This window comes from Microbacterium sp. UBA7513 (assembly GCF_002478345.1).
Lineage (GTDB): Bacteria > Actinomycetota > Actinomycetes > Actinomycetales > Microbacteriaceae > Microbacterium.
On record NZ_DLNJ01000010.1, the window covers coordinates 54,801 to 146,634 of the forward strand.

Annotated in this window: 83 protein-coding genes (1 of these 83 running past the window's edge); 46 read left to right on the forward strand and 37 right to left on the reverse strand. The window is 70.9% G+C overall.

What is annotated here, in order from left to right; all coding sequences use genetic code 11:
* The 8 genes from B2W79_RS05350 to B2W79_RS05385 form a co-directional block, all read left to right on the forward strand.
* Positions 1–393 carry the end of an MFS transporter gene (locus tag B2W79_RS05350; protein ID WP_292787684.1) on the forward strand. Its footprint begins 996 nt before the window's first position, so the window shows 393 of its 1,389 coding nt (coding positions 997–1,389); its start codon lies off the left edge, out of view; its stop codon occupies positions 391–393.
* 75 nt (positions 394–468) lie between these two features.
* Entirely contained in the window at positions 469–1,047 is a 579-nt protein-coding gene (locus B2W79_RS05355) for a biotin transporter BioY (protein ID WP_292787686.1), read from the forward strand.
* 274 nt (positions 1,048–1,321) lie between these two features.
* Complete coding sequence (locus B2W79_RS05360) at positions 1,322–2,758, forward strand: dihydrolipoyl dehydrogenase family protein (RefSeq protein WP_292787688.1); 1,437 nt, start codon at positions 1,322–1,324, stop codon at positions 2,756–2,758.
* Positions 2,759–2,893: 135 nt separating this feature from the next.
* Entirely contained in the window at positions 2,894–3,196 is a 303-nt protein-coding gene (locus B2W79_RS05365; RefSeq protein WP_136051454.1) for a DUF427 domain-containing protein, read from the forward strand.
* 52 nt (positions 3,197–3,248) lie between these two features.
* Complete coding sequence (locus B2W79_RS05370) at positions 3,249–4,109, forward strand: ABC transporter ATP-binding protein (RefSeq protein WP_292787690.1); 861 nt, start codon at positions 3,249–3,251, stop codon at positions 4,107–4,109.
* Entirely contained in the window at positions 4,106–4,798 is a 693-nt protein-coding gene (locus B2W79_RS05375) for an ABC transporter permease (RefSeq protein ID WP_071327981.1), read from the forward strand. Before B2W79_RS05370 ends, B2W79_RS05375 begins: the two co-directional genes overlap by 4 nt.
* Complete coding sequence (locus B2W79_RS05380) at positions 4,795–5,514, forward strand: ABC transporter permease (protein WP_071328089.1); 720 nt, start codon at positions 4,795–4,797, stop codon at positions 5,512–5,514. Before B2W79_RS05375 ends, B2W79_RS05380 begins: the two co-directional genes overlap by 4 nt.
* Before the next feature lie 35 nt (positions 5,515–5,549).
* Complete coding sequence (locus tag B2W79_RS05385) at positions 5,550–6,467, forward strand: ABC transporter substrate-binding protein (RefSeq protein ID WP_292787693.1); 918 nt, start codon at positions 5,550–5,552, stop codon at positions 6,465–6,467.
* A gap of 167 nt (positions 6,468–6,634) precedes the next feature.
* Here B2W79_RS05385 and B2W79_RS05390 read toward each other — a convergent pair whose 3' ends face one another.
* Positions 6,635–7,861, reverse strand: a complete 1,227-nt coding sequence (locus tag B2W79_RS05390) for an AI-2E family transporter (RefSeq protein WP_071327979.1) — start codon at positions 7,859–7,861, stop codon at positions 6,635–6,637.
* 62 nt (positions 7,862–7,923) lie between these two features.
* On the opposite strand from B2W79_RS05390, the gene B2W79_RS05395 reads away from it, so the two are divergent.
* The gene (locus B2W79_RS05395) at positions 7,924–8,223 is read left to right on the forward strand and encodes a chorismate mutase (protein WP_071327978.1); all 300 of its coding nucleotides are present in this window, start codon (positions 7,924–7,926) and stop codon (positions 8,221–8,223) included.
* Between the two features lie 9 nt (positions 8,224–8,232).
* Here the strand turns inward: B2W79_RS05395 and B2W79_RS05400 are convergent, their stop codons facing one another.
* The 4 genes from B2W79_RS05400 to B2W79_RS05415 form a co-directional block, all read right to left on the reverse strand.
* Complete coding sequence (locus tag B2W79_RS05400; protein WP_292787697.1) at positions 8,233–9,939, reverse strand: long-chain-fatty-acid--CoA ligase; 1,707 nt, start codon at positions 9,937–9,939, stop codon at positions 8,233–8,235.
* A gap of 67 nt (positions 9,940–10,006) precedes the next feature.
* Positions 10,007–10,549, reverse strand: coding sequence for a GNAT family N-acetyltransferase (locus B2W79_RS05405; protein WP_292787699.1), 543 nt, complete (start codon positions 10,547–10,549; stop codon positions 10,007–10,009).
* Positions 10,549–11,142, reverse strand: coding sequence for a short chain dehydrogenase (locus B2W79_RS05410; RefSeq protein WP_292787701.1), 594 nt, complete (start codon positions 11,140–11,142; stop codon positions 10,549–10,551). The genes B2W79_RS05405 and B2W79_RS05410 overlap by 1 nt, the downstream gene beginning before the upstream one ends.
* A gap of 103 nt (positions 11,143–11,245) precedes the next feature.
* Positions 11,246–12,343 carry an ROK family transcriptional regulator gene (locus tag B2W79_RS05415; RefSeq protein WP_292787703.1) on the reverse strand — a complete coding sequence of 366 codons (1,098 nt, stop codon included), beginning with the start codon at positions 12,341–12,343 and terminating at the stop codon, positions 11,246–11,248.
* A 123-nt stretch (positions 12,344–12,466) separates the two neighbouring features.
* On the opposite strand from B2W79_RS05415, the gene B2W79_RS05420 reads away from it, so the two are divergent.
* Positions 12,467–13,630 carry an ROK family protein gene (locus tag B2W79_RS05420; protein ID WP_292787705.1) on the forward strand — a complete coding sequence of 388 codons (1,164 nt, stop codon included), beginning with the start codon at positions 12,467–12,469 and terminating at the stop codon, positions 13,628–13,630.
* 146 nt (positions 13,631–13,776) lie between these two features.
* Here B2W79_RS05420 and B2W79_RS05425 read toward each other — a convergent pair whose 3' ends face one another.
* The 3 genes from B2W79_RS05425 to B2W79_RS05435 are packed head-to-tail and all read right to left on the reverse strand — an operon-like array spanning position 13,777 to position 16,959.
* Positions 13,777–14,703 (reverse strand): carbohydrate ABC transporter permease, encoded by a 927-nt coding sequence (locus B2W79_RS05425; protein ID WP_292787707.1) that lies wholly within the window; start codon positions 14,701–14,703, stop codon positions 13,777–13,779.
* Positions 14,704–14,705: 2 nt separating this feature from the next.
* Complete coding sequence (locus B2W79_RS05430) at positions 14,706–15,677, reverse strand: carbohydrate ABC transporter permease (RefSeq protein WP_060923387.1); 972 nt, start codon at positions 15,675–15,677, stop codon at positions 14,706–14,708.
* A gap of 31 nt (positions 15,678–15,708) precedes the next feature.
* Positions 15,709–16,959 (reverse strand): extracellular solute-binding protein, encoded by a 1,251-nt coding sequence (locus B2W79_RS05435; protein ID WP_292787709.1) that lies wholly within the window; start codon positions 16,957–16,959, stop codon positions 15,709–15,711.
* Positions 16,960–17,235: 276 nt separating this feature from the next.
* On the opposite strand from B2W79_RS05435, the gene B2W79_RS05440 reads away from it, so the two are divergent.
* From B2W79_RS05440 to B2W79_RS05460, 5 genes are read left to right on the forward strand one after another with little or no spacing between them, the layout of a single operon-like run.
* Positions 17,236–18,135, forward strand: a complete 900-nt coding sequence (locus B2W79_RS05440) for an SIS domain-containing protein (RefSeq protein WP_292787711.1) — start codon at positions 17,236–17,238, stop codon at positions 18,133–18,135.
* 25 nt (positions 18,136–18,160) lie between these two features.
* Positions 18,161–19,153, forward strand: coding sequence for an ROK family protein (locus B2W79_RS05445; protein WP_292787713.1), 993 nt, complete (start codon positions 18,161–18,163; stop codon positions 19,151–19,153).
* The gene (locus tag B2W79_RS05450; protein WP_292787715.1) at positions 19,150–20,094 is read left to right on the forward strand and encodes a 1-phosphofructokinase family hexose kinase; all 945 of its coding nucleotides are present in this window, start codon (positions 19,150–19,152) and stop codon (positions 20,092–20,094) included. The genes B2W79_RS05445 and B2W79_RS05450 overlap by 4 nt, the downstream gene beginning before the upstream one ends.
* Positions 20,091–21,023, forward strand: coding sequence for a class II fructose-bisphosphate aldolase (locus B2W79_RS05455; protein WP_071327969.1), 933 nt, complete (start codon positions 20,091–20,093; stop codon positions 21,021–21,023). The genes B2W79_RS05450 and B2W79_RS05455 overlap by 4 nt, the downstream gene beginning before the upstream one ends.
* The gene (locus tag B2W79_RS05460) at positions 21,020–21,796 is read left to right on the forward strand and encodes a DeoR/GlpR family DNA-binding transcription regulator (RefSeq protein WP_071327968.1); all 777 of its coding nucleotides are present in this window, start codon (positions 21,020–21,022) and stop codon (positions 21,794–21,796) included. The genes B2W79_RS05455 and B2W79_RS05460 overlap by 4 nt, the downstream gene beginning before the upstream one ends.
* 247 nt (positions 21,797–22,043) lie before the next feature.
* On the opposite strand, the gene B2W79_RS05465 is transcribed toward B2W79_RS05460, so the two are convergent.
* The 4 genes from B2W79_RS05465 to B2W79_RS05480 are packed head-to-tail and all read right to left on the reverse strand — an operon-like array spanning position 22,044 to position 27,231.
* On the reverse strand, positions 22,044–24,485 hold the full coding sequence (locus B2W79_RS05465) for a CHAT domain-containing protein (protein WP_292787718.1): 2,442 nt from the start codon (positions 24,483–24,485) through the stop codon (positions 22,044–22,046).
* Between the two features lie 48 nt (positions 24,486–24,533).
* A complete protein-coding gene (locus B2W79_RS05470; protein WP_292787720.1) occupies positions 24,534–26,105 on the reverse strand; it encodes a S8 family peptidase in 1,572 nt (523 codons plus the stop codon).
* A 50-nt stretch (positions 26,106–26,155) separates the two neighbouring features.
* Positions 26,156–26,611 carry a hypothetical protein gene (locus B2W79_RS05475; protein ID WP_062637543.1) on the reverse strand — a complete coding sequence of 152 codons (456 nt, stop codon included), beginning with the start codon at positions 26,609–26,611 and terminating at the stop codon, positions 26,156–26,158.
* Positions 26,608–27,231 carry an RNA polymerase sigma factor gene (locus B2W79_RS05480; protein ID WP_256209364.1) on the reverse strand — a complete coding sequence of 208 codons (624 nt, stop codon included), beginning with the start codon at positions 27,229–27,231 and terminating at the stop codon, positions 26,608–26,610. Before B2W79_RS05480 ends, B2W79_RS05475 begins: the two co-directional genes overlap by 4 nt.
* Before the next feature lie 119 nt (positions 27,232–27,350).
* On the opposite strand from B2W79_RS05480, the gene B2W79_RS05485 reads away from it, so the two are divergent.
* The gene (locus B2W79_RS05485; protein ID WP_136051470.1) at positions 27,351–27,569 is read left to right on the forward strand and encodes an SCO4848 family membrane protein; all 219 of its coding nucleotides are present in this window, start codon (positions 27,351–27,353) and stop codon (positions 27,567–27,569) included.
* A 201-nt stretch (positions 27,570–27,770) separates the two neighbouring features.
* Positions 27,771–28,304 carry a hypothetical protein gene (locus B2W79_RS05490; protein WP_025104187.1) on the forward strand — a complete coding sequence of 178 codons (534 nt, stop codon included), beginning with the start codon at positions 27,771–27,773 and terminating at the stop codon, positions 28,302–28,304.
* A gap of 15 nt (positions 28,305–28,319) precedes the next feature.
* Here B2W79_RS05490 and B2W79_RS05495 read toward each other — a convergent pair whose 3' ends face one another.
* Positions 28,320–29,618, reverse strand: coding sequence for an MFS transporter (locus B2W79_RS05495; RefSeq protein WP_292787725.1), 1,299 nt, complete (start codon positions 29,616–29,618; stop codon positions 28,320–28,322).
* A 70-nt stretch (positions 29,619–29,688) separates the two neighbouring features.
* On the opposite strand from B2W79_RS05495, the gene B2W79_RS05500 reads away from it, so the two are divergent.
* Positions 29,689–30,279, forward strand: coding sequence for an ArsR/SmtB family transcription factor (locus B2W79_RS05500; RefSeq protein ID WP_292787727.1), 591 nt, complete (start codon positions 29,689–29,691; stop codon positions 30,277–30,279).
* Between the two features lies 1 nt (position 30,280).
* Here the strand turns inward: B2W79_RS05500 and B2W79_RS05505 are convergent, their stop codons facing one another.
* The 6 genes from B2W79_RS05505 to B2W79_RS05530 form a co-directional block, all read right to left on the reverse strand.
* Entirely contained in the window at positions 30,281–31,399 is a 1,119-nt protein-coding gene (locus tag B2W79_RS05505) for an FUSC family protein (RefSeq protein ID WP_292787729.1), read from the reverse strand.
* A 174-nt stretch (positions 31,400–31,573) separates the two neighbouring features.
* On the reverse strand, positions 31,574–32,260 hold the full coding sequence (locus tag B2W79_RS05510) for a hypothetical protein (protein WP_292787731.1): 687 nt from the start codon (positions 32,258–32,260) through the stop codon (positions 31,574–31,576).
* The gene (locus tag B2W79_RS05515; RefSeq protein ID WP_071327960.1) at positions 32,260–33,177 is read right to left on the reverse strand and encodes an ABC transporter ATP-binding protein; all 918 of its coding nucleotides are present in this window, start codon (positions 33,175–33,177) and stop codon (positions 32,260–32,262) included. The genes B2W79_RS05510 and B2W79_RS05515 overlap by 1 nt, the downstream gene beginning before the upstream one ends.
* Positions 33,174–33,563 (reverse strand): GntR family transcriptional regulator, encoded by a 390-nt coding sequence (locus tag B2W79_RS05520; protein WP_292787734.1) that lies wholly within the window; start codon positions 33,561–33,563, stop codon positions 33,174–33,176. The genes B2W79_RS05515 and B2W79_RS05520 overlap by 4 nt, the downstream gene beginning before the upstream one ends.
* Positions 33,564–33,638: 75 nt before the next feature.
* On the reverse strand, positions 33,639–35,261 hold the full coding sequence (locus B2W79_RS05525; protein ID WP_292787737.1) for an ABC transporter permease: 1,623 nt from the start codon (positions 35,259–35,261) through the stop codon (positions 33,639–33,641).
* Positions 35,261–36,244, reverse strand: a complete 984-nt coding sequence (locus B2W79_RS05530; protein WP_292787739.1) for an ABC transporter ATP-binding protein — start codon at positions 36,242–36,244, stop codon at positions 35,261–35,263. Before B2W79_RS05530 ends, B2W79_RS05525 begins: the two co-directional genes overlap by 1 nt.
* 89 nt (positions 36,245–36,333) lie before the next feature.
* Between B2W79_RS05530 and B2W79_RS05535 the strand changes: the two genes are divergently transcribed.
* From B2W79_RS05535 to B2W79_RS05565, 7 genes are all read left to right on the forward strand, one after another.
* On the forward strand, positions 36,334–37,446 hold the full coding sequence (locus B2W79_RS05535; protein ID WP_292787741.1) for a class I SAM-dependent methyltransferase: 1,113 nt from the start codon (positions 36,334–36,336) through the stop codon (positions 37,444–37,446).
* A gap of 331 nt (positions 37,447–37,777) precedes the next feature.
* Positions 37,778–39,115: a quaternary amine ABC transporter ATP-binding protein gene (locus B2W79_RS05540; protein WP_071327956.1), complete on the forward strand. Its 1,338-nt coding sequence runs from the start codon at positions 37,778–37,780 to the stop codon at positions 39,113–39,115.
* Positions 39,115–40,074: an ABC transporter permease gene (locus B2W79_RS05545; RefSeq protein ID WP_060923286.1), complete on the forward strand. Its 960-nt coding sequence runs from the start codon at positions 39,115–39,117 to the stop codon at positions 40,072–40,074. The genes B2W79_RS05540 and B2W79_RS05545 overlap by 1 nt, the downstream gene beginning before the upstream one ends.
* A 155-nt stretch (positions 40,075–40,229) precedes the next feature.
* Positions 40,230–41,138, forward strand: coding sequence for a glycine betaine ABC transporter substrate-binding protein (locus B2W79_RS05550; RefSeq protein WP_292787746.1), 909 nt, complete (start codon positions 40,230–40,232; stop codon positions 41,136–41,138).
* A gap of 393 nt (positions 41,139–41,531) precedes the next feature.
* A complete protein-coding gene (locus B2W79_RS05555) occupies positions 41,532–41,798 on the forward strand; it encodes a hypothetical protein (protein WP_292787748.1) in 267 nt (88 codons plus the stop codon).
* A 147-nt stretch (positions 41,799–41,945) separates the two neighbouring features.
* The gene (gene bsh, locus B2W79_RS05560) at positions 41,946–42,923 is read left to right on the forward strand and encodes a choloylglycine hydrolase (RefSeq protein WP_349680461.1); all 978 of its coding nucleotides are present in this window, start codon (positions 41,946–41,948) and stop codon (positions 42,921–42,923) included.
* A gap of 56 nt (positions 42,924–42,979) precedes the next feature.
* Complete coding sequence (locus B2W79_RS05565; protein ID WP_292787752.1) at positions 42,980–44,455, forward strand: lipase maturation factor family protein; 1,476 nt, start codon at positions 42,980–42,982, stop codon at positions 44,453–44,455.
* A gap of 136 nt (positions 44,456–44,591) precedes the next feature.
* Here B2W79_RS05565 and B2W79_RS05570 read toward each other — a convergent pair whose 3' ends face one another.
* The 5 genes from B2W79_RS05570 to B2W79_RS05590 all read right to left on the reverse strand — a co-directional run bounded on the left by B2W79_RS05570 (position 44,592) and on the right by B2W79_RS05590 (position 47,902).
* Positions 44,592–45,359 (reverse strand): ABC transporter permease, encoded by a 768-nt coding sequence (locus B2W79_RS05570; RefSeq protein ID WP_102208519.1) that lies wholly within the window; start codon positions 45,357–45,359, stop codon positions 44,592–44,594.
* Entirely contained in the window at positions 45,356–46,129 is a 774-nt protein-coding gene (locus B2W79_RS05575) for an ABC transporter ATP-binding protein (protein WP_292787755.1), read from the reverse strand. Before B2W79_RS05575 ends, B2W79_RS05570 begins: the two co-directional genes overlap by 4 nt.
* Positions 46,126–46,494 carry a DUF1048 domain-containing protein gene (locus B2W79_RS05580; protein ID WP_071327951.1) on the reverse strand — a complete coding sequence of 123 codons (369 nt, stop codon included), beginning with the start codon at positions 46,492–46,494 and terminating at the stop codon, positions 46,126–46,128. Before B2W79_RS05580 ends, B2W79_RS05575 begins: the two co-directional genes overlap by 4 nt.
* Before the next feature lies 1 nt (position 46,495).
* Entirely contained in the window at positions 46,496–46,840 is a 345-nt protein-coding gene (locus B2W79_RS05585; protein WP_071327950.1) for a PadR family transcriptional regulator, read from the reverse strand.
* Between the two features lie 213 nt (positions 46,841–47,053).
* A complete protein-coding gene (locus B2W79_RS05590; protein WP_292787758.1) occupies positions 47,054–47,902 on the reverse strand; it encodes a LysM peptidoglycan-binding domain-containing protein in 849 nt (282 codons plus the stop codon).
* Between the two features lie 195 nt (positions 47,903–48,097).
* Here B2W79_RS05590 and B2W79_RS05595 point away from each other — a divergent pair, with 195 nt between their 5' ends.
* Positions 48,098–53,296, forward strand: a complete 5,199-nt coding sequence (locus B2W79_RS05595; RefSeq protein WP_292787760.1) for an isopeptide-forming domain-containing fimbrial protein — start codon at positions 48,098–48,100, stop codon at positions 53,294–53,296.
* 50 nt (positions 53,297–53,346) lie between these two features.
* Here the strand turns inward: B2W79_RS05595 and B2W79_RS05600 are convergent, their stop codons facing one another.
* Together B2W79_RS05600 and B2W79_RS05605 are read right to left on the reverse strand one after the other, a co-directional pair.
* On the reverse strand, positions 53,347–54,090 hold the full coding sequence (locus B2W79_RS05600; RefSeq protein WP_313391171.1) for a LuxR C-terminal-related transcriptional regulator: 744 nt from the start codon (positions 54,088–54,090) through the stop codon (positions 53,347–53,349).
* 230 nt (positions 54,091–54,320) lie between these two features.
* On the reverse strand, positions 54,321–55,889 hold the full coding sequence (locus B2W79_RS05605; protein WP_292787762.1) for a hypothetical protein: 1,569 nt from the start codon (positions 55,887–55,889) through the stop codon (positions 54,321–54,323).
* A 168-nt stretch (positions 55,890–56,057) separates the two neighbouring features.
* Between B2W79_RS05605 and B2W79_RS05610 the strand changes: the two genes are divergently transcribed.
* Together B2W79_RS05610 and B2W79_RS05615 are read left to right on the forward strand one after the other, a co-directional pair.
* Positions 56,058–56,453, forward strand: coding sequence for a DUF6153 family protein (locus B2W79_RS05610; protein WP_071327946.1), 396 nt, complete (start codon positions 56,058–56,060; stop codon positions 56,451–56,453).
* Positions 56,454–56,519: 66 nt separating this feature from the next.
* Positions 56,520–57,113 (forward strand): DUF305 domain-containing protein, encoded by a 594-nt coding sequence (locus tag B2W79_RS05615; RefSeq protein WP_292787763.1) that lies wholly within the window; start codon positions 56,520–56,522, stop codon positions 57,111–57,113.
* 129 nt (positions 57,114–57,242) lie between these two features.
* Here the strand turns inward: B2W79_RS05615 and B2W79_RS05620 are convergent, their stop codons facing one another.
* From B2W79_RS05620 to B2W79_RS05635, 4 genes are all read right to left on the reverse strand, one after another.
* Entirely contained in the window at positions 57,243–58,577 is a 1,335-nt protein-coding gene (locus B2W79_RS05620) for a threonine/serine ThrE exporter family protein (RefSeq protein WP_071327944.1), read from the reverse strand.
* Position 58,578: 1 nt separating this feature from the next.
* A complete protein-coding gene (locus B2W79_RS05625) occupies positions 58,579–59,934 on the reverse strand; it encodes an anaerobic C4-dicarboxylate transporter family protein (RefSeq protein ID WP_292787765.1) in 1,356 nt (451 codons plus the stop codon).
* The gene (locus tag B2W79_RS05630) at positions 59,931–60,671 is read right to left on the reverse strand and encodes a peptidase E (RefSeq protein WP_292787767.1); all 741 of its coding nucleotides are present in this window, start codon (positions 60,669–60,671) and stop codon (positions 59,931–59,933) included. The genes B2W79_RS05625 and B2W79_RS05630 overlap by 4 nt, the downstream gene beginning before the upstream one ends.
* Positions 60,672–60,768: 97 nt before the next feature.
* On the reverse strand, positions 60,769–61,506 hold the full coding sequence (locus B2W79_RS05635; RefSeq protein ID WP_071327942.1) for an SGNH/GDSL hydrolase family protein: 738 nt from the start codon (positions 61,504–61,506) through the stop codon (positions 60,769–60,771).
* 525 nt (positions 61,507–62,031) lie between these two features.
* Here B2W79_RS05635 and B2W79_RS05640 point away from each other — a divergent pair.
* The 9 genes from B2W79_RS05640 to B2W79_RS05680 all read left to right on the forward strand — a co-directional run bounded on the left by B2W79_RS05640 (position 62,032) and on the right by B2W79_RS05680 (position 73,278).
* Complete coding sequence (locus B2W79_RS05640; RefSeq protein WP_292787769.1) at positions 62,032–63,627, forward strand: DUF5979 domain-containing protein; 1,596 nt, start codon at positions 62,032–62,034, stop codon at positions 63,625–63,627.
* A gap of 117 nt (positions 63,628–63,744) precedes the next feature.
* A complete protein-coding gene (locus B2W79_RS05645; protein ID WP_071327940.1) occupies positions 63,745–65,178 on the forward strand; it encodes a sigma-70 family RNA polymerase sigma factor in 1,434 nt (477 codons plus the stop codon).
* A 103-nt stretch (positions 65,179–65,281) separates the two neighbouring features.
* On the forward strand, positions 65,282–67,369 hold the full coding sequence (locus B2W79_RS05650; protein ID WP_292787772.1) for a DUF11 domain-containing protein: 2,088 nt from the start codon (positions 65,282–65,284) through the stop codon (positions 67,367–67,369).
* Between the two features lie 110 nt (positions 67,370–67,479).
* A complete protein-coding gene (gene wecB, locus B2W79_RS05655; protein ID WP_256209361.1) occupies positions 67,480–68,577 on the forward strand; it encodes a non-hydrolyzing UDP-N-acetylglucosamine 2-epimerase in 1,098 nt (365 codons plus the stop codon).
* Positions 68,577–68,801 (forward strand): LPXTG cell wall anchor domain-containing protein, encoded by a 225-nt coding sequence (locus B2W79_RS05660; protein WP_071327937.1) that lies wholly within the window; start codon positions 68,577–68,579, stop codon positions 68,799–68,801. Before wecB ends, B2W79_RS05660 begins: the two co-directional genes overlap by 1 nt.
* Positions 68,801–70,159 (forward strand): glycosyltransferase family 2 protein, encoded by a 1,359-nt coding sequence (locus B2W79_RS05665; RefSeq protein ID WP_071327936.1) that lies wholly within the window; start codon positions 68,801–68,803, stop codon positions 70,157–70,159. Before B2W79_RS05660 ends, B2W79_RS05665 begins: the two co-directional genes overlap by 1 nt.
* Entirely contained in the window at positions 70,159–70,752 is a 594-nt protein-coding gene (locus B2W79_RS05670) for an exosortase/archaeosortase family protein (RefSeq protein WP_071327935.1), read from the forward strand. The genes B2W79_RS05665 and B2W79_RS05670 overlap by 1 nt, the downstream gene beginning before the upstream one ends.
* A gap of 77 nt (positions 70,753–70,829) precedes the next feature.
* On the forward strand, positions 70,830–71,501 hold the full coding sequence (locus B2W79_RS05675) for a hypothetical protein (protein WP_292787775.1): 672 nt from the start codon (positions 70,830–70,832) through the stop codon (positions 71,499–71,501).
* A 34-nt stretch (positions 71,502–71,535) separates the two neighbouring features.
* Positions 71,536–73,278, forward strand: a complete 1,743-nt coding sequence (locus tag B2W79_RS05680) for a DUF11 domain-containing protein (RefSeq protein ID WP_292787777.1) — start codon at positions 71,536–71,538, stop codon at positions 73,276–73,278.
* Between the two features lie 87 nt (positions 73,279–73,365).
* Here the strand turns inward: B2W79_RS05680 and B2W79_RS05685 are convergent, their stop codons facing one another.
* Entirely contained in the window at positions 73,366–73,893 is a 528-nt protein-coding gene (locus tag B2W79_RS05685; protein ID WP_071327932.1) for a cytochrome C5, read from the reverse strand.
* A 152-nt stretch (positions 73,894–74,045) separates the two neighbouring features.
* Between B2W79_RS05685 and B2W79_RS05690 the strand changes: the two genes are divergently transcribed.
* Positions 74,046–76,229 carry a S8 family peptidase gene (locus B2W79_RS05690; RefSeq protein WP_292787780.1) on the forward strand — a complete coding sequence of 728 codons (2,184 nt, stop codon included), beginning with the start codon at positions 74,046–74,048 and terminating at the stop codon, positions 76,227–76,229.
* 69 nt (positions 76,230–76,298) lie between these two features.
* Here B2W79_RS05690 and corA read toward each other — a convergent pair whose 3' ends face one another.
* From corA to B2W79_RS05715, 5 genes are all read right to left on the reverse strand, one after another.
* Positions 76,299–77,300 (reverse strand): magnesium/cobalt transporter CorA, encoded by a 1,002-nt coding sequence (gene corA, locus B2W79_RS05695; RefSeq protein WP_025104158.1) that lies wholly within the window; start codon positions 77,298–77,300, stop codon positions 76,299–76,301.
* Between the two features lie 292 nt (positions 77,301–77,592).
* Positions 77,593–78,387: an SDR family NAD(P)-dependent oxidoreductase gene (locus tag B2W79_RS05700; RefSeq protein ID WP_292787784.1), complete on the reverse strand. Its 795-nt coding sequence runs from the start codon at positions 78,385–78,387 to the stop codon at positions 77,593–77,595.
* A gap of 418 nt (positions 78,388–78,805) precedes the next feature.
* Positions 78,806–79,828 carry a Gfo/Idh/MocA family protein gene (locus B2W79_RS05705; RefSeq protein ID WP_292787786.1) on the reverse strand — a complete coding sequence of 341 codons (1,023 nt, stop codon included), beginning with the start codon at positions 79,826–79,828 and terminating at the stop codon, positions 78,806–78,808.
* Positions 79,825–80,844 carry a Gfo/Idh/MocA family protein gene (locus B2W79_RS05710; protein WP_292787788.1) on the reverse strand — a complete coding sequence of 340 codons (1,020 nt, stop codon included), beginning with the start codon at positions 80,842–80,844 and terminating at the stop codon, positions 79,825–79,827. Before B2W79_RS05710 ends, B2W79_RS05705 begins: the two co-directional genes overlap by 4 nt.
* Positions 80,841–82,010, reverse strand: a complete 1,170-nt coding sequence (locus B2W79_RS05715) for an ROK family transcriptional regulator (RefSeq protein ID WP_292787790.1) — start codon at positions 82,008–82,010, stop codon at positions 80,841–80,843. The genes B2W79_RS05710 and B2W79_RS05715 overlap by 4 nt, the downstream gene beginning before the upstream one ends.
* 186 nt (positions 82,011–82,196) lie before the next feature.
* Between B2W79_RS05715 and B2W79_RS05720 the strand changes: the two genes are divergently transcribed.
* The 8 genes from B2W79_RS05720 (at position 82,197) to B2W79_RS05755 (ending at position 91,646) form a co-directional block, all read left to right on the forward strand.
* Positions 82,197–83,438 (forward strand): ABC transporter substrate-binding protein, encoded by a 1,242-nt coding sequence (locus tag B2W79_RS05720; RefSeq protein WP_292787792.1) that lies wholly within the window; start codon positions 82,197–82,199, stop codon positions 83,436–83,438.
* A 68-nt stretch (positions 83,439–83,506) separates the two neighbouring features.
* Positions 83,507–84,412: a carbohydrate ABC transporter permease gene (locus B2W79_RS05725; RefSeq protein ID WP_062633348.1), complete on the forward strand. Its 906-nt coding sequence runs from the start codon at positions 83,507–83,509 to the stop codon at positions 84,410–84,412.
* On the forward strand, positions 84,409–85,314 hold the full coding sequence (locus B2W79_RS05730; RefSeq protein ID WP_126894253.1) for a carbohydrate ABC transporter permease: 906 nt from the start codon (positions 84,409–84,411) through the stop codon (positions 85,312–85,314). The genes B2W79_RS05725 and B2W79_RS05730 overlap by 4 nt, the downstream gene beginning before the upstream one ends.
* A gap of 21 nt (positions 85,315–85,335) precedes the next feature.
* A complete protein-coding gene (locus tag B2W79_RS05735) occupies positions 85,336–86,370 on the forward strand; it encodes an NAD-dependent epimerase/dehydratase family protein (protein ID WP_292787797.1) in 1,035 nt (344 codons plus the stop codon).
* On the forward strand, positions 86,370–87,455 hold the full coding sequence (locus B2W79_RS05740; protein WP_292787799.1) for a dihydrodipicolinate synthase family protein: 1,086 nt from the start codon (positions 86,370–86,372) through the stop codon (positions 87,453–87,455). Before B2W79_RS05735 ends, B2W79_RS05740 begins: the two co-directional genes overlap by 1 nt.
* The gene (locus B2W79_RS05745; RefSeq protein WP_071327923.1) at positions 87,452–88,465 is read left to right on the forward strand and encodes a hydroxyacid dehydrogenase; all 1,014 of its coding nucleotides are present in this window, start codon (positions 87,452–87,454) and stop codon (positions 88,463–88,465) included. The genes B2W79_RS05740 and B2W79_RS05745 overlap by 4 nt, the downstream gene beginning before the upstream one ends.
* Positions 88,462–89,388 (forward strand): GNAT family N-acetyltransferase, encoded by a 927-nt coding sequence (locus B2W79_RS05750; protein WP_292787802.1) that lies wholly within the window; start codon positions 88,462–88,464, stop codon positions 89,386–89,388. Before B2W79_RS05745 ends, B2W79_RS05750 begins: the two co-directional genes overlap by 4 nt.
* Before the next feature lie 104 nt (positions 89,389–89,492).
* A complete protein-coding gene (locus tag B2W79_RS05755) occupies positions 89,493–91,646 on the forward strand; it encodes a peptidase C14 (protein ID WP_292787804.1) in 2,154 nt (717 codons plus the stop codon).
* 56 nt (positions 91,647–91,702) lie between these two features.
* Here B2W79_RS05755 and B2W79_RS05760 read toward each other — a convergent pair.
* The coding region (locus B2W79_RS05760; protein ID WP_292787808.1) for an amino acid permease C-terminal domain-containing protein at positions 91,703–91,834 on the reverse strand (132 nt) is incomplete at its 5' end.

Here is a 91,834-nt window from a genome sequence, read left to right on the forward strand (position 1 = left end):
AGCGTGACCGCGGTGCGGGTGGGGACGGTCCTCGTGGTCATCGGGATCGCCCTGATCCTGGTGATCACGGTCACGCAGGCCACCCCGCTGCTCGCCGCCCTCGCCTGGGTCGTCGCGGGTGCGGGCATGGGGTTGATGAGCCCGCGATCCAGTGCGCTCGTCCTCGCGATGTCCTCCCCGGCGGAACAGGGCTTCAACAGCGGGGCCATGACCGTGGCCGACTCCTTCGGGAGCGCGCTCGCCCTCGCCGTCACGGGCTCGCTCTTCGTCACGCTCGGGGCCGTAGCCGGGGTGGATGCGTTCGCGGGAGTCTTCGCGCTCGCCGCGGTGATCGGTGCGGCGGCGGCCGTCCTCGCCCCGCGGACGAGGAGCATGGAGCCCGCTGCGGAGTGATTTGCGCGGGATGCACGGGCGCCCCTACCCTGGTGAACGGTGTTCAGGTGAACACCGTTCAGGAAGGAACACCCGATGGCATCCACCCCCCGCGACACCTCCGCGACCCTCGGCCGCATCGCTGTCTTCGCCGCGCTCATCATCGTGCTCGGCACGGTCGTCGTCCCGCTGCCCGGCGGGGTGCCCATCACCGGACAGACGCTCGCCGTCATGCTGGCCGGTCTCGTCCTCGGCCCGCGGGCCGCGCCGTGGTCGGTCGCCCTTGTCCTCGTGCTCGCGGCGGTCGGCCTTCCCGTCCTCGCGGGCGGACGCGGAGGTCTCGGGGTCTTCGTCGGCCCCACGGCCGGGTACCTGCTCGGCTGGATCGTGGGCGTCGTCGTCATCGGACTCCTGATGCGCACCGGTCGCCCGACCTGGTGGCGTGCCGCGCTCGCGGCCTTCGTCGGCGGTGTGCTCGTCGTCTACGCCTTCGGCATCCCCGTCCAGGCTCTCGTCACCGGCGTGCCGCTCGACCTCACGGCGCTCTCGACCCTGGCCTTCCTCCCGGGCGACCTCATCAAGGTGACCGTGGCCACCCTCATCGTCGTGGCCCTCCGTCGCGCCTACCCCCGGGCCTTCGCCGACCGTCGTCCCGTCCCGTCCGTCGTCGCCTGACCCTCGGACCGCCCCTGCCCGTCCCGTCGACTCCGGTCGTCCATGTTCCAGATGCACGACCGCGGCACGTCTGCCGGCGGATCGTCTCGTCCCTCTCGTGCGGCCGTCCCCAGGTCGTGCATCCGGAACGACGGATCCGGACCCGGATCCGAAACCGAAACCCGACGTCGGGAAGGACGGGCATATCGGCGGACGGGAACAACTCACCCGTGACTCGACGTTCCTCATGAGCGAGACTGGGCCACGGACCGCCGCGGCCACGAGAGGGGCGAGCATGACTGCTGCCGAGAAGACCGACGAATACGACCTCATCGTGCTGGGCGGTGGTCCGGTCGGGGAGAACGTGGCGGACCGTGCCGTGCAGGGCGGTCTCACCGCGATCATCGTGGAGAGCGAGCTCGTCGGCGGGGAGTGTTCGTACTGGGCGTGCATGCCTTCGAAGGCGCTGCTCCGGTCGGCCCAGGCGCTCCGTGCCGCGCAGCACGTCTCCGGCGCTGCGCAGGCCGTGACCGGCTCGCTCGACGTGCGCGCGGTGTTCGAGCGTCGAGACTCCTTCACGAGCAACTGGTCCGACGACGGACAGGTGAAGTGGCTGGAATCCGCTCACATCGACCTCGCCCGGGGTCACGGCCGGCTGACCGGGGAGCGCGAGGTCACGGTGACCGACCAGGACGGCGGCACCCGGGTGCTGCGCGCGCGTCACGCGGTCGCCATCAGCACCGGTTCGGATGCGATCATCCCGCCGATCGAGGGCCTGCGGGAGGCGTCGCCCTGGACAAGCCGCGAGGCGACCAGCGCCGAGGAGCTGCCCGACAGTCTCGCGGTCATCGGCGGCGGCGTGGTCGCGGTCGAGATGGCCACCGCGTACGCGGCGCTCGGCTCGTCGGTGACACTGCTCGCCCGCAGCGGGCTGCTGGGCGGAATGGAGCCCTTCGCCGGAGAGCGCGTGGCCGACGGCCTACGTGAGCTCGGCGTCGACGTCCGCACCGACACCGGCACGACGGCGGTGCACCGCGACGGGGACCGGGTGACCATCACCCTCGACAACGGGGAGACGGTGACCGCGGCGGAGGTGCTCGTCGCGACCGGACGCTCTCCTCGCAGCGCCGACATCGGGCTCGACGCGGTCGGACTCGAGCCGGGTCGCTGGATCGCGACGGACGACACCCTCCGCGTCCCCGGGCACGACTGGCTCTACGCCGTCGGCGACGTCAACGGCCGCGTGCTGCTGACCCACCAGGGCAAGTACCAGGCGCGTGCCGCGGGCGACGTCATCGTCGCGCGGGCGCAGGGCGACGCGGTGGACGACGCGCCCTGGGGCCGTCACGTCGCCACGGCCGACCACGCCGCGGTGCCCCAGGTCACCTTCTCGATCCCGGAGGTCGGGTCCGTCGGACTCACCGAGGCCGCTGCCCGCGAGGCCGGCACCGCGGTCCAGGTCGTCGACTACGACCTCGGGTGGGTGGCGGGCGCGAGCCTCTATGAGGACGGCTTCGCCGGGCAGGCGCGCCTGGTCGTCGACACCGACCGGGACGTCGTGATCGGTGCGACGTTCGTCGGTCCCGAGGTCGCCGAGCTCGTGCAGGCCGCGACCATCGCGATCGTCGGCGAGGTCCCGATCGCCCGACTCTGGCACGCCGTCCCCTCCTACCCCACGATCAGCGAGATCTGGCTGCGGCTCCTGGAGGGCTACGGCCGCGACTCCGCCTGATCCGGGCAATCCGATTCCAGACGCGTGACGAACAGAACGCGCATTGTGTCCCAGATTGACGACCCCGCGCGCAACCCGGTGCCGGATGTCGCACCCGTCTTATACGCTCGTACCCACATCCGAGGAGGCAGGACCATGAAGGCTGTACTCGCAGGAAACGTCATCGCCGAGGCCGACCAGGACGACCTCATCCGCATCGAGGGGAATTGGTACTTCCCGCCGGCAGCCGTCGCGCCGGACGCGCTCGTCGAGAGTCCCACCCCGTACACGTGTCCGTGGAAGGGCGAGTGCCAGTACTACTCCGTCCAGGTCGACGGAGAGCTGCACAAGGATCTCGCGTGGTCGTACCCGCACCCGTACCCGTCGGCGTTCGACCGGGTCGGCAAGGACTTCTCCGGCTACGTCGCCTTCGCCCCGGGCGTCGAGGTCTCGGCCTAGTCCGCCACGACGAACGACCGCACGTCCGCACGACCGTCGGAGAGACACCCTCATGATCGAGTTCCGTAACGTCACGAAACGCTTCCCCGACGGGACGCTCGCCGTCGACGACTTCAGCCTCGTGCTGCCCTCCCGCAAGACCACCGTGTTCGTCGGCTCGTCCGGCTGCGGCAAGACCACCCTGCTGCGGATGATCAACCGCATGGTGGAGCCGACGTCGGGGGAGGTCGAGATCGACGGGGAGAGCGTGCTGTCTGGCGACCCGGTCGCGCTGCGCCGGCGCATCGGCTACGTCATGCAGAACTCCGGGCTCATGCCGCACTTCACCGTGATCGACAACGTGGCCACCGTGCTGCGGCTGAACGGGGTGAAGCGCAAGGAGGCGCATGAGCGGGCCCGTGAGCTGCTCACGACGGTCGGCCTCGACCAGGCGCTGGCCGAGCGGTACCCGAGCCAGTTGTCCGGCGGCCAGCAGCAGCGCGTCGGGGTGGCCCGCGGGCTCGCCGCCGATCCGAACATCCTCCTCATGGACGAGCCGTTCGGCGCGGTCGACCCCATCGTCCGCGCCGACCTCCAGCAGGAGACCCTGCGACTGCAGCACGAGCTCGACAAGACGGTCGTGTTCGTCACGCACGACATCGACGAGGCCTTCCTCCTCGGCGACCAGGTCGTCATCCTCGACAAGGGCGCCCGGATCGTGCAGGTGGGCAGTCCGAGCGAGATCATCGAGAACCCGGCCGACGACTTCGTCTCCTCGTTCATCGGAGCCGACCGCGGCCGCCGGGCGCTGCACCTCAAGCAGACCCCGCGCGGGACCGTGGTCGTCGACTCGGAGGGCCGCACGCAGGGAGCGATCGTCGATGCGCCGGAGGGCGTGGTCGACGGAGCCGACGCGCTGAAGGCGGCCCCGTGAACTGGGTCGGCGACAACCTCGGGCTGATCCTCGATCTGACCGCAGCTCACCTGCGCCAGAGCGTCATCCCGATCGTGCTCGGGTTCGTCCTCTCTCTTCCTCTCGGCTGGGTGGCATGGCGCTATCGGCTGGTGCGGGGACCGATCATCGCGCTGACCGGTCTGCTCTACACGATCCCGTCGCTCGCGCTGCTGATCCTCCTTCCCGCGGTGCTCGGCTACTCCGCGATCAACGAACCGAACCTCATCGTCGCCCTCACGATCTATGCGATCGCGATCCTCGTCCGGGCCGTCGCCGACGGCCTGGACTCGGTCGACGACGACGTGCGACAGGCCGCGACCGCGACGGGCTTCGCCGCCTTCCGACGGTTCTGGGCAGTGGAGTTCCCGCTCGCCGGACCGGTCATCCTCGCCGGGCTCCGTGTCACCGCGGTCAGCACGATCTCGCTGGCGACGGTCGGTGTGCTGATCGGCGTGCGAAACCTCGGCTATCTCTTCACCGACGGCCTCCAGCGCCGCATCATCGAGGAGGTGTTCGCGGGCGTCGTCGCCGTCGTCGTGATCGCTCTGATCGTCGATCTTCTTCTCGTGCTGGCCGGGCGCGCGCTGATGCCGTGGACGCGCACGGCGACGAAGACGGCGACCAAGGCCGCCGTGAGCCGGACGGCGGCGATGGGCTCGGCCGCATGAATCTTTTCACCGATGCCTTCATCTGGCTTTTCTCACCCGACCGCTGGACAGGCCCGTACGCGCTGCCGGTGCTGTTCGGTCAGCACATCTTCTACACGGTGATCTCGGTCGCGATCGCGGCGGTCATCGCCGTCCCGCTCGGGTGGCTGATCGGGCACACAGGCCGCGGACGCGAGGTCGCCGTAGCGATTTCCGGTGCCGCACGCGCCATCCCGTCGTTCGGTCTCCTCATCCTCCTGGTGCTGCTGCTCGGGGTGCTCCGCACACCGGTCGCCGCCGTCATCACGTTCGTCCTCCTGGCGATCCCCTCGCTCCTCGCAGGCGCCTACACCGGGCTGGAGGCGATCGACCGCCGAGTCCTCGATGCCGCCCGAGCCATGGGAATGACAGAGTGGCAGGTGTTCTGGAAGGTCGAGGTGCCGCTCGGTCTCTCGCTGCTCATCGGCGGGCTCCGCTCGGCGCTGCTGCAGGTCATCGCCACCGTCACCATCGCGGCCTACGTGAACCTGGGCGGCTTGGGATGGCCGATCATCCAAGGTCTCCCCCTCCGCCGCTTCGATCAGGTGCTCGGCGGCGCGATCCTCGTCGCGGTGCTGGCGCTCCTCGTCGACCTCCTGCTCGCTCTCGCTCAGCACGCCGCAGTGCCCCGCGGCGTGCGCACGCGTCCGCAAAGACGCCGAACTCGGTCGACCGCTCGCGCGGTCGCGACCGCCTGACCCACAGCATCGTCCCCCAGAGAAGAGGAAGTCCCATGTTCACCGCACGCACATCTCGTTTCGCCCTTGCCGGCGGCGTCGCTCTCACCGCCGCGCTCGTGCTGGCCGGATGCTCCAGTAGCAATCCCCTCGACACCCCGACCGAGGAGTCCGGCTCGGGCGGCAGCGAGACCATCGTCATCGGCTCCCAGGCGTACTACTCCAACGAGATCATCGCCGAGATCTACTCCCAGGCACTCACCGCCGCCGGGTTCGACGTCGAGGAGAAGTTCAGCATCGGCCAGCGCGACGCCTACATGCCGGACGTCGAGTCCGGGGCGATCGACCTGTTCCCGGAGTACACGGGCAACCTGCTCGAGTACCTGGACAAGGATGCGACGGCCACCAGCCCGGACGACGTCTACGCCGCCCTGAAGGACGCGCTCCCGGACGGCCTCACCGCGCTCGACTACGCGGAGGCATCCGACCAGGACACCTACACGGTGCTCAAGAGTTTCGCCGAGGAGAACGACCTCACCTCGATCGCCGACCTCGCAAACGTCACCACCCCGGTCACGATCGGCGCGGCGCCCGAGTTCGAGCAGCGTCCGTACGGCCCTGCTGCGGCCAAGGAGGTCTACGGCGTCGACCTGGCGTTCTCGGCCACCGGTCCCACGACGCTGGAGTCGCTGCTCGCCGGCGAGATCCAGGTGGCGGACATCTACTCCGCCGACCCGGCATTCCAGACCGAGGACATCGTGGCGCTGGAAGACCCGGAGAACATCATCCTCGCCTCCAACGTCGTCCCCATCGCGTCCAGCGACGTGGCCGACGAGATCGCCGACGTGATCAACGGCATCAGCGCCAAGCTGACCGCCGAAGAGCTCGTCGCCCTCAACGTGCAGAGCACGGTCGACCAGAAGTCGGCAGAGGACATCGCGAAGCAGTGGCTCACGGACAACGACCTCATCTGAGTCGTCTCCCCGCGAAGCGCCCGGCCCTCAGGGGTCGGGCGCTTCGTCGTCCCCGCCTGCCGGTGTGCACAGCTTCGGAGATCTCGCCAGACACGCCGTGGAGGACCCCCGGCTGACGGTGTGTCGCCCCGGGTCTCCGAAGTTGTGCCCGGGGGTGAGGCCCGGGGTCAGGTGCGGGAGTCCTGCTTCGGCACGACCACCTGCTTGACGATGATGAGGATCGAGGCGGTGACGGGAACGGCCACGAGGGCGCCGAGCAGGCCGAGGAGCGTGCCGCCGGCGAGGGCGCCGATGACGACGAGCGAGCCCGGCACGGCCACCGCCTTGTTCATGACCCGGGGGGTGAGCACGTATGCCTCGATCTGCATGTAGACGAGGTAGATCGCGGCGAAGACCAGCGCGGCGATCGGGTTCGTGAACAGCGCGAGGATGGTGCCGATCATCCAGAACAGCACCGAGCCGACGAGCGGGATGAGCGTGACGCAGAAGGCGATCGCGGCCATGAGTGGCGGGAACGGCAGGCCCAGCACGGTGTAGAGGATGAGGGCGAGGGTCGCGTTGCAGAAGGCCAGGACGACCATCCCCATCACGTAGCCGCCCACCGAGTCGGTGATCTGCTGGGAGATGTCGCCGGCGCGGTCGCGGTCGCGGGCCGGGACCAGACGCAGCAGACCCTGGCGCATGGCCGGCAGGGTCGCGAGGAAGTACAGCGTCAGCACGAGCACCACGATCGCGCCCGAGATCCCACTCGCGATGGACGCGCCCACCTGGAGCGCGCCGCCGCCGATCGTCGCGAGGTTTCCGAAGTCGGAGAGGAACTTCTGCACCTCCGAGACGAGGTCCTGGAACTGGTCGCCGAACTGGTTGTTGAGGGTGGCGTAGAGGTCGGACTTCGTGAAGTCCTCGATCATGCCGGGGACCGACTTCACGAACCCGGCGATCTGATCCACGACGATGGGCACGATCATCCACAGGACGAGGGCGACGACGACGATGAGAGCGAGGATCGTCACCACGACGGAGAGCGCGCGGGAGATGCCGCGGCGTTCGAGGAAGCGGACGGCCGGGTCGAGGCCGAGCGCGGCGAACAGGGCGAGGGCGATGTAGATGAGGACGGTGGAGAGGCTGTAGAGCGCGCTGCCGATCACGATCGCCCCGAGACCGCCGAGGGTCACGAGGAACCCGAAGACGAACGGCCGATCGATCCGCGTCCAGAACGAGCGGCTCGGCGTGGTCGGCTCGATCACCACGGGGACGGACGGCTTCGCGACGGCGTCGGGCGCCTCCACCGCGGCACCGACGAGCGCGGCGTCGACGGGGGCGGGGACGGAGTCCGGGGCGGGGCCGCGCTGGCCGTCGTGCGGAGCGGAGGCCGGCGACTGGTCGTTGCTCATGAGCACACGATAGCGGTGCCCCTCGTCGGAAGCCGGGTGATCTGCGGCTCTAGAGTAGGGGCATGACTGCCGCTGAGGATCCGAAGGCCGAACTGCTCCGGCTGCGTGCGAGCATCGACAACATCGACGCGGCCCTGATCTTCCTGCTCGCGGAGCGGTTCCGCGCCACGCAGCAGGTGGGCCACCTCAAGGCCGAGCATGAGATGCCGGCGTCCGACCCGAACCGCGAGGAGCAGCAGGTCGCCCGGCTCCGCGCGCTCGCGGAGGACGCCCACCTCGACCCGGAGTTCGCGGAGAAGTGGTTCAACTTCGTCGTGGCCGAGGTCATCCGCCACCACACCGAGGCCGCGGAGGGGCGCTGAGCCCGCGCGTCAGGCCCCGCGTGCGGCGAGCAGTCGATCCCGCACCTCTCGCCGCAGCACCTTGCCGATGAGCGACCGGGGGAGGTCGTCGACGGCGGTGATCCGGCGCGGCACCTTGTAGGCGGTCAGCCGCGTGCGGCAGAAGTCGCGGAGGCCCTCCATGTCGTCGGCGGCACCCTTCCGGAGGACCACGGCGGCTGCGACCTCTTCGCCGCCGCTCGACCGGGGAAGCCCGACGACGGCGGCCGCCACGACATCCGGGTGCGCTTCGAGCGCGTTCTCGACTTCGCTGGGTGAGACGTTGAAGCCGCCGGTGATGATGAGCTCCTTCCGGCGGTCGACGATGGTGACGAACCCGTCGGCGGAGACCTCGGCGATGTCTCCAGTGCGGAGCCAGCCGTCCGGCAACAAGGCCTCGGCTGTCTCTCCGGGACGACCCCAGTAGCCCTGGAACACCTGCGGACCGCGCAGCAGCAGCTCGCCGGGCTCGCCCGTGGGCACGTCGACATCGGGGTCGTCGGGGTCGACGATGCGGATCTCGGTGCTCGGGAACGGGACGCCGACGGTGCCGGGCCGCCGGGTCGGGCCCATCGGGTTGCCGAGCGCGACGGGGGAGGCCTCGGTCATCCCGTACCCCTCCACGAGCAGTCCCCCGGTCGCCTCCTCCCAGCGCCGCACCGTCTCGACGGGAAGGCTCATGGCTCCGGAGATCGCGAACCGCACCGTGGAGAGGTCCACCGTGCCGCGTCCGGCCGCGCGGGCCAGCTGATCGTAGATCGGCGGGACGGCGGGGAGGAAGGTCGGCGGGCTCGTGCGGGCGGCATCGGTCACGAGTCCGAGGTCGAACGTCGGGAACAGCACCACCTTCGCCCCGATGCTCAGGGCGAACGTGAGGCACAGGGTGAGTCCGTAGGCGTGGAAGAGCGGGAGCACGGCGTAGAAGGTCTCTTCGCCGTCGCGGAGCCCGGGCACCCAGGCCCGCCCCTGCATCGCGTTGGCCCGCAGGTTCGCATGGGTGAGGATCGCCCCCTTGGGGATCCCGGTCGTCCCGCTCGTGTACTGCAGGACGGCGGTGTCGCCCAGCGACGGCCCAGGGGTGCGGCGGGGGAGCCGGCGGTGCGACACGAGCTTCTTCCACGGCGTCAGGTGCCGCGCGCGTGGCGTGCCGGTCAGCTTCGCCCGCGATGCCCGGGCCTTCGGGACCGGGAGTCGCAGCAGGAGGCGCTTCGACAGGGGCATCGCCGCCGTGAGGTCGACGCTCACGATGTGGCCGACCCGGAGGTCGTCGGGGAACCCCGCGACGGTGTCGGCGACCTTGTCCCACACGATCGCGACGCGGGCCCCGTGGTCCTCGAACTGGTGGCGCAGCTCCCGCGCGGTGTAGAGCGGGTTGTGCTCGACGACGATCGCCCCGAGACGCAGGACCGCGTAGAACGCCACGACGTGCTGCGGGCAGTTCGGCAGCACCAGTGCCACCCGGTCGCCCTTCGTGACCCCGAGATGGCGGAGTCCTTCCGCGGCGCGGTCGATCTGCTCGCCGAGCTCCCGGTAGGTCGTGACGGCGCCGAAGAACTCGAGGGCGGGGCGGCGCGCATACCGCCGGATGCCGCCGGCCAGCATCTGCGGCAGGGTCTGCGTCGGCTCGTCGATATCGGCCGGCACGCCCTCGGCATAGGAGCGGAGCCAGGGACGGGAAGACAGCGGCGCGTCGGTCATGCCCTCATCCTCCGTCACGGACCTGTGCTCCGCCTCCCCCTTGCGCTCCCGCCCGTCCGGCGTGCAGTCACTCGTCTGCGAGGATGCCCATGACGATGGCGTCGACCCACTCGCCGTCCCAGCGCAGCGCCTCCCGACGCCGGCCCTCGACGACGAAGCCCGCCTTCTCGTAGGCGCGCTGCGCCCGCGGGTTGAACGCGTACACCTCGAGCTCCACCCGGTGCAGTCCCACGGTGTCGAAGGCGTGACGGATGACCGCGCGCGTCGCCTCCGTCCCGTATCCCGCGCCGAACCACTGCGGCCCCGCGAGGGCGATGCGGAACCCTGCGGAGAGGTTCTCCTCGTCCAGATCGCTGAGGACCACCTCGCCGATGTGCGCGCCGTCTTCGCGACGGAGGATCGCCCAATCCGCCCGGTCGTCCCGGTCGGCGAGCGACCGGAGCCAGGTCTCGACGCCCTCCCGGGTGAAGCGCGCGTGGGTGCCGGTCAACCGCAGCACCTCGGGCTCCTGCAGGGCCGCCCAGGTGCCGTCGAGATGCTCGGGTCCGAGCGGCACGAGGTCCAGCCGCTCGGTCGCCAGGGCGGGGACGGGAGTGAGGGAGAGCGCCATCAGACGGTGAGCACCCGCCCCGTGACGATCCCCTCGACCGCGCGCACGTACGCCTGGCCGACCTCATCGTCGGTGACGGGCCGGTGGCCGGGGAAGGTCGAGAAGTACCCGGGGGAGTTCGCCAGCACGTCGGGGGAGACCGCGTTGATGCGGATCCCCCGCGGGGCCTCGGCCGCCGCCGTGATCACGAACGACTCCAGGGCGCCGTTGGCCATCGCCGCCGCCGCTCCCGTCGCGATCGGCTCCCGCGCGAGCACGCCGCTGGTGAGGGTGACGGAGCCGCCGTCGGTCACGTGGTCGAGGGCGACCCGTACGACGTCGAGCTGCGCGAGGGTCTTCCCGGTGAAGGCGGCCAGATAGTCGTCGCGGTCGAGGTCGGCGAGCGGCTTGAAGGGCACCGAGCCCACCGCGACCACGACGGCGTCGACGGGGCCGACCCGCTCGAAGAGGCTGCGGATGGAGGCCGGATCGGTCACGTCCACGCTCTGCTCGCCGGAGCGGGAGGCGCGCACGACCTCGTGTCCGCGGACGTCGAGGGTGGCGGCGACGACTCCGCCGATGCTGCCGGTTGCGCCGATCACGAGTGCCTTCATGCGGATTCCTCCCAGGACGGATCGAGACGACGGACGGCCGCCTCGCGGGATCGAGTCTCCCATCCCTCCCCGGCCGGGAGGGGACGGATGACGGGCGCGTCCGTCAGCGCGGGCTGAACTCGGCGGCCACCACGCGGGTCGCCGCGCCCAGGAGGACGGCGTCGGTGAGCGCGCTCGGCACCACGGTCGGTCCGAGGGAGGGGTGCGAGGCGGCACGGACCGCGGCGGCGGTCGCGTCCACGAACTCCGGGGAGACGATCTCGTCGGGACCGCTCAGGACGATCGTGGGCAGGTCGACGGCGGCGGCGATGACCGAGAGCGACGTGCCGAGCCGGGCGCCGGCGGCGGCGCGCACCGCCCCTCGGTCCGCGCCCGGGGTCTCCAGGCGCCGGGCGATCGCGGGAGCCGCGGCCCACGCATGGACGCAGCCGTCGCGCCCGCACAGGCAGAGCTCACCGGGGTCGCCACCCGCACCGACGTGCGCGAGCTCACGGGCGCCGATGGAGCGTTCCACGGGGGCGCCGTCGTCGCCGACGACGCGGATCGCGGTGCCGATGCGGGTGCCGATGCGGACGAGGAGGAAATCGGTGCCGACGGAACCGAACCGCTGCTCGGCGTCGGCCACGAGATCGGCGTCGTCGAAGAGCCGCACGGGGGCGTCGAGGATCTCCGCGAGTCGCGGTCCGAGACCGAGCAGCGCGGAGGAGCCGGTGGGCACGCCGATGCCGATGCCGAGCGCGGGACCGTCGGCGAGGGCCCGCAGCTCGGCGACGAGACCGGCGATTGTCCCGGCGACGTCCGGGGTGCGCGGCCGGTGGAGGCGGTGCGTGATGCGGCCGTCGGGTGAGGCCAGCGCGCCGACGATGTCGTCGGGCGCGGAGAGGTCGAGCGCAATGACCTGGACCGCGCGCTGGTCGAACTCGAGCATCACGGCGGGCTTTCCCGGCCGGGACTCCTGGCTCGGGCCGCTCTCCCGGATCACGCCGTCGGCGAGCAGGTCGCGCACGACCTCGGAGACGGTGGGGCGGGCGAGGCCGGTGAGGCGGGACAGATCCGCGCGACTCAGGGCCGCCTGCTCCATGAGCGTGCGGAGGACGAGGGCGCGATTGCGCTCCCGGATGCCGCGGGCGTGACCGTTGCCCGGTGTCTGCGCGGCTCGTGCCCGATCGGCGGGGCGCTCTAGGATCTGGGGGTAGCGCACGATGCTCCTCCCGATCGACGCTCGGGCTGACTAAGTTCAATGAATAAACTAACGGACCGAGCGTACGGAGCGGTACGCGCGCTGTCAATCGACGCCACCTCGGCCCCGAGAAGGAACTCGCAGATGTTCACCCACGACGACGCGCTGGACACCCAGGCGGCGGTTCGGCGAGCGAATCTGCGACGGGCGCTGCAGCTGGTCTTCCAGGCCTCTGGTTCCCAGACCCGCGCCGGCATCGCGCGGACGACGGGCCTCACGGCGGCGACCGCGTCGTCCCTCGTCGCGGAACTCATCGAGCACCGGCTCATCGCCGAAGGTGAGCAGGCGGTGAGCACGGGGGGCAAGCGCGCGACCACACTCAGCATCGACGCGGAGCACCATCTGATCCTCGTGCTCGTCGTCCAGCCGACCAGTGCGTACCTCGCGCTCGTCGCCCTCGACGGCTCCGAGGTCGAACGACGCAGCATCTCCTACACGATGCAGACCCGGGACCGGGTCCTCGACGAGACGGTCGCGGATGTCGTCGCCGCATACGGGTCGCGGCTGCTCGCGGTCGGTGTGCAGGTCCCGGGGACGACCGACGGGCGCACGGTCCTGGAGAGCGTGCAGCTGGAGTGGCACGAGGTGCCGCTGGCGGAGCGCTTCGAGAGCATCGCGGGCGTCCCGGTCCTCCTCGTCAACGACGTCGATGCCGAGGCCATCGCGGAGGCCGGACTCGACTCCGCCCCCTCGGGCTACCGGCTGTTCATCCACAGCGGCGGAGGCATCGGCGCCGCGGTCACCCTCGACGGGGAGCTCGCGCCAGGCCCCCGAGACCGTGCCGGGGAGATCGGTCATGTGCAGGTGGTGTTTGGCGACGCCGCCCGCCCGTGCCGCTGCGGGCGTCGCGGCTGCCTGGAGTCGGCGGCTGCGATGGGACCGATGCTCGGAGAGGAGTTCTCGGATGCCCTGGACGCCTCGGCGGTCCGTGCCCTCGTCGCCCGGGCGGATCAGACCCTGATCGACGACGGCGCGCGGGCGCTGGCCCGGGCCATCAAGCTCATCGGGGCGCTCCTCGATCCGATCGAGGTCGTCATCGGCGGCCCCGCGACCGAGCTCGGCCCCCGGTTCCTGGAACGGGTCCGCGCTGAGAGCGGCTACCCCGCGCGCGGCACCGCCGACGTGCCGATCCGGTATGCCGACCCGCGCGTGGCCCCCTCCGCCGGTCCCGCGCAGGCTGCGCTCACCGCGGTCCTCGGCGTGCGATGGAGCCCGGAGCAGCTCCGCGCCGGCGGCCGCCGTTCCTGATTCCGCCCCCTGACCTCTCCCCTCGGATGTTCCGGCTGCACGATCCGGGTACGGGTGCACGCCCGGATCCGCCCGGAACCTCTGCACGCGCGCCGCGGTCGTGCAGAGGTGCCGGAGGGGAACCCGGGGACGGGAACCCGGACGGGCTACTTCACGCTGCCGGCGGTGAGGCCGCCGACGAGACGCTTCTCGATGAGCATGAAGAGGATGATGACCGGGAGGATCGCGACGATCGAGACGCCGAACACGTACTGCCAGCTCGTCTCGTACTGACCGACGAACTTCGTGAGCGCGACCGACAGCGGCTGGTTCTTGTCCGTCGACAGGATCACCAGCGAGGCGGCGAACTCGTTCCAGCAGGCCACGAACGTGAACACGATCGCGGTGACGATGCCCGGCCAGACGAGCGGGAGGTTGATCCGGAACAGGACCGTCAGGCGTCCGGCGCCGTCGATCTGCGCCGCCTCGTCGACCTCCTTGGGGATGCCGGCGAAGAACGAGTGCATGATCCACACGGCGAACGAGAGGTTGAAGGCCGCGTTGATGAAGATCATGGCGGTCCAGGTGTCGCCGAGGCCGAGGACGGTGAACTGCCGGAACAGGCCCGACGTGAGCACAGCCGGCTGCAGCATCTGCGTCACGATCACGAGGAACAGGAACACCATGCGGCCGGGGAAGCGGAACCGGGCCGTGTAGTACGCCGCGGGGAGCGACACGAGCAGCACCAGGAGCGTCGCGAACACGGAGATGACGATGGTCGAGACGAGGTTGTACGGCAGCGGCGTCTCGGGTGTCGACCACATCGTGAGGTAGTTCTCCCAGTGCCACTCCACCGGGAGGTAGGTCGGATCGACCGAGCGGATCTGCGCCTTCGTCTTCACCGATCCGAAGAACATGATGAGGTACGGCAGCACGAAGATCGCGAGCACGAGGAACCCGGCGGCGGTGCGCAGGATCACCCGAGGCAGCGTCACCTGATCCGCGGTGTAGCGGCGCCGGCGGCCGGGGATCGACGGGGTTCGTCGTCCGCGGGAGTCGGCGGTGGTCACGAGGGCGGTCTCGGTCACGGTCATGATCAGACCTCCTTCATGGGCTTGACGATCTTGACGTAGGCCGCGACGATCGCGATCACGATGAGGAAGGCCACGACCGACAGGGCGCTCGCGACGTCGACCTTCTTCTGCAGCTCGATGTACTTGAAGATGAGCGTCATGATCGTGTCGGCGCCGTAGCCCGGGATCGACCCCGTCATCACCTTCAGGATCGGCAGCGAGTTGAAGACGTTGATGATGTTGATGAGGATCGCCACGGCGAGGGCGCTGCGCAGCTGCGGCAGGACGATCGACCAGTAGGTGCGGGCGGCGCCGGCGCCGTCCATCTTCGCGGCCTCGATCGCGTCGGCGGGGACCGCCTGGAGCCCCGCGAGGATCGTGTAGGTCGTGAAGGGCAGCGACACGAACACCGCGATGACGATGGACCAGGCGAACGCCGTCGTCGGGTTCTTCGTCCAGCCGTAGCCCACCGCGTCGTCGGAGAGCCCGATGTCGTAGAGGAACTTGTTGAAGACCCCGAAGTACGGCTCGAGGCTGTAGTAGAAGACCATCGTGGTCATCACCACGGACGCGGCCCACGGCACGATGACCGCCATCCGCACGAGCTGGCGCCCCGGGAACGCCTTGTTGAGGATCTGCGCGAGGCCGAGCGAGATCACGACCGTGAACAGCACCACCGACACGACCCAGACGATCGTGCGGACGAAGATCGGCCAGAACTCCGGGAACGTGAAGACGGTCACGAAGTTGTCGAAGCCGACCGAGCCCTTGTCCAGGCCCGAGAGCGAGATGTCACGGGTGGAGTTGAAGAACATGACGCCGGCGGGGAACAGCACCACGCCGATGATGAGCACCAGCGCGGGGGCGATCCACGGCAGCGCTTGCAGGAGGTCCCGTCCGCCGGGGCGACCGCGCACGGCCGTCCCGGCGTCCGGAGTGCGGGGGCGGCCGGTGGCCGCCCCCGCGAGGTTCGAGGATTCTGTCGTCTGGCTCATGGGGGATTCCCGAACCTCTCCGTTCCGCGGGTCAGCCCGCGTCCACCTGGTCCTGGATCTGCTTCAGCACATCGGCCGCCGGCTGATCCTGGATCTGTCCGAACAGCGACTTGAAGGCGCCGTCCGCTGCCGACCACTTCGGGTTGGTCGACGGGTAGAACTGCGCGTCGGGCAGCACGTCGAGGAACGGCTTGAGGGACTCCTCGCCGGACAGCTCCTCGGCACCGGACTTCGTGACGGGGAGGAAGCCCTCCGCCTGCACCCACGGCACGTAGACCTCGGGCGAGTAGAAGTAGTCGAGGAACTTCGTGATCGCCTCCTGCTTGTCGCCGTCGTTCTCGAACGCCATGAGCTGGTCCATGACCCCGAGGGTGAACGGCGAGCCGTCCTTGGTCGGGATCGGCACGATCGAGTAGTCGAGGTCCGGGTTGTTGTCGGCGATCTGGCCGACCGTCGGCGGCAGGCCGACCTGCATGCCGATCTTGCCCTGGATGAAGATGTCCATCAGCGGGGAGCGCTGCGTGGAGCCGGGGTCGGCCTGGGTTGCCCCGGCGTCGATCATCTTCTTGATCTGCTCGGCGCCGACGAGGTTCTCCGGGGTGTCGATGGTGATCTCGGACGCGTCGCCGAAGGATCCGCCGCCGCCCCAGAGCCAGACGGCGGCCTCGGCCTGCGCCTCCTCCGAGCCGAGCGGCATGCCGTAGCCCGCGACGCCGCCGCCGAGGGCGGACACCTTGGTCGCCGCGTCGAGCAGGAAGTCCCAGTCGGTCGGCGCCTCGACGCCCGCCTGGGAGAGGAGGTCGTTGTTGACGAAGAGGGCGCGTGCGGAGGCGATCATCGGCAGGGCGTAGGCCGTGCCGTCGACCTCGGCGTTGGCGAGGAAGGAGTCCTGGAAGTCGGAGTAGACGTCGTCGGACACGACCTCCTCGACCGGGTAGAGCAGCTCGTCCTCGACGAAGCCCGCGAAGGGGCCGCCGTTGTAGATGTCGGGCGCCTCGCCGGCCTGGACCTTCGTGGAGATGACCTTCTCGAGGTTGTCCCACGACTGCACCTCGAGGTTGACCTTGATGTCGGGGTTGTCCTTCGTGAAACCGTCGATGACGTCTTCCCAGAGACCCTTCGTGGCATCGGAGTAGCTGGGGACGAGCAGGTCGAGCGTGCTGGCGTCGTCGCCGCCGCCGCTGTCTCCTCCCGATCCACCGAAACCGCAGGATGCGAGCGACAGCGTGGCGACGGCCGCGACCGCTGCGGCCCCGTATCGCCGTGACTTGTTCATGGGCATTGCATTCCTCACTGTGGGTGCTGCTCCAGCGGGCGGGGTCCGCTCTCCGGAGAGGGGGGTGGTGCACAGTCGCAGAACACTCCACGCGACGGTGCGTGATGATCACGCCGCCGAGGTGGTCGCGATCGTCCGAGCGGGGGCTCGGGGGAACTCGTCCTGATTATTTGTCAGGCAAACAAACAAATCAAGATGTTGCTCTCTTGGGACGAAATACTATGATCGGATTACGCCCGAAACAATCACAAGTACGCAACAACTCGTCCGAAAGGCCTCATCATGACCGATTCGCTGCCCGGCGCGCACATGCGCGAAGAGCTCCGCTCCCAGCCGCAGATGTGGGCCACCGCCGCCGAGCTCACCGCGGAGCAGGCGCTGCTGCCGGCTCACGGGGCACGGGTCGCGGTCGTCGGCTGCGGCACCTCGTGGTTCATGGCCCAGTCGTACGCCGCCCTGCGCGAATCGTCCGGTCACGGCGAGACCGACGCGTTCGCGGCCTCCGAGGCCTTCGTGGACCGCGGCTACGATGCCGTCGTCGCCCTCACCCGCTCCGGCACCACGACCGAGGTGCTGGATCTCGTCGACCGCATCAAGGGGCGCACCCGCACGATCGGCGTGATCGGCGACCCCGACTCCCCGCTCGTCTCCCTCGTCGACGACGCCGTGCTGCTGCCGTTCGCCGACGAGCAGTCGGTGGTCCAGACACGCTTCGCCACGACCGCGCTCGCCCTCTTCCGGGCGTCGCTGGGCGAAGACCTCTCCGGGGCCATCGCCGATGCGACGGCCGTGCTCGCCGAGGAGGGCGACGACACCGCGCTGCGCGACGCCGAGCAGTACACGTTCCTCGGGCGGGGCTGGACGATCGGCCTGGCCCACGAGGCCGCGCTGAAGCTGCGCGAGTCGTCGCAGTCCTGGACCGAGGCGTACCCGTCGATGGACTACCGCCACGGTCCGATCGCGATCGCCGCCCCTGGCCGGGTGACGTGGCAGTTCGGAGAGGCGCCGGAAGGACTGGCCGCGGAGGTGCGCGCCACGGGCGCCCGTTTCGAGCACCGCGCGATCGATCCGCTCGCCGACCTCGTGCGCCTGCACCGGACGGCCCTCGACCGTGCCGTGGCCCGCGGGCTCGACCCCGACCAGCCGCGCAACCTCACGCGATCCGTCATCCTGGATGCATGACGCCAGCGATCCCCGGAGCCGAGCGATGACCCCGAACGACGCCGCGGACGCGATCCCCGACGTCGCGAGGGACGAGGCCGGCGAGAAGCTCGCCGCGGTGCGCACGCTCGGTGCCGGGTCACCCGTCCTCGCCTTCGACGTCGGCGGGACGGACATCAAGTCGGCGCTGTTCGACGCGGACGGGCGGGCGCTCGGCCTCCGCCGCACGCCCACCCCCACGGCCGACGGCGACCGCACCCCCGCGCTACTCGACCGGCTGGAGGTGCTCGCCGCGCAGCTCCGCGACGAGCATCCCGACGTGGTGCCTCGCGCCGCCGGCCTGGTGGTGCCGGGGATCGTCGACGCAGCCGCCGGGATCGGCGTGTTCGCGAGCAACATGGGCTGGCGGGACGCGCCGCTGCGCGCGCTCGCCGCGGAGCGTCTCGGCCTCCCCGTCGCGTTCGACCACGACGTGCGCGCCGCGAGCTGGGCGGAGCACGAGCTGGGCGGCGCGCGGGCCTACGACGACGCGGTGATCCTCGTGATCGGCACCGGCATCGCCGGGGCCCTGCTCGTCGGCGGCCGCCCCTACACGGCCGGGGGCTACGCCGGCGAGATCGGGCACTCCCCGATCGCCGACGGACCGGTGTGCCCGTGCGGTGCCCGTGGCTGTCTGGAGGCCGTGGCCTCGGCGGGCGCCATCGCGCGCCGCTACCGGGAGGCCACGGGGTCGACCCCGGACGGCGCCAAGGACGTCATCGCCCGGGCGGCCGCCGGGGATCGGGTCGCCGCCGACATCTGGGACTCGGCGCTGGACGCGCTCACCCTGTCGCTCGCGCAGCTGACCGCCGTGGTCGCCCCTGAGGCCGTGGTGATCGGCGGCGGACTGTCGCGGGCGGGCGGCGCGCTCTTCGACGAGCTGCGCACCCGACTCGCTGCCCGCCTCAGCTTCCACCGCCTCCCCGCGCTCGTCCCTGCCGAGCTGTCCGGCAACGCGGGACTGATCGGCGCCGCCCTCCGCGCCAGGGAGCTGGCATGATCCTCACCGTCACCCCGAACCCCGCGCTCGACCTCACCTGGCAGGTCGACCGGCTTGTGGCAGGCGGGACGCACCGCGCCGACACCGGGTCGTCCCGCGCCGGTGGCAAGGGCCTCAACGTCGCCAGGGTCGCGCACGCCGAGGGGGCATCCGTCCTCGCGCTGACCACGGCCGGCGGTCCGGTCGGCGCGGAGTTCGCCGCGGAGCTCACGGCCAGCGGCGTGCCCCATGTGCTCGTGCCCGTCGCGGCCGACACGCGTCGCAGCATCGCCCTCGTCGACGAGGCCGCGGGCGACACCACGATCGTCAACGAGCGAGGGGTGAACCCGACAGATGCCGAGTGGGGCGGGCTCCTCGCGGAGGTCGTCGACCGGCTTCCCGGTGCCGCGGTCCTCGTCGTCTCCGGGAGCCTTCCGCCCGGGGCGCCGGAGTCGCTCGTGCCGATGCTCGTCGCGGTGGGTGCGGACGCCCGCGTCCCCGTGATCGTGGACACCTCCGGCCAGGCCCTCCTGAGCGCTGCCGACGCCGGAGCGACCGTGCTCAAGCCCAACGCCGCGGAGCTCGCCGAGGCCACCGGCATCGACGACCCCGTCGAGGGCGCGCGGTCGCTGCTGGCCCGGGGCGCCGAGCTCGTGCTCCTGTCGCTCGGGTCCGACGGCATGCTCGCCGTCACCGCGACCGATCTCCTGCACGCCCGACTCGACGAACCGCTGGCCGGCAACCCGACCGGGGCGGGAGACGCCGCGGTCGCGGCCTGCGCCGTGCTCTCCGCCGAGGGTGAGCGCGATCCCGAGCGCATCCTCCGTCGCGCGACCGCGTGGTCGGCAGCCGCCGTCCTCATGCCGCTCGCCGGCGACATCTCCCCCCGCTGGCGCGCGCTCGAGGAGCAGCTCCGCGTCTCCCGCCCCGACCCTGCCTCCTTCCGGAAGGACCCTTCGTGACCCTCGTCTCCGCTCGGGAGCTCGTCTCCGCGGCCGCCACCGCCGGCACCGGCATCGGTGCGTTCAACGTCATCCACCTGGAGACCGCAGAAGGCCTCGTGCGGGCCTCCGCGCTCGCCCAGCTCCCCGTGATCCTGCAGATCTCGCAGAACTGCGCCGACTACCACGGCGGTCTGGAGCCGGTCGCCCTCGCGACGCTCGCCGCGGCGAGACGAGCGGAGACCCCGGTGGCGGTGCACCTCGACCACGCGGAGCGGCCGGAGCTCGTCGACGAGGCCGTGGCCCTCGGGTTCGGCTCGGTCATGTTCGACGGCGGCGCGCTGCCCTACGACGAGAATGTGGCGCTCACGGCCGAGGTCGCCGCCCGGGCCCGCGCGGCGGGAGTGTACGTGGAGGGCGAGCTCGGCGAGGTGGGCGGGAAGGACGGCGCCCACGCCCCCGGTGTCCGCACCGATCCGGACGAGGCGCGGGCGTTCGTGGCCGCGACGGGAGTGGACGCGCTCGCCGTGGCCGTGGGGTCGTCGCACGCCATGACCGACCGCACGGCCTCCCTCGACCTCGACCTCATCGCCCGCCTGCGTGCGGCTCTGCGCGGAGCCGCCGCGGACGGCACCGACGTCCCCCTCGTGCTGCACGGCTCGTCCGGGGTGGCCGACGCCGTGATCGCCGATGCCGTGCGCGCCGGCATGACCAAGGTCAATGTCTCCACCCACCTCAACGGCTTCTTCACGCGCGCGGTCCGCGAGGTGCTCGCCGCCGACGAGCGTCTGGTCGACTCCCGCAAGTACCTCGCTCCCGCCCGCGCCGCCCTCGCGGACGAAGCCGCCCGGATGCTGCGGCTGTTCGCCCTGCTGCCGTCGCAGAATCCCGCTCCGGTCGCAGAGGTTCCGGTCACGGCTGCGACCTCGACGCGAAACGACGACCGGTGAAGCGCGCGGCCCGACTGCACGCGATCCTCGACCTCCTCGCGGCGGACGGAGAGGTGACGGTGGAGGAGCTGGTGGAGCGGTTCGGGGCCTCCCCGGCCACCACCCGCCGCGACCTCGACTCCCTCGCCGAGCAGCGGCTGCTCACCCGCACGCACGGCGGTGCCGTGGCGCAGACCGTCGCCTACGAACTGCCCCTCCGCTACAAGAGTCATCTCCGCACGCACGAGAAGGAGAGCATCGCCCAGACCGCGGCGGCGCTCGTCACCCCCGGCATGGTGGTCGGGCTCTCCGGCGGCACGACGACCACGGCCATCGCGGCCGCGCTCGCCGCGCGCGAGGATCTGGCGGCGGAAGGCGGGATCACGGTGGTGACGAACGCGGTGAACATCGCCGCCCAGCTCGCCACCCGACCGGAGATCAAGGTGGTCGTCACGGGCGGGGTCATCCACGCGCGCACGTATGAACTTGTCGGCCCGTTCGTCGAGCAGCTCCTCCGCGGCGTGCGGCTCGACCTCGCCTTCATCGGCGTGAACGGGATGGATGCGGTAGCCGGGGCGACCACGCAGGACGAACGCGAGGCGGCGGTGAATCGCATGATGGCGGAGCGGGCGCGACGGGCCATCGTCGTGACCGACGGCAGCAAGCTCGGGGCCGAGGCGTTCTCCACCATCGGCGGGGCGGACCTCTTCACCACGGTCATCACCGATCGAGGAGCCGACGAGGCCGCCCTCGACGCGCTGCGCGCTGCGGGCTACACGGTCCACCTCGCCTGAGGCACCCCGGACGCCCCGAGGGCCTCGGCGTCCCCAGATCGCCGAGGCCCTGCAGGAGCATCGCGGCTGCATACCGCGACGCTCCCGGAGCAGATGGTGTCCGTCTCGTCTTCCCGCTCCCCAGCGGCGTTTCCCCAGAACCGACGGCGCCTCCCTCGTGCCTCTCCCTTCGAGGCCTGTCGCTCGACACCTTCCGAAGAACAGGAGAAGGCCGGTGCGGTTCTGATACCTCGATCCGGGAAAAAAGTCAGAATCCGTTGCCGTGACACTGGAACGGGGCGGAAACCCCCGTCGTGAGCGCGGCGCTCGCCAGGGCGTCGGCGGCAGACGCGCCGGCAGAGAGGCCGTCGTGGACCGCGGTCAGGAGCTCGCACGCGTCGTCATCCGGCACCGTGACGGGGGCCGCGATCACCGCCTCCGCGCCCGCATGCAACCAGACGCGCGTCATGCCCAGGGCCTCCTCGCCCCAGCGCACGGAGGACCGCCCCAGCTCGCACGCCGAGAGGATCACAGTCCGCGGCACCCGGGCGATGAGGTCGACGTCGTAGCCGAAGAGCACCCCGTCGGCGAGTTCGAACCCGGAGAACAGCGGATTGTCGACCGCGTGACGCCCGTGCGCGGCGATATGGAGCACGTCGACGGAGGCCGCCAGCGCGGTGACGGCGGTCACGGTCGCAGTGGTGTCCTGCAGCATCCGGGTCGTCCCTCGTCCCGCCCACGACTCCGCCGCGCGCTGGACTTCTTCCGCCGCCCGCGGCACGCGCGGTCCCGCCGCGAACCCGACGCTGGGGGCCGAGGAAGCCGAGGCCTCCCCGTCGAGCCAGCGCGAGACCGAGGTCGCGAGGGTGAACGGCACGCCGTGCATGCCGGGGAGCATGGCCCACGGCACCCCGCCGAGGATTCCGGGAACGGTGATCACGAACCGCGCGGCACCCGCGGCGGCCCGACGCATCGGCGCGAGCAGCTCCTCGTCGAGGACCGCGAGGCGCGCCGCCAGAGCGCGCGCGGTCACCGGACCCATCGCGCCGTCCCGCGTGAGCGCGGCCATGTCGAGGTCGGCACGCAGGCCGTCGAGAGCAATCCGCACCCGCGGCCACGACAGGTCGACGAGGGTCGCGGCGTCCGGCTGCACCACCACCCCGTGCAGGCCGGTGCCGGTGTAGACGTAGGCCAGAACTGCCGTGTCGGCCGGCAGCAGGGCGGCGGCTTCGGCCAGCGTCCGACGTTCCCGCGTCGCCCCGGAGCCCGTGGCGGACCACTGCCGCTCCCGCACCCGGTCGCGGAGCGCACGGACGGTGGGGTCGGTCGTCCAGTCCGCCCCCGCGAGGTCGGCGCGCAGCATCCGCAGCTCGGCGAGGTCGGCGGCGAGGGCGTCGTCATGCGGCGGGCGCACCGGGGCGACCTGCTGACTGAGGTGCCGGGCGCGCTCGGACCACTCGAAGAGCGTCGCCGGGTCGCGGCGGCGGACGGCCGCCGCGAGTCCCGTGAACACGAGGTCGCTGGCATGCATGGCGACGGAGGCCTGCAGGTCGAGGGCGCCGAACGACCGCTGCCACGCCGACAGCAGGTCGAGCCCGGTGGCCGCGGCGCGCAGCGCCTCGCCGTCGCGACCGCGTCCGGCGGCGCGGGCCGCGCGCACCTCCTGTGCGCGGAGTCGCAGCGGCGTCGGAGCCGAGGCGGAGACGCGCGGGAGACGGCCGGTGTCCTCACGACGAGCGGTCAGCCGCAGGGCCGTGGCCTCGGTGCGGAAGCCGCTCCGGTCGAGCTCCTGCGCCACCTGCTCCCACGCGGCGGCATCGAGGGGACGATCGGGCCGGATCCGCTGTCGCGCTTCCATCTCCACCGCCGCGGCGCGGGCCGCCCAGCCGCTGCTGCCGAGGGAGGTGAAGCGGCGGGCGGCCGTCCTCGCGGTGCGCGCGGCGGCCCGGGGATCGTGCCGGACGAGCGAGCGGGCGAGGTGGAACTCCGCTTCGCCGCGGGCCTGGCGCATCCGCTGGGCGCCGAACTGCACGGCCACCTGGGCGAGCAGGGCCTCTGCCTCGGTCGTCAGCCCGGCGTCGCGGAGCACCTCGGCGCGGTCGAGGTCGCTGATGGCGGTGGCGAGGGCGCTGGTGGCGGCGAACGTCGGCCGGGACTCGGCCATCAGGCGTAGCGCCGACACGAGGTCGCCGCCGAGGAGTGCGGCATAGCCGAGGTTGTGCGTGGCCTCCGCGAGGGAGTCCCGTTCGTCGTGCGCCTCGTAGATCCCTATCGCACGACGGAGATCGGCCATGCAGGAGTCGAGCTGATGGCGCTGCATCCGCACCACCGCACGGTTCATCAGGCAGTTGGCGAGCGCGGGGGTCTCAGCTCCGGCGCCGAGGGCATCGATCGCGGCGGTGAGGCTCGCCTCGGCCTCCTCCAGCCGTCCGCCGTGCATGAGGAGGGCGCCGAGCTGCCCGCCGAGGAGGGCGATGGTCTCGGCCTGCAGCCCGTCCCTGGCCAGCGCCTCCCGGCACAGCGCCTCCGCGGCCGCGGGCTCGCCGGTCTGCGCGAGCACGTAGGCGGTCGTCCCGTCGATGCGGGCGCGGAGGTCGGCGTCGTCGGTGCGGGCGGCGGCCTTCTCCAGTTCCCGCCGGGCGCGGGTGAACTGCCGGGCGTTGGCCGCCTCGACGCCGCGTCGGTGCAGCGCGCTCGCGGACAGGGGCATCCGTCCAGGATGCCGTGCCGGAGCGGTCGTGCGGAAGGGTGCGAGGTGTCAGGACTTCTCGTGCGGCGTCGGCAGGGACTTCAGCACGGCGGCGACGGCCTTCGCGGCGACGGCGGGCTTCACCCCCTCGGCCGGGACGGCGCCGAGCTGGGCCGCGACTCGACCGGCGATGTACGGAGCCGCGAAGGAGGTGCCGCTCCACACCGCGAAGCCGCCGCGGTAGTCGTCCGGGTCGAGCGTCTCGCGCGGCAGCCCGTCGATGTCCGCGCGGGTCGCCGCCTGCGCGCCGCCGACGAAGGCCGGCGAGGTGCTGACCACGGCGGCGCCCGGGGCGTACACCTGCACCCACGGGCCGACGTTCGAGAACAGGGCGACAGAGTGCGCCGACGGGTTCAGGGCGCCGACCGACACGTGCGGAGCGCCGTCGTCAGACGGCAGCCCGTTGTCGGCGCCGGGCCACGGCCACAGCGAGGCGGGGAACGAGGGCCGGTCGATCGCGTCGTTGCCGGCCGAGCAGACGACCACGCAGCCGAGCTCTCTGGCCTTCGCGAGCAGCTCGTACAGGGTCGTGCTGAAGAGTCCGTCGGTCGGGGTCTCGTGGTAGTAGCTGAGGGAGAGGTTGAGCACGTCGATCGGGAAGCCCGTCTTCGGGTCCTCGCGGTGCCGCCGCAGCAGTTCCACGACCTGCGCCACGGTCTCCAGGAGCGTGCTCTCGTCGACCACCCCGAGCGCGCCGGCGACACGGATGGAGAGGATGTCGGCGTCCGGTGCCGCCTGACGCACGAGGCCTGCGATGAAGGTGCCGTGACCGGCGACCGCGTCGATCTCCCCGTCGAGCTGCCCGTACAGGTCGGGGTAGCGTTCGGGGTCGGCGTCGTCCGTGAAGCCCACGGGGACGCCGTCGAGCTCGACGTGCCGGGTGACGATGTCGGACGGCAGCCAGGCATGCTCGCCGCAGCCGGTGTCGAGGATCGCCACGACCGGCCGTCGTCCGCGCTTCGGAGCGGCGGCGCGAGCCGGTGCGGGTCCGAGCCAGGTGACCGGCTGCCGCGCCCCGCGTCCGGGCTCCAGGTAGTCGTCGCTGCCGCCACCGCCGGGAGCGGCACCCCGGACGGGATTCGTCCGGGTGAACGGGTTTGTCCGCGTGAACGGGTTCGTCCGGGTGAACGGGTTGAGTCCGACCGGATCGATCGAGAGCACGTGCTCGAGGCTGGTCCGCGGCATGGTCGAGCGTGACAGCCGGCGCGCGCGCTGCAAGACCCGCCAGGCGTCGGGTGCCACGGGGGATTCGCCCCTGGTCGGCTCATCCGGCGTGGTCAGGCGCGCCCGCAGGAACCCCGCGACGCCCGGCACGAGCTCGCCGTTCCCGATCTCGCGCTCCGGAGACTCCAGTTCCAGCCGCCAGCCGAAGGAGTCCGCGGCATCCCTCAGGGCGCGCAGCTCGCGGTCGTACGCCTCCTCCTCGCCGAGGGCGCGCGTGATGAGCAGGCGCTCCGGCAGGTACGCGGTGGGGAACGCCCGGATCCCGTCCACCGGTTCCGTGCTGGGGTCGAGGGCGGTGCCACGGCGGATCGATCCCTCCGCGCGGTCCTGCCAGGTCCATCCCTGGGGCTGATCCATCGGTCATCCTCTCCGTGGGCATCGACGGCGACGGCGCCGGCGATGCGGGGTCACAACTCGAACTGCGGGGTCTCCAGGGTGCGGGTCTCGTCGCCGACCGTCGCGGTCAGGCGCACGCGGCTGAGCCCGGACGGCACCTCGTCGAACACGAATCGGCCCGTCTCCGCCGGGGTCGTCCGGCGCTCGCGCTCGCCCTGCAGCAACAGGATCTCCGCGGCGGCGGTGTCCACCCAGCCGTCGATCCGCCGTCGCCCGGACGCGGTCGTCGTGACGTGGAGGAGGATGCTCGTGCTGCCGTCGCTGAACTGCAGGGTGAGGGCGTCGGTCTCGCCGCGGACCGCGCCGCGCTGGCCTTCCACGAGCGTGAGCAGCGCGTACTCGCGGTTGAGCCCGTCTGCGGCGACCGCGGCGACCATCCGGTCGATCAGCCCGGCAGGGACCGGATCGACCTCTCTCCAGAGGCTGCGCAGGCGGGCGAACAGCCGGGCGTCGTCCTCATCGCTCATGATCGTCCCTCCGTCCGAGTGGCCGGGGCGTCGAGGAGGTCGCGGAGCTTCGCGAGGCAGCGGCTGCGAGTCGGGCCGATGCTGCCGACCGGCATGGAGAGGTCGCGCGCGAGGCGCGCGTAGTCCGGACGATCCTCGAAGGCGATCACCCGGAGCAGGCGCTGACACCGCTCGGCGAGGCGGCGGACGGCGGCCCAGAGCCGCCGGTTCTCGTCGTCGAGCGCGGCGTGCTCCTCGGCGGACGCTTGCTCCGGAAGGAGGGCGTCCAGGTCGTCGGACTCCGCGGTGTCGACGCGACCGTTCGCCTTGCCGACCTTCCAGGCCTCGCGGCGGGCGGTGGTCGTCAGCCAGGCGGAGACGGCGCGCGAGTCGGCGATGGCGCCGTGGCCGCGCACGAGCTGGAGCCAGGTCGTCTGCACGACGTCTTCCGCGAGGGTGCGTTCGAGGCCGTAGGCGCGCACGACGTGCCAGAGCACGGGCGTCATCAGCCGCACCAGGTCGTCCATCGAGCGGCCGTCGCCATCGCGCCACGCATCGAACAGGTCCGCGGCGCGTTCCCAGCGTGCGCGCCCGTCGTCGGATGCGGGATCGAAGGCGGCGCCGGGGGCACCGTCGATCATGAAGCCCATTGTGATCACACCTACCAGGAGCACGGCAAGGGCTCGGTGATACATGTCGCCGTCCAAGAATTCCGACGTCCGGATCCGTGGTGCCACGCCGCCCTCGCTAGCGTGGAGGGGTGATCGCTCTCGTCGTCGTGCTGTTCCTCAACGCCGGTTTCAACGTGCTCGTCTGGCCGCGGTTCTACACCCGCGTCGCGAAGGACCCGCGTGCCAGGGACGAGAACGGCAAGGCCACCCCGTTCCTCCGTGTGCACGTCATCCTCATCGCGATCGCGCTGGTGCTGGCCGTGGCCTCCGCGGCGGCGGGGATCACCGTGCTCGCGCTCGCGCCATGAATCGGTGGTCTCCTATCGGCTCTGATGTGACGGCGACCGACATCGATCGCGACCACTGTCCCGGGTGAGCCGCCGGCGAGATGTGTTCAGCTCTACGCGCTAGACGTCTTTGAACAAGACGAGAATCGGGAGAATCGGCACGGCGGTTGTCGCAGGATTGGTTGCTGAAGGGTGATTCGTGCGGATCGGTAGCCTGGGAGCATGCCGGAACTCTTCCGAAGTGCCGCCGGAAGCTTGCAGGAAGCCGGGTGGACGTTTGAGCCGCCGACGTCGATGGAGAACGGCGTTCCCTCCCCGCTGCGCGCGGCACCCGAAACGGTGATCCGCTGGGTGTCCTCGTTCTCACTCCTGTCGAGCTCAGACGAGACGGTGTGGTTCTTGTCCCGCGACGACTACTCGACCGGCGCGGAGGGGGCGTTCGCGTGGAACGAGTGTGAACTGCTGAGCATCCAGGCCGCGACGACGGATGATGAGGCGGTCGCGGTCTCCCGTTTCTGGAGGCGCCACGCACCCATCCTGCTTTCCGTTCGCAACGGATACGAGTACCTGGCGGTGCGAGACGACGGAGCAGTCGTCCACGGTTCCGAGCCAGAGTTCGAAGAAGCGGTCGTCGTGTTCTCTCACTTCGAAGATCTGCTGAGGTACACCACCGCGCGGCCGGCCCGGCGCGACCAGGTCGTCGACAGCTTGCTGTTCGGTGCCGCCGACGTCACTGGCCCGACGCCAGGCGACTAGCGCAGTGTCTCCACCTCAGTCCGCCTCGTACCGGGCGGCGTGCGCGGCCCAGCGAGCCTCGACCGGGAGGCTGCGGAGGGCGCGGTTCCCGATCGCGAGGGCGGCCGCCACCACGCAGAGGGCCGCGCAGAGGAGGATGGTGCCCTGGCGGCCCACCCCCGCGAGACCGAACCCGGCGATGAGCGGGGCGAGCGGCATCGCCCCCATCGCGAGGACCCCCATGGCGCTGTTCGCGCGCCCCAGCAGACGTGACGGCGTGGCCACCATGAAGTAGCCCATCATCCCGGCGTTCAGAGCGGGGACGAGGAACACCGTGGCACCGAGGACGGCGGCGACGGTCCACGGGGCCGAGGCGAACGACAGCACGACGGCGCCGAGGGCGACCACTGCGAGCCCGCCGATCGTGAGCACGCCCGCCGGGATCCGGGGCACGAGGAGCGGGGCGACGATCGCGCCGACGAGCATCACGGCGCCGATGGCCGCGCTGACGGTTCCGATGAGGAGTTCGGAATGGCCCGCCTGCTGCAGCGCATAGACGGCCGTGGTGATCGCGGCGTTGAAGCCGAGGTTGACGATGGTCATGATGAGCATGACGCCGCCGAGGTCGGGGCGGGACAGCAGCCAGCCGAAGCCCTCGCGGAACTCCCGCCAGGCGTTCGGGCGCGCGGAGGGCGCGCCGCCGTCGTCCTCGTCCAGAGCGCCGACGTCGGCGATTCCCGCGCGCCGGACCTGTCGCCCGAGGAGCCCGGCGGTCACGGCGGCGACGAGGTGGCACAGGGTCATGATCGCGCCGACGAGCCAGCCGCCCACCCCGAGGAGCAGGCCGCCCAGCGGGCCGCCGGCGAGCTGAAGGGCCGCATCGCGCCCCTGGTTCGCGGCCTGCGCGCGCCCCATCGCGTCGTCCGGGACGATCTCCTTCAGCGCACTCTCGCCGGCGACGTCGAAGAGGCCGCTCCGCGCGGCCAGCAGCACGTCGATCACGAGGAGGGTCGCGAAGGTGAGGGCGCCGCCGAGGGCGACGAGCGTGAAGGCGCCGGCCAGCACGATCCCCAGAATCGAGCCGATGAGCATGAGCACGATGCGCCGGTGCCGATCCGCGATGATCCCGCCCACGAGCGTGAGCAGCACCCGCGCCACCATCCCCGCCCCCGCGATGATGCCGGCCTGTGCGGGGTCGTTCGTGATGACGAGCGCGAGGAGCGGGACGGCGAACCCGAAGAGCGCCGAGGCGAGCCCCTTGCTCGTATCGCTGATGAGCCAGGTGAGGTAGCGCGTGTTCTGCCACAGGCGGTGGGGCGTGGTCGTCATGCTCATGGCTCGACGATAGTTTCGCAAGAATAATTGCGCAACTGTTCGTGCGCATTTGCGTGACTAGGATCGGGGAATGGCTGACGACGCGGAGAAGACCTCTCGGGAGGACGCCGCCTTCATGACGTCGGCGATGCTCAAGGCCTATTCACACCCGCTGCGCCGGCAGATCCTGCGCCTCATGGCACGCCGTGGTTTCCTGCGCGCCGCGGACATCGCCGGTGAGCTCGACGTGCCGGCCAACAGCGCCAGCTTCCACCTGCGGGTGCTCGCCGAGGCAGGGCTCATCGAGGAGGCTCCGGAGCAGGCCAGGGACCGCCGCGACCGCGTGTGGACGGGACGCAAGGGGGCCCTCACCGTCGGCGGTCCGGAGAGTCCCGTCGCGGATCAGGCGCTCGGCGATGCGGTGGTCGCCGCGCTCGCGGAAGACCACGTCGACCTGCTGCGTCGGGTGGTGGCCTGGACGCCCGAGTACGTCTCCGGTCGCACCGCCGAGGTGCACGCGTCGTTCGTGCAGCGCACCATCCGGCTGACCGAGGCCGAGTTCGACGACGTGATGCACAAGATCAACGACGTGCTCTCCGCCGCCGACACCGCGCACGACGACACGGATCCCGCGGGGCGTCACTGGCAGCTGGACATCGTCGTCGCCGACGACACCATCTGACTCACTCGTCGTCCTCGCCCGGGCGCTCGCCGCTGAGGATGAGGATGCGGCGGAGGTGCATCGCCGTCAGCACGCCCGGTCCCATCGAGCTGCGCGCGTCGAACGTACGGTCGTCGACGCGCTCCAGCAGGAGTCGGATCGCCCGTGCCGCCTCCCCACGGCGGCGGTGCGCCGCGCTCGAGGCGGGGTCCTCCTCCGCGATGACGTCGGCGACGGCATGGCAGGCCGCCGACAACGGCTCAGGCAGCGCAGGATCCAGGGGCATGGCCGCCGGACGCTCCCAGATCGTGTCGGCCGTCGCGTCGGCGATGTCCCGGATGAGGTGCGCGATCCGGTCGAGGGTGGAGAGCTGCTCGTGGATGGGGGCGGTGCCCGCATGCCGGCGTCGCGCGCGCGGGTTGTAGCGGACGCTCTCGTCGGCCTCGGCCAGGGCGGCACGGAGGTCGGCGGTGGTCTCGGCGAGCGCTGCGGCATCGCCCGCCCACTGCGCGGTCTCCGGGGGCCAGGATTCCGAGACCGCTGAGCCGATGTCGTGGAGGTGCCCGGCGAGCTGTCGTCGGAACTCCTCTACCCGGGCCTCGGCCGATCCGATGAGCGGTGCGGGGGCGAAGAGGAGGTTCACCGCCAGACCGATCACGATCCCGACCCCCATCTGGGCCAGGTAGCCGAGGGAGTAGTCGTCCGCGTTCTGACCGCCGATGATGAGCACGAACAGCGCCGCCATCGGGACGTACTCCTTGCCGACGCCGAACCAGCCGGTGCCGGAGACGAGGACGCCGAGGCCGACGACGAGGGGGATCGTCCACCACGTCGGCCCGACGGTGAGCACGATCAGCGCGGCCAGACCGATGCCGGTGGCCAGACCGAACAGGGTCTGCAGGCTCGACCGCATCGACCCCATGAGCGTGGGGTACATGCTCACGAGCGCGCCCAGGGGTGCGTAATACGGGTACTCGTCGGTGACCCCCGGCATGTGCGGCGCGATCGTCCACGCGAGCCCGACGGCGAGCGTCGTCTTGACCACGAGGAGCAGGCGCGCGGGGCGGACGGCCTCGCGGACGGTGCGGGCGAGGTACGAGCGGCGTTCGCGGACGCGCAGGCGCGAAAGGTCGGGCGTCACGTCATCCTCTCCTCGCGGCGGTCGGGTGGTCCTGTCCGGCGAGGATAGGGCGGCGCGCGGCGTGCGGCCACCGGGTTGCCTCGGCTCCGGACGCCGGGTAGAGGGCGGCCGGACGCGGATGCCGCGACCGCGCGGGGTGCGCGGCCGCGGCATCCGCGGATTCCGGTCGTCGCGTCAGGGAGTCGCTCGACGGAACGCGAGGAAGGAGACGACGCTGAGGACAGCGACGACCACGAGTCCCCAGAGGGCGAGGCCCACGGCGCCGAGGTCGAGGATGCCGAGCCACACGTCGCGCCACAGCTCGAGCCGCGTCACGAGGAACACGACCCCGACGAGGAGGAGCGCCAGGGCGACGCCGACGATGGTGAGCACCATCGGGCCCCAGCTCTTGTAGATCGTCGCGCCGGTGAACCCGACCACGAAGAAGAACAGGGCGAGTGTGAAGTAGACGACGAAGGCGCCGAGCGGGCCGGCCTCCCACAGCCACGGCAGGTGGAATACCCAGCCGTTCACGCCGTAGCCGTTCGTGGCCAGCTCGATCGCGCCGCCGAGGAGGAAGAGGATCCCGAGCAGCGCGCTGCCGAGGATCGCGGTCAGCAGCGTTCCGATGAAGAACTCGCGCCGGGTGACGCTCATGGCCTGCGAGAAGGGGAAGGTCAGGGTCATGGCCGACAGCCCGATCGCGAAGAAGTACCACAGCGGCGCCTGGCCGCCTCCGCCGTACTTGGGGGCGTCGCCGGGGATCATCGCGTAGATGAGGACCGAGATCACCACGGCCGAGGCGAGGATGATCAGCGGCACCCAGACGAAGGTCTGCCGGTTGATGAGCTGCAGGCGGATGACGTTGAGTGTGCGTCGCATCAGCGGACTCCTTCCGTTGCGGCCTCGGCCCTCGTGGCGGCGCGGGTCTCGGCCTTCTGGGTGAGGCGGACGATGAGCTGCTGCAGGGACACGGGGGCGAGGTCGAGGCCGGCGGCCCGCACCTCCGCGCGGTCGTCGGCGGTGAGCGCACCGAGCACGGTGACCGAGGCGACGCGCCCGAGCTCGTCGCGGTGCAGCACCTCGCGATCGCCGACCCAGGCGTCGACCTTGGCGGCGTCGCCGACGACGGTCACGGCGCGGTCGCGGACGGCATCCGTGTCCTCGTTGAGGAGGATCTGGCCGTTGTCGATCACGATGACCTTCTCGATGAGGTTCGCGACCTCGTCGATCAGGTGCGAGGAGAGGATGATCGTGCGCGGGTGCTCCGCGTAGTCCTCCACGAGGCGGTCGTAGAAGATCTGCCGGGCGACGGCGTCGAGCCCGAGGTAGGGCTCGTCGAAGAACGTGATCTCGGCGCGGGAGGCCAGGCCGATGATCACGCCGACCGCGGAGAGCTGCCCGCGGGAGAGCTTCTTGATGGTCTGCTTCATCGGCAGCTGGAACTCCGCGATGAGCTCGTCCGCGAGGCTCTGGTCCCAGTGCGGGAAGAACAGGCGCGCGGCGGCGAACGCGTGCCGCGGGGTGGCATCGTCCGGGTACTTCTGGCTCTCCCGGACGAAGCAGATCCGGCCGAGCACATGGGCGTTCTCGTACGGATGCTCGCCGAACACCTTTACGGTGCCGGAGGATTCGAAGTTCTGGGCCGTGAGGATCGACATGAGTGTCGTCTTCCCGGCGCCGTTGCGGCCGAGGAGCCCGTAGATCGAGCCTCCCTCGAGAGCGAGCGACACGTTGTCGAGCGCCCGCTTCTCCTTGTAGCGCTTGGTGAGGTTCTGCACCTCGATGACGGCGGTCATGCGGGGTTCTTCCCTTCTGGGGTGGGGGCGGATGCGGCGCGCTGACGGAGCAGGTCCGCGAGGTCTTCCGCGCCGAGGCCCAGCGTGCGGGCCTCCGCGAGGAGCGGGTCGATGTAGCGGTCGGCGAAGGCCGCGCGGCGCTCGCCGAGGAGCAGTTCCCTGGCGCCTTCCGAGACGAACATGCCGATGCCTCGGCGCTTGTGGAGCACTCCCTTGTCGGCGAGCATGGCGACTCCCTTCGCGGCGGTGGCGGGGTTGATGCGGTAGAACGCGGCGAGCTCGTTCGTCGAAGGGGCCTGCGCCTCCTCGGCCAGCGAGCCGTCGAGGATGGAGTCCTCGATCTGCTCGGCGATCTGGAGGAAGAGCGGCTTGCCTTCTTCGATCACGAGTCCTCCGCGGTTGCTGGGTTACTTACTTGACTAAGTAACCACGGAACCAGGGCGGTGTCAAGCAACTGCTGCCTAGGCTGCGGGGGCGAGCTCGCGGCGACGCATCAGGGTCAGGGCCCCGGCGCCTCCCGCGATCAGGGCGAGCACGAGCCACCACAGGCCGCGTATATCCACGCCGCTGCCGTCCACCACCGGGGTCACGCCGAAGGGCGAGAGGTTCATCGTCCAGTCCGGCAGTCCGAACAACGGGCCGAACAGCCCGAACAGGGTCGCCAGCAGGACGAGGCTCCACGCGACGGCCGTCGTCGCGCGGGGGAGCAGCACGAAGACGAGCGCGGTGAGCACGGCGAAGACCGCCGCCGCGAGGGCCTGCCCCGCTCCTGCCACGGCGACGATGCGGTACAGCGAATCCGCGCCGCCGTTCACCCGGATCCCGACCCAGCCGGCGAGCACCGCGGCGGCGACCACGATCACCACCGCGACTACGCCAACAATCACGTAGTCGGCGAGCCAGCGCACACGACCGACCGGGGTCGCCAGCACGGCTTCGGCAGTGCCGCGCGCCTCCTCCTGCCGTGCGCGCACCACGATCTGCACGGCGCAGCACGCGGCGAGGATGCCGAGAAGGGTGAAGAACACGGTGACCACGACCTCGTCGAGCCCGCCCGTCGCTCCGCCGATGGTGGTCAGGATGTTGGCCACGGCCGGGTTCTCGCCCGAGATCCGGTCGACCAGTCCGCTCAGGGTGGTGGCGAGGATGCCGGTGATCGCCCCGCCGACCGCCCATCCCACGATCGCTCCGGACGTGAGCCGCCACACCAGCGCGTGCGGCGAGGCGAGCGCGGGCCGTGCCGATACCCGGCCGGGGCGCTCCGCGACGAAGCTCGCGTCGATGTCGCGCAGCGACTGCAGGGCGACGGATGCGCCGGCGAGCACGAGCCCGAAGGCCAGGCCGAGCAGCATCGGCCCGACCAGGTCGGCGTCGTAGGGGCGGCTCTGCTCCACCCATCCGAAGGGGGACAGCCACGCCGGCCACGCGCTCGTCATGCTCGTGAGATCGTCGCTCGGCGTGCCCGCCGCGTTGCCGATCCCGCGGATCAGGAACGTCGCCACGAGCACCCAGACCGTCAGCGAGTTCGCGCCTCGGGAGGTGCGAATGAGCTGCGCGGCGAGGAGGCCGATGCCGAGGAACGCGATGCCGCACGATGCCGCTGCGGCCCCCGCCAGGACCGATCCTGCGAGCGGAAGGCCGGTGGCGACCAGCGCGAGCGCCGTGAGTAGGGCCAGGGCGACGTTCGCGAGGACGCCGTGCACGAGGGTGGCGATCGTCGGAAGGCGGCGCCCGGCCGGGGTGGCCCAGACGAGCTCCGCCCGTCCCGCCTCCTCGTCGCCCCGGGTGTGCCGCACGGCGAGGAATGTGCTCATGAGGGCGGCGAGGAACGCCAGCCACGGCAGCACCTCGAAGGCCAGGAACGCCCCTTCGGACGTGCCGGACGGCAGCCCGCGGAACATCAGGATCACCGGATTCGCGAGCGCGGCCGCGAGGATGTTCTGCCGGTCGGCGAGGGTGGAGTACGACTGGCTGACTCCGGCGTATCCGGCGAAGGCCATCAGCGCCGTGCCGACGATCCACAGCGTGAGCTGCAGCCGATCACGCCGCAGCCGCTGTCCCAGCAGCACGCCGAAGGCGGTCATCACGCACGATCCTTCAGTGCGCGGCGGGTGGAAGGCGCTTCGTGCTCCGTCTCGCCGTCCTCGGCCGCCTCGAGGCCGGCGAGGTCATCGCCGTAGTGGCGCAGGAACAGCTCCTCGAGCGAGGGCGGGGCGACGCGGAGATCGCTGATGCCCAGAGTGGCGAGGGCGGGAAGCACCGTCGCCGTGTGATCGCTGTCGACGGAGAGGCGGAAGCGGTCGCCGTGCTGCGCGGGGTCGTGCACGTCCGGGATGCGGCCGACCTGTTCGAGGGTCGCTCCGGCGGAGGTGAACGACACGTCGCTGCGGGTGAGATGACGCAGCTCCGACAGGGTCCCCGTCTCCACGACGCGGCCGGCGCGGATGATCGACACCCGGTCGCAGAGCTGCTCGACCTCGCTCATGATGTGGCTCGACAGCAGCACGGTCGCGCCGTTCGCGTGGGCGCGGGCCACTTCACGCTGGAAGATGACCGCCATCAGGGGATCGAGTCCGCTGGTCGGCTCGTCGAGGATGTAGAGGTCGGCAGGCACGGCGAACGCCGCGATCAGAGCGACCTTCTGCCGATTGCCCTTCGAGTACGCGCGGCCCTTCTTGCGCGGGTCGAACTGGAACGCGTCCATCAGACGCTTCTTCTCGTGCTGGTACGAGGCGTCTCTCGTGCGTGCGCCGCGGAGTCGGGCAAGCAGGTCGACTGCCTCGCCCCCGGACAGGTTCGGCCAGACGCTGACGTCTCCTGGCACGGACGCGATGCGTCGATGCAGGTCGACGGCGCGATCCCACGGGTCTTCGCCGAAGACCTCGACCTCACCCCCGGTGCGCCGCGCGAGGCCGAGGAGGATACGGATCGTGGTTGACTTGCCGGCCCCGTTCGGACCGAGGAAGCCGTGCACCTGACCCTGCTCGACGGTGAGGTCGAGGCCATCGAGGGCATGCACGTGCCCGTAGTGCTTCGCGAGGTCGCGGGTGGCGATGACGGTGGTCATGCGCGGAGCGTACGCCCGATCCACGACGTTGTGAATCGGGCGAAATCGACACATGCGAGATCCTTACGTGCCCCGCGTACAGTGGGCTGGTGCCGGAGTTCCCCTACAGCCGCCTGCGTCGCTGGCCCGACGTCGAGGCAGACAACCTCCAGGCCCACGATGCGACCGACCTCCTGCTCGTGGAACGCGCGCTCGCGCTCGACGTGCCGGGGTCAGAGACGGTCGTGATCGGAGACGAGTACGGCGCGATCACGCTCGCTCTCACGGCGGCCGGGCGCTTCGGGATCCGGGTGCACCAGGACCTCGCGACCGGACGCCGCGCACTCGCCCGCAACGCCGAGGAGCTCGGAATCGGCGGGTTCGCGCCGCACGAGCTCGATGCCGATCTGCTCGCCGGAGCGAGACTGGTGCTGCTGCAGCTGCCGAAGGCCCTCGCCGAACTGGAGGAGATCGCCGACGCCGTGGCTCGCTGGGCCGCCTCGGAGGTGGTGCTCGTCGCGGGAGGCCGCGTGAAGCACATGTCCCTCGGTCAGAACGACGTCCTGGCGCGGAGCTTCGCCCACGTGCAGGCGCAGCGCGCCGAGCGGAAGTCGCGGCTGCTCGTCGCCACCGAACCCCTCCCCGTACCGGGGTCCCCGCCGTTCCCGGTGTCGGCGCGGCACGGCGACCTCGTCCTCGTGGCCCACGGGGGCGCGTTCGCCGGTGCCCGCCTCGACATCGGCACCCGTGCGCTGCTCGACGTGCTCGACCTCGACGGGAACGCCGGGCGCCGCGTGCTCGACCTCGGCTGCGGGACGGGCGCGCTCGCCGTGTCCTGGGCGCGTGCTCGCCCGCAGGACCGGGTCGTCGCCACGGACCGCTCGGCCGCCGCCGTCGCCTCCGGCCGTGCCACCGCGTCGGCGAACGGGGTGGCCGATCGGATCGAGGTCACCCACGACGACGCGGGGTCGGCGCTCGCCGCGGCGAGCTTCGACACGGTGCTCCTGAATCCGCCGTTCCACCTCGGCGCCAGCGTGCACACCGGCGCCGCGACCCGCCTGTTCGAGGCCGCCGCGCGCCTGCTCCGACCGGACGGGGAGCTGTTCACGGTGTACAACTCGAGCCTCGGCTACCGGGCCGAGCTGACTCGGCTCATCGGCCCCACCGAACAGCTCCGGCGCACCCCCAAGTTCACCGTGACGCGCTCCGTCCGTCGCGCGTGAGCACGGTGCGCCGAGATTGCTAGACGCTCGTACTATCCCCCGGTCAGCGCCGGAAACCCGGGCACGTCCGCAGTGCAGGATTTGCCGCTGACCGGCCATTTCGTTACGTTGGTCTGCGGGCCTGACGGCCCATAGACCAGTCCGCGGTCACGTCCTTCCTTCGATGAGCTGTGCGGCGAAGAGGCGTGGGCGTACGGTCGATCCCCTCTGCGGCGGATCCGAAATCCGCCGCCTGTGCCGCCACAGCGAAGACGTCGAACGGCCTCGTGAGGATCACCCGGGCGTGACCGAAGCAGGCTCAGCCACCCGAAGGCCGAGCCGCAGGGGAAACGTGTCCGAAACAGCACTCGAAGCGCGCCATCTGTACAAGGTGTTCGGGAGGAATCCGAGCGCCGCCGTCCGTCGGCTGAAGGCTGGAGAGAGCCGCGCCGCCGTCGCCGACGCGGGGACCGCCGCCGTCATCGACGCCAGCTTCACCGTCAACCGCGGTGAGATCTTCGTCATCATGGGCCTGTCAGGATCGGGCAAGTCGACCATCATCCGCATGCTCAATGGCCTGCACGACATCACCGCGGGCACCGTCACCGTGGGCGGCGACCCGATCACGGGCATTCCGGCCGCGCGCCTCCGGGAGATCCGCCGCGACCGGATCTCGATGGTATTCCAGCACTTCGCGCTGCTGCCGCACCGCACGGTCGCCGCGAACGTCGCCTACCCGCTCGAGCTCAAGGGCGTCGGCAAGGCCGAGCGCCAGGCCAAGGCCGAGGAGATCCTCGCTCTCGTCGGGCTCGAGGGTCAGGGCGACAAGCTGCCGTCCGAGCTCTCCGGCGGTATGCAGCAGCGCGTGGGCATCGCCCGCGCCCTCGCGGCCGACAGCGACATCCTGCTCATGGACGAGGCCTTCAGCGCGCTCGACCCGCTGATCCGCCGCGAGATGCAGGAGCAGCTCCTGGAGCTGCAGCAGAAGCTCCAGAAGACCATCGTCTTCATCACGCACGACCTCAACGAGGCCATGTTCCTCGGCGACCGCATCGCCGTCATGCGCGACGGCCGCATCGTGCAGATCGGCACCCCGGAGGACATCCTCATGGACCCGGCGAACGACTACGTCGAGCAGTTCGTGCAGGACGTCGACCGTGCCCGCGTGCTCACCGCCGCCAACGTGATGGAGCGTCCGCGCCCCGTCGTCGCCGAGTCGGCCGGTCCTCGCACCGCGCTCCGCCAGATGCGCGACGCCTACATGTCGGCGACCTACGTGGTCGGCAAGGACCGTCAGCTCGTCGGCGTGGTCACCGACCGCGACGCCGTGAAGCTCGTGCGGCAGGGCGCCACGCGCCTCGACTCGATCATCAAGCCGGTGCTGCAGAGCGTCCGCGAGGACGACGTCCTCATGAACCTGTTCGTCCCGGCCGTCGAGTCGCCGTTGCCCCTCGCGGTGACGGATGCCGACGGCCGCCTCGCGGGTGTGATCCCGCGCGTCACGCTGCTCGCGGCGCTCGGTCCCGGGCCCGGAGCGACCGAGGAGATCCTGCTGCCGATGACCCCCATGCCCCAGGCCGAGATCGACGCCGTGCTCGACGACGGATGGACGGCCGAGCCCGGCCCTTCGACGAGCTCAGGGACCCAGGGCGGGTTCGCCTCAGGGACCCAGGCGGAGGAGGTGCGCTGATGGACGGTTTCCGCATTCCCGTGGGCGACTGGGTCGCCGCCGGCGTCGACTGGATCACCGCCAACCTCGACGGCCTGCTCGACGCGGTCTCGTTCGTGGTGAGCTTCCTCGTCGACGGCCTCACCCGTCTGCTCCTCACGCCGCACTTCGCCGTCATCATCGTGATCGCGGCGCTGATCGCCTGGCTCGTGCGCTCGTGGCAGCTCGCCATCGGCACGATCCTGTCGTTCGGGCTCATCGTCGCCATGGACCTCTGGGTGCCGGCCATGCAGACGCTCGCCCTGGTGCTCGTCGCCGCCGTCGTGGCCGTGCTTATCGCGGTGCCGCTCGGCATCTGGTCGGCGCGCAATGCGACCGTGCGCGCGACGCTCAAGCCGGTGCTCGACTTCATGCAGACCATGCCGGCCTTCGTGTACCTGATCCCGGCGATCGTGTTCTTCGGCATCGGCGTGGTGCCCGGACTCGTCGCCACCGTGATCTTCGCGCTGCCTCCCGGTGTGCGCCTGACCGAGCTGGGCATCCGAGGCGTCGACGCGGAGACCGTCGAGGCCGGACACGCCTTCGGAGCGACGCCGGGGCAGATCCTCCGCGGGATCCAGCTTCCCCTCGCGATGCCGACCATCATGGCCGGCGTCAACCAGGTCATCATGCTCGCCCTGTCGATGGCGGTCATCGCCGGCATGGCCGGTGCCGACGGGCTCGGGAAGATGGTCGTCGAGGCGATCTCGACGATCAACATCCCCAAGGGTGTCGAGGCCGGACTGGGCGTCGTGCTCATCGCCGTGTTCCTCGACCGGGTGACCGCCGCTCTGGGCGCGCCCGGCGAGAACCGCTCCTCGCTCCTCGGCATGCTGAAGCGTCGCGGTTCGTCCCGGCCCTCCGCTCCCGTGGCGTCGGAGCCCGCAGCCTCCGCGCCCGCCGAGGAGGCTTCGACCGAATCCGAGCTCGCCCGCGCCTGAGCCCCGTCCCGCGCCCCCACCCCCTTTCGTCCGGTGCGGGACCGAAAAGGGGCGCCGGGGCGCGGATCCCGGCACGGTTTCGATCCCGGCACAGCTGTCCCGCGGCCTCGTCCGCACCTCCTGAATCACATACGGAACGCAAGAGAGAGAGTCACATGAAGAAGAAGATCCTGACCATCACCGCCCTCGGGGCTGCCGCAGCGCTCACCCTCGCCGGATGCAGCGGCGACGGCGCCGGCGGCACGAGCGGCGGCGGTGACGGTGCCGAGGACAAGGGCACCATCACCCTCGGGTTCCTGCCCTCCTGGACCGACGGCCTCAGCACCGCCTACCTCCTGCAGGACCAGCTCGAGAAGATCGGCTACACGGTCGAGATGAAGACGCTCACCGAGGCCGGCCCGCTCTACACCGGGCTCGCGCAGGGCGACGTGGACATGTACCCGTCGGCGTGGCCGGAGCTCACCCACGCCTCCTACATGGACAAGTACGGCGATGACATCGAAGACCTCGGCACGTACTACGAGAACGCCAAGCTGACCCTCGCGGTGCCGGAGTACTCCGAGCTCACCTCGATCGAGGACCTCGCGGGCAAGGGCGCCGACTTCGACGGCAAGATCTACGGCATTGAGCCGGGTGCGGGCCTGACCGCTCAGACCCAGAAGATGATGCCCGAGTACGGCCTCGACGGCGAGTACGAGCTCGTCACCTCGTCGACCGCGGCGATGCTCACCGAGCTGAAGACCGCGACCGACAAGAAGGAGGACATCGTCGTCACGCTGTGGCGTCCGTTCTGGGCCAACGACGCCTTCCCCGTGAAGGACCTCGAAGACCCGAAGGGCGCCATGGGCGAGGCCGAGGGTCTGCACTTCCTTGGCACCACCGGTTTCGCGGACGAGTTCCCCGAGGCGGCCGAGCTGATCAAGAAGATCAAGCTCGACGACGAGCAGTACGGCGCGCTCGAGGACCTCGTGGTCAACGAGTACGGCGAGGGCAAGGAAGCCGACGCGGTCGACGCGTGGCTCGAGGAGTACGGCGACCAGTTCGACTGGACCGTCACCAGCTGACACCCGTCGCACGTCTCGAAGGAGGGTCTCCCGCACCGGGAGGCCCTCCTCCGTCATGGGTGACCCTTTTCGCTCGCGGTCACGGTCGTGGTCGCGCTCAGCTATTCCGATCGTCCGGTCTGATTGCGCTGTCCCCCGAAGGGGGGACAGCGCGCCTACGACAGCCCGGGTACTGTCCTGTATAGGCGGGATGTTGAACTAGATACAAGAAGAGGTATCTGATGAATCGACAGAACCGCTTCCCGCGCGTCGGTATCGCGAGCGTCGTAATTGTCGCCATGCTCGCTTCCTCCGGGGGTGTGGCAGCGAACGCGTCTGAAATCGACGGCACGGAGGAAGCCGCGGACGTCGTCTCAATTAGCGTGAAAGAGTCTCCTTGCGGTGGAGAAAACCATGACCAATCTGTTGTTAGCGGCGCTGATGGTTTTGTCCACGGGCGCCTTGATGTCGACCGACCTTCGCCATACACGATTGGTGCACGTAACGCTGTGGGGGCTCATGCTCTCAGAAGTCGCCCTCCTCGCTCTGCTGGTCTTCGTCGATGGAGCGAGTGCTGCGGGGTGGATGCCGCTGATCCTCTGTATCGCCGCGGGAGTGAACGTCGCATTGTGGATCGGAGCTTTCGTCCGGTCGTCGGGAGGAGCCGGTAGCGAGATCTGACACCCGTCGCACGTCTCGAAGGAGGGTCTCCCACAGTGGGAGGCCCTCCTCCGTCATGGGTGACCCCCCTTACATTCCGGTGCCGAAGGTGGAAGCATGGCGCGGAACCGGCGGGTCGACCGGCCCGCGGACAGGGGGGGTATGACCATGTGCACAGGACTGAGCTTCACGACGGCCGACCACTACTTCGGGAGGAATCTCGATCTGGAGTTCTCGTACAACGAGACCGTGACCGTCACACCGCGGAACTTCCCGTTCCCGTTCCACCGGCTGCCGTCGTTGCCGACGCACCACGCGATCATCGGGATCGCCACGATCGCCGACGGCTACCCGCTCTACTACGACGCGGTCAACGAGAAGGGGCTCGGCATGGCGGGGCTCAACTTCCCGGACAACGCGCACTACCCGGCGCCGGGGTCGGGGGACACCGAGGTCACGCCGTTCGAGTTCATCCCCTGGGTCCTCGGACAATTCGAGACGGTGGCCGAGGTGAAGGAGGCCCTGCGGTCGGTGAGTCTCGTCGACATCAACTTCAGCCCGGAGTTCCCGCTGTCGCCACTGCACTGGATCATCGCCGACAAGAGCGCATCGATCACGGTCGAGAGCGTGCGCGGCGGCCTCAAGGTCTACGACAACCCGTGGGGCGTGCTCACGAACAACCCCACGTTCGACATCCAGAGCTTCCGGCTCAACGACTATCAGCACCTCTCGAAGCGGCAGCCGGAGAACACGTTCGCCGCGGACGTGCCGCTGGACCTCTACAGTCGCGGCATGGGCGGGATCGGGCTGCCGGGAGACCTGTCGTCGTCGTCCCGGTTCGTGAAGGCGGTGTTCACGCGCATGAACTCGGTGTGCGGTACGTCGGAGTCGGAGTCGATCAGCCAGTTCTTCCAGATCCTCGGCTCTGTCGCCCAGCAGCGCGGGTGCGTGCAGGTCGGCGACGAGGAGAAGTATGAGATCACCATCTACTCGTCGTGCGCCAACACCGCGACGGGCGTGTACTACTACACGACCTACGAGAACAGCCAGATCACCGGTGTGGACATGCACAAGGAGGACCTCGACGGCTCCGAGCTCGCGGCGTACCCGCTCGTGAAGGGGCAGCAGATCGCGATGCAGAACTGATCTCCGCTCCGCGCAACCCCCTCATCGGGCGGGCGGCCGCGGCGTAGCCTGTGGCCGTGGACGGGTTCGCAGCGGTCGACTTCGGGTTCGCCCGTGAGGTCCTGCAACGGGGCATCGCGGCGCTGTACCTCGTCGCGTTCGTCTCGACGCTCAACCAGTTCCGCCCGCTCCTCGGTGAGCACGGGCTCCTGCCCGCGCCCGTGCTGCTGGACTGGGTGGCGCAGAAGCGCGAGTGCCGGAAGCTGCTGCACCCCACGCTCTTCACCCGCGTCCGCTACACGGACCGGCGCCTGGTCGCGCTGTGCGGGGCGGGGATCGTCATCGCCGCCCTGCTCATCGTCGGGGTGTCACAGCTCGGACCGCCGTGGGTGCCGATGCTCGCCTTCCTCGCCCTGTGGTTCGGCTACATGTCGGTAGTGAGCATCGGGCAGACGTTCTACTCCTTCGGGTGGGAGATGCTGCTGCTGGAGGCGGGGTTCCTCGCGGCCTTCCTCGGCTCGAACGACCAGCCGCCGCCGACCGTGGTGATCGTGCTGTTCTGGTGGCTGCTGTTCCGGCTGGAGTTCGGCGCCGGGATGATCAAGATCCGCGGCGGACGCGAGTGGCGCGACCTCACCGCGATGACCTTCCACCACGAGACCCAGCCGATGCCCGGGCCGCTGAGCCGCCAGGCGCATCTGCTGCCGCGGTGGTTCCACACGCTCGAGGTCGTCGGGAACCACGTCGCGCAGCTCGTCGTGCCGTTCTTCCTCTTCGCCCCGCTGCTGTCCCTCTGGCTCCCCGGTCCGGTGCCGCAGGCCGTCGGTGCCGTCGCGGCCGGCATCGTGATCGCGACGCAGCTGTGGCTCGTGCTCACCGGGAACTTCGCGTGGCTGAACTGGGCGACGATCGTGCTCGGGTTCTCCGCGATCGGCCTCCCCGGCATCGGGGCTCCGGAGCGGGTGCCGGAGACCTCGCTGCCGTGGACGGTGTCGGGCATGCCGCTGTGGTGGGTCATGACGACCTCGGCGGTCGGGGTGCTGTTCGTCGTGCTGAGCGTGCCCGCCGTGCGCAACCTCTTCGCGCGACGACAGCTCATGAACGCGAGCTTCCACCGCTGGCAGCTCGCCAACGCCTACGGAGCCTTCGGCACGGTCACGCGGGAGCGGATCGAGATCGTCGTGGAGGGATCGGACGACGAGGAGGGCCGGCACTGGCGCGAGTACGAGTTCCGCGGGAAGCCGGGGGACGTGCGGCGGATCCCGCGGCAGTTCGCCCCGTATCACCTGCGGCTGGACTGGCTGATGTGGTTCCTGCCGCTCGGGCACTCGCTGGACGACTGGTTCTCCGTGTTCCTGGTGCGGCTCCTGGAGGCGGATGCCCCGACGCTGCGGATGCTGCGCGTGGACCCCTTCCACGGGGAGCGGCCGCGATGGGTGCGCGCCGTGTCGTACCGCTACCGCTTCACGACCCGCGCCGAGCACCGTGTCGACGGCGCCGTCTGGGTCCGGACCGGTCGCCGCGTGGTGCTCGGTCCGGTCGGCCTCCGCTGACTTCGAGTCGCCCACTTTGCGGCACATCCCGGCCGGATGGAGCCATTCGGGCGATTCGAACGGCCGCCGAGCGCGGCGAAACGCCCCGGCCGGGGAGAAGTCCCCGGTCGGAGCGTTCCGTCTCGCTGGACGTCGATCAGCTGACCTTCTTCCGGTACGAGATGATCGCGAACACGTAGGCGACCACGAGGATCCCGACGCACCAGGCGAGAGCGATCCAGATGTCGGACCCGACCGGCTCCCCCGCGAACAGCGCCTGGATGGAGTTGACGATCGAGGTCACCGGCTGATTCTCCGCGAACCACTGCACCGGTGCCGGCATGGTGTCGGTCGGCACGAACGCCGAGCTGATGAACGGGAGGAAGATCAGTGGATACGAGAAGGCACTCGCGCCGTCGACGGTCTTGGCGTTCAGGCCCGCGATGATCGCCAGCCACGTGAGTGCCAGTGTGAACAGCATCAGGATGCCGATCACTCCGAGCCAGGCCCAGACGCTCGCCCCGGTGCGGAAGCCCATGAGGAATCCGACGCCGAAGATGATCGCGAGGGTGATGGCGTTCGCCGTGAGAGACGTCAGCACGTGGGCCCACAGCACGCTCGACCGCGCGATCGGCATGGAGTGGAACCGCTCGAAGATGCCGCTCTGCATGTCGGTGAACAGTCGGAACGCCGTGTAGGCGATGCCCGACGCGATCGCGATGAGCAGGATGCCCGGCAGCAGGTAGTTCACGTAGTTCTCGGCGCCGGTGCTCTGCTGGAGCGCGCCGCCGAAGACGTACACGAACAGGAGCATCAGGGCGATCGGGGTGACCGCGGTGGTGATGATCGTGTCGGGGCTGCGGAAGATGTGCCGCATCGAGCGGCCGGTGAGCGTCGCCGTGTCGGCGGCGAAGTGCGTGGTCATGCTGCCTTCTCCTTTCCGGATGAGGGGCCGATGAGGGTGAGGAAGATCTCCTCGAGGGTGGGCTGCTTCTCGACGTACTCGACCTTCGCGGCCGGAAGCAGGCGCTTGAGCCCGGCGAGGGTGTCGTTCGCGATGATGCGGCCCTCGTGCAGGATCGCGATGCGGTCGGCCAGGTGCTCCGCCTCGTCGAGGTACTGCGTGGTGAGCAGCACGGTCGTGCCGCTGCCCGCGAGGTCCTTGACGACGTCCCACACCTCGATGCGCGACTCTGGGTCGAGGCCCGTGGTCGGCTCGTCGAGGTAGATGACCTCGGGGTCGCCGACCAGGCTCATCGCGATGTCGAGCCGGCGTCGCATCCCGCCGGAGTAGGTGCCGACCTTGCGGCCCCCGGCGTCGGTGAGGCGGAAACGCGCGAGGAGCCGATCGGCCACCGCACCGGCGTCGGGGAGATGCCGCAGCTTCGCGACCAGCACCAGGTTCTCGCGTCCGGTGAGGATCTCGTCGACCGCGGCGAACTGTCCGGTGAGGCTGATGCGCTCGCGCACTCCGACCGGGTTCGCCGCGACGTCGATGCCCTGCACCGTCGCCGTGCCCGCGTCGGCCCTCAGCAGCGTGGAGAGGATGCGCACCATGGTGGTCTTGCCCGCGCCGTTCGACCCGAGGAGGGCGAAGATCGATCCCCGCTCCACCTCGAAGTCGACGCCGCGCAGCACGTGCAGATCCTTGTACGACTTCTCGATGCCGTGCACCGAGAGGGCTGGCGTCGTCATGATTCCTCCTTCTTCTTCGCGTCGTCGAACGCCTTGATGAGGCGGGCGCGCTCCTTGTCGATCCACTGCGTCCCCCCGTAGGCGCGGGCGTACTCCTCGGCGTACTCGACGGGGTCGTCGCCCACGATCGCGCTGACCGGCGTGCCGTCGAGGGCGGCGCGCTCCCAGAGGTCGGCGAGGTCGAGGAACATCGTCACGATGGTGTCGCCGTCGGTGATGCCGCCGTAGTACAGGTAGTACCGGTACTGGGCGTTGGCGACCGTGCGGTACGGCTCCGGCAGAGCCTCGATCCGCGCCTTCGCCTGCTTGTACTGCTTCTTCTGCTCGAGCGATCCGGTGAGCGCTTCGATCCACTTGGCGGCCATATCAGTTCTCCTTGTTCGTGGTGTTCGTGGTGTGCAGTCGTTCGATGTGCGTGCGGAGGAAGTCCCAGGTCGTCCAGAACTCCTCCAGCTCCTGGCGGCCCTGCGGGTTGAGGGTGTACACCTTGCGGGGCGGGCCCTTCTCGCTCGGCACCTTCTCGACGTCGACGAGCTTCTTCTGCTCGATCCTGACCAGCAGGGCGTAGACGGTGCCCTCGGCGGTGTCGGTGAAGCCGTGCTCGCGCAGCCGGCTGGTGATCTCGTATCCGTAGGCCGGCTGCTCGGCGAGGAGGGCCAGCACGATGCCCTCCAGGGTGCCCTTGAGCATCTCGGTCATCTGCTTGCCCATCGTCCCCTCCTCTCGTTCTCGGTTTGGTACTCAGTGTTGCTGGGTACCGGTACAAAGTAACACTGAGTACCGGTACTTAGCAACACCGAATACTGAACTTCCTCATCCCTCTTTCTCGCTGAGACCCCGGGTACGCGGCGAGACCCCGGGCTGCAGACGCGAAGGCCCCGGGGTGTCGACGACAATCCGGGGTCTCGGCGGGACGGAGGGGGTTTAGGGGAAGAGGCGGCGGAGCAGGGGGAGGTCGTCGTCGTGGAGGGCCTGGGTGATCACGGCAGCCGTCTCCGGGGGCATGTCCTTCTCCAGGCGTTGCCACAGCCACCGCGCGGCACCCAGGTCAGCGGTGGCGACGGCGGTCGAGAACGCGGCGACGCCGTCGTAGTACGGGATGGTGGACGAGCCGGGCGGGGCGTTGTACGGCGAGTAGATGTCGACGAACGGAAGAGCCGGGTCCGGGCGGAGGTAGAGGACGTCGCCGGGGGCGATCGGCTCGAAGCCGCGCACATGGTTGAAGCTGCCGACAGTGACGTAATCGACGCAGAAGCGCTCGCCGATCGCGATCAGACTGTCGCCGGACTGGACCTCGTAGGAGAAGATCCGCCCGTCCGCATCAAGAGTGACGGGACCGCGCGCCAGTTCCGACGCGCCCATGTCCACGAGCTCGCCGAGAAGCTTCGCATGATGCGCGGAGCCGTCGTCGCTGCCGATGTTGATGAACGCTTTGGTGGAGCAGTCCCCCGGTCCGCCGGCGGGCACGCTGATGCCGTCACCCAGGTCGACGAGGTCGTCCTCGGTCGTGCCCTCGGCTTTCAGGGCCGCCTGGGTGGGGGTCGGGGACGGTGCGGCGGCGAAGCGCTCCGACGCCCACGAGGTGACGTCGAACACGGCGGACGCGGCGCTGACCACGACAGGAGCGGCCGCGACGACCAGGCCGGCGACGGCGACGGCGACGACGGCGGCGGTGATCGTGGTGGAGCGCTTCATCCCGGTCAGCATGGCATCGAAGCGTGCCGAGCACCAGAGGGGGAGGAGGCCCGGAGTGGTCGTGAAGGTCAGGGGCATCCGCACGCCGCCCGGGGTGAAAAGGAGGGGTGAATTCCCCGGAGATGGCCGGAGGGCTCCGTGGCGGCCGGGCAGGCTGGCGGAGGCCCGGACCGAGTCCACCCTGCCCGAAGGGTGCTCGGCGGTCGCCTGAGGGGGCGGGGGCTTCCGTGTGCGCGGATGCGTGCCGGAACGCGATGAATGGGGAGAGCAGTCATGGGATTCCGTGTTGCCCGCAAGGACCGCACGTCCGATGTCCTTCCGCCGGAGCGGCACAGCCGCCGGCGGGGCCGGACGAAGAGGCTGATCGGCGGTGTCGTGAGCACGGCGCTCGTCGCGTCGTCGATGGTCGTCGTCGGTGGGGCGCTGACCGCCGCACCCGCCGCCGCGGCCGAGCCGTTCCTCTGCACGCCCGGAGCGGTGTACGTGCAGAGCGCCACCGAGGTGCGCGAGTTCGCCGTGAACGAGCAGGGGGGTGCCCCCGGCGACGGCGGCACGCTCGGCTCCATCAACCTCGGCACGAACCACTCCAACAACGCCCTCGGGCTCTCGTCGACCGGGCGGTACGCCTACACGGTCACCAACGCCGCCGGTACCAAGACGCTGGCCAAGCACGACCGCGTCACCGACACGACCGCGCAGACGACGTTCACGCTGAACTCCTCGGTGCTGCGCGGTGCCGTGCACCCCGTGACCGGCGTCTACTACTTCGCCAGCGGCACGGTGAACGGCGCCATCAACCTCTACGCGTGGAACGAGAAGGTCACGCCGCAGGACTACGTGCAGGTCGGAACCCTCCGTCCGACCGCGGGCAGCAGTGCGTTCGGGGCCAACGGCGACATGGCCTTCAGCGCCTCCGGTCAGCTCGTGCTCGTCGCCGACAACTTCATCTACTCCTCCGACCTCCCGGCCACGCTCGAACCCAGCACCGCGACGATCGACGCCAAGCAGGTGCACGACATGGGTGCCGGGGTGCAGGGCAACGGCATCGCCTTCGGAAACCTCGGCCACATCTTCGTGTCGGTCTCCGGCGGCGGCAACCGCATCATCGAGGTCGACCTGCCGCGCGGGCAGACGGTCAACACGACCCAGCTGGGCACGTTCTCGCCGACCGATATGGCGAGCTGCACGTTCCCGAACACGCTGACGCTGAAGAAGGACCTCCCCGAGGGCCGTCACGCGGCGACCGATCAGTTCGGCCTCCGGGTGCAGTCGCCGGCCGGCTACCAGGTCGCGCAGACCGACGCCGTCACCCGCGGCGACCGCTCCGGTCTGCAGCCGGACTACGCCGGCCCCGTCTTCACGAACCAGGGGGACACCTTCCGGCTCTCCGAATCGGCGGCGGGCTCGACCGACCTCACGAAGTACGACGCGTCACTCGTCTGCCGGCAGGTGAACGCCGACGGCTCGACCACCCCGGTGGCCGTCACCGCCGACGGACAGGTCACCCAGCCGGCCGGCCCGCTCGGCACCGACGTCACGTGCACGTACACGAACGTCCGCCTCGCGCCGGACCTCGCGCTCCGCAAGACGTCCGACCCCGCCGACGGCACTGCCGTGCAGGCCGGCCAGCGACTGACCTACACGGTGCAGGCCGAGAACACCGGCAACACCCGCCTCGATCCGGTCACCGTGACCGACGACCTGTCCGGCGTGCGCGCGTTCGCCGAATACCAGGGCGACGTGGCCACGGCGATCGACGGCGACCCGGTGTCGTCCGGCGCCGCCACCGTCTCGGGCGACGACCTGGCCTGGACCGGCGCCCTCGAGCCCGGTCAGGTGCTCACGATCACCTACTCCGTCGTCGTCGACGATGGTGTGGAGGGCGAGCGCATCGCGAACCGCGTCACCGCATCCGGCACGCCGCCCGGGGGACTGCCTCCGATCACCCCTCCGGCCGTCACCACCGAGCACCCCGTCGCCGGCTTCGAGGTCGCGAAGACCTCCGATCCCGCATCGGGCACCGTGGTGGAGCCGGGCCAGACCATCGAGTACACCGTCACCGGCACGAACACCGGGGCGACCGTCCTCGACCCGGTGACCGTCACCGACGACCTCTCCGGTGTGCTCGCGAACGCTGCCTTCAACGACGACATCACGACCACGGTCGGCGGCACCGCCGTCACCACGGGCGGCGCGACCCTCACCGGCAACGCCCTCGGCTGGACCGGAACGCTCCAGCCCGGACAGACCGTGACGATCACGTACTCGGTGACGGTGGGCGACGACACGTCCGGCGAGATCCTGCGCAACAGCGTGACCGGAACGGGCACGCCGACTACCCCGAACCCGGGCGACCCGACCGGGCCGCAGGTTCCCGGTGAGCCGATCGTCCCGCCGACGGTCACCACCGAGCACCCCGTGATCGGCTCGGGCTTCACCATCTCGAAGTCGGCCGACCCCGCCTCCGGCACGGCCGTGTCCGCGGGCGACACGATCACCTACACGATCACCGGCACCAACACGGGCGACACCGACCTCGATCCCGCGGAGATCGTTGACGACCTGTCCGGCGTGCTCGGCTCCGCCGGCTACAACGACGACGCCACGGCCGACCGCGGCTCCGTGCGGGTCGCCGACGCCACCCTGACCTGGACCGGCGCCATCCCGCGCGGGGAAGCGGTCACGATCCGCTACACGGTGACGGTGGACGCGGGTGTCGAGAAGGCCCTGCTGCACAACGTCGTCACCGGATCGGCCACGCCGCAGATCCCGACCGACCCCGCCGATCCCTCCGGTGCGAAGACCCCGGGGACCCCGATCGTCCCGCCGACGGCGGAGACGGAGCACCCCGTCGTCGACACCGGCTTCGAGGTCTCGAAGTCGGCCGACCCGGCCTCCGGCACCGCCGTCCGCGCGGGTGACACGATCACCTACACGGTCTCGGGCGTCAACACCGGCAACACCGTCCTCGACCCCGCGACGATCGTCGACGACCTCTCGGCCGTCCTCGCGAACGCGGAGTACGGCGGCGACGCGAAGGCCTCGGCCGGATCCGTCGCGCTCTCCGGCACGACGCTCACCTGGACCGGGACGCTCGCCCCCGGCGACCGCGTCGACATCACCTACACGGTGACCGTGGACGAGGATGCGACCGGCGTGCTGCTCCGCAACACGGTGTCCGGTGAGGGCACCCCGCTGATCCCGACCGACCCGACCGAACCGGAGAGCCCCACCACGCCGGGCACCCCGGTCGAGACCCCGCCGGCGACGACGGAGCACCCCGTCGCGACCCCCGGGTTCACCGTCACCAAGACGGCCGACCCGGCGACGGGCACGCGCGTCGACCCCGGCAGCGTGATCACCTACACCGTGACCGGCCGCAACACGGGCGACACCGTCCTCGACCCGGTCGAGATCGGTGACGACCTGCGCGCGGCGCTGGCCCACGCGTCGTACAACGACGACGTGTCCGCCACCCGCGGCGACGTCCGCGTGGCCGACGGCGCCCTCTCGTGGAACGGCGTGCTGCGCCCCGGCCAGGACGTCGTGATCACCTACTCGGTGACTGTCGATCCCACCGCCGGCGGCGAGACCATCGCGAACACGGCGACCGGAGAGGCGACCCCGCTGATCCCCGCCGACCCGAGCGACCCCGAGAGTCCCACCACCCCCGGCACGCCGATCACGCCGCCGCCGTCGAGCACGGAGCACCCCGTGAACGAGCCCGGCTTCAGCTTCGCCAAGACGGTCGACCCCGCCGCCGGTACCGCTGTCGACCCGGGTGACGTGCTCACCTACACGCTGACGGCCGCCAACACCGGCCAGACCGCGCTCGACCCGGTGACGATCACCGACGACCTGTCGGGTGTGCTGCCGTACGCGACGTTCAACGCGGACGCCGTGGCGAGCATCGCGGGTGCCGCTGCGGCTCCGGTGACCCTCGACGGCACCGAGCTGTCGTGGACGGGGGCGCTCGCGGTCGGCCAGACCGTGACCGTCACCTACTCCGTGACCGTGAGCGCCGACGGCGTCGGCACCGTGATCGAGAACGCGGCGTCCGCGACGGCGACCCCGCCGGGAGGATCGACGATCACGCCGCCGCCCGGTGTCACGACCAACCCGGTCAACGAGCCCGGATTCTCTGTCTCGAAGCGCGTCGACCCGGCTGCGGGCACGGCGGTCGACCCGGGCAGCGTCCTCACTTACACGGTGACCGGTGTGAACACGGGCGAGACGGCTCTCGACCCCGTCGCCATCGCCGACGACCTCTCCGGTGTCCTGGCGCACGCGGAGTTCAACGACGACGCGACGGCGACGATCGGCGGCACGGCGACGACCGCGCCGACGGTGGTCGAGGACCGGCTGTCCTGGACGGGTGCGCTGCAGGTCGGTGAGAGCGTCACGATCACGTACTCGGTGACCGTGCGCGCGGATGCGGGCGGCGCCGTCATCGAGAACTCGGCCTCCGGCTCGGCGACCCCGCCGGGTGGGGTGCCGCCGATCGAGACGCCGCCGGCGACGACCGAGAATCCCGTGAACAAGCCCGGCTTCGAGCTGCGCAAGTTCGCCGATCCCGCGTCCGGCACCCGGGTCGACCCGGGCAGCGTCGTCACCTACACGGTGACCGGCGTGAACACGGGCGAGACGGCTCTGGCTCCGGTCCGCATCCTCGACGACCTGTCGGGCGTGCTCGCCCACGCCGCCTACAACGGCGACGCGACGGCGACCCTGAGCGACGGCACCGCCCCTGAGCCCGTGGTCGCGGGCGACGAGCTCACCTGGGCCGGTGACCTCGCGGTCGGCCAGCGTGTCACGATCACCTACTCGGTGACCGTGCACGGCGACGCCGGCGGTGCGATCATCGCGAACACCGTCGAGGGCACGGCCACGCCTCCCGGCGGCGCCGAGCTGACCCCGCCGCCGGTGACGACGGAGAACCCCGTCGGCACCCCGGGCTTCACGTTCCTCAAGTCGTCCGACCCCGCGTCCGGCTCCGCCGTCGCGACGGGTAGCGTCGTGACGTACACCCTCACCGGCACCAACACCGGCGAGACGGGTCTGGACGAGGTCGTCGTCACGGACGACCTGACCGGAGTGCTGCGGCATGCCGACCTCCGCGGAACGGCGACCGCCACGGTGGGTGACCGTGCGGTGGCCGCGCCGACGATCGACGGCACGACGCTGCGCTGGACCGGCAGCCTTGCCGAAGGGGAGCGCGTCGTGATCACCTACGCGGTGATCGTGCACGCCGACGCGGCGGGGGCGACGCTGCGGAACGTGGCCACCGCCTCGGCCACGCCTCCCGGCGGTGAGACGATCACCCCGCCGACGAGCACGACCGAGAACCGGGTGCTGACGCCGCTCGCCCTCACGGGCGGACAGCTGGCCCCGTGGATCCTCGGGCTCGCGATCGCCCTGCTGATCGGCGGCGCGGTGCTGCTGCTGGTGCGCCGACGCCGCATGCAGAGCTAGCGGTTCCGGCAGAAGGCCCCACCCGTCGTCTCCGACGGGCGGGGCCTTCGTCATCCGGGGAGGAGGCCGTGCCGGGCGGCCTGCTCCAGGGCTTCGGTGCGGTTGGCTGCGTCGAGCTTGCGATAGATGCTGCGGAGCTGCGTCTTCAGGGTGTTCGGCGAGACCCGCAGCTCCGCGGCGATCTCGGGCAGCGGCGCCCCGGTCGTGAGCGCATGCAGCACCACCTGCTCCCGCGAGGAGAGCTTCGGGCGCGCCGCGAACGAGGGCAACGCCGAGCGGATGGGCAGCGGCGGGTCGCCGACCGGAGCGAGGTCGGCCCGGACGGCGGCGAAGTCCTCGGCGCCGAGCAGGGCCAGCGGAGTGCGCAGACCTCGGTCGGCGAGCTGGGCGTGCAGCGCCTCGGTCACGGCCTGTGCGGCGGCGGGACTGACGCGGTGGAGGGCCGCACTGTGCACCGCCGCGGCCTCCGCGCGCTCGCGGGAGGTCGTCGGCTCGAGGCGCGTGGCGGCGAGCAGCCGCACCGCATCCGGAGCGCGACCGTCGATCAGGGCGATCCTGGCTCGTTCCAGGAGGGTGCCGAACCGGTCCGTCCCGGCGTCGCGCTGCTTGATGCCGCGCGCGGCACGGACATCGCCGAGCGCCAGGTGCAGCAGGATGCGGGGGCGGCTCAGTGCCTGGCGCGCCGACGTCGACCCGGCCTCGCGCCCGCGCATCCGGGCGAACGACTCCAGCCGCTCCAGTCCGCCGGCGGCCTCGCCGTCGTGCAGCGCGATCCAGGCTTCCACGGTCGCCATCGTCGTCCAGTGCTCGCTCGTCGCCCGGTGCGGCTCGAAGGCGCGCACGTGCTGCTTGGCCGTGGCGAGGTCGCCCTCTTCCACGGCGAGTATCGCTTCCGCGACGCGGTAGAACGTGCCGCGGTACCCGTCCAGCAGGGCGGGGTCCCACGAGCCGTCCCGGACGATCTCGACGTAGTGCCGCGCCTCCGGCAGGTCGCCGTTGAGGGCGTGGATCCCGCTGAGCAGGCTCACGGCGTGGAAGGCGTTGCCCGTGCCCTGGGACGAGGCGAGCGCAGCGGCCTCGTCGAAGAGGCGGAGGGCCTGCTCCCGGCGACCGCCGTAGTACAGCGAGATCCCGAGGTGCGTGCACAGCAGCGGCATCTCGATCGCGTACTGCTGCCACTGCGACTCCGAGGTCTCCGTGTACACCGCCAGCGCGCGGGCTGCGACCTGCCCGGCCCGCTCGGGCATCCCGACCACCCGCAGCGCCGCGCTCTCGGCGGTCCAGATGAACAGGCGCTCCGCCGGGCGTTCGCGGCGGAGATCGCCATCCGCAGCAGCTGCAGGCCGCGTACCCGTCGGAGTCGGTTGGCGTTGAGGCAGATGCCCAGCAGCATCGCCACCAGCGGCTCCTGCTTGAGCCGCGCGAGGGGCAGGTCGCCCAGCAGCGCCACGACCCGGCGACCGTCGTGATCCAGAAGGTGGCTCCAGCCCGACATGATGACGTGGGCGGCGAGGTGGAGGTCGTCCTCCTCCATCGCCAGGCGGAGCCCCTCGAAGGGGTCGTCGCGCCGCAGCGCACCCTCGATCGCGAGGCGCCGGAGCAGGCGGATCTCGGCCGGGAAGCGCTCCAGGAGATCGCGGCGCAGAAGGGCGCGAGCCGGCGCGGCGATCATGAAGGTCCCACGCCCGGATTCCGTCGACCACCGGCCGAAGCCGAACGCCTCGGCCTCGTCGAGGGCGGCACCGATGTTCGGATCACTGCTCAGAGCCTGCGCCAACGGCAGATCCACCGTGTCCGTGATGCTGATCCGGATCAGGCCCTCGAGGACGCCGGCGCCGAAGGTGCCCTCCTCCATGCGGCTGCGGAGGTAGTCGTCGACCGCCGCCGTCGCGACCTCCGCGATCGCCGTGTCGTCGGGGACACGGCCGCGGAGGGCGACGGCACGGATGACCGCCGCGAACCCGCCGGTGGTCTCGCGCACGGCGACGGCCGTGTCCTCATCGACGTCGAGCGCGCGGCGGATCTCATCCGTGTCGAAGGCGAGGTCCTCCGGAGAGATCAGAGCGGTGTCGAGAACGAGGGCGATCCCGTCGCTGTCGAACGGGCTGGGGCGGTTCGTGGCGACGATCAGGCGGACGTGCGCCGGGACGGCGACCGTGCGGCACAGGTCGAAGACCGCATCCCGGTCGAGTGCGGCGGCGTCGTCGAGCACGACGACGAGAGGCTCCTCGTGGTCGCACAGGTACTGGGCGACGGCGGACCACCCCTCTCCGACGTCCGGGGCGGGGTGAGGGCTGCCGACGGCCTCGCCCGCGCCGCTCAGCACCCGCAGCAGAGCGGCGGCGAGGGCCGCGCTCGTCGCCAGCGCGGGCGTGACTGTGAGCCACACGACGCGGTCGGCGGACGTGAAGGCCCAGCCCACCAGGACGGTGGTCTTCCCGGAGCCCGCGGCTCCGCGCAGCAGCGTGAGCGGAGCTCCGTCGTCCAGCGCGGCGTTCACCCGCGGACGTCCGATGACGTGCGCGGAAACCCGCGGCAACCTCTTGTCCCCTTGCGCGCCGAAAGCCGGCATCGTCCCTCCCCAGGTACGCATCCCCACCCCTACGATATCCAACCCCCGCGTATGCCTGGTCGCGGCCGCGCACACCGCGCTGCCGTTCCGGCGCGACGCCCCCGTCCGCCCGGCCCGTGTCCTGCGTGCGGGGGCCTCCCGCGGAGCCGGCATCGAGATCTGCATACCCCTACGGGGTACCATGAGCACATGGCCGGTCGTCGCGTGCTCCAGGGGGCGCTGCTCGTCGTCGTCCTCGTGGGCGGCGTCGTGCTCGGACTCCTCGGCATGCATGCGCTCGACACCCATGGCACGGCCGGAGCGCACGCGATGGCAGGCCACGCGGTCATGGCCCCCGAGAACCCGTCGGGGTCGTCGGCGCACGCCGCAGGTGGCGCCGAGACGGCTGTCGCGCCCGGAGACCCCGCGGGCGATGGCGGCGCGGCCTGCGTCCTCGCGCTGCTCGGCGGGCTGCTCGTGCTGCTCCGTCCCGCACGCAGTGCCCTGACCGGACCTCTCCTCCGCGTTCTCCGCTCGCCCGCGGAGGCGGCCGCCGCCCCCCTTCGTCCGCCCTCGCTCCACGTCCTCTGCATCAGTCGGACCTGATCGGCGCCGATGCGCCCGGGCTCCGTGTCCGCGGACGCCCTTCCGACAGACAGAGATGAGAGAGAAATGACGAATCGAACCACTGCCGCCGCTGCCCTCGTGCTGGCCGGAACCCTCGCCCTCGTCGGGTGCGCCTCGACCGCACCTGCCGGGCCGGCCGACCATTCCGGCATGGATCACTCGACCTCGGACGCCCCGCTGACCGGAGCGAACGAGGCCGACGCGATGTTCGCATCCATGATGATCGTCCACCACGAGCAGGCCGTCGAGATGTCCGACATCGTGCTCGCGAAGGACGACGTCGACCCCCGGGTCGCCGACCTCGCGGAACGTATCAAGGCCGCTCAGGGCCCGGAGATCGAGCAGATGCAGGGCTGGCTCGACGACTGGGGGGCCGAGGCGGGCGACCCCGCCGACATGGATCACGGCGACGGCATGATGAGCGACGACGACCTCACCGCGCTGGAGGCCGCCGCGGGCCCGGAGGCATCCCGGCTGTTCCTGGAGCAGATGATCGCGCACCACGAGGGCGCGGTCGAGATGGCCGAGGCGGAGGTGGCGGACGGCGAGAACGCCGACGCCGTCGCCCTCGCGCAGGACATCGTCGACGCGCAGACCGCCGAGATCGCGGAGATGAAGGAGATCCTCGCCACGCTCTGATCCGGCACCGGGCCCCGCGTCGCCTCCGCGGCGCGGGGCCCATCGCCCGTCCGCGATCTGTCCTTTCCGCGCTGCTCTGTACGTTTCGCACCACGTCGTGCACGCCGGCCACCGTCGCGAGGTCTACCGCTAGCGACGGGGGCGGCGCAGGCGGCGCAGCGGGGCAGACAGGCGGTGCCACAGCGTCGGGGCGGGCTCCTCGTCCTCCGCGGGCGGCGGGGCGACGGCGAACTGGACGAACTCCTCCGCGCCATGGTGCACGACGCGGTAGAGCGCCGTGCCGATGAGCACTCCGAGCGCGATCGACATGACGGAGACGAGGGCCGCGGTGAAGTCGGCGAGGCCGTTGTCGGTCGCCACCGCCTCGGTGAGCCCCACCAGCCCGGCGGCTCCGGGCACCAGCAGCCAGAAGGCCGGGAGGAACGTGAGCTGCGACGGGGCTCCGTGACGCAGCCCGGCGATCCAGAACACGACCGGGGTGACGGCGACCGCACCGACGAAGCCGCCGACCGCCGGGTCGATGAACTCGGTTCCCGCCCACTGGCCGAGGTACGCGACGACCAGGGCGAGCAGCACCCACCCGAACGTGGACGGCGGGGAGGAGAAGTGCAGGTAGTTGCCGAGCGCGAACACGAGGATGCCGAGCAGCGGCACCCACCAGGGGAGGTACGACGAGGAGGCGTCGAGGGCTTCGTACGAATCGCTCGAGACGCCCACCACAGCCCCCGCGGCGAGGATGCCGAAGGCGAGGAGCGCGAGCTGCACGAACCCGTAGATGAGGCGGGACGCGCCGGAGATCATCTGGCCCGCTGCGAGCTCGACCGTCGCCGTGGTGAGCACGCCGCCGGGGAGGAAGGTGACCAGTGGGGCGATCAGCAGCCGGATCGGGTCGCCGATCTCGATGACCTCCGCGAGGAGGAACACCGCAGCCGCGCACACGAAGGCCGCGGCGATGGGCATGACGAGCTGCAGGGTGGGGGAGCGCACGAGTTTGAGCAGACCGATCCCGAACCCGAGCACGAAGGCGACGAGCGCGCCCTGCCAGGTCGGTGCGAGCAGGAGGGCCAGGCCGGTCGTGAGGATGGCATGGCCGAGCGTCCGGGTGAACCAGCCGAGGCGCGGACGCATCGCGCCGATCTCGTTCAGCCGGCGGATGCCGTCGAGCGGGTCGACCTCGCCGGTCTTGGCCTGCGCGATGAGGTCGTACAGCGCGGCGATCTGATCGAAGCGGAACGAGGCGTTCGTGGCCGAACGGAACGCGACCCGCTGCTCCTCCGCATCCCCCGTCTCCACGATGATGATGGTCGGCAGGACGACGAAGTCGGCGCCGTCGCCGCCCGATGCCGTGGCGACCTCGGCGATCGTGTCCCGGATGCGGTCGACGGACTCCGCCGACGCGTTCATGCCCTGAGCCAGTCCCAGCAGGAACTGTCGCAGCGCCGACCGGTCGACGACGTCGGTCATGTCACGTGAACAGGAACGACAGTGCCACCCCGACGACGATGGCCGTACCGACGTAGACGAGGTTCGGCAGCTGGAACGAGTGATCGAAGACGAACTTGCCCATCTTCGTCGTCCCGGTCTGGTCGAACGCGACGGTCGCCACCTGGCTGCCGTTGGCGGGCAGCGTGTAGATGCCCATCGCCGCCGGCCACAGTCCCACCAGCAGGGAGGCGGGCAGACCGATCGTGATGCCGATCGGGACGATCGCGTTCGTGGCGCTCGATTGGCTGGTCGTGAGCATGGCGACCGCGAAGAGCGCCAGTGCGAACAGCAGGGCCCCGAGGAAGGCGGACGAACCGGACACGACCGACCCCAGCCCGTCGACGATGAGGGTCTGGTTCGCGGCGACGAACGTGTTGGCGAGCCACGCGATGCCGAACAGGGCGATGGCGCCGACGATGCCCGCGGGGAACGTGGACTGCTTCGGCACGTCGGCGGCCTTCACCTTGCAGAACACGAAGATCAGCGCGGCGATGATGCCCATGACGACCTCGATGATCACCGTGACGCTCAGGCGCCGCGGATCGCCGTTGTCGTCGGTGCCGATGACCGGACGGAGGTTCTCGAACAGGCCGAAGAACACGATCACCGCGACGCCGGCGAGGAACAGCGAGGCCGACAGCACGGCGGTCGGCGGGAGTTTGTTCTCGTGCGCGTCGACGGTGGGCGGCTTGATCTGTCCCTCCGCCAGGCGCTTCTGGTACTCCGGGTCGTCCTCGAGGTCCTTGCCGTGACGCATCATGACCAGCGCGGCGACGAGGAGGCCCGCGATCGATGCCGGCCACATGATGAGGAGCAGACCGCCGAGGTCGACGCCCTGCGGCGCCAGCAGCACGACCATCGAGGCGGTGGCCGCGGAGACCGGCGAGCAGAGGATGCCGACCTGCGAGGCGACGGCCGAGACCGACAGCGCCCGCTCCGGCCGGATCTTCTGCTGGTAGGAGACGTCGTAGATCACCGGCAGCAGCGGGTAGAAGATGTTTCCGGTCCCCGCGCCGACCGTGAAGAGGAACGACATCGCCGGTGCGAGGAAGACGACGGACTTCGGCCGTTTGCGGATGACCTTCGCCGCCACCGACACCATCCAGTCGATGCCGCCGGCGGCCTGCATGGTCGAGGCGGCGGTGATGACCGTGATGACGATGAACACGGCGTCGACCGGGGCGTTGCCGGGGGCCTCCCCGAACACGAACACGAGCACCGCGACGCCGACGAGGCCCCACACGCCCAGGCCGATCCCGCTCGTGCGGGTGCCCATGAAGATCGCCAGGACGACGACGATGAGCTCGGCGACGAGGATCCAGACGTTGTCGTTCACGACGACGGCCCCTTCACGATCGGTGCCGATCCGGAGAGGATCTGCACGGGCAGCTCGGTCTCGACGATCTCCCCGTCGACCGCCTCGACCTTCAGCGCCAGTGCGTTCTCGACCGGGCTGACCGCGGTGACGAACTCGCCGTTCTCGAAGTGGAGCGACTGCAGATTGCCCACCGCATAGCCGGTGGACAGCTCGCCGCTGAGGAGCGAGGCGTGGAAGAGCGGCCGGCGCTGGTCCTCGGCGTCGTAATGCGGACAGAAGCTGCCGTGCAGGAACCCGAGGCCCTCGGGGAGCACCTGCAGGGTGGGGCCATAGCTGTCGGTCGTGCCGCCCTCGAACCAGCAGATGCCGCCCGCGCTGCCGCCTGTGAACACGACGTTCGAGGAGGGGTCCTCCCACGTCTCGCGCATGATCTCATCGAGGCCCTGACGCTTCCAGACGTCGAGCATGTTGGCGGTGTTCCCCCCGCCGACGTGGATGACGTCGAAGCCCTTCACGAAGCCGGCGAGGTCGTCGACCGCCCGATGGAAGAGCGGCAGGTGATGCGGCGCGCATCTGTCGGAGTCGTACGTGGAGTAGAAGCTCACGATGTAGGCGGTGTCGTCGCCGGTCGCGGTGCCGACGAAGAGGACTCGTGGTCGCTCCTTGCCGGTGAGCTTCAGGATGTACTCGTGCGTCGGATCGTTCCGACGTTCCATCATGGCCTTGCCGGCCCCCGTTGCGACGATGTGCGACATGCCCCCACCTCACTGTCGAGTGCGAATGCGCTCAAACTAGCGTCGCGGTGCAACCGCCGTCCAGAGCGGTCACCCTGGCCGGGTGAATCCGGGCCTCTCAGCCGAAGATGCGGGCCGTGCCCACCATGCCTTCCAGAAGGGCGATCGTACGGGCGCGGGGGCCCTCCGGCGCGATGCCGAGCACGCGGGCGAGCTCCAGAGCGAGGGCGGCGTGCCCGACCGCGCTGGGGTGGAACGGGTCGTTCATGAGGCCCCACGGCACGCCGCCGTTCCCCAGCTCCGCGAAGTGCGCGTGCTGGTCGACGAGGATCACGTCCTCCGCGGAAGCGACCCGGCGGACGGCCTCGGCGAAGTCGGCGATCCGCGCCCGCTCCGGCGCATTGCGGACGTCGATGGCGGGCGGCGTCTGGAGCACCGGGATGGCGCCGAGCCCGCGTACCCGGCGCACGAAGTCGTGCAGAGACGCGGCGTAGTCCTCTGGCGAGATGACCGGTCGCGGTCCGCCGTCGGAGGCGTCGTTGGTGCCGACCATGAGGGTCACGACATCCGGCTGCCAGGCCGCGACCCGACGCTCCCAGTCGTCGAGGATGTCGACGATCCGGTTGCCGCTGATCGCGGTGTTGAGGACGATGTCCCGGACGCGCTCGAGCTCGCCTCGGACCAGCTCGTGGAGGTGCTCCGGGTAGCTGCGCCCACCCTGGGTGTGCACCAGACCGTGGGTGATCGAGTCGCCGGTGATGACCCAGTTCAGCGGTGCGGGGTCGCGGAGGGCGGCGGCGAGGCGGCTCAGGTCGTCGGACGCGGTGGCGGAGGAGGCGGAGGGGGCGATCGGCACGTCTCAGAGCTTATCCGCCGCCAGCGCTCTGCTTCCGGACAGGGTGGCGTAATGCCCTGGCATCGTTCCCGTCCTGTTTCCCGAGGGGCGAGGCTGGGCACGTGAGCGCGGACGGGATCCGCGGCCCAGGACATCGTCGAATCCCCAACCAGACGATGTGGAGAAATCGAGTCCCTCGTGCGGCGGGCTGCTCCCCCGGCCCGCCGCACATCCCCGGTCCGGGAGACGTTCCGTCGGCCCATTCCGGAACGCCGATATACGCGCGGCTGCGAACACCGGCGACCCGCCGCATGAGGGGTACCGTCGTTCGCGGCCCGTTTGAGGGAGGGGAACCTTGCGGGCCGGGGGAGAGCTCCGCGGCATCGCCGCGAGCAAGGGTGCGCCGCTCCGTGCGGCGTGGAGACGCGCGGCGTGCGTCGTCGAGATCCGCAATCCGGCGGAGTCCGCGTAGTACGCCGGGCTTCACCGTGTCTCATCTTCGACCGTGCCCACGTCGCGTGCGCGCGGCTGTCACCGGAGGAACACATGCTGACCCATTTGCCACCCGTCCGACCCCGCTCGGGACGGAGGAGCCGCGTCGCCCGCCGCGTCGCGGCCTTCGTCGCGATCGTCGGAGGAATCGTCGGAGCCCTGCTCGCGCCCGTCGTCGCGACGGCGGCACCGCCGTACACGACCAGCGCCGCGGTGTCGTCGCTCGCCTTCACGGAGAAGGCCGTCGCGAGCGGTACCAAGGCCGAGCTCACCGGCACCTGGTCCCTGCCGGACAACCCGGTGGCACCGGCCGGGTTCGTCGTCGATCTCCCCGAGGATCTCCGCGGGCTGCCCGACGCGTTCCCGCTGCTCGACGCCGATGACCAGGAGGCGGGGAGCTGCGTGGCGACCGCCACCCAGCTCGTCTGCGACATCGACAGCACGTACCTGCAGGAGCACCCCGTCGGTCTCTCCGGGGGCTTCTCCTTCTGGGTGACCGTGACCACCGAGGTGACGGAGACCACCACGGTCACCTATGACTTCGGCGACGTCACGGCCGCCGTGGACGTGAAACCGGACCCCTTCGCCTGCTCGACGGACTGCGACTTCCGCGGTCGGACCAACTTCAAGAGCGGGGAGTATCAGAACTCGTCCGACACCATCGCCTGGGACGTCGCCGTCGGTGCGGGAGCGAAGGGCATGGTCGCGGGTCAAGAGGTCGTCGTCACCGACGTCATCGGTCCGGATCAGGAGCTCCTGCGCGAATCCGCCGCCGGCGAGCGCTACCCGTCGCTCTGGGTGGCCACCGGCCTGGAGACGCTCCCCAGCGGCCTGGTCGTGCCGGGGCCGATCACCGAGGTCCCGGCCTCCGATTACACCGTCTCCGCGGACGGCACCACCGTGACCTTCACCGCGCGCGAGGGGGCCTTCTACAACGTGCACTACCTCTCGCGCGTGACCGACGACGGCGCAGCCGGCAGCTACCGCAACGCCGCCGAGATCCGGGTCGGCACCGAGACCTCGTCGACGGTCACGTCAGAGGTCACCCGCCACGGCGGCTCGGGGACGGGGAACGGCACGCGGGTCGGGCGGTTCACGGCGCTGAAGACCCTCGCCGGTGAGGCGGCCGCGACCGAGCGGATCCCTGCCGAGACCCGGTACGTGCTGGAGTACGCGTATCCGGCGGGCCGGGGCTTCCCGGCGGGGTCCGGGGTGCTCACGCTCGAGGCGGGATCGTCGGTGACGAGCCCGGCGCTGCCGGTCGGTGCGGAGGTCACGGTCCGCGAGCGCGCGCCCGAGTCGGTGGCCGGCATCGCCTGGGGGACGCCGACGATCAGCCCGGAGCGGTTCACGGTAGGGAACGAGACCGTCGCCGTGAGTGTGCAGAACCCGGTGTCCGTCGTGCCGCCGCCGACGCCGAGCACGCCGCCGACGCCGGGCACTCCGACCACGCCGCCGACGCCGGGCGCTCCGACCACGCCGCCGACGCCGGGCACTCCGACGACGCCCACCACGCCGGGAACTCCGGGCAGATCGCTGGCGTCGACCGGTGGCGAGATCGCGGTCACGGGTCTGGTCGCCGGGGTGCTGCTGCTGGGGATGGGGGGTGCACTGGCGGCCGCGCGACGCGCACGCCGCGGCAACCACTGATCGCACGTGCCGTGCGGGGTGCTGCCGATGTCTGTCGGCCGCACCCCGCATCGGCGCGAGAACGCACGGGCGAGGTCTGTCACCTCGCCGACTGATGCCCTGGGGGAAGGGAACACCATGAGCGACGAACGCAGAGACGAAGAGAGGGAACGCGATGCCGATCTGCTGGACCGCGTCCGTGGGGGGGACGAGCAGGCCTATGCGGAACTGTGGGAGCGGTACGCACCCGCGGCCGCGGCTGTGGCGCGCAGCTACTGGTGGTCGGCCGATGCCGACGACCTCGTCGCGGAGTCGTTCACCCGCATCTACCAGGCGATCCAGGCAGGGAAGGGTCCGACGGCCGCGTTCAAGCCGTACCTGTTCGCCACCATGCGCAACCTCGCCATCAGCTGGGGGCGTGCCCGTCGCGAAGTGCCGATCGAGTACATCGAGGCAGTGGAGGATCCGAACAGCACCGACGCCGCCGCGGACGCCGACTTCGACGCCTCCCTCGTCTCCCAGGCCATCCTGGCCCTGCCGGAGCGCTGGCAGGACGTGCTGTGGTTCGGCGAGGTCGAGCACCTCTCGATGCACGAGATCGGCAAGCGCCTCGACATCAGCGAGCGAGCCGCCGCGGTCCTCGCCTTCCGGGCCAGAGAGGGGCTCCGGCAGGCCTGGATCACCGCGCACGTCGCCAGCCGTCCGCCGGCATCGCGAGAGTGCCAGTGGACGATGGGGAAGCTGGGCGCGCACGCCCGCCAGCGACTCACCCCTCGAGACACCGCTCGCGTGCACGCCCACCTCGACGAGTGCGCCGAGTGCCGCGCGAAGGCTGACGAAGCCCGTCACGCCAGTTCGCGCATGTTGTCGGTCCTGTTCCCCGCCGGCATCGCCGTGGGGGTGGGCGCGCAGATCTGGCAGTCGTTGACCTCGGCGGGACTCTCCGCCAGCGCCGCACCGCTGCCGCCCGCGATCGCTGCCCCGGTCGCGGGCATCGCCGCGGCGAAGGCCACTGTCGCCATCGTGACCGCGGTCGCCACGACGACGCTGGCAGCGAGCGTCGTCGCCACCGTCGTTGGCGGCACCGCGGTGGACGCGACCCCCGCCGCCCGTCAGGTCGTGACGTGGACCGTGCCGACCCCGACGGCATCGCCCTCGGCGGCCCCCGCCCCGGTGGCGACGCCCGTCGAGACGACGAAGCCTCCGGTGGAATCCGAGCCGCCCGCCCCGGCGGAGCCTCCGGCGAATCCGGATCCGGAGCCGGCGCCGGACCCGGTTCCTGAGGCGACCGTGCCGAGTCCGCCGGTCCTCATCTCCGTCCCGGGCCAGGTCTCACGCACCAAGCTCCTGTCTGTCACCGTGGCCTGCGAGGCGGGCGCCGACCTGACGGTGTCCGCGTACGGCGCCACGCTCGCGGCGGGAACCTGCGCGGCGAACGAACGGTGGCAGGCGAGCTTCGAGGTCGACGCCTACCCGGTCCCGGCAGGGACCGCGGTGACCCTGAGTTTCGCGCAGTCCAACATCGCCGGAGTCTCCGGGGGCGCGATAGCTGAGGTGGTCATCGTGGATTGAATTTTGGACCGCGCGTAATAACCCCCGCGCAGTGCTGTCCCATAAGGGTTCGCCATCTCCGGATACCAGCGGATGAAGAGATCGAGATTGGAATCACACCGCCATGAGGAAACGATCGGGCGCCTTCGTGCTCGGATTGCTGCTCGCCCTCGGTGCCGTCGTCGCTGCGGCCCCCGCGACCGCTGCGACGGGAGCGGCGACCATCGTCGACGCGAACACCGGCAGGTTCACGCTGCCGGACGGCACGGTCGCCACGGCGACACTGTCGGGTGGCTCGCGCATCTTCGGGGGCGAGGGCAAGACGCTGAGCTCTTGGAGCGGCACGGACGCGATGTACGCCCCCGGCGTCTCGGCGAAGGACCTCGCGACGCTCAACGTGCATTCGAAGGCGAACTGCGGCACGGCGTCGCGGTGCGGTGAGGGGCAGCTCACGATCACGTTCGACCGCCCCGTCGACGACCCCGCCATCCACATCGCCGAGTTCGGCGCCGGGACCGGAGGTACCGGGATCGCCATCGCGGACGGCATGCGCTTCGCCTCCGCCGACGGCGGCGCCACCCGCGCGGTCGTCTCCGACGGCGCGACCTTCGTGGATGGAGGCGACGGGTACGTCCGTGGCGACCTCCGCATCTCCTGCACCGCGGCCTCGCGCCCCGGGGGCTGCGGAAGCTTCACCGTCCCGGGCACCCAGATCACGCGCATCGTCTTCGACGTCGCCCGCTTCGCCCTCGGCGGCACGCAGACGACCGCGACCGACGGCTACGCGCTCGGGATCACGGCCACCGCCACACCGGACCCGAAGCTCGCCGGTCTCTCGATCGCGAAGGTCGTCGACAAGGCGGCCGCCGCGCCCGGCGACACCCTCGACTACACCCTCACCGTCCGGAACTCCGGCGAGGCGGACGCCGGGCAGGTGCCCGTGACCGACACCCTTCCCACCGGGCTGCGTGATGTGACCGTCGATCAGGGCGGCGTCGTCGCGGACGGCACGGTCACGTGGACGATCGACTCCCTCCCCGCCGGCGGCACGAGCACGCTGCACGTCCGCGGGACGGTCGATCGCGCGGGTGCGGGCAGCACGCTCGTCAATCGCGCCGTGGTGAAGAACCCCGCCGATGCCGCGGCCGAGACGCCCGCACCCACGTCGGCGACGCCGTGTGCGGACGACGCGGGTGCCGCTTGCGCTGCCACGACGGTCGCCGCCCTGCCGGCGTTGTCGCTCGCGAAGACGGTCGACAAGCAGGTCGCCGGCCACGACGAGGTGCTGACGTACACCCTCGTCGTCGCCAACGCCGGCACGGGTCCGGCGACCGACGTCCCGGTGACCGACCTCCTGCCGCCTGCCCTGACCGCGGTCTCGGCCGATCAGGGCGGCGTGGTCGCCGACGGGACCGTCCGCTGGACCCTGCCCGAGGTGCCCGCCGGGGGCGAGGTCGCGCTGCACGTGACCGGAACGACCCCGGGAGGCCGGGACGAGGCGCAGCTCCTCAACCGCGCCACCGTGCAGAACCCTGCGGATGCGCCCGCCGGGACTCCGGCGCCGACGGTGACCACGCCGTGCCCCGACGACCCGCGGCAGGCGTGCGCCCTGACCGCGGTGGCCGCGCTCGCCTCGCTCGAGATCGACAAGACGGTCGCGCAATCCGCGGCGGTCGCCGGATCCATCCTCGACTACACGATCACCGTGTCGAACGTCGGCCCCGGCACCGCGGCACAGATCCCCGTCGTCGACGACCTCCCAGACGGCGCACGGTTCATCGCCGCCTCGGCCGGGGGCGTCGCCGTGCAGGACCGCGTGGGCTGGGTGGTGCCGGAGCTCGGACCAGGGGAGTCTGCCACGATGACCCTGCGTGCCCAGCTGCCGCGCGACGCGGAGGGCACCATCGTCAACCGCGCCACCGTGGCCTACGACGAGTCGATGATCGCCGGTCTGCGGGCGGCAGCGGTCCAGGCCGGGATCGCCGTCCCGGGCGATCTGTCCGGCCTCCCCGCGCTGCCGCCGCTGTCGGCGGCGCACGCCTGCGCGGACGACGCGCAGTGGTCGTGCGCGGCGACCGTCGTCCGTGCCCCTGCGGCCGCAGGGCTCGCCCAGACCGGCGGCACGCCGCTCTCCGTCCTCCCCGCGATCGCGCTGCTGGCAGGTGGGGCTCTGCTCCTCATCGTCTCCGCGCGTCGCGCGACCCACCGATAACCACTGATCGCGTCAGCCACGGGGGACCTCCCTCCGGGGGCTGATCGAGGTACCCAGAAATGCACTTCTCACAGTCCACTTCGTCCGTTCCGCTGCCGAAAGGCTCCGTCATGATCGTCTTCGGGACCCGTCCCGAGATCATCAAGCTCGCCCCCCTCGTCCGGGAGCTGGGAGACGCCGCCTTCGTCGTCCATACCGGTCAGCACTACGACCCGGGGATGTCCCGGGTGTTCCTCCGAGCCTGCGGGATCGAGCGGGTCGACCTCCAGCTGCACGTCGGAGGTCTCCCGCGGGCCGCCCAGATCGGCCGCGCCGCCGAGCAGATCGCCGAGGCCATCACGCGCTTCGAGCCGGGGTACGTCGTCGTCCAGGGGGACACGAACGCCACCTTCGCCGCCGCTCTGGCCGCGAACGCCGCCGGAGTCCGCCTCGGGCACGTCGAAGCAGGACTCCGGGCGAACGATCGCCGGATGCCAGAGGAACACAACAGGGTGATGGTCGACCACATCGCCGACGACCTGTTCGCGGCGACCGAGGCGAACCGCGCCAACCTCCTCGCCGAGGGCATCGATGATGCGCGCATCCTGGTCACCGGCAACCCGGTGGTGGAGGCGGTGCGTGCGCAGCGCGCCGGGGCGGAGGGCGACGCCGAGGCGCTCGCCGAGCTCGGACTGACTCCCGCAGGCTACGTCCTCGCGACCGTGCACCGTCAGGAGAACGTGGACACCCCGGAGAACCTCCTGGCCACGCTCCGTGCGTTCAATGCCATCGCGGCATCGGGGTGGCCCGTCGTGTTCCCGGTGCACCCGCGCACCAGGGCGATGCTCACCACGCTGGACGCCACGCATCTCCTGGACGCGCTGATCGCCGAGGAGCCGCTCCCCTACGAGCGGTTCCTCGCGCTCGCCGCGCATGCCGCCCTACTGGTCTCCGACTCCGGAGGCATCCAGGAGGAGGCGACGGTGATCGGGCGCCCCGTCCTCGTCGTCCGGGACTCGACCGAGCGCCCCGAGGCGCTGGGCTCCTTCACGCAGCTGGTCTCACCGCAGGAGCTCGCCGCTGCGGCAGCCACCCTGCTGGATGCGGTGGAGCCGACCCTCGCCCGACTCGCCACCGTGCCGTCGCCCTTCGGTGACGGCCAGGCCACTGCGCGCATCGCGGCGCACATCCGCACCACCGTCGTCCCGTCCCGTACCGAGGAGTCCTGATGTACAGCAACGCCCTGACCACCCCGCTCGCCACGGTCGGCGCCCTTGCCGCCACCGGGCCGGAATCCATGACGACCGTGGTCATGGCGGCGGGGATCGCGGTGACCGTGGGGGCGGGACTGCTCCTGCGCACCCGCCTGCTGCGACGATCGTCGCCGGCTCCTCGCCCGATCCGCCGATCCGTCGCACCGGAAGAGGACCCCGTGCAGGGGAGGACTCCCTGATGTTCCCGGTGCTCAACGCGTTCACGGTCCTGCTCGGCGTCGCGTTCGTCACGTACGTCCTGTTCATCCTCATCCCCTATCTGCGTTATCCGAAGACCGTTCCCGGTGACCCGGCGCACTTCGAATGGCACTTCTTCATCCCGTGTCGGGACGAGGAGGCGGTCATCGACACCACCGTGTCGCGGGCGCGGCGGGACTTCCCCGGGGCCCACGTCTGGGTGATCGACGACGACAGCGAGGATGCCACGGCGGCGATCGTCACGCGCTGGGCCGATGCCGACGAGCACGTGCATCTCGTCCAGCGACGGCGGCCCGAGGCGCGGACCGGCAAGGGCGACGCTCTCAACGCCGCCTACCATCAGCTCCTCGCCTGGCTTCCCGCCGACGCCGATCATGATCGGATCGTCGTCGTCGTCATCGACGCGGACGGCGAGATGGAACCCAACGCCCTCGAGATCTGCGCGGCCGACGACATCTTCGGCGACGAGAGCGTGGGGGCGGCGCAGATCGCGGTGTGGATGAAGAATCGCGACGACCCGAAGCCGTACCCGCACGGTGGTCGGTTCGCCAACATGTTTGCGCGGTTCCTGCTGCGGATGCAGGATCTCGAGTTCCGCACCACGATCGCCGCGATGCAGTCGCTGCGAGCCAAGACGGGGACGGTCGGGCTGGGAGGCAACGGGCAGTTCACCCGGCTCTCCGTGCTCGACGCGATCGGCGACACGTTCGGCGAACCGTGGCACGGCGCCCTGCTCGAGGACTACGAGCTGGGCGTGCACGTCGTGCTGGCGGGCTACCAGGTCCGCCACGTCTACGACACGCACGTGAACCAGGAGGCGCTTCCGTCGATCCGCCGCCTGCTCACCCAGCGCACCCGGTGGGCACAGGGGAACATCCAGTGCGTCAAGTACATCCGCGAGGTGGTGAAGTCGCCGTACGTCGACAACGCCGGGGTCATCGAGACGGTGTACTACCTCGTGCTGCCGTTCCTCCAGATGCTCGGCGGACTTTCGTTCCTCATCCTGTTCGGAGCTCAGGTCGGGTACTGGGTGCAGCAGCCGGAGCTCTTCCGGGTCGCGCTCGGCGACACCCTCGGCGTCCTCGGGCTGCTGTTCGCCTTCTCCGTCGCCCCGTTCGCCGTCTGGGGGTTCGTCTACAAGATCCGCTGCGAACCCCAGGCGAGCTGGTTGACGGCGCTGGGGTGGGGGCTCGGGGTGTGGCTCTACGTCTACTACATGTACATCTGCATCGCGCGGGCGTTCCTGCGCATCGTCCGGGGCAAGAACGGCTGGGCCAAGACACGCCGCAATGCGGAGGCCCACGTCGTCGTCAACGGATCCGTCGCCGTGGAGGCCTGATGACCACCGTCACCGAAACCCTGCCCCTGCTCCGCGCCCGTCGGCTGGATCGGGTGTCGCCGCCGAACCGTGCCGCGCGCGTGGTCGTGGCGCTGCTGATGCTCGCGGCGGGGGGAGCGCTCCTGGCGGTCAACACCACCTTCCGCGCCATCGAGGCGGTCGTCGCGACGTGGTTGCTCTCGCCGTTCGTCGAGGGTCAGCGTGCAGCGATCGGCGAGCACTACCTCGTGTGGACCCCGACCGGAGACCTGATCGCCCTGCAGGTCACGGTCGAGTGCACGACGCTGCTGATCGGACTCCCGCTCACGGCCGTCGCGGCGGTGATCCTCGCCTTCACCCGCGTGCGGTGGAGCCGGCTCTTCGGCGGGCTCGCGGCGATGTGGGGCATCGTCTTCGCGGTCAACATGCTGCGGCTCGTGCTGATCGGCTGGGCCACGCAGACCTGGGGCCTCGATCCCGGATACAAGGTGAGTCACGTCTTCGTGGGATCGCTCGTCGGCGTGCTCGGCTACGTCGTGGGACTCGTCGTGATGCTCCTCATCATCGGCGTCCGCGCACCGCAGCGCCGGTATTCCCGCCGCGCACGGGCGTAATCGTCCGTCATCGTCTCTGTCTCATCCGCGGCGAAGCACTCTGCTCGTCGTGTCCACATCAAGAAGAGAGGCTCATCATGAAGAGCATCCTCAAGACCGCATGCAGCGCCGGCGTCGGCCTGCTGATCGTCGGGGGCTCGATCCTCGGCGCGCAGGGGGCCATGGCCGCCGACGAGCCGGACTCCCCGAGCACCACGTCCAGCGGCGGGGTCTCCTCGGTCCGCAGCACGGAAGACCTCGACGGTCAGGTCTCGACGCGCGGCTACCTGGGTCGAGCCACCCAGACGGCCGCGACGGGCGTGACGCCGGGATCGGAGATCAAGGAAGGCGCGATCGTGCAGCTCGTCAACGACGAGCAGATCGACGGCGTCTACAAGGTGATCCTGCCGGTGCCGGAGCACACGACCTTCGTGTCGGCGACCAGTGGAGGCCAGCTCATCGGCAGCAATGTCGTCTGGACCTTCAACGTCGCGCACGACGGCGGCACCAGAGCCGTCACGCCGATGGCGACGTTCACCGTCGACGCCGACTACTGGGGTCCGCAGATCACCAACAACGCCACGGTGCTCTACACCGGTGGTGTCTTCACCGACGACCACCGCTTCACGTACAACTACAGCCACAGCTTCGCCGAGCGTGCTGCGGTGCCGGTGGCCGATCCGACCGTCGGACTCGCGGGGGCCGGGGTGATCGCGGTCGGAGCCGCGGGCGCGTTCGCACTGCGCCGTCGTTCCCCGGCGACCCGGTGACGGGCGCCGGACAGAGACGGAGGACGAGAGACCTGTGAAGAAGACATCCTTTCTTCGGGGTGCGCTGACCGTGGGGGTGCTCACCGCTCTGGCGGCGGGCGCCCTCGCGGGCGCCCCCGCCGCCTCGGCCGCCGACGTCAACGGCTGGAGCGGATCGGGAGACACCCGTACCGCGTCGGCCGCCGGCGCCACGGCCCGTATCACCACCACCGACAAGGTGCAGATCAAGAGCTCGGGGAACGTGGTCAACCTCGCCACCGTCCGCGACGGCGGAGAGCTCGGGCTCAACGTCATCGGCCTCAACGAGGGATACCCCTGCAAGAACGGCATCGAGTGCGTCCGCGGGAACGTCGTGATCGACTTCGGACAGAAGGTGACGAACCCGAAGATCACCCTCGCCAACCTCGGCGGTGACGTCTACTCCCTCGGCGGCGTGGTGCAGAGTTCGGCGAAGTACACGCTGAAGACCTCCGGGGTGAGCCTGCGCGCTGTGAGCGGGAACCTCGATGTGACATCGAACACGATCACCTCGACCTCCTTCGCCGCCAAGACCGGCACGGTCCAGGTCACCGGCACGGTCTCGAAGGTCGAGTTCCAGCTCAGCATGCGCTCGAAGGGCGCGTTCCTCGGACTCGTGCCGACGTGGACGAAGGTGCCGAGCGACCTGCACAGCATCGACATCGATGTGGACAAGCCCACGGCGCCCGCGCTGACGGTGGACAAGAACGACCACCGCGACTCGGCCGTGATCGGCGACCAGCTCTCGTACGACATCGTGGTGCGCAACACCGGCACCGGTGCGGCGAGCAACGTCGTCGTCAGCGACGACCTGCCTGCCGGGCTCACCGGGATCACCGCGGCGTACACCGCCGGCACGACCGGGACGGTCTCGATCACCGGGCAGCGCGTCCAGGGGACCATCCCGTCGCTCGCTCCCGGGGCGTCCTCGACGATCACCGTGAAGGCCACCGTCGGCGACGCGACGCCGATCGGGAACCTGCGCAACAACGCGTGCGCCGTGGCGACCTCCACGAACCAGGCGTGCGACTGGGACGACACCACCATCACCAAGAAGACGACGCCGGTGCTGACCATCAGCAAGGACGACGGTCAGGGTGATGTGAAGCTCGGTCAGAACCTCACGTACGACATCGTCGTGCGGAACACCGGAGACGGCGCAGCCACGAACGTCGTGGTCAGCGACCCGCTCCCGGCCGGTCTCGACTTCGTCTCGGGCAGCGGCCCGTCGGGCGTGACGGTGAGCGCCTCCGGCCGCTCGGTGACCGCCGACCTCGGGACGCTCGGGGCCGGGCAGTCGGTCACGCTGAAGGTGAATGCCAAGGTCAACCAGTCGGCGCCTCCCGGGGTGCTGACCAACCAGGCCTGCGTGGTCGCCGGGAACGCCGCGAACGTGTGCGCGACCGACACCGACACCGTCAAGCGCGAGTTCTTCCAGTACACGTTCAACTCGAACCCGACCGACCCGCAGCCCGGGCAGGTCGTGACGTACCGGCTGGAATACGGCAACAACGGCAACGTCGACTCGGCGAACGCGGAGATCGCGTACGCGCTGGCCGGCATCCTCGACGATTCCAGCTGGAACCCGTCGAGCGTGACCGCCGATCGCGGCACCGTCACCGTGAGCGGCGACAGCATCGACTGGAAGGGACCCCTCGCCTCGGGTGAGACGGTCGTGATCACCTTCACCGGTGTCTGGAACGGGAACGGCGACGGCTTCGCCTTCCCCGACGTCACCTACTACGGCAGCGCGCGCTAGCCGGAACTCAGGCGGACGCGCGGGTGCAGGCCCCTCCTCTGGAGGTGGCCTGTGCTCGCGCGTCCGCCTGTTTCCGCGTGTGGCGGGTCAGTCGCGGTCGGCGCGACTGATGAGGTCCATCAGCTCGTCGAGCGTGTCGACGTCGATGACCTCGGTGCCGTCGGGCTCGCGCACCTCGATGCCGTCGACCTCCAGCTCCTCATCGAGCTGCACCAGGATGCGCGACTCCGGGAACTGCTTGGGGGCGACGAACGCCAGCAGCACGGCATCCGCGAACACGACGACCGACGTGGCCTCGAGGTCGTCCCGCAGGTCGATCTGTTCGACGACGGGCTCGTCGTGCACCGCATCCTCGATGTCGAGCGCGACCTCCTCGACGATCGCCCGCCAGCGCTTCTCGCTCATCGAGAGCACGCGCGCGATGGCCGCGACGAGCTCGTCCGGATCCAGGTCCTCCGCGCTCTCGTCGCCCTCCAGTTCGGGGTCGACGTTCACGGTCACGACGGTGCCGGCGGCATCCAGGCTCGCCCGACCGTAGACGAGACCGTTCTCGGACACGGGGTCTTCGAGCAGACCGCTCTCGACGATGCGGGACAGGAGGAGATCGAGCGCCATGCTTCCAGTCTCGCGCATCTCGCCCGCCGCGGCCCCTGGTTCTTTCGCGACCCGGATCGGGACCGCGCGTAACGGAACGCCCCCACCCGCCTCTTGTTCACCGGACCATCCCGACTCGACGGCCCCCGGCCGCGTTCGAAAGGCAGGCTGCTGTGACCCGTCGTCCCCTCTCCCGCGGCATCGGCGTGGCGCTCGCCGTCGGTGCCGCTCTCGCCCTGGCGATCCCGTCATCCGTGCTTCCGGCGGCCGCTGAGGTCGCCCCCGACGCCCCGGCCCTGAACTGGGTCGTGAACACCGCCCCCGGCGGCCCGAGCGAGGAGACGCTGCGCGCGGCCATCGCCGATGCGGGAGGGACGCTGCTGATCTCGTACCCGGAGATCGGGGTCACCGTCGTCCGGGCGCCCGAAGGGGCGTTCGCGACGCAGCTCCGCGCTCAGCCGTGGGTGCAGTCCGTCGGCCCCACCCGCACGTCGACCGCGCCGGACCGTCTCCCGGAGCCCGCGGCGTCGGCGGCGGGGGGCACGGAGGAGCCCGAGGCCATGCCCGCGGAGGGCACCGCGTGGGACACCGTCGCCGTCGGCGCGACGACCCCCGGCGGAGCCAGAGTCGTCGTCGGGGTGGCGGACAACGGCATCGACGCCGGGCATCCCGACCTCGCCGACCGCATCGACCCCGCACTCTCCGTCGGCTGCGGGATCAACGGCGTCCCTGACACCCGGCCCGTCGCATGGCAGCCGGCCGCAGGGCTCGTCGGAGCCCACGGCACCCATGTGGCAGGGAGCATCGCCGGCGCCGCGAACGGCTCCGGGATCCGCGGCATCGCCCCGGATGCGCGCGTCGCCGCCATCAAGGTCGACAACCAGGCAGGGCACATCTACCCCGAGGCCAGCATCTGCGCGACGATGTGGGCGGTCCGACACGACATCCCCGTCGTGAACCACAGCTACTACGTGGACCCCTGGTACGTCTGGTGCGCCGGTGAGGAGACACAGTCCGCCGCCCTGGAGGCCCTCCGCCGCACGTACGCCTATGCGCACGAGCAGGGCGTGGTCAGCGTCGCCGCCGTGGGCAACGAGGCGCAGGACCTCGCCACCATGACCACGGACGTCCTCAGCCCAGACGACGGCGCACCGGAACCGCGCCCCGTCGACTCCTCCTGCCTGAAGGCCCCCGCCGGACTGCCGGACGTGATCTCCGTCGCCGCCGCCGATCAGGACGAGTCCAGCGGCACCGTTGTCCTGGCCGGATTCTCCAACTACGGAGCGGGCAAGGTGACCGTCACCGCGCCCGGTGTGGTCTGGTCCGCGGTGCCTCGCCAGGATGACGGCTCGATCTACGCTCTGTTCCCCGGTACATCCATGGCCTCGCCGCACGTCGCGGGGCTCGCCGCTCGCATGCTTGCCGCCGACCCGACGCTCACTCCCGACGAGGTCACGCGTCGCATCAGGGCCACGGCCGACGGCGTCGCCGACGAGGGACCGGATCGGGTGGGCGCCGGACTCATGGACGCCGACATCGGCGCCTCCGTCCCCGCCGTCGGGGTCTACTCCCGCGTGGCGCTCACCGGGCAGTCCTTTCGGGTGACCGGCAGCGGACATCCGCCGCGGAGCACCGTCGAGCTCCGCGTAGGCACCGCCACCATGCCGGTGCAGACCGACGCGCAGGGACGGTTCGCGACCGTGTTCCCCCTCCCCGCGGATGCTCCAGCCGGGCCGAGCACCCTGATCGCCGGCGAGGCCAGTGCCCCCATCGTCATCCGCACCTCCCCGGCCACGCCGACCATCCTCACCCCGAAGACCGGGGCCACGGTCACCGCGACCACGACGACCATCTCCGGTACCGGCGTCCCGGGCTCCCGGGTCCGGGTGCACGTGCGCGACGGGGAGCTGACGCCGTTCCTGCGGTTCGTGACTGTGCGCGACGACGGCACCTGGACCGTCAACGCGCCGCTGACGCAGGGGACCTACGAGGTCGTGGCCAGGACGATCGTGGGCAGCGACACCTCGGCCACCACTGCGCCGGTCCGGTTCTCGGTGCACACGAAGTCGGCGATCGGCTACTCGGTCGAGCTCTCCCCGCAGCCCGGGGCTCCGCACGACACGCTCATCCTCCTCGATCTCGCGAATGCGGGGGCGGCGGGCGGACGAGCGGTCGTCGACATCGATCTGACGACTTTCGGGGACGTCGAGGTCCCGGTGCCGTCGGTGGGCGAGGTCGAGCGGACGGCCCGCGGGCTGCGGTGGACCCTCACGCTGGACTCGGCGGAGAAGGCCCAGCTGCAGATCCCCGCGGCCTCCGGCGACGAGCCGGCCTTCCCCGTGATCGCCGTGCGGTGAGACAGGCGGCCACGCCGGTTCAGGCGCTTTCCGGAAGCGATTGCCTGAACCGGCGTGACCGCCTGCGCGTCAGAGCCACCTCTTGTACTTGAACACCCCATAGAGCCCGACCGCGAACGCGGCCATCGCCCCGATCGCCATCGGATAGCCGAACGCCCAGTGCAGCTCGGGCATCACGTCGAAGTTCATGCCGTAGACGGTGCCGACGAGCGTGGGTGCGAAGATGATGGCCGCCCACGAGGAGATCTTCTTGATCTCGTCGTTCTGGGCGAGCCCGGCCTCCGAGTGTCGCCGGGCGACCAGCGCCGACTGCACCGTCAGGGCATTCTCCAGGATCGCGCGGAACGAGTCGACGCGCTCGTTCACGCGGATCGTGTGGTCGAGCACGTCCCGGAGGGAGCGCTGCAGCTCCTCGTCGATGCGGTACTTCTCCGACCCGCGGCGCAGCCACTCCAGCATGCCGCTCAGGGGGTGCACCGCGCGCTGGAAGTTGATGACCTCGCGGGAGAGCTCGTAGATGCGGCGGGAGAGGGCGTCGTCGTCGCTGTCGCCGAAGAGCTGGTCCTCGATCTCGTCGATGTCGTTCTCCAGGCCCGCCACCACGGGCTCGTACTCGTCCACGACCTCGTCGAGGATCGCGTAGAAGACCGCTTCCGGTCCCATCGCGAGCAGCTCCGGGTTGGCCTCCATCCGGCGGCGGACCGCGGCGAGGTTCGGCGACTCCGCGTGGCGGATCGTCACCACGAAGTCGGGGCCGATGAACAGGTGCAGCTCACCGAACTCGATCGACTCCTCCTTGTCGCGGTAGCGGGCGGGGCGCAGCACGGCGAAGAGTGTGTCGCCGTAACGCTCCACCTTCGAGCGCTGATGCCCCGAGAGCGCGTCCTCGACGGCGAGCGGATGCAGATCGAACTCGCGGGCGACGGAGGCGACCTCTTCCGGACTCGGTCGGTACAGGCCGATCCACGCGATCCCGCCGGCGGCGTCCAGCATCCGGTAGGTCTCGTCCAGGTTCTTCGGGGTCTCCACGCGACGTCCGTGGACGTACACGCCGTTGTCGATGAGCGCCATGATGCGGCTCCGTTCTCGCGGGCGCACGGAGACGCGTGTCTCGCGTGCGGGTTCGTCAGGGGGCGGGAGACGCCGCCGATGACTGCGAGGCGAGAGGCACGGACGCGGAGCAGGAGCTCAACGCGTGGGTGCCGGGAAGCGCGACGCAGCGAGGGCGGCGCCGTTACTATCGTCGGACATCGCCATCACCGCCTTTCCGTGCTTCTCCGGGGGCCAGCTTACCCCTCCGTTTCGAATCGCCCGAATGGCCCCATTCCGGCCGCAGATGCCGCCAAGTGCGCGATTCGAAAGGTCAGGGGACGATCGCGTCGATGTAGCCGCCGTCGACCCGGACCGCGGCGCCCGTCGTCGCCGAGGCGAGCGGGGACGCGAGGTAGGCGACCATGTTCGCGATCTCCTCCGGTTCGATGAGCCGCTGGAGCAGGGACTGGGGGCGGTGCACGCGCATGAACTCGCGCTGGGCCTCCTCCCACGACAGCTGCGGATCCACGAGCGAGTACACGAAGTCCTCCACGCCGCCGGTGTGGGTGGGGCCGGCGAGCACCGAGTTCACCGTCACGCCCGTGCCGGCCGCCTCTTTCGCGAAGCCCCGGGAGACGGCGAGCAGTGCGGTCTTCGACATCCCGTAGTGGATCATCTCTGCGGGGATCACGACCGCGGAGTCGCTGGCGATGTCGAGCACCCGACCCCAGCCGCGCTCCGTCATGCCGGGTAGGGTCGCGCGGATGAGCCGGACGGCGGCGAGCACGTTCACCTCGAAGTACCGGCGCCACTCGTCGTCGGAGATGTCGAGGGCGGGGGTCGCCCCGAAGATGCCGAGGTTGTTGACGAGGATGTCGACGTCTCCGGTGGCGGCGAGCACGCGGGCGGCGCCGTCCTCCGTGGTGACGTCACCCGGCGCGGCGACGAGGCCTCTGTCCGGATTCTCCTCCTGCAGCGCGGCGATGACCGACGACACCGTCTCGGGACTCCGGCCGTTGACGGCGACCCGTGCTCCCGCGTCGGCCAGGGTCGTGGCGATGGCGAGTCCGATGCCCTGGGTGGATCCCGTGACGAGGGCGGTCTTCCCGGCGAGGTCGATGCGCATGATGTCTCCTCCGTGTCGCTGCGGCCCCGGGTGCAACGCCCGTCGCGCCGGTTTCATGCCCGCGCGCTCTCCTGCCATGGAAGGGGCCGGGAGTCGGGCGTGCGCGCACGGTCCGCGTGTGGAAGGCCCGAGTCTCGGACATGCCGTCTCCGTGCGGGACGGGAAACGGACCCGGGACAGGAGCGGGAGGCGCGGTTTTGATCCCGCACGGCGGGACGCGGCGCGTGCGGGATGGGAAACGCGCCGGGGGTGAGCCGGGGAGGTGCTCTTCTGATCCCGCACCGTGGCGGGGGTGGGCGGACGGGCGAGGATGCACCCGGGACAGCGGGCCCGGCTTCGAGACCGCGTGCGGGACGGGAAACGGGCCTGGGGGGATAGAAGTGGGGGCGTTTTTGATCTCGGGAGGTGGGTGCCCGGGTCAGAGGGGGATGGGGGTGCCGGCGCGGGAGGCGGACTCCTGCGCGGCCTTCACGATCTCGACGGTCCGGATGCCGACACCGGCGTCGGGCTGAGGCTGACGGCCCGCGCGGACAGCCTGCACGAACTCCTCGAGCAGCAGGGCGTCGAGGTCGGCCCCGACCGGGGTCCAGGTCTCGCCGTGGGCATCGTGACCGGACACGCCCTTCGCGAAGGGGCTCACGGTCACGGTCCCGCGCTCGGCCACGACCTCGAGGGTGAGGCCGCCCCAGGTCGGCGAGCTCAGCGGCCAGCTCCACGAGCAGTCGATCGTGGCGATCACGCCGCTCGGGTACTGGATCGTCACGAGGCCCCCGGTCTCGACCGCGAGGTCGCGCTCGGCGTGCAGGATGCTGTTCGACACCGCGCGGACGGTGTGCGGCCGCCCACCCAGGAGATCGTCGAGGAGGTCGGCGCAGTGCACGACGTGGTCGACCAGGGCACCCCCGCCGGCGAGGGCGGGATCGGTGAACCAGGCCCGGTCCTGCGGGAGCTTGCCGTTGTTGATGCCGGTGACGCCGAGGATATTCCCGAGGCGTCCGCTGCGCAGCTCGGCGACGGCGTCGCGCACCGCGGGGGAGAAGCGCACCGGGTACGCCACCATGAGCAGCACGCCCGCCCGGTCGCAGGCGTCGCGCATCGCGATCGCGTCTTCGACCGTCGTCGCCAGCGGCTTCTCGCACAGCACGTGCACGCCCGCGGCGGCGGCCTGCTCGACGAGCGCACGGTGACGGGAGTTCTCGGCGGCCACGACGACCGCGTCCGGGCCCCAGGCGAAGGCCTCGTCGTAGGTCTCCACATAGGCCACCCCGAGCTCCGCGGCCAGGGCGGCACCGCGCGGAGCGTCGTCCGGGGCGGAGGCGCCGTCGGGGTCGGCGGCGATCAGCTCGACGTCGGGCATCTGCAGCAGCGCGTGCACGTAGCTGAGGGCGTGCGTGTGCGCGAAGGACAGCACGGCGATCCGCAGCGGGCGGGGAGCGGTCATCGGGTGGCCTCCTCGGCGACGGCGACGGCGGGGGACGAGGCGGGGAGGGCGACCGGGGCTCCGGAGGCGATCGAGGCGTAGGCGGCCTCGGCGACCGCGACCGCCCGGATCCCGTCCTCCGGGGTGACGGCGGCCTCGCGTCCCTCCACGATCGCGGCCACGAAGTCGGCGATCTCCGCGTAGTACGGGCTCTCCTCCGGTGACATCGGCGGGAGGTAGTCGGTCGCGCCCTCGACGAGCACGGCGTCGGTGCGCAGCGTGTGGTCCTCGGCGCTGTCGTAGCGCAGGCGCCCCTCGGACCCGGCGACCTCGACGCTCGTGCGGAACGGCATGCCGGGCTGCACCCAGCTCGCGTGCACGTGGCTGATGACTCCGTTGCGGTGGGTGAGCACGACATGCGCCGTGACCGGGGCCGGAACGCGGTCGTCGACCGTCGGCGGGTTCTGCACCGCGTAGACGCTGTCGACCGGCCCGGCGAACCACAGCGCTTGGTCGATGTCGTGGATCATGAGGTCGCGGATGACGCCGCCGCCGGCCCGCTCCGAGAAGAACCAGGGAGCCTGGGGCGCGGCGCCCAGACGGCGGAAGCGCTGCACGGCGGGGGTGCCGATCTGCCCGGCGTCGATGCCGGCCTTGATCCGGCCGTACTCCCCCATGTAGCGCACGACGTGGGCGGGGAACAGCCGCACTCCCGCGGCGGCTGCGGCCGCGGTCACCTCGGCGGCGGCCTCCGCGGTCGCGGCGAGCGGCTTCTCGCAGATCACGTCGAGCCCGTGGGCGATGGCCCGAAGGGCGAAGTCGGCGTGGGTGCTGCTCGGCGTGACGATGTCGACGACGTCGACCTGCTCCAGGAGCGCGTCGACGTCGGCCACGACCTCGAAGCCGTACTCGGCGGCGATCTCCTCCGCGCCCTCCTTCGAGGTGACGAAGCCCTGCACGCCGAGCGCGCGCCAGGCGTCGGCGTGCACGCGGGAGATCCCGCCCGCGCCGATGAGTCCGACCTTCAACGTGCTCACTGCTTCTCCTCGGGGTCGTCGCCGGCCGCGGGGTCGTGCGGCAGGGGGGTGATCGGTGGGGCGGGCATGTCCTCGATGCCGTAGATGTCGCCCGGATGCCGCTGGAACGCATGCACGACGGCGCCGTGGGCGGCCGCCTCCGCACCCAGCCGGGCCTCCGCGACGGGCACCTGGAATGGCAGTCCGAGGTGGCCGGGCAGGGCGGCGCGCAGGGGATCGAGCAGCTGCTCGTGCGCGGCCGAGAGTCCGCCGCCGATCACGACCATGGCGGGGTCGACCGTCATGATCAGGGTCGCGATCCCATGGGCGAGCTCGTCGATGAAGCCGTCGAGCTCCTCCCGGGCGGCCTGCTCCCCGCTGCGCGCCAGGGCGAACACCTCGGCGGCCGTTGGGGCGGTGCGCCACGAGATCTGCCCGGTCTCGGTGTTCAGGCCCCGGAACGCGAGACGGCCGATGTCTCCCGCCGCGTTGTGGATGCCGCGTCGCGGACGGCCGCCGAGGATGAGGCCCATGGCGATGCGGTTGCCGACCGACAGGTAGATCACGTCGTCGACGAGCTGCGCGACGCCGAGGTGATGTTCCGCGACGGCCGCGAGCCGCACACCGTTGTCGACGGCCACGGGGCAGCCGAACGCCTGGCGCAGCTGCGAGCCGATGTCGATGCCGGACCACTCCGGGATGACGACCGAGGTGGTGACCCGCCCGTCGTCGTCGACGATGCCGGGCAGGGAGACGCCGATCGCCCGCAGGCCGGTCCGCGGCAGCGAGAGCGGGGCGAGCGTGCCCCGGACGTCGTCGATCACGGCGGCGAGCTTGGCCGGGCCGTCGGGTTGCTCCGCGACGCCGGGGAACGCCTGCTGGGCGATGACCACGCCCGCGAGGTCCGCGACGACGACCCGCACGCTCGCGACACCGATGTCCACGCCCACCACCACGCCGGCGGCGGCGTGGAAGGAGTAGCGGCGGGCCGGGCGTCCTGCGCCGCCGCCGTTCTGCGCCGGGGCGTCGACGAGGAGTCCGGAGTCGGAGAGCACCGCCACGGCGTTCTCGACGGAGGTGCGGGAGACCTCGAGCGACCGGGAGAGGTCGCTGACGGTCGTCGGTCCGGCGTCGCGCAGCCGGAGTGCGGACCGCGCCACGATCGAGAGCGTGCTGGTCGCGCCCATCGGGTCCCTCCTTCGTCTCCGCCGTTGGTGCGATCAAATTAGCACACCCGATTCTCAGATAGGGGATTGTTGTTCACGGCCGAGAAACACGGCCGAAACAAGCCTCTGAGAACTTGTGCTTGACGAATTATCCAAAGCCAATGTCATAATGAACCGTACTCAGCACGGTTTACGCAAAGGAGCACCATGCGCGTCAGCAAGATCACCGGCGTCGTCGCGGGAGTCGCGGCCGCCACCCTGTTGGCCGGATGTTCGGCCGGCGGAGGCAACACCGCAGAGGGCGAGCAGGACATCACGGTCTGGCTCTACCCCGTCATCGCCGACGAGGCGGTGCACAAGGACTTCTGGGACTCGACCATCGAGGCGTTCGAGAAGGAGAACGAGAACGTCAACGTGAAGTACGAGATCTTCCCGTGGGCGAACCGTGACGAGGCCCTGCAGACGGCGATCGCCGCCGGCAAGGGACCGGACGTCGTCTACCTCATCCCCGACCAGCTCGCGGCGTACCAGAAGTCGATCGCCCCGCTGAACGACCTGCTCAGCGAGGAGCGCCAGGGCGACCTGCTCCCCAACGTCAAGGAGTCGGTCACGCTCGGCGGCGACATCCTCGGCGCCCCGATCCTCACCAGCGCGCAGCCGCTGATCTGCAACGCGGCTGCGTTCGAGGCCGCCGGGGTGACCGAGTACCCGGAGACGTGGGACGACATCGCCGAGATGGCTCCGGCGTTCGTCGACAAGGGCATGTACGCCCTCAACTACCCGGCGTCGGCCGAGAACACCCTCAACCTCACCTACTACCCGCTGCTCTGGCAGGCCGGCGGCGAGGTCTACACCGAGGACGGCGAGGTCGGCTTCGACAGCAAGGCCGGCGAAGAGGCGCTCACCTTCCTGACCGACCTGGCCGAGGAGGGCGCGCTCGACCCGGAGGCCCTCACCACCAACGTCCCGCTGGAGCAGACCGCCATCGCCCAGGGCAAGGTCGCCTGCACCTGGAACAACGCCGTGACCGAGGTCGCGCCGTTCTGGGGCGAGGAGAACGTCATGGTCCTCGCGCCGCTGACCGACAAGGAGTCCGTGGCCTACGGCACCGTCGGCTCGCTGTCCGTGCTCAAGGGCTCGAAGGCCCCCGAGGCCGCAGCCGCGTTCGCCGAGTTCGCGACCGGCGCCGACGTCGTCGAGCCGTACCTCAAGGCCGCCGGCTACTTCTCCGCGCTCAGCACCACCGAGCCGCTGTACGCCGACGACCCGCTCCTCGGCGAGGTCGAGAAGTACGTCCCCGACACCACGGTGGGCGAGCTCGACGCCAGCTCCCGTGCGCTCATGGGCGTGCTCTCGCCCGAGATCCAGGCCGCCCTGCTGGGCCAGAAGTCCCCGGCCGACGCCCTGAAGGACGCCGCGGCCGCCGCAGCCCCGCTGCTGCAGAAGTGACACCCCGGGGGCGTGCGGGTACCCGCCGCACGCCCCCTCTCTCCCGCCCCCCACGTGAGGAATCGACAATGACGACGGCCACCACGGCGCCGAAGCCCGCAGGGCGGGTCGCCCGGGTGCTCGCCCGACGGGAAGCGCGCGTCGCGTTCCTGTTCGTGCTCCCCGCCTTCCTGCTGTTCATCGCCTTCCGCTTCGGCCCGAGCATCGCGGGTGTGGCGCTGAGCTTCTTCGACTACGACATCTCCGGCGAGATCGCCTGGCGCGGCCTCGACCACTTCCAGCGCCTCGTCGCCGACCCGCTGTTCTGGCGGGCGCTGGGGACCACCCTCATCTACACGGTCTTCGCGGTGCCGATCGCGCTCGTGCTGTCGACGATCATGGCCCTCGGCGTGCGCCGCGCCTTCCGCGGCGCCCGGTTCTTCCGCTCGATCTTCTTCCTCCCCGTCATCACCTCGCTCGTGCTGGCCGGCTCGATCTTCGTCTGGATCTTCTCCGCCAACGGTCCCTGGTCCGCGCTGATGACCCCGCTCGGCCTCGGCGGATCCTGGCTCGGCAGCACCGTGCTCGTGATCCCCGCCATCGTCGTCGTGGGCGTCTGGTCCCGGTTCGGCTACGGGATGATGATCCTCATCGCCGCCCTGCAGGACGTCCCGCGCGAGCTGGAGGAGGCGGCGCTGGTCGACGGCGCGAACGCCTGGCAGCGCTTCCGGTGGATCATCCTCCCGCACCTGCGCCCGACGTTCTTCTTCCTCGCGGTGATCGAGACGACGGCCGCCTTCCAGGTCTTCGACGTCATCTACGTGATGACCCAGGGCGGGCCGGCGAATGCCAGCTATTCGCTCGTCTACATGCTCTACGACCAGGGCTTCCGCTACTTCGACTACGGCTACGCGGCCGCGGTGGGCGTGGCCCTGTTCCTCATGACCCTCGTGGTCGCCCTCATCCAGCGCCTCGTGATCGGAAAGCAGAAATGACCGCCCTCCTGCAGCCGCCGACGCAGACGACCCCGCCCGCGACGCGTCCCGCCGCGCGGAAGCGCCGCTCGTTCCGCGCGCTCGAACCGACCGGCTGGGGCGTCGCCGTCCGCTGGATCTGGCTGAGTCTCGCCGGCATCCTCAGCTTCTTCCCCTTCTACGCCATGGTCGTGCTGAGCCTGAAGCCGGGCATGCTCGTCGAGCTCCCCGGCTCGCTGCTCCCGTGGAACGACATCTCCTTCGAGGCGTACGAGCAGGTGCTCGCCGGGCAGAACATCCTCGTCTGGCTGTTCAACACGCTCGTCTACTCGCTCGTCTCGGTCGTGGCGGTGCTGTTCCTCTCCGCGCTCGCCGGCTACGCCTTCGCCAAGAAGCGCTTCCGCGGCAAGGAGGTCATGTTCTGGTCGTTCCTGGCGATGGTCATGGTGCCGTTCCACGTGACGCTGATCCCGACGTTCATCCTCATGGCGAACCTCGGCGGCATCGACACGTACTGGGGGCTCATCCTGCCGACGCTCGCGAACGCGCAGGCGGTCTTCCTCATGCGCCAGTTCATCCAGGGCCTGCCCGACGAGCTCTTCGAGGCCGCCCGCATCGACGGGGCCGGCGAGTTCCGCATCTTCCTGCGGATCGTGCTGCCGCTGTGCAAGCCGATCCTCGCGACGCTCGGGATCTTCGTCTTCCTCTGGCACTGGAACGACTTCCTCTGGCCGCTCATCATCGCCAAGTCCAACTCGATGTTCACCCTCACCGTGGGCATCTCGTCGCTGCAGCAGCAGGATGTGCCGCTCAGCACCATGCTCGCCGGCTCCGTCGTGGCGCTGCTGCCGATCTTCCTCGCGTACCTCATCGCTCAGCGGTACGTGCAGGAGGGCGTCACCGGCACCGGGATCAAGGGCTGAGAAGAAGGGAACCGCACGACCATGACGCAGTATGCTTTCGCCTCCGAGGCCGAGCTCGAGGAGGCGCTGGCCACCCCGAGCGACGGGGTCGTGGCCGACCTCGCCCAGGGCTCCGGAGACCTCGTGATCCTCGGCGCCGGCGGCAAGATGGGACCGACCCTGGCGATGCTCGCCCGGCGCGGCCTGGACGCCGCCGGCCGCACGGACGACGCCGTGTACGCGGTCTCCCGCTTCGGCGACGCCGCCATCCGCGAGCGCCTGGAGGCCGCGGGGGTGCGCGTCGTGCCGTTCGACCTCATCGAGAACGACGACCTCGCCGGTCTCCCCGATGCCCCGAACGTGGTGTTCATGGTGGGCGCGAAGTTCGGTGCCGCGACCAACGCCTCCTGGGCGTGGGAGGTCAACGCGGCTCTTCCCGACCGCATCGCCCGCCGCTACCGCGACAGCGCGATCTCGGTGCTCTCCACCGGGAACGTGTATCCGTTCGTCCCTGCCACCTCGGGCGGTGCCGCCGAGGAGACCACGCCCGCGCCGATCGGCGAGTACGCGCAGTCCTGCCTCGGTCGGGAGCGCGTGTTCGAGTTCGGGGCGCAGGAGCGCGGCACCAAGGTCGCGATCATCCGCCTGAACTACGCCGTCGACCTCCGCTACGGGGTGCTCGCCGACATCGGCAGCGCCGTGCACGCGGGGGAGCCGGTGTCCGTCGCCACCGCCAACGTCAACGTGATCTGGCAGGGCTACGCGAACGAGGTCGTGCTGCGGAGCCTGGTGCACGCCTCGACCGACCCCTTCGTGATCAACCTCACCGGTCCGGAGCTGCTCAGCGTCTCCTCGATCGCCCATCGTTTCGGCGAGCTGTTCGAGCGGGAGGTCGAGATCGTCGACGAGCCGCAGCCGACCGCGCTGCTCAGCGACGCCCGCCGCTGCATGGCCCTGTTCGGCTACCCGTCCGTCTCCGCCGAGGAGCTCATCCGCATGCAGGCCGGCTGGATCCGCGACGGGCTGCCGATGATCGCCAAGCCCACGAAGTGGGCCGTGCGGGACGGGAAGTTCTGATGACCGACGCCGCTTCGCACCCGGCGACCGTGCCGTCGCTGCGCCCTGAGGCCGCCGCGACCCTCGCCCGCGGTGCCGTGATCCCGGCCCATCCGCTCGCCCTCACCGCCGCGCGCACGCTCGACGAGCGGCGGCAGCGGGCGCTCTCCCGCTACTACCTCGACGCCGGGGCTGGCGGCCTCGCCGTCGGCGTGCACACGACGCAGTTCGAGATCCGCGACCCGGAGCACGCGCTCTTCGAGCCGGTGCTCGCGCTGGCCGCGGAGGAGATGGACGCCCGCGACGACGCGACCCTTGTGCGCATCGCCGGCGTGGCGGGCGACACGGCCCAGGCGGTCGCCGAGGCGGAGCTCGCCCGCTCCCTCGGCTACGACGCCGTGCTGGTGAGTCCCCGCGTCGCGGGTGCGGACGAGCGTGCCCTGCTCGACCGCGCCCGCGCCGTCGGCGAGGTGCTGCCGCTGGTCGGCTTCTACCTGCAGACCGCGATCGGCGGACCCGTGCTCGACCGCGAGTTCTGGCGCGAGTTCGCCGCGATCCCGTCCGTCGTCGCCGTGAAGGCCGCTCCCTTCGACCGCTACCGCACGCTGGAGCTCGTGCGGGGCGTGGCCGCCTCGGGGCGCGCCGACGAGATCGCGCTGTACACGGGCAACGACGACGCGATCGTCGCCGACCTGCTCTCCGAGTTCCACGTGGACTCCCCGTCCGGGCGGCGCACCCTCCGGTTCGTCGGCGGGCTGCTCGGTCAGTGGGCGGTCGGCACGCACGCGGCGGTCGCGCTGCTGGAGCGTGTGCACCGCGCCCTGGCGGGAGACGCGGAGGCGTACCGCGAGGTGGGACGTCGTGCCTCGGACATGGTGGACGTGAACCAGGCCGTGTTCGACCCGGGCAACGACTTCCACGGGGTCATCGCCGGGGTGCACGAGATGCTCCGCCAGCAGGGCCTCCTGGAAGGCATCTGGTGCCTCGACCCGGCCGAGGGCCTCTCCCCGGGACAGGCGGAGGAGATCGCCCGCGTCCGGCAGGCGTACCCGGAGCTCAACGACGACGCGTTCATCGCCGAGAACCTCGAGGCCTGGCTGCGATGACCGCCGGGACGAGCGCTCCGACCGTGGTCGCGGCATGCTCCGCGGAGCTGTTCGCCGAGTTCTTCTCGGCCGAGGACGCGGCCCGGCTGGAGACCGTCGCGGCGCGGCTCGGCGGGACGTTCGCGCGGGTGGACCGGCTCGCGGATGCGGTGCTCGACGAGGCGCGCGTCGTGGTGACGAGCTGGGGCGTGGGTCCTTTCGACCACGCGGTGCTCGCCACGCTTCCGAAACTGGAGCTCATCGCGCACACCGGAGCCACGATCAAGCCCTTCGCGACCGACGCGCTCTTCGACCGCGGCGTGCGGGTGACGCAGGCCGGGGCGGGGATGGCCCGGTCGGTGGCGGAGGTGTCGCTGACGTTCACGCTCGCCCTGCTGCACCGGGTGCCGGAGATGCACGACGCGTTGCGCGCCGGCGACGGCTGGTGGGACGCGGAGGCCGTCGGGGTGCAGCACGAGATCCTCGGCGCTCCCGTCGCGGTCATCGGCGCCTCCCGGACCGGGCGGGCGTACCTCGACCTGCTCCGGGCGCTCGGCGCCGAGCCGCTGCTCGTCGACCCCACGCTCGACGCGGCCGAGGCGTCGTCCCTCGGTGCGGAGCTCGTGACGCTGGACGAGGCACTCCGCCGTGCGCAGATCGTCGCGGTGCACGCCCCCACCCTGCCGGAGACGCATCACCTCATCGGAGCGCGCGAACTCGCACTGATGCCGGACGGTGCCGGCCTGGTCAACACGGCGCGGTCCTGGCTGGTCGACGAGGCCGCCCTGCTCGCCGAGCTCCGTCGTGGCCGGTTGAGTGCCGCGATCGACGTGTTCGACGAGGAGCCGCTGTCCGCGGAGAGTCCTTTCCGCTCGGCACCGCGCGTGCTGCTCACGCCGCATCGTGCGGCAGGCACCAGGGAGGGCCGGCTGCGGCAGGGGCGGATCGTCGCCGACGAGCTCGACGCCTTCGCCGCGGGGCGCCCGCTCGTACACGCCGTCGACCGCGCCCAGCTCTCCTCGATGGCATGAGCGCCGTGGTCGTGCGGTCGGCGCGTGCGGAGGACCAGCCCGCTCTCGCGGCGCTGTGGGCGGCCGCCTTCACACCGCCCCTCGCGCCGGACCAGTGGCTCGTGGACGACGAGCGGCTGAGCCACACGCTCGTCGCGGAAGACGACGAGGGCGTGTGCGGGTCGATCTACGGCCTGCCGAAGCGCCTGCGGGAGTCGGGCGGCGGGGTGGCGCAGGTGCACGCGATCGGCAGCGTCGCGGTCGCCGAGCGGGCTCGTGGCCGGGGACTGGCCCGCCGACTCGTGGCCGCCACCCTGGACGCGGCGGGCGACGCCGACTGGGCCCTGCTGTTCACCGGAACTCCCGACGTGTACCGGTCGAGCGGCTTCACGACCTTCTCGATGCCCCGCACGATGGCCGGGCCGTGGGCGGCGTCGGCGACGGCCGTGGAGCCCGCCTCGGTCGCGCGCGAGTCCGTCGGACTCGGTGTCCTCGCCCCGCTCCGCGAGGTCTACGAGCGCTCCCGCACGGGTGTGGTCGTGCTCGCTCCGGTGCGCGGCGACCGCGACTGGACGATGGCGGAGGTGCGGCTGCGGGGCGCGACGCTGTACCGGGTCGCCGAGACGCAGGCGACGGTCGGCTACGCCGTGGCGGAGGTGCGCGACGGCGTCGGGCTGCTGCACGAGAGCGCGACCGATCCCTCCGTGGCCGATCCGGACGCGGTGCGTCGCGCGGTGCTGGAGGCCGTGACCGCGGACTGGGCCGCGGCGGGCGTCCGCACCTGCGAGCTGGCCGTCCCCGCGCTCGCCGCGGAGGAGCGCGCCGTCCGCGCGTTCGCTCCGGCGGCCGTGCGGCAGGACGACCGCACCGGGATGATCCGCCCGCTGCGCCGCGAGGCCCGGGTGGACGGCATCCGCCACTTCACGGCGGGCGACTACTTCTGAGCATCCGCTCGGAGAGCGCTGGGGATCGGGGACTGATCGGTGACCGCGATCCGGCCGAGGGCCGGACGCCTGACCGCGGCGAGGACGCCGCAAGGAGGATGAGCATGACCCAGCTGGACACCACCACCGAGACCGCGGCGATGCGCAGTCGACGGATGCTGCTCGCCGGTTTCGGCGCCGCCGCCCTGGGCGGGGTTGCCGCGATCGGCGCCCCCGCCGCGGCTCAGGCCGCCGGACCCGTCGTGCCGCAGGAGTCGTCGGGCTCGAAGAACGTCGCGCACGGAGGCGTCGCCACCGCCCTCGCGACACGCAAGGGCAAGGACGGCGACCTCGTGCGCACGAGCGGCTACGCGGCCCCCGGCGACGGCGGTGACGGGCTCTACCGCTTCGTGAAGAAGGACGCCCCCGCGGCCAACGGCGGCACGGTGCTCGCGGGGCCGAAGGGCGGCGCCTGGGTGCTCGTGCACGACGGCACGGTCGACTTCCGGAAGTTCGGCATCATGGACGCCTCCGCGCCCGCGGACGACGCGCTCGACGCGATGGTGGGCGACGCCGGGGTGCGGCGCGTGGAGGCGCACACCGACCTCAACTTCGTCCGCCGCCACAAGTTCTCCCGGTCGAACATCGCGTTCGACTTCGGGAATCACCTCATGACGACCGAGGGCATCGAGAACGCCGGGAAGGACGACCCCTTCGCGGCCGTCATGTTCTTCCGTGGCGAGGTGACCGACGCGGTGCAGGAGGCGAAGCTCGGCGAGGACGTGCCCGACCTCGCCGACATCTTCCCCGTCGCCGACTCGTCGTTCTTCGCGGTCGGGGAGTGGTACGCCGCCGAGGTCAACGCGCTGTCCGGTCGCTGGGAGCGCGAGCTGCAGCGGCTGGTCCAGGTGACCCAGATCGTCGACGGTCGGCACATCCGCGTGAACTACAAGAACGGCTGGCCGCTCGGCAAGGACCGCACGATGACGTGGCGGCACGTGAAGCCGGTGCAGGACGTGACCGTGTCGAACCTCAAGTTCCTCGGCAAGGGGACGGACGAGTACACCGGGTCGCACCCGCTGGCCTTCGAGTACGCGGTGCGCTGCGACGTGGACCACATCGACGGCACGGCGACCTTCTGGCCCCTGATCCAGCGCCGGTGGAACACGTACTTCACCACGGAGAGCTGCACGCTGAAGAACCCGACCTCCGTCACGTGGGGTGGAGCCGGCTACCTGACGCAGCAGATCTACTGCCTGTACGGCTACGTCGCGAACTGCCACACCGCCAACGCCCGGCACCTCAACGACTTCACCGCGAGCGCCTACTGCCTCGTGGAGAACTGCCACGGCGACGGCGACGACCAGGGTCCGTTCGTCACCCACGGCCAGTACGAGCACGACCTCACCTACACGGGCAACTCCGGTCTCATGACGTTCGCGAACTCCGGGGCGGCGTGGGGCTCGGCGGCCAAGCGCATCACCGTCCGCAAGCACGTGTGCTCGTGGTTCGTGGCGCGGGTGCGCATCACCGACCTGACGCTGGAGGACGTGCAGGTGATCGGCAAGCCCTCGCTCACGGGCTCCGGGATGCTGTGGATCAACGCGGACGGTGCGCAGCTGCGCGGCTGCACCGCCTCGGACACGCTCGTCATCACCCAGGCCTCCGACAACTCCGCCCGGCCGACCGTGATCGCCGACTCGCACTTCACGTTCGTCGCTCCCGGCGAGCTCACCAACGCGACGGTGAAGACGCCCGTGATCTTCGTCGACACGGTGCTCGACCGCGTCGGCGGCATGAAGATCAACGGGCCTGGAGCGGTCACCTTCCGCGGCTCGACCCTCAGCGCGGCGGACGACGCCGCCCCTATCGCCTCCGCGACGGGGAAGCTGCGTGTCGAAGGCTCCACGCTCCGCAACGCCCGCATCGCGGCAGCATCGAAGGACCGTCAGGTCGTCGAGATCGCGGGTTCCGAGGTGTCGGCGAAGGGCGGGACGACGGTGTCGCGGTCGGGCGCCGGGGAGCTGCACCTGACGCTCGCCGACAGCACCTTCCGGGCGGAGGGATCGACCACGCACGTCGCCGTGACGAGCGGCGCGACCCACTATCGCGCGGTCGGCAACCGGTTCGAGGGCGGCGCCCTGGAGCTCCGCGACGACGCGTTCGGGTCCGGCTCGACGCTGCTGCACACCGGCAACGTGGAGGCCGGCGTCACCCGCACGGCGTTCCCCGGCGAGGGCGACCGCGTCGTCGACACCGCCAACCTCGTCGTCGGCTGATCCTCCCGGGCACGACTTCGGAGCTGCGGCGCGACCCGCCGCCTCCCCGGCCCCGCCTACGGCGTGTCGCCGGGGGTCTCCGAAGTCGTGCCCGGGCGGTGCCGGGGGCTGTCCGGGTTCAGGAGCGAGTGCCGACGGCTGTAGGCGAAGTACACGACGAGTCCGATCACGAGCCAGACCCCGAACCG

Bases quoted from the DNA above. Each gene is read 5' to 3' on its own strand.
- B2W79_RS05355 (WP_292787686.1), top strand. From the start codon at position 469: ATGGCATCCACCCCCCGCGACACCTCCGCGACCCTCGGCCGCATCGCT.
- B2W79_RS05360 (WP_292787688.1), top strand. From the start codon at position 1,322: ATGACTGCTGCCGAGAAGACCGACGAATACGACCTCATCGTGCTGGGC.
- B2W79_RS05365 (WP_136051454.1), top strand. From the start codon at position 2,894: ATGAAGGCTGTACTCGCAGGAAACGTCATCGCCGAGGCCGACCAGGAC.
- B2W79_RS05370 (WP_292787690.1), top strand. From the start codon at position 3,249: ATGATCGAGTTCCGTAACGTCACGAAACGCTTCCCCGACGGGACGCTC.
- B2W79_RS05380 (WP_071328089.1), top strand. From the start codon at position 4,795: ATGAATCTTTTCACCGATGCCTTCATCTGGCTTTTCTCACCCGACCGC.
- B2W79_RS05385 (WP_292787693.1), top strand. From the start codon at position 5,550: ATGTTCACCGCACGCACATCTCGTTTCGCCCTTGCCGGCGGCGTCGCT.
- B2W79_RS05390 (WP_071327979.1), bottom strand. From the start codon at position 7,861: ATGAGCAACGACCAGTCGCCGGCCTCCGCTCCGCACGACGGCCAGCGC.
- B2W79_RS05395 (WP_071327978.1), top strand. From the start codon at position 7,924: ATGACTGCCGCTGAGGATCCGAAGGCCGAACTGCTCCGGCTGCGTGCG.
- B2W79_RS05400 (WP_292787697.1), bottom strand. From the start codon at position 9,939: ATGACCGACGCGCCGCTGTCTTCCCGTCCCTGGCTCCGCTCCTATGCC.
- B2W79_RS05405 (WP_292787699.1), bottom strand. From the start codon at position 10,549: ATGGCGCTCTCCCTCACTCCCGTCCCCGCCCTGGCGACCGAGCGGCTG.
- B2W79_RS05410 (WP_292787701.1), bottom strand. From the start codon at position 11,142: ATGAAGGCACTCGTGATCGGCGCAACCGGCAGCATCGGCGGAGTCGTC.
- B2W79_RS05420 (WP_292787705.1), top strand. From the start codon at position 12,467: ATGTTCACCCACGACGACGCGCTGGACACCCAGGCGGCGGTTCGGCGA.
- B2W79_RS05425 (WP_292787707.1), bottom strand. From the start codon at position 14,703: ATGACCGTGACCGAGACCGCCCTCGTGACCACCGCCGACTCCCGCGGA.
- B2W79_RS05430 (WP_060923387.1), bottom strand. From the start codon at position 15,677: ATGAGCCAGACGACAGAATCCTCGAACCTCGCGGGGGCGGCCACCGGC.
- B2W79_RS05435 (WP_292787709.1), bottom strand. From the start codon at position 16,959: ATGCCCATGAACAAGTCACGGCGATACGGGGCCGCAGCGGTCGCGGCC.
- B2W79_RS05440 (WP_292787711.1), top strand. From the start codon at position 17,236: ATGACCGATTCGCTGCCCGGCGCGCACATGCGCGAAGAGCTCCGCTCC.
- B2W79_RS05445 (WP_292787713.1), top strand. From the start codon at position 18,161: ATGACCCCGAACGACGCCGCGGACGCGATCCCCGACGTCGCGAGGGAC.
- B2W79_RS05450 (WP_292787715.1), top strand. From the start codon at position 19,150: ATGATCCTCACCGTCACCCCGAACCCCGCGCTCGACCTCACCTGGCAG.
- B2W79_RS05465 (WP_292787718.1), bottom strand. From the start codon at position 24,485: ATGCCCCTGTCCGCGAGCGCGCTGCACCGACGCGGCGTCGAGGCGGCC.
- B2W79_RS05470 (WP_292787720.1), bottom strand. From the start codon at position 26,105: ATGGATCAGCCCCAGGGATGGACCTGGCAGGACCGCGCGGAGGGATCG.
- B2W79_RS05475 (WP_062637543.1), bottom strand. From the start codon at position 26,611: ATGAGCGATGAGGACGACGCCCGGCTGTTCGCCCGCCTGCGCAGCCTC.
- B2W79_RS05480 (WP_256209364.1), bottom strand. From the start codon at position 27,231: ATGATCGACGGTGCCCCCGGCGCCGCCTTCGATCCCGCATCCGACGAC.
- B2W79_RS05490 (WP_025104187.1), top strand. From the start codon at position 27,771: ATGCCGGAACTCTTCCGAAGTGCCGCCGGAAGCTTGCAGGAAGCCGGG.
- B2W79_RS05495 (WP_292787725.1), bottom strand. From the start codon at position 29,618: ATGAGCATGACGACCACGCCCCACCGCCTGTGGCAGAACACGCGCTAC.
- B2W79_RS05500 (WP_292787727.1), top strand. From the start codon at position 29,689: ATGGCTGACGACGCGGAGAAGACCTCTCGGGAGGACGCCGCCTTCATG.
- B2W79_RS05510 (WP_292787731.1), bottom strand. From the start codon at position 32,260: ATGCGACGCACACTCAACGTCATCCGCCTGCAGCTCATCAACCGGCAG.
- B2W79_RS05515 (WP_071327960.1), bottom strand. From the start codon at position 33,177: ATGACCGCCGTCATCGAGGTGCAGAACCTCACCAAGCGCTACAAGGAG.
- B2W79_RS05525 (WP_292787737.1), bottom strand. From the start codon at position 35,261: ATGACCGCCTTCGGCGTGCTGCTGGGACAGCGGCTGCGGCGTGATCGG.
- B2W79_RS05530 (WP_292787739.1), bottom strand. From the start codon at position 36,244: ATGACCACCGTCATCGCCACCCGCGACCTCGCGAAGCACTACGGGCAC.
- B2W79_RS05545 (WP_060923286.1), top strand. From the start codon at position 39,115: ATGGACGGTTTCCGCATTCCCGTGGGCGACTGGGTCGCCGCCGGCGTC.
- B2W79_RS05550 (WP_292787746.1), top strand. From the start codon at position 40,230: ATGAAGAAGAAGATCCTGACCATCACCGCCCTCGGGGCTGCCGCAGCG.
- B2W79_RS05555 (WP_292787748.1), top strand. From the start codon at position 41,532: ATGACCAATCTGTTGTTAGCGGCGCTGATGGTTTTGTCCACGGGCGCC.
- bsh (WP_349680461.1), top strand. From the start codon at position 41,946: ATGTGCACAGGACTGAGCTTCACGACGGCCGACCACTACTTCGGGAGG.
- B2W79_RS05570 (WP_102208519.1), bottom strand. From the start codon at position 45,359: ATGACCACGCACTTCGCCGCCGACACGGCGACGCTCACCGGCCGCTCG.
- B2W79_RS05575 (WP_292787755.1), bottom strand. From the start codon at position 46,129: ATGACGACGCCAGCCCTCTCGGTGCACGGCATCGAGAAGTCGTACAAG.
- B2W79_RS05580 (WP_071327951.1), bottom strand. From the start codon at position 46,494: ATGGCCGCCAAGTGGATCGAAGCGCTCACCGGATCGCTCGAGCAGAAG.
- B2W79_RS05585 (WP_071327950.1), bottom strand. From the start codon at position 46,840: ATGGGCAAGCAGATGACCGAGATGCTCAAGGGCACCCTGGAGGGCATC.
- B2W79_RS05590 (WP_292787758.1), bottom strand. From the start codon at position 47,902: ATGCCCCTGACCTTCACGACCACTCCGGGCCTCCTCCCCCTCTGGTGC.
- B2W79_RS05595 (WP_292787760.1), top strand. From the start codon at position 48,098: ATGGGATTCCGTGTTGCCCGCAAGGACCGCACGTCCGATGTCCTTCCG.
- B2W79_RS05600 (WP_313391171.1), bottom strand. From the start codon at position 54,090: ATGGCGACCGTGGAAGCCTGGATCGCGCTGCACGACGGCGAGGCCGCC.
- B2W79_RS05605 (WP_292787762.1), bottom strand. From the start codon at position 55,889: ATGCGTACCTGGGGAGGGACGATGCCGGCTTTCGGCGCGCAAGGGGAC.
- B2W79_RS05610 (WP_071327946.1), top strand. From the start codon at position 56,058: ATGGCCGGTCGTCGCGTGCTCCAGGGGGCGCTGCTCGTCGTCGTCCTC.
- B2W79_RS05615 (WP_292787763.1), top strand. From the start codon at position 56,520: ATGACGAATCGAACCACTGCCGCCGCTGCCCTCGTGCTGGCCGGAACC.
- B2W79_RS05620 (WP_071327944.1), bottom strand. From the start codon at position 58,577: ATGACCGACGTCGTCGACCGGTCGGCGCTGCGACAGTTCCTGCTGGGA.
- B2W79_RS05630 (WP_292787767.1), bottom strand. From the start codon at position 60,671: ATGTCGCACATCGTCGCAACGGGGGCCGGCAAGGCCATGATGGAACGT.
- B2W79_RS05640 (WP_292787769.1), top strand. From the start codon at position 62,032: ATGCTGACCCATTTGCCACCCGTCCGACCCCGCTCGGGACGGAGGAGC.
- B2W79_RS05645 (WP_071327940.1), top strand. From the start codon at position 63,745: ATGAGCGACGAACGCAGAGACGAAGAGAGGGAACGCGATGCCGATCTG.
- B2W79_RS05650 (WP_292787772.1), top strand. From the start codon at position 65,282: ATGAGGAAACGATCGGGCGCCTTCGTGCTCGGATTGCTGCTCGCCCTC.
- wecB (WP_256209361.1), top strand. From the start codon at position 67,480: ATGATCGTCTTCGGGACCCGTCCCGAGATCATCAAGCTCGCCCCCCTC.
- B2W79_RS05660 (WP_071327937.1), top strand. From the start codon at position 68,577: ATGTACAGCAACGCCCTGACCACCCCGCTCGCCACGGTCGGCGCCCTT.
- B2W79_RS05665 (WP_071327936.1), top strand. From the start codon at position 68,801: ATGTTCCCGGTGCTCAACGCGTTCACGGTCCTGCTCGGCGTCGCGTTC.
- B2W79_RS05670 (WP_071327935.1), top strand. From the start codon at position 70,159: ATGACCACCGTCACCGAAACCCTGCCCCTGCTCCGCGCCCGTCGGCTG.
- B2W79_RS05675 (WP_292787775.1), top strand. From the start codon at position 70,830: ATGAAGAGCATCCTCAAGACCGCATGCAGCGCCGGCGTCGGCCTGCTG.
- B2W79_RS05685 (WP_071327932.1), bottom strand. From the start codon at position 73,893: ATGGCGCTCGATCTCCTCCTGTCCCGCATCGTCGAGAGCGGTCTGCTC.
- corA (WP_025104158.1), bottom strand. From the start codon at position 77,300: ATGGCGCTCATCGACAACGGCGTGTACGTCCACGGACGTCGCGTGGAG.
- B2W79_RS05700 (WP_292787784.1), bottom strand. From the start codon at position 78,387: ATGCGCATCGACCTCGCCGGGAAGACCGCCCTCGTCACGGGATCCACC.
- B2W79_RS05705 (WP_292787786.1), bottom strand. From the start codon at position 79,828: ATGACCGCTCCCCGCCCGCTGCGGATCGCCGTGCTGTCCTTCGCGCAC.
- B2W79_RS05715 (WP_292787790.1), bottom strand. From the start codon at position 82,010: ATGGGCGCGACCAGCACGCTCTCGATCGTGGCGCGGTCCGCACTCCGG.
- B2W79_RS05720 (WP_292787792.1), top strand. From the start codon at position 82,197: ATGCGCGTCAGCAAGATCACCGGCGTCGTCGCGGGAGTCGCGGCCGCC.
- B2W79_RS05725 (WP_062633348.1), top strand. From the start codon at position 83,507: ATGACGACGGCCACCACGGCGCCGAAGCCCGCAGGGCGGGTCGCCCGG.
- B2W79_RS05730 (WP_126894253.1), top strand. From the start codon at position 84,409: ATGACCGCCCTCCTGCAGCCGCCGACGCAGACGACCCCGCCCGCGACG.
- B2W79_RS05735 (WP_292787797.1), top strand. From the start codon at position 85,336: ATGACGCAGTATGCTTTCGCCTCCGAGGCCGAGCTCGAGGAGGCGCTG.
- B2W79_RS05740 (WP_292787799.1), top strand. From the start codon at position 86,370: ATGACCGACGCCGCTTCGCACCCGGCGACCGTGCCGTCGCTGCGCCCT.
- B2W79_RS05745 (WP_071327923.1), top strand. From the start codon at position 87,452: ATGACCGCCGGGACGAGCGCTCCGACCGTGGTCGCGGCATGCTCCGCG.
- B2W79_RS05750 (WP_292787802.1), top strand. From the start codon at position 88,462: ATGAGCGCCGTGGTCGTGCGGTCGGCGCGTGCGGAGGACCAGCCCGCT.
- B2W79_RS05755 (WP_292787804.1), top strand. From the start codon at position 89,493: ATGACCCAGCTGGACACCACCACCGAGACCGCGGCGATGCGCAGTCGA.